Origin of the sequence: Actinoplanes sp. CA-252034, assembly GCF_050956125.1 — a bacterium.
In the GTDB taxonomy this organism is placed as follows: domain Bacteria; phylum Actinomycetota; class Actinomycetes; order Mycobacteriales; family Micromonosporaceae; genus Actinoplanes.
In genome coordinates, this window is the sequence record NZ_CP191846.1 from 10340396 (window position 1) to 10455738 (window position 115343).

The window sequence follows — 115343 nt, forward strand, 5'->3', positions numbered from 1 at the left end:
GGTGCGGCCGGTGAGCTCGGGCATGTCGTGGTCCGGCCGGGAGGCGCGCCGTGCGGCTGCGGGCTGCGCGGCTGCCTGGAGGCGGAGGCGTCGGCCAAGTCGGTCGGCCGCAAGTACGCCGAGCTGTCCGGCGAGTCCGGCGCGACCGCGTTCGACGTGGCCACCCGGGCCGCCCGGGGCGAGGAACTGGCCCGCCGCGTCTGGCAGGACGCCGTGGACGCGCTCGCCGACGGGCTGCTGACCGCGCAGGCGCTCTACGACGTCGGCGTGGTCGTGCTCGGCGGAGGGCTGGCCGAGGCCGGTGACGACCTGCTGCTCCCGGTGCGGGCCGCGGTCGCCGGACGGGTCACGTTCCACCGCTCCCCCGAGATCGTCCGGGCCGAGCTGGGCGACGCCGCCGGCTGTCTCGGCTCCGCCCTGCTCGCCCTGGACAGCGTGAAGGACTCACTCGCCGTGGACAGCCCGAAAGGCGCATCGTGACCCGGTTCTCCGGCCGGATCGTCACCCCCGACGCGGTCGTCCGCGGCCACCTCGACCTGGACGGCGAGATCATCACGGCGATCGTGCCGGACGACGCCGCGGGCGACGACGTGATCGTGCCCGGCTTCGTCGACCTGCACTGCCACGGCGGTGGCGGGCACACGTTCACCACCGGTTCCTTCGAGGCCGCGCGCGCGGCCGCGGCCTTCCACCTGCGGCACGGGACGACCACGATGCTGGCCAGCCTGGTCAGCTCGCCGTTCGAGCTGATGCGGTCGGCGGTGCTGGCCTACCGGCCGCTGGTCGCCGAGGGGGTGCTGGCCGGGATCCACTTCGAGGGGCCCTACCTCTCCGAGGTGCGGTGCGGCGCGCAGAACCCGGCCCACCTGCGTGACCCGTCGATGGACGAGATCGAAGAGCTGATCAAAATCGGTGAGGGGGCGGTACGGATGATGACCGTCGCCCCGGAGCTGCCGGGAGCCCTCGACGCCATCACGTACCTGGCCGGGCACGGAGTCCTCGCCGCGATCGGGCACACCGACGCCACGTACGACCAGACCCACGCCGGGGTGAGCGCCGGCGCCACCGTGGCCACGCACCTGTTCAACGGCATGCGCCCGCCGCACCACCGCGAGCCCGGCCCGGTCGTCGGCCTGCTCTCCTCGACCATCGTGTGCGAGCTGATCGCCGACAACATCCACCTGCACCCGGGCATGCTGGCGTTCGCCGCCCGCAGCGCCGGGCCCGGCCGGTCGGTGCTGATCACCGACGCGATGGACGCCACCGGCATGCCCGACGGGCGGTACGAGCTCGGCGGCCAGGCGGTCGTGGTCGCCGACCGGGTGGCCCGGCTCGCCCACAACGGGTCGATCGCCGGAAGCACCCTGACCATGGACGTGGCGCTGCGCAACGCGGTCGCCGCCGGCCTGCCGCTGATCGACGCGGTGGCGATGGCCTCGACCACCCCGGCCCGGCTGCTCGGACTCGCCGACCGGCTGGGCGCCCTGGTCCCGGGCCTGCGCGCCGATCTAGTCGTGCTCTCGCCCGGCCTGGCCCCGAAGACCGTGCTGCGGGGCGGCGAAGCGCTCTAACGGCCCCAGCGGGATCCGGTCGTAGGGGATCCGCGCCAGCAGCCGGGTCAGCACCAGGCCGAGGAACAGCGCCGCGATCGAGTCGGTGAGCCAGTGGAAACCGGTGTAGACCGTGGTGACGAAGACGATCACCACGGGCGCCACCCGGAGGAGCGCCCATTGGCCGCGGGACAACTCGCGGCCCAGCAACAGTGCGATCAGCCCGAACCAGACGATCGCGTTGGCGACGTGCCCCGACGGGTAGCTCATCGCGTATTCGCCGGACGCGGCCGGGTTGAACAGGACGGCCGGGTCAGGGCCGTCGAACCTCGGCGCCGCCCGGTCGAAGAGCACCTTCGCCGGACCGATCGTGAAGTAGGTCAGGACGAACGTAGCCACGAACGGCAACGCCACCCGGATCGAGCGGCTCCGCCAGTACAGCAGCGCGGTCATCAGCAGCGTGACCGGCATCAGCACCGAGCCGCCCTGGCCCAGGTAGTTGAAGACCCGGGCGGTCCAGTAGGGCACCGCCGGCTGATGGCTGAGGGACCAGTCGGCCACCCGTTGATCGAGGTCCAGCAGGTGGCCGCGGGCCAGGGCGACGGTCAGCGCCACGAAGGCGACGATCGACAGCAGGTCGGGCCACCAGCTTCGGGTGATCTTCTCGGACACCCCTCAAAACTAGAGGTACGCGCGCAACCTCCCGGCCAGCAGATCCCCGCGAACCCCGGAGTTGGGGCATCCGCCGAAGTGGTGCAGGGCCACCACCCGGTTCGTGGCGCGGGAGATCACCGGCGAGCCGGACGAGCCGCCGGCGGTGTCGCAGAAGTACGAGACGTCGGAGTGTGCGGCGTACCCGGTGTAGTCGGGATTGTCGACGGCGCAGTTGCCGGCCGCCTCCCCCTTGCTGCCGGCGATCCGGGCCGGCTCCCCGGCCGGGTGCTGCGGCACGTAGAGCTCCTGTCCCCGCTTCGGCCGCGCGGTGTCCAGGGTGAGGAACCCGAACTTCTCGATCGACGCGAAACCGTCCACGGTGAAGAGCGTGTAGTCGTAGGTCTTGTCGGTGGCGAGCACCCGGTCGCCCCAGACCTTGGTCGGCTTGAACACGTCGTAGCCACCACACTTGGCGCACTGGTAGTTGAACCACACCTCGGTGTCGTACGCCTCGTCGGATCTGGTCAGGCAGTGGTTGTTGGTGATCATGCGGTTCTTGGCGCCGACCCGCCAGCCGGTGCACAGCTCGGTCCCGTTGATCAGCAGCCGGGCGATCGCCTTCGACTTGGTGTAGGCGACCGGGTCGTTCGACTCGTAGCAGACCGCGTCGGTCGAGGTGTCGGTGCCGCAGACCGACTCCTCCCGCCCCGGACCGGCCGGACCCGGGTCGCCGGCGCCGGAGCCGCCGGACTCACGCGCGTCCCCACGGGCCACCCGGTCGATGTCGACACCCAGATCGGCGAGGACCCCGCTGAGCGACTCGGTCCGCCGGTGCACCTCGACGACGGCGGTGTCCCCGGTGATCGACATGGCCCAGCGGCCGTCGGCGTCGGCCTCGTACCGGTACGACTCGGTGCCGGCCGGGTTGGAGACAGTCACGTAGTCGCCGGCGGGCACGGCGATCCGCTCGAAGTGCACCTTCACGTAGGAGGCCCCGGGGTATGACAGCTCCTGCCGCACGGGTCCGGCCTGATAGCCGAGCTCCTCGTCGACGCGGTGCATGGTCCCGATCCGCTCCCGGCCGGTGGCGGGCGCCTCGGTCGACTCGAGCCGCCGGTCCTGCACGTGCTCCGGGGTCGGCGCCGACGACGGCGCGGACGATGCCGGCGGCTGTCCCGGATCGTCCGATGTGGCCGACGAGAGGGATGGAACGGGCGTGGCTGCTGTGGTCCGAGGGGCTGCCGGGGCGGGGGCGCCCGGGACGAGACCGTGCTCCGCGACCGGGGCCGGCGCCACCGCCGGAGCGTCGTGCCAGCCGGCCGGTTCGCTGCCGTCCTGCGCCGCGACGACCGCGCCGGCCACTCCGGCCAGGGCCAGGGCGGCGCACGTTCCGATGACGATGCCTGTCTTGCGTCGCATGCCACTCCTGTTACGTCGTGGGCCGTTTCGCACCTGTGTAACGAGCCACGTGCGGGCACGACGCGCCGCACGAACCGGCACACTTGGTCCGTGCGCATCACCTCAGCCGTCGTCGACCCCGCTCTCCTGGATCTGCCGTGGCACATCCCGCTGGAGGAGTGGCCCGCGGACCACCTGGTCGCGCTGCCTCAGGGCATCTCACGGCACATCGTCCGCTTCGTGAAGCTGAACGGTGTGGTCTACGCCATGAAGGAGACCCGCGAGCGGATCGCGGAGAAGGAGTACGACCTGCTCCGGGCCCTGGAGCGAATCGACTTCCCGGCCGTGCAGGCGGTCGCGATCGCCACCGACCGGCAGACCCGTGACGGTGAGCCGCTGGAGACCGTCCTGGTCACCCGGCACCTGCAGTTCTCCCTGCCGTACCGTGCGCTGTTCTCCCGCGTGCTCCGCCCGGACACGATGAACCGCCTGCTCGATGCCCTCGCCGCGCTGGTCGTCCGGATGCATCTGACCGGTTTCTCGTGGGGTGACTGCTCGCTGTCCAACACGCTGTTCCGGCGGGACGCGGGCGCCTTCGCGGCCTACCTGGTCGACGCCGAGACCGGCAACCTGTACCCGAAACTGTCCGAGGGTCAGCGCAGCGAGGACATCGAGATCCTCCGGCTGAACATCTTCGGCGAGTGCCTGGACCTGCAGGCCGCCGAGCTGCTGCACGAGTCGATCGACCCGGAGTCGGTGGTCGACGAGATCGTGGCGCGCTATGAGCGGCTATGGCACGAGGTCACCTACGAGCAGGAGGTGGCGAAGGACGCGCGGCACCACATCGAGCGCCGGATCCGGCGGCTCAACGAGATGGGCTTCGACATCGCCGAGGTGTCCATGTCCACCGTGGACGGCGGTTACCTGGTGCGTCCCAAGGTCGTCGACGCCGGCTATCACACCCGCCGGCTGATGCGGCTGACCGGCCTGGACGCCGAGGAGAACCAGGCTCGGCAGCTGCTCAACGACCTCGACGCGTACCGGGCGGAAAGCCACCTGAAGGACGAGCAGCAGGCGGCACATCGCTGGCTGACCGAGGTCTTCGAGCCGGTGGTCCGGGCGGTTCCGGCCGCACTGCGCCGCAAGCTCGAGCCGCAAGAGGTGTTCTCGCAGATCATCCAGCACAAGTGGCTGCTCTCCGAGAAGGCCGGCCGCGACGTCGGGATGGGTCCGGCGGTCCAGAGCTACCTGTCCGACGTGCTGGTCAACAAGCCGGACGAGCAGGCCGTGCTGGGTGTCGAGGCCGACGAGCTAAGCGGGACGCTGTAGCGGCGGGCTGGCCAGCTCGAGGAGTGCGCGGAGCCCGCCACGGCGGGCCACCACCAGGATCCGGTCGCCCTCGGCGAGGACCCGCCGCCGGTCCGGCACCCAGTCGACCCACTGCTGCCCGGCCGACGACATGCCGAGCACCCGCGCCTCGCCCGGGTGGTCGGCGTGATCGAGCGGCGCACCGTCCAGAGGGGACAGCGCCGACACGGTGACGGTGGCGACCAGCACCGAGTGCCGGTCGACCGGGATGGTGGCGTGCACGTCGCGTTCCAGGAGAGCGGCCGCGAAGACCGGCGCGCAGATCCGCGAGACGCTGCGTGACGTGTCGATCTGGAAGGCCGACTCGACGCGCTGCGCGAAGTCGTCGTCGAAGAGCCGCAGCACCACCCGCAGGTCCGGGCGGGCCAGCCGGGACTGCAGCGCGGCCTGCAGGTTGACCGTGTCGTCGGTGGAGAGCACGACGAGCGCCCGGCAGGTGTCGATCGAGGCGGCCCGCAGGGTGGCCTCGGCGGAGGCGTCCCCCACGATCACCGGCACGCCACGGCGCTGGGCGGTCTTCACACCGCGGGCATCGGCGACCCGGTCGATCGCCACCACCCGTACGCCCAGGTCGGTGAGCTGGCGCAGCACCTGGGTGCCGACGTTGCCGAGGCCGACGAGCACGATGTGGTCGCTCATCTCGCCGACGATCCGGCCCTGGCTGAGGGCGAGGCGCGCGTTGACCATGCCGTCCACCACCGCCGCGGTGATCAGCGGGATCAGCGCCAGGCCGGCGATCGTCAGGACCAGCTGAGCGGCCTGCGCCACCGGTGCGCGGCCGACCTCCACATCGGACGAGCCGACCGCGGTCAGCAGCGTCATGTAGATCGACTCCCAGAGCCCGTGCGGGTTTCCGTCGAACCGGGCCAGCACCAGCCCGGCGACGAGTGTGGTGGCGAGCGTGATCAGCACGGCGATGCCGAGTTTGCGGCTGAGCGCGGCACGCAGCGCGTCCCCGATCGCGCGGCCCGGGCTCCGGCGGCGCCCGGCCCGGCTCAGCAGCTTGCGGGTCACGTCCTCGCCGGCGGGACGGCCGACGGCCTCGGCCAGCACCAGGTCGGCCGGCCGCGTCGCGGCGCTCTCCGGCTCGACCGGCAGGACGCTCACCTCGCCGTCACCGTCAGCGCTGGTCAGGGTCAGGACGACGGATCTCTCCGGCACGTCTCCCCGGTGCGCCACAAAGAGGGTACGGCCGGCGCGCCGGAAGTGAGTCGGGGCGACCTCCCCCAGAGCCGCCGCCACGAAGGCCGGCGCCGCCATCTCCGCGTCGGACAACACCGCGCAGTCCGGGAAGAGCCGCACCACACTCTGCCCGAGCCCGGTGTTGAACATCCGCACCACCACCCGCAGGTTCTCCTCGACCTCGCGGGCACAGAGCGCGGCGTGCAGGTTGACCATGTCGTCCGGCATGACCAGTGCGAGCGCCGAAGATCCGGTGAGACCCGCCTCCCGGAAGGTGCGCTCGTCCAGCCGGTCGGCCTTCAGCCACACCACGTCGCGGTCGGCGAGCTGAGCCAGGTCGGGGACGTCGGCCCGGATCCGGTGTGGGGTGATCACCGTGACGCGGATCCGGTGACGCGAGTTGGCCAGCTCCTCGGCCAGCGTGTACACCAGCGCATCGGCGCCGCAGAGCACCAGGTGAGGCCGGGTGTCCTCGTCGGACTCGAAGCGGTTCTGGATCTTCTCGGTCGGCACGGCACTCACGTTCACGAATCGTAGTCAGCCGGAACCCCCTCGTGGGGCCGCTCGTTTCCCATCCGACATCCAATGTCCGACTTGATGGGCATTTCTCGAGCCCATCGACTGACCGGGAGAAGATCAGTGCGCAAGTTGTGGTCCACCGGAGCGATCGTGAGCGGAGTGCTGCTTCTCGGAGCCCCGCCCGCCTGGGCCGACGACAGCCCCGCAGCGCCCCCCGCCAACGCCGAGCAGGCCACCGGCCTCCTCCCCGCCGCCGACGTGCTCCGCACCGTGCCCGGCGCGGGCCGGCCCCTGCTCGGCGGTCTCGGCGGCGCGCTCCCGGTGGTCGCCCACCGGGACGGCCTCCCGCTCGCCGGCCAGCCGTTCGCCGGCATGCCGCCCGGCGGTCTGCCCACGCGGGCCATGCCGGACGACGGTGCCATGCCCGCGCAGCTCACGGCCGACGATGGCGTCGTCCCGGCCCTCTCGGCCGCCAGCACCCCGGCGGACCCGCCGATCCCGTCGGGCTCGCCGTTCCTGTCCGACCCGCTGGCTCCCGCGGTCTCCGGGCTCCCCGACGCCCCCGCGGTCCCGGGGCTCCCCGAGGTGCCCACGTCCGCTCCGACCATCGCCCCGACCGCCGGCATCGCGTCGGTCTCCGCACCGCCCCCGTCCGGCGCGCCGGACCGGCTCGCGCCCGCGCCGTCACCGTCGACCACGCCCGCCGCCTCCGCTCCCGCACCGGGCTTCGCCGCCACCCCCTCGTCGCCGGCCACCCCCTCCACGCCGGCCACGCCGTCCACTTCCGCGCCCGCGTTCGCGGCCAAGCCCGCGACACCCGCCAAGCAGGCCACGCCTGTCAAGCCGGCCAAGCCGGGGCTCGCCGCCGACCAGAAGCCGAAGGCGAGGACCCTGCCGGCGCTCGACGACCCCCGTCTGCTCGAGGAGCCGGTCGACGGATTCGTCAACCGCGAGAAGTGGAAGCGATAACCGCAGCGGTTCACCGGCGCGGAGCGTGCGCCCATCAGGCGGGCACTCCGCACGGTCCGGCCGGAGAATCGGGGGATGCAGACATTCCTCCCGTTCCCCGGTTTTCTGGACAGCGCGCGGGTCCTCGATCCGAAACGGCTCGGCAAGCAGCGGGTCGAGGCGATCCAGGTGCTGCGCGGTCTGATCCAGCCGGGGTACGGCTGGCGGCATCACCCGGCGGTCAAGATGTGGCACGGCTACGAGGAGGGCCTGGTCCGCTACGGGCTCGACATGTGCGCGGTGTGGGTCGCCGGGGGCAATGCGGACACCTGCGCGACCACATTGGTCACCGATCTGCGGGCCAGGACCGACCTCACGGAGGTACGGGACCAGGCCGCCCTCGCCGCGACCGGTGACCTGCCGCCGTGGCTCGGCGACCCGGACCTGCACCGCAGCCACCGGTCGGCGCTGATCCGCAAGGACGCCGCCTTCTACCGTCCCGTCTTCGGCCCCGACGTCCCCGACGATCTGCCCTACGTCTGGCCGCCCTCGGACCGCCCCGCCTGAACACCGGTGTAGGGCTCTCAGCGGTCCTGCACCGCCGTGGGGACCCACGGAGTACCACACCGGGGTCCGCACGCCCATCGAAGCACTTGGAGATCGTCGGTAGCGTGTGCGCATGCGCCCGCGGTCGGATCTCGCGATTGCCCCGGTCTATCTGCTCGCCATGCTGGCCTTCACCGCCATGGTCGTGCCGGTGGCCACCACCTGGGTTCGCGCCGACGTCGATGCGATCCCCGGCGTCCTCATCGTGTTCGGCATGGTCATGGTGATGCGCTTCATCGCGATGGAGTCCACGCGCCGGCCACGGATCGTCCCGCTGGTCGCGGCCGGCCTCGTCAACGCCGTCCTGATGATCTTCGTGGCGATGTCGGTGCCGGTCTGGCTGCTGGACGGCGGTCGTGGCCTGGAGCTGCGCGCCACGGTGGTCGAGGTGTACGACGGAAGCAGCAACCCGCCCTCGTATGACCTCGCCGTCGACGGCGTGCCGATCCCCGGGCGGCTCGACGACTGGCCCGGCGACGGCACGGGTGTCGTCGGCGACGAGGTGACGGTGGTGCAGGACCGTCGAGGGTTGACCGACCCGCGGCTACCGGAGCAGTTCGCGGAGGATCTGGAGGGCGACCCACGGCCAATGATCCTGCCGACTCTCGCGATCCTGACCGCCCTGTGTCTCGCCGCCGTCTGGCCGACCCGCTCGCGCACGACGGTCGAAGCGCCGTAGGAGCGCAGGGACACGAACGCCTCAGTGGACACCCGCGGGACGCGATCGCCGGAGGGCCGTGAGGGAGCGGTCGGTATGGCGGCCGGAGGACCGTGCCGGACCGCCTCGGCCCGGCGGTCGCGCTGTCGGCCGGGACGGACGGCTCGCGTCGCGGGGTGGCCACGGGACGCGCGGTCTGCGGTCGAGGAGGGCGTGCGGCGTACCGAACAGCGGTTTCAGTCTTTTGTCAGATCCCAGCTGAGGAGAGTGAACGTCATCTCCTCGTCGGCGCCGGCCCGGCGATAGGTGGCCAGGGCCGCCTTGTTGTCGGACTCGGCGGCCACCCACATGCCGTAGCAGCCGCTCTTGCGGGCGATCGCGGCCAGCGCGTCGACGAGCGCGGTGCCGACGCCCTGCAGTCGCGCGACCGGAGCGACGCCGAGCTCGTAGATCAGCATCTCGGTGCCCTTGTCCGGATGAGTCGTCTCGACGCCGGTGATCATGCCGACCGGACGGTCCGCGTCGTCGTAGGCGAGCAGCAGGTGATGGGTCGGCTCGGTGAGGAACCGGCGGGTCACCGAGTCGATGGGCGGCGCGTCGAAGAGGTCGGCCGCACGATGGACGTCGGCCTCGGCGGTTATTCGTTCGATGCGCATGACGCCACGATAGCCACGGCCGAATCACGACTCAGCACCTGTTTGCCGACCGGCGACCGGCCGGTCGCCGGACTGATCGTCGATGCCCCGCTCGGTACCATGACGAGCCGGTACGGCGGATGAGGGGCGGCGACATGGCGGGTCAGGGGGACGAGACGCAGCCACGCTTCTCGCCGGGCGTCTCCGAGGCGGCCACACCGACACCCACTCCGGCGACCGTGCCGGAGAGCCCGGTCTACGCCGAGCCGGTCGACCCGTGGGCCACAGCCGAGGCCGCCGCGATCGCCGCGGGCGGGCAGCCCGGCGGCTACACACCACACCCGCATCCGGAGGGCACCTGGACCGTCCCGGGCGCCACCGAGCCGACCGTCGAGAAGCGGTCCCGCCGCAGGCTCGCGATGATCGTCGGCGGGGCGGTCGCCGTCGTGACGGTGATCGCGACCGCCGCCGCGGCCTTCCTGCTCTGGCCCAAGTTCCCGGCACTCGACTACCACTCGCTGCGTGAGGTCGAGCGGATCACGCCGGGCACCGCGTTCACGTCGACGTTCGCCGACAGCGAGGTGTACGGGGAGCGGGCGTTCTTCGCGGGCGTCACCGAGGCCGGCGCCCTGCACACGCTGGCCGCGGACACCGGGACCGGCGAGGTGCTCTGGGAGAACGACAACGCGGGCCGGGCGTACACCTGGAAGTGGATGTACGCCCGGGAGAAGGTCGTGGTCCTCCACTCCGGCGTCGACCCCACCACCAGCCGGAGCCGGGTGGTGGCGCTGAGCAGCGAGGACGGCAAGCTGATCTGGGACGAGGAGATCGGCTCCTCCGACGAGCTGTACCTCGCCTCGGACGTCGCGCTCTGGGTGAACCGGGAGGCTAAGAAGCTGACCGGTCTCGACCTGTCCGACGGGACGGTCGAGTGGTCGGTCGACGACCCCGACGCGACCACGCTGCATCTGGTCACCGGCATCGGGGATCTCACCGGGCCGGCCGGTTCGGGCGGGCGGCCGTTCACCCCGGCCGGGGGCGAGAAGCAACGGTTCGTGCAGATCGACGCCGACCGTACGGTGACGGTCCGCGACGTGCGCACCGGCGACGTCCTGCAGCAACGCGCCGAGGTGGCCTCGACCAGCGACAAGGTCGCGGCCCACGACGGCCGGCTGTACGTGGTGGAGCCCGGCACCACCAAGCGCGTGTTCGAGTACGACCTGGCCAAGCTGGCGGAGACGCAACCGGTCACCCTGTACACGGCCGGGGACTCGGAGGACGTCGATCAGCTCACCCCGTGCGGCGACCTGCTGTGTCTCGTCGTGTCGACCGGCTACGACGGGAAGGGCGACGTGGTCCGGGCGCTCGGCGGCGAGGGCGCGTGGGAGAAGGCCGTCGCCGGGGTGGAGGACCTGGTGGCGGTCGGCAGCAACGGTCTGCTGGCGGTCGGCGACGAGGGCACCACGCTGTTCGTCGGCGGCAAGGAGGCGTGGTATCGACTCGGCGTCACGGTGCGACTGGACGCCCGTAACGTCCTGACCTTCTCCGGCGGCCTGACCAGCTCGGTCAGCGACCGTGAGCTGTCCGGCACCCACCTCGGCGAGGAGTCGGTGAACCTCGGGGTGCTGTCCGAGGTCCGGCCCGACTCCTGCTCGTGGAACACGTCGGTGATCGCGTGCGTGGCGGAGAAGGACTACGTCATCCAGTCGTTCGCCTGATCCACGGATACGAGAAAGGCGGCCCCCTCGCGTGAGGGGGCCGCCTTTCCGCTGATCAGCTTGCGATGCGGTGGCCGGTGCCCGCGTTGAAGAGGTGTAGCGCACTGGTCTGCGGACGGATGTAGATCGTCTCGCCCATGTGCGGCATGTAGCGGCGCTCGGTCCGGACCACGAACCGCTCCGAGCCACCCGGCAGGTCGGAGTGGCCGTAGACGTTGGCGTCCGAGCCGAGGTCCTCGACCAGGTCGACGACGATCGGCAGAGCGTCGGCCGACTCGCTGACGACCTCGGCGGCCTCGGGGCGGAAGCCGACGGTGACCTTGCCCTCGCCGGCCTCGCTGGCCGCGGCCACCTGCTCACGGGTGAGCGGGACGTTCAGAGCACCGAAGTTGGCGCCGATCTCGGTCAGCGGGACGGTCTTGATGTTCATGGCCGGGGAGCCCATGAAGCCGGCGACGAAGACGTTGCCGGGGGTGTCGTAGAGCGCCCGAGGGGTGTCCACCTGCTGCAGCACGCCGTCCAGCATGACCGCGACCCGGTGACCCATGGTCATGGCCTCGACCTGGTCGTGGGTGACGTAGACGGTGGTGACGCCCAGCTTGGCCTGCAGCGAGGCGATCTGCGAGCGGGTCTGCACACGGAGCTTGGCGTCGAGGTTCGACAGCGGCTCGTCCATGAGGAACACCTGCGGCTGACGCACGATCGCGCGGCCCATGGCGACACGCTGACGCTGACCACCGGAGAGCGCCTTCGGCTTACGCGACAGGTACTCCTCGAGCTGGAGCAGCGCCGCGGCCTCCTTGACGGCCTTGTCGATCTCGGCCTTCGGGGTCTTGCGCAGCTTCAGGGCGAACGCCATGTTCTCGTACACCGTCATGTGCGGGTAGAGAGCGTAGTTCTGGAACACCATCGCGATGTCCCGCGACTTCGGCGGGAGGTGCGTGACGTCCTTGTCGTTGATCAGGATGCGGCCGCGGTCCACGTCCTCCAGGCCGGCGAGCATGCGCAGGCTGGTGGACTTGCCACAACCGGAGGGGCCGACCAGAACGAGGAACTCTCCGTCGCCGATCTCGAGGTTCAGCTCGTTGACCGCGGGGCGCTCGGTGCCCGGGTAGATCCGGGAGGCCTTGTCATAGGTAACGGTAGCCATGGTGAAGCGACTTCCTTTCCACCGGCAGGAACGTGCCGGACGATCCGAGTAGAAGGAACAGCCTCGCCACCGTATTTGTTTTCTTCCGACCTGCCAAGATGGCGCCCGCATCACAGGACGTTATGCTGATGCGCACACGCCCCTGTAGCTCAGATGGCCAGAGCACCCGTCTTGTAAACGGGAGGTCGTCGGTTCGATCCCGACCGGGGGCTCCAAAAGGGCCTCACCTGCGAGGGGCCTCGTCCGCGGCGCGCCGTCAGAACGGCGCGGGTCCGCTCCCCGTCAACGACATCAGCAGCTGCGTGGCGAGAAGCTTGCGCATGCCGGTGACCGAGACCGTCCCCACACGGTCGTAGGGCAGCTCCAACTGCAGCCCTTCGCCCGCGTTGCGCAGGTCCGTCGTGATCTCGTCGGGCCGGAACGTGCCGCCCCAGCCGCTGATCCCTCCGCGCTGGTTGGTGCTGAGGGAGACCATGCCGGAGATGCAGGCGCCGTCGACCAGGGTCAGCTTCGCCGGACCGGAGTAGGTGGTTGTCATAGCCATGCCCTTCGGGGTGTCGCGCGGTGTGCCCAGGTGCGGTGGCGCAGCCGACGCCGGAAACGCCGAACGGCGGCCCGCTTGATCAGGCGGGCCGCCATTCGCGGAGTGTGGATCAGAGCGGGCGGATGTTGGCCGCCTGCGGGCCCTTCTGACCCTGGGTGACCTCGAACTCCACCTTCTGGTTCTCCTCGAGGCTGCGGTAGCCGCTCGTGGAGATGGCGGAGAAGTGGGCGAAGACGTCAGCGCTGCCGTCGTCCGGGGCGATGAAGCCGAAGCCCTTGTCAGCGTTGAACCACTTAACGGTGCCAGTAACCATGTCTGCTCCTCGCAGGCCGTCGGAGCCCGCACGGTGCGAGCCCCTTACGCCGCCGCGTTGATTACCCGCGTCGAAACGACACGAAAACGAAAAGCGCCTCAACGGGTCTCAGATAACCCCATCAGGCGCTAAGAAACGTCTACGGAAATCAAAACTGCAACCCCATCAAGGTACCACCTCTTCCGCCGTGGGGCCGCCACCCTGGCGAGTGGGGCAGATCACGCGCCGAACCTCACCCGTCCGGAGCCCCCGCCGACCGCCGGCCCGCCGTGACCGAGGCACCCCGCCGACCGCCGGCCGCCGGTCGGCGGAGACGGCCCGGCGACCGCCACCCGGCGTCCACCGCGCCCGCCGACCGGCGGGGGTATTTCATTTTTCCGCGCTGAAATCGGCGTCGAAAACAACAGATCCGCAAACAATGAGAACGTGCGGAAAAGACATCCGCCCCACCCTTCACCGACGACGTGACTCATGTATGTTCGGTAATGCCTGCAGGGAGACACGATCCTTTCTGCACGGCCATCCATCACGTCGCGGGAGATCCCCGGATATTCATGGAAGGGACACCGAAAGAATGCGTTCCATCACACGTGGCGCCGTCGTGGCCGCCGCCGTCGCGACCGTGCTCACCCCGGCCGCGGCCCAGGCCGCGACCGGGCCGGACACGACCGGGCTCATGGGCACCTACGGCTTCGGCCGCGCCGACGTCATCGGCGAGGCCGGGTTGCGCTCCGGCGTCTGGTCCGCCTACGCCGTACGCTCGGGATACGCCGGTGACGACCTGATCGTCAGCTACCCCGCGCGCACCACGCCACTGGCCACCGAGACCACCGTCTACACCGCCGCCTTCAACGAGGTGGCCGACCCGCAGGCCGAGTGCCGCAAGGTCGGCGCGGCCGGTGTCGCGAAGCGGGCGTGGGTCTCGTTCCGATGCCGGACCGGATTCGTGCCGAGTTACACGCTGCTCGTGCGCTGACCTTTCGCGCGCCTTTTCTTCATTTCATTCGTTGATGTCTCGACGCACGCCCTCGACACGATTGAGGACTATTTCATGAATTCTGTCATCAGCCGTACTCTCATTGTTCTCGGCGGCGCCGGAGCGGCGGTCGCAATGGCCGCGACGCCGGCTCTCGCCGTCGACAACACCTTTGATCTGGCCGCCGGAAAAGCGAGCGCCTACGGCACCTATGACCGGATGATGAGCATCCCGGAGCGCCCGGTTCCGCCGGTCGCGGTCAGCGGCACCCTGGCGATGAACGGCCGCAACCGGTGCGCCGTCGTGCAGATCGCCTACAACGGCCCGGCCGACGGCATCGAGTGGCGCACCCTGAACCATCTGTGCGGGCCCGGGAAGACGAACTTCGCGACACGCTCCGAGTTCCTGTGGGGCGGTGGCCGGCCCGAGCTGCGCCTGTGCACCGGCGTCACGGTGACGCGCGCCGAGCAGGGCCGCAACTGCGACGTCTTCACGCCCGCGGCCGACCTCTGAGTCGCTGCTCTACCGCTGCCCGGAAAGAACGCGGGCGGCGGTAGAGCCCGGCCCATCATCGATCCCGTCTCCGCTCGTTGATCTTGTGTGAACCTCTTCCTGATAGCCGCATTGACCACGGCACTCAGTCTGCCCACCCCCGCACCGGCGCCGGCGCCCACCTCGGAGTGGACCCAGACCGGGTACGGCCCGGGGCTGACCTTCTACAACCCGTACGAGCGGACGCTGACCCCGTCCACGGTCGGCTCGATCAAGCAGCGCTGGGAGATCCCCACCCACGGCGCGCCGGAGTGCGAGGTCGGGCGTGAGCCGCTGGCCGGTTACGGGCACATCTACACCAGCGATCGGGGCGGGATCGGCGCGTACGACCCGGCGACCGGCGCCCGCCGCTGGCATGTGGCCCTGGAGCGCCGTGGCGTCACCCGGATGGCCCTGGCCGAGGGCATCCTCACCGCCCTCACCTACGCCTGTGACAACCAGCACAGTTTTTTGGGGGCGTACCGCGCGAGCAACGGGACCCGACTCTGGGAGATCCCGCTCAGCGCACCCACCCAGGACATGATCGTGGACCGGGGCGTGGTCGTGGTGGACAGCCGACCCGACTTCGAGACGTCGACCGTCGCGCACCGGCTGGCCACCGGCGCCCGGCTGTGGAAGCTCTTCGGCACCCGCGGCGACGGCCTGTTGTCGGCGCAGGGGCGGATCCTGTTGCGCACCGAGGGCGAAGGGTCCCGGGCGATCGACGTCAAGACCGGGGCGACGATCTGGAAGACCCCGGAGGACTGGTACGCCGTGGGCAGCAACCCGAGCGGATCACGGTTCTACATCGGCGGCCGCAACGGCGGTCTCACCGCGGTCGACTCGGCCAACGGCAACAAGGCCTGGGAGTCGGCCTGGCCGGCGCCCTCGGTGACCGCCGACGACACCCGCGTCTACGTCCCGCGGAACCGTAGCGTCGTCTGCCTGGACGCCGAGAACGGCCGGAAGCTCTGGTCGGTGCATCTGCCGGACGGGGTGGGACAGCCGGTCCGGGCCGGTGCGCTGCTCTTCAGCCCGTCCGGCATGGGGGCGGGACTGTCGATCGCCGACGCGGCGACCGGGCGGGAGCTGAAGGGCGGCATGCCGAGCAGTCAGAACTACCCACCGACGGTGGCAGGCGGCCGCCTCTTCCTCACGGATGGCAACCGCCTGCGCGCGTATTACTGAATCAGGCCTGGCGGCGGCGGCTCACCTCGGCCAGAGTGACCGCTGCCGCCACGCTGGCGTTCAGCGACTCCACGTCGGAGGCCATCGGGATGCTCACCCGCAGGTCGCAGGTCTCGCCGACCAGGCGGGACAGGCCGCGACCCTCGGAGCCGACGACCACGATCAGCGGGCCGATCGCGGCCTCCAACTCGTAGAGGCCGGTCTCGCCGTCGGCGTCCAGGCCGATCGCGGTGAAGCCCGCCTTCTGTGCCGACTTGATGGCCCGGGTCAGGTTGACCACCTGGGAGACCGGGACACGGGCGGCCGCACCGGCGCTGGTGCGCCAGGCGGTCGCGGTGATGCCGGCGGCCCGGCGCTCGGTCATGAAGACGCCGTGCCCGCCGAACGCGGCCACCGACCGGATCACCGCGCCCACGTTGCGCGGGTCGGTGATGCCGTCCAGCGCGACCAGCAGCGGAGCGGTCTGCTCCAGCGCGGCGTTGACCAGGTCGTCGAAGTCCTCGTACGCGAACGGCGGCACCTGGAGCCCGATGCCCTGGTGCAGCACGCCGCCGGTCATCCGGTCCAGCTCGTTGCGGCTGATCTCCAGGATCGGGATGCCCCGGTCACCGGAGGTGCGGACGATCTCGGTCACCCGGTCGTCGATGTCGATGCCCTGCGCCACGTAGAGCGCGGTGGCCGGGACCAGCGCCCGCAGCGCCTCGACCACCGGGTTGCGGCCTAGCAGCAGCTCGGGACCCTCTTTGGTGGGGTTGGACCGGCGGCCCGGTGCGACCCGGGGACCGCGCGGACCGGCGCCGCGCACACCGCCGCGGGCCGTCTGAGTGCGGGTGAGACCGGAGGCACGGCCACCGCCACGCCCCCAGGTGGTGTCCTTGGTGCCGGGCATGCCGATCTTGGGCGCGCGGCCCTCGGCGGCCGCGGCCCTGCGCTCCTTGTCCTGCTTGCGCGCCGTCTTCTCGGGCAGCTTCTCGGTGCCGGAGTAGCCCTTGTGCCAGGGACGCTCGTCGGCGGGCAGGGTCTTCCCCCGGCCCTTGAGCCCGGCGCGGTTCTTACCGCCCGAACCGGCCGCTGCGCCCTTCTTCGAGGTGGTGCGTTTGCTCGCGTTGAACGAGTTGCCCGCCATCAGTGTTGTTCTCCTACCGTCCATCGCGGCCCGGCCGGAGTGTCCTCCACCTGAATACCCGCGTTCTTGAGCTGGTCGCGCACCGAATCGGCGGCCGCCCAGTCCTTACGTGCGCGGGCCTGGGCCCGCTGTTCCAATGCCAGGGCGACAAGCGAGTCGACCACCGGCTTCAGGTCGTTGCCGGCCTCACTGCCGGCCCACTTCTCGTCGAAGGGGTCGAGGCCGAGCACGCCCAGCATGGCCCGGACCGCGGTCAGCGCGCCCCGGATGCCGGCCTCGTCGCCGGCGGCCAGCGCGGTGTTGCCCTCGCGCACGGTGTCGTGCACGATCGCCAGCGCCGCCGACGTGTTCAGATCGTCGTTCATCGCGTCGGCGAAAGCGGGCGGCACCTGCTTGGGCCGGCCCGGCCCGACGATCTCGGCGGCCCGCTGCACGAAGCCCTCGACCCGCCGGTACGCGACGGCGGCCTCACGCAGCGCCTCGTCGGAGTAGTCGATCCGGGAGCGGTAGTGCGGGCTGCCCAGGTAGTAGCGCAGCTCGACCGGACGGATCCCGGACCCGACGAGCGAGGCCAGGTCGATCACGTTGCCCAGCGACTTGCTCATCTTGGAGTCACCCAGGTTGAGCAGGGCGTGGTGCACCCAGTAGCGGGAGAAGCCGAGACCGGCCGCCTTGGACTGGGCCACCTCGTTCTCGTGGTGCGGGAACGTCAGGTCCAGGCCGCCGCCGTGGATGTCGAACTCGTCGCCGAGGTAGCGCCGGGCCATCGCCGAGCACTCGATGTGCCAGCCGGGACGGCCTTTGCCCCACGGTGACGGCCAATACGCGTCGCGCGGCTCGTCCGCCTTGACACCCTTCCACAGGGCGAAGTCGCGGTGGTCACGCTTGTCGCGCACCGGGGCGTCACCGGCGTCGCGCATGTCCTCCGGCTTCTGACCGGAGAGCGCGCCGTACTCCCGATACGACAGCACGTCGAAGTAGACGTCGGCGCAGTCACCATCGGCCGCATAGGCGTGCCCGCGGTCGATCAGCTCCTGGATCAGCTCGTGCATCTCGGTGATGTGCCCGGTGGCCAGCGGCTCGTAGGTGGGCGGCAGCACGTTGAGCGCGGTGTAGTCACGGTCCAGGTGGAGACGGTTCTCGTAGGCGATGGCCCAGAACGGCCGGCCCTGCTCGCCCGCCTTCTGCAGGATCTTGTCGTCCACGTCGGTGACGTTGCGGACGAACGTGACCTCCAGGCCGGTGTGCATCAGCCATCGGCGCAGCACGTCGTAGTTGACGGCGGAGCGAAGGTGGCCGATGTGGGGCGAGGACTGCACGGTGACACCACACAGGTAGATCCCCACCTGACCGGGCGTCATCGGGACGAAGTCCCGGACCGATCGGGTCGCGGTGTCGTACAGGCGTAGAGTCACCGTACAAGGGTACCGGCCTGCTCTCAGGGTCGCGTCATCCGGAGCACGTCGAGCGTCTCGTCCAGCTGAGCCTCGGTCAGCGTGCCGTTGCCGACGTGCCCACGCTCGATCACGACCTCACGGATCGTCCGGCCGGTGGCCAGCGCCTGCTTCGCGATCGCGGCCGCCTCGTCGTAACCCAGGAAACGGTTGAGCGGGGTGACGATCGACGGCGACCCCTCCGCATACGCCCGGGTGACCTCCTCGTCCGCCTCGATGCCGTCGATGCAGCGGTCGGCGAAGAGGCGGGCCACCGCGGACAGCAGCCGGATCGACTCCAGCACGTTGCGGGCCATCACCGGCAGCATCACGTTGAGCTCGAAGTCGCCCTGGGTGCCGGCGAAGGCGACCGTCGCGTCGTTGCCGATGACCTGGGCCGCGACCTGGCGGACCGCCTCCGGCACCACCGGGTTCACCTTTCCCGGCATGATCGACGAGCCGGGCTGCAGGTCGGGCAGGCGCAGCTCACGCAGACCGGCCCGCGGCCCGGAGCCCATCCAGCGGATGTCGTTGGCGATCTTGTAGAGGCCGGCGGCGATGACCCGGAGCTGGCCGGAGGCCTCGACCAGCGCGTCACGGGCGCCCTGCGCCTCGAAGTGGTCGCGGGCCTCGGTCAGTGGCAGGCCGGTCTCCTCGGCGAGCAGACGGATCACCGCCGGGGCGAACCCGGGTGGCGTGTTGACGCCGGTGCCGACCGCGGTGCCGCCCAGCGGCAGCTCACCCAGGCGGGGCAGGGTGTCCCGGAGCCGCTCGACGCCGTTGGTGACCTGCCGTGCGTACCCCGAGAACTCCTGGCCCAGAGTGACCGGAGTGGCGTCCATGAGGTGCGTGCGACCGCTCTTGACGACGGTCTTGAAGGCCTCGGCCTTCGCGCTCAGCGCCACCGCCAGGTGGCCGAGCGCCGGGATCAGGTCGGCGCTGACCGCCTCGGTCGCGGCCAGGTGGATCGAGGACGGGAAGACGTCGTTGGACGACTGCGAGGCGTTGACGTGGTCGTTCGGATGCACGGGACGGCCCAGATCACGGCTGGCCAGGGTGGCGATGACCTCGTTGGCGTTCATGTTCGACGAGGTGCCGGAGCCGGTCTGGAAGACGTCCACCGGGAACTGGTCGTCGTAGCCGCCGTCGGCCACGTGCGCGGCGGCCGTCGCGATCGACTCGGCCAGGTCCTTCTCCAGCACGCCGAGGTTCGCGTTGACCCGGGCGGCGGCCCCCTTGATCCGGGCCAGCGCCCGGATGTGGGACGGCTCCAGCCCACGGCCGGAGATCGGGAAGTTCTCCACCGCCCGCTGCGTCTGCGCGCGCCACAGCGCGGCGGCCGGCACCCGCACCTCGCCCATCGTGTCGCGCTCGGTCCGGAAGCCACTCTCGTCAGTCGTCACCGGACCATCCTCTCTCGACGTCCGCCGAACCGCTTGAGATCCCGATCTCCCGGAACAGCCCGGCCGCTCTCGTCCGGAGGCCGGCCGCCTCCGGATCATCCGGGTCCAGGCAGGCGGCGAGACCGGTCAGAGCACGAGCCATCGAGTACGCCATCCGCCCCGCCGTGGCGAGCCGGAGCGACCGTTCGTACATCTCCCGGGCGCCGGTCACGTCCCCGGCCCGCAGCAGCGTGGTGGCCAGGTCGTGACTGAACTCGGAATCGTGCCGGGTGTCGCGCATCCGCACCGCGATGTCCAGGGCCCGGCGGTGCTCGGCGCGGGCGTCGGCGTAGCGTCCGGCGTCACGGAACAGCCCGGCCCGGTCGTTGTGCAGATCCGCCATGATCGACCGCGAGCCGCTGCGCCCGGCCAGCCGTTGCGCCACGTCGAGGTGCCGGTGGGCGGTGTCCACGCCGATCAGCCCGTGCGCGTACTTGAGGCGCTGGAGCAGCAGCACCGCAAGCGCGAGCGGCCCCTCCTCCTCGTGCTCGATCACCGCGAACAGGCGCAGCCGGGCGTAGTGCAGCGCCTCGTCGTAGCGGCCGAGCCGGCCCAGCACCTCGGCCAGGGTCCCGAGCGGCCCGGCCGAGGAGGTCCGCATACGCTGCCGGGCCATGATCCGGCGGGACGTGTGGATCGCCTCGATCGCCTCGGCGAACCGGCCCTGCGACTGGTAGATCGTGCCCAGGTTGCCGTAGCTGGTGGCGACCGCCCCGGCCTCGCCCAGCTCCTGCCGGATCCGGATGGCCAGCAGCAGGTGCTCCTCGGCCGGGCCGTGCTCGCCGCCCCGCGAGTAGGCCGACGCCAGATAGTTGGCGATGGTGGCGATCGCCGCCTTGTCGCCGGACGACGCGATCCGGTCCATGGCCCGCTGGTGCAGGTCGCGGATGTCGTCCATGTAGCCGCGGAAGAAGAGCGGCTGCCAGGCGGCCCGCGGGATGCGCCAGGCGTAGCCGAGATGACCGGCGGCCGCCGCGGCGTCCACGAACGCGGCCAGGCCGGGCCGCTCCCGTTCCAGCCGGGCGTACGGGTCCTCGAGCGCCGCCACCAGGTCGGGCCGGTCCGGTCGTGGCCACCCGAGGTCGCGGTTCAGCACGTCGTGGTGGCTGGACGCGACCGCCGCGATCAGGGCGTGCAACTCCAGGTCGAGCACCGCGGTCAGCGCCGCGCGCCGGTCCTCCGCGGGCAGGTCGGTGGCGAGCACCCCGGCGTACTCACGGATCAGGTCGTGCATCCGGTAGACGCCCCGCTCCGGCTCCTCCAGCAGGTGCACGTCGACCAGCTCGTCCAGCGCGTCCCGGGCCTCGTCCAGCGGCAACCCGGCCAGGGCGGCCACCGCCAGGTCGTCGACGGTGACGCCCGGGTGCACGCCGAGCAGCCGGAACACCCGCTGCAGCGACGCCGGCAGCTGCCGGTAGGTGAGGGTGAACGCGCCCGCCACGGTACGGTCCTCGGCGGCCAGCTCGGGCAGCGCCGACTCGCCGAGCCGCAGCAGCAGGTCGGACACCCGCCAGCGGGGCCGGTGCGCGAGCCGGGCGCCGGCCAGCCGGACGGCCAGCGGCAGCCCGCCGCAGCGGCGTACCACCTCGGCTGCCGCCTCCGGCTCGGCATGCACTCGTTCCCCGACGATCCGCTCCAGCAGCGCCATCGCCTCGTCGTGCGCCAGCACCGGCAGTGACTCCAGCTGGATGCCGTCCAGCCCGGCGAGCCGTCGCCGGCCGGTGACCAGGGCCAGGCTGCCCGGGGTGGCCGGCAGCAGATCGGCGATCTGGGCGCTGGTGGCCACGTTGTCCAGGACGATCAGCAGACGCCTCCCGGCCACCCGGGTACGCCAGAACCCGATCCGCTCGACCGGCTCGGACGGGATCTCCTCGGCGCTGTGCCCCAGCTGCCGGAGCAGGACGAGCAGCGCCGCCGCCGGGTCGACCGGATCCTGCTCGCTGTGGCCCTGCAGGTCGACGAAGAGGTGCCCGTCCGGGAAACGGTCGCCGATCAGGGTGGCGACGTGCAGCGCCAGGGTGGTCTTGCCGCTGCCGGCCATCCCGTCCAGGACGGCCACCACCGGCCCCGCCGACTCAGCCGCCGCGATCCCGGCGATCAACCGGTCGACCTGCTCGGCTCGGCCGGTGAAGTCGGAGACCGTACGCGGAAGGCATCGGATCGCCCCGTTGGCCGGCACCGCCACCGGGACCTCGGGGACCGCCCCGGCCAGGATGTCGCGGTGCAGATCCTGCAACCGCCGCCCCGGTTCGATGCCGAGCTCGTCGCGCAGCACGTCGCGGGCCCGCCGGAACTCGGCCAGTGCGTCGGCCCGCCGCCCCGCCTGGAACAGCGCCAGCATCAACTGGCCGCGCAGCCGCTCCCGAAGCGGGAACCGGTCCACCAGGGCGGCCAGCTCGCCGAGCAGTTCCCGGGCCCGGCCGGCGGCCAGCTCCAGGTCCATCGCGTCCTCGAGGGCCGCCGCGCGCCGCTCGTCGAGCATCGCCGCCGCCTGCCGGACCGCCGACGCGTCGATCTCCGCGCACGCCGGACCACGCCACAGATCGAGAGCCTCCCGGTACGCCGCCCGCGCCGCTCCCGTCCCGCCGGCCGCCCGCGCCGTGTCCACCAGGGCGAGGAAGCGCTCGGAGTCGAGCTCGCCGGGTTCGACGCGGATCCCGTACCCCGCCGGGTCTGTCATGATCACGTCGGCCGGGAGACCGCGCCGCAGCCGGGACACGCAGGTCTGCACCTGGCCCCGTGCGGTGGCCGGCGGATCGGCGCCCCAGATGGCCTCGGTCAGCTCGCCCAGGCTCACGATGCGCCCCGGGTGCAGGAGCATCATCGCGAGCACGACCCGATCACGCCCGGCCGTCACCGCTACCGGACGCTCATCTCTCGTTACGGAGAGTGTTCCTAGTATGTGGTAGCGCAAAGTAGCCATCCCCGTCCTGTGCGCTCGCGACCGAAGCCTACCGAGAGCCTCGAGAGCGGATCGACAGTGAATCGATAGCGACCTACGGCAACCTTCTCCGCAGCGCCGTCTCGCCGCGATGCTTCCAAAGAGCGCCCCCAGAGTGTGGCGAGGCGGCCCAGCCGGAACGGGGGAGTGACAGCCCGCCCGCGGTACTCCGCGGGCGGGCTGTTCGTACTTCAGCGATCACACAGAGTTGGACGTCGCTGGCTTCGTTACGTACCGTCGGCTGAGTTTGGATGACCCCGACGAAGAGGAATCTCCGATGCGACGCGCCATCCTGGCCCTGCTCGCGGGCGGTGTGCTGCTCACCAGCGCCGCCTGCAGCGACGACGCGAAGAACGAGGACACCGCGGCGCCGGCCGTCACCACTCCCGCCACCTCGGCCCCGGCGGTCCTGCTCCCGTCGTCCGCCGCCCCGACTGGACGGCCGAGACCATCAAGGTGTGCGAGCGGCTGGACAAGGTCTTCACCACCGAGTTCGGCGACTTCGGCGAAGCGCTGGGCAAGATGATCGCCCACAAGGAGGCGAAGGAGACCGCCGACGCCGACAAGGCGGAGAAGCAGGCCGCCACCGAACTGAAGACGGTCGGCACGCAGATCCGCAAGGAGACCGCGAACGCCCGGGACCCGGAGCTGAAGACGGCGGCCGGCACCTCGGCGCAGCGGATCGAGGCGAGCGCCAAGGACCTCGACTACATCGAGAAGATCAAGAGCACCAAGGACCTGGACGGTTCCCTCAAGAACCAGATCAGCGAGTGGATCAGCCCGATCGCCGGTTACTGCGGCGTCACCCGGGCCGTCGAGTCCCCCTCCGAATCCCCGTCGGGACCGCCCGCCTCAGTCGCCCCGTCGGCCTCGGCAGGCTGACCTTCGCGGTCTTCCGTCAGGGCGCATTGATGATGTTGAGTACCTTCCGCGCGGCGAACACGCGCCCATACCGACGACCAGTCCGCTCCTCGAGAATGCCCAGTTCCACGAGGCGACGGATGGCCGTGTTCGCCGCTTGGTAGGACACTCCATACCTCTCCGCGGTGGGCGTCGCGGTGATCAGTGGGTAGCCCAGCATGTCCTCGACGATCCGGACAGCCACGCCCCGAACCTCGGCGGCGGCCAGCTGCGCCAATGCCTGGTCTCGCCAGTCGTGGAGGGCGTCGATCTTCTCCACCGCACGAATTGCCTGGACACGCACCGCTTCGGAGAAGAATCGGATCCACGGCTCGAAGTCCCCGGTGGCACTGACGGCGAGCAGATGGTCCTGATATTGACGCCGTCGAGCCTCAAGCCACGGTGACAGGTTCAGGACCGGTACTCGTAGCTCGCGTCTATGTGCCAACTGCAGAACACACACCAGACGCCCGAGACGCCCGTTGCCGTCGTTGAAGGGGTGCAGGGTCTCGAATTGGTAGTGACCGAGCGCCATTTTGATCACCAGCGGGAACGTGTCCTCAGCGTTGAGCCATGTCGCCCAGGCATCGATCCCGGCACGCAGTTGGTCACCCGGAGGTGACGGCACGAACCTGGCATCGTCCACCCGGCCGCCACCGGCTCCGATGAAGACCTGGGTAGTCCGAATCCGGCCGGCGTCGTGCGAGTCACCCCTGGTCCCACGCACGAGAATCTTCTGCAACTGCTCAAGCATGCCCACAGTGATGGGCTTGTCCTTGATCCACTCGAACGCGAGTTCCGCAGCCTCGACGAAGTTGTGAACCTCCGCAACGGAGGCGGTGAGCTGATTGCGGTTGAGGAAATCGGCTTCAAGGACATCGTCGAGGGCTGCATACGTGCCTTCGAGCGCCGACGTGCTGACGGCCTCCTGCCGAATCGCCGGGCGCGCGAGCAGGCCCGGGTTCGGCAGCCGGAACGCGGCCTGGTCGAGGCGAGCGACAGCAACCGCCGCAGCGGTGACTCCCGAATACGTCTGCTGCTTCAGATCGAGTTCGGCGGGCAGAGGATCAGGGATGAATGCCGCACACTCGTACTTTTCGCTATAGCGAGGATCCCAACCATCGATTCGGACCAAATAGCCCACCGGGGACGATCGGAACGCAGCTTCATCCACGATTTGAAGTAAAGCACGCGAAACTTCAAAAGGAGACTCGAGTTTTCAAGTCCCGAGACAACTTGAGAACCGAGTTTCAAGTCGAAGGGGCAAGACATGAAAACTCAGCCGTGAACTTCAAACCGCGCTACGAGTCATGAGGTCGCCTCGGCGCGCCGAGCGTCAGCGACGGCCGATGCTGAAGATCGGGTTCGGCTTGGTGACGTCGGCGAAGAAGTCGTTGCCCTTGTCGTCGACGACGATGAAGGCGGGGAAGTCCTCGACCTCGATCTTCCAGACCGCCTCCATGCCGAGCTCGGGGAACTCGATCACCTCGACGTGCCGGATGCAGTCCTGGGCGAGCCGCGCCGCCGGGCCGCCGATCGAGCCGAGGTAGAAGCCGCCGTAGGTCTGGCAGGCGTCGGTGACCTGCTTGGACCGGTTGCCCTTGGCCAGCATGACCATCGAGCCGCCGGCCGCCTGGAACTTCTCGACGTAGGAGTCCATCCGGCCGGCCGTGGTGGGACCGAACGAGCCGGACGCGTACCCTCGGGGGTCTTGGCCGGCCCGGCGTAATAGACCGCGTGATCACGCATGTACTGCGGCATCGGCTGGCCGGCGTCGAGCTGCTCAGCGATCTTGGCGTGCGCGATGTCACGGGCGACGACGAGCGGACCGGTCAACGACAGGCGGGTCTTCACCGGGTACTTGCTGAGCTCGGCGCGGATCTCGGCCATCGGCCGGTTGAGGTCGATGTTGACGACCGGCGACGCCTCCAGGTCGACGTCGGGCAGGTGGCGGGCCGGGTCGGTCTCCAGCCGCTCCAGCCAGACACCCGACGGGGTGATCTTCGCGACCGCCTGCCGGTCGGCGGAGCAGGAGACCGCGATCGCGACCGGGCAGGACGCGCCGTGCCGGGGCAGCCGGATCACCCGCACGTCGTGACAGAAATACCGTCCGCCGAACTGGGCGCCGATGCCGAAGTCACGGGTCAGCTCCAGGACCGCGGCCTCCAGCTCGAGGTCGCGGAAGCCGTGCGCCAGCATGGTCCCGGCGGTGGGCAGGTTGTCCAGGTACTTCGCGGAGGCCAGCTTCGCCGTCTTCAGCGCGTGCTCGGCGCTGGTGCCGCCGATGACGACCGCCAAGTGGTACGGCGGACAGGCCGACGTGCCGATCAGGCGCAGTTTCTCGTCCAGGAACTGCATCATGCGCTGTGGATTGAGCAGCGCCTTCGTCTCCTGGTAGAGGTACGACTTGTTGGCCGAGCCGCCGCCCTTGGCCATGAAGAGGAACTTGTACGCGTCCGGGTGACCGCCCGGGTCCTCGGCGTAGAGCTCGATCTGGGCCGGCAGGTTGGTGCCGGTGTTCCTCTCGTCCCACATGGTGATCGGGGCGAGCTGCGAATACCGCAGGTTGAGCCGGGTGTACGCCTGGTAGACGCCGAGCGCGATGGCCGCCTCGTCGGTGCCGTCGGTCAGCACGTGCCGCCCGCGCTTGCCCATCACGATCGCGGTGCCGGTGTCCTGGCACATCGGCAGCACGCCGCCGGCCGCGATGTTCGCGTTGCGCAGCAGGTCCAGCGCGACGAACCGGTCGTTGGGCGACGCCTTCGGGTCGTCGATGATCGAGCGCAGCTGGGTCAGGTGGGCGGGCCGCAGGTAGTGGGCGATGTCGTGCATCGCCTCCGCGGTGAGCTGGGTGAGCGCGGCCGGCTCGACGGTCAGGAACCGTCGCCCCCCGGGACCCTCGACGACATCGACACCCTCGTCCGTGACCAGGCGGTACTCGGTCAGGTCGTCGCCGGTCGGCAGGAGCGGCGAGTACCTGAATTCGGCGCTGGAGCTCATGAACCGAAAGATTAGGCCAGCGGGGCGGCGCGACGCGAACCCATCCCCGCCGCGCGGCGTCAGGAGAACGGCAGATAGGCCATGTCACGGCCGGCGACCAGGATCATGCCGTCCGGGCTCACGGCGAAAACCTTCGCATCGGTACGCACATCGGCACGAACCGTGCCACTGCTGAGGCTCAGAGCCGTCACCCGACCTTTGGAGGCCACGATCGCGGCGTACGGGGTGAGCGCCGCCCCGGCATCCGGACGGTCGTCCTGCCGCCACACGTTCTTGTCCTTGGTGAACGAGTACCCCCGGATCGACGCGCCCTTGCGGATCACGGCGTACCCGTCGTCGACGGCGAGCACCGTGGACTCCTTGTCGCCGTACCAGAGGTTCCGCCCGTCATAGCCGTTGATCAGGACCTCCCGGCCGTACGGGTCGACGCCGAGCACCACGTTGTACCCGCCGGCCGGATCCTGGTCCTGCGCGCACGCCGAGCCGTTGTCGGCGGTCCGCAGGTTCAGCCCGTCGCGCCGCCACACCACCTCGCCGCCGGGGCTCCCGCCGACCACGCCGTAGTAGCAGGTCCCGTCGCGGGCCACCCCGGTGACCGTGAGCACCCGGCCGCCGACCACCGCGACCCGCTGGTCCTTCTCCGGGCGCACGGTCTGCACGAGCCGCCCGGTGGCCGTGTCGATCACCCGGACCTCGCCGTCGTGCGGCAGCCCGATCAGCCCGGGCAGCGCCGGCGGCCCGGCGACGTCGTCGTCCACCGCCCCGGACACCAGCCGCCGGGTGTCCGGCAGATCCGGGTTCGCGGCGTCCAGGACGAACCCGATGCTGCCCGTGCCGACACTCCACAGCTGCGTCCCGGCCCGCGGATCCCAGGCGGTCAGCCGGCAGTCGTCGCCCCCGCCGCAGCTGAGGTCCACGATCGCGTCCTGGTACGTCCAGACGGCCGCCGCCGCGGTGTCCGAGCGCCGCACCGCACCGGTGGACGGGTCGAGGACCTGGTAGCCCTTGGTCAGCAGCCGGCCGGTCACCACCACCGAGTTGGCGCCCTTGCCGGCGATCGCGGCCCAGTCGGCGTCCGACGACCACAGTTTCACCGCGGCGGTCAGGCCGTACGCCTCGACCGATGTCCGATACTCGACGATCACCGCCTCACCGGCGACGGCCACGCTCTGCGGGGTGCCGCCGAGCGACTGCTGCCACCGGGTGCCCGGCGCGACCGGCCCGCTCGTGGTGATCCAGGACCAGAGTTGTGGAAACGGGTTCCAGGTGTGGGTCGTGGCCAGGATGGTGAGGGCCACCGCGGCGACGGTGACCACCCAGAGTCCCTTCCAGGAACCGCCTCCCGAGGCCATGTCGGCAGGGTAATGACCTTCGATCACGGAACGGCCGAGCGCGGAAAGTCCGTGTCGTCACACTATGCGTGACTTGCCGACCGAACCAGGGGCACCGTCCGGTACGGGATCAGCTCCGCGAGCGCGATGATCGTGTGCGCCCGCACGATGCCCTCGTAGCCGACGATCTGGTCGATCACCCGCTGCAGGTCGGCGTTCGACCGGGCCACGATCCGGCACAGGATGTCCCCGCTGCCGGTGATCGTGTGCGCCTCCAGGACCTCGGGAATCTCCGCCAGATGGCCCGCGACGGCGTCGTGCCCGTACCGCTGGCTGATCTCCAGCGTCACGAAGCTCATCACGCCGAACCCGATCGCCTCCGGTGCCACCTCGGGTCCGAAGCCCTTGATCGCGCCCCGCGCGATCAGCTTGTCCAGCCTGGCCTGCACTGTGCCCCGCGCCACCGCGAGCCGCCGGGAGAGTTCGAGCACACCGATCCTCGGCTCGGCCGCGAGCATCGCGATCAGGCGCGCGTCGAGCGCGTCGAGCTGGACAGTCTGCTCACCCACGTTCGGAACCTACCGCACCGATTGCGCACGTTGCCCATCGATGATCGGAAGGGTTGCTCAGGACCGTGCACTGCGTCACTGTCAGGCGACCTGGGACACTGTGATCAGCGGGCGACCGCGCCGCAGGGAAGTGTCAGGCTGTCGTGGTAAAGGTTTGCGCATGAGTTCCGTTCCCGCGGGTTGGTATAAGGACCCGGCCGACACCAGTACCCAGCGCTATTGGGACGGTGAGGGCTGGCTGGGCAAAGCCATCCCGGCGGACGCCGTGCCGCCGGACGGTCCGCCCGCGGTCGAGCCGGAACCCCCCGTGCCCGCTCCGTCTCCGCAGCCCGCGGCCCCCGCCGGCCCGGCTATCGCGCCACCGCCGCCCGCGTGGGGCCAGCCTCCGCCCGGCTGGGGACCGCCTCCGCCGGGTTGGGGACCGCCTCCGCCGCCGCCCGCCGGTGGTGCCTTGCCACCGCCACTCGGTTCGCCGACCGGCCAGCCCTCCGGGTCACCGTCCGGCCCATCGGCTGACCTGCCGCCTGGCCCCCGCCTGGCCCCCGTCCGGTCCGCCGTCCGGTGTGCCAGCCGGTCCGCCGCCTGGTCTGCCGGCCGGTCCGCCGCCTGGCTGGGCGCCGCAGCCCCCGCCGCCGCTCGGCTGGCAGCCGCCACCCGGAATGCAGCCGCCGCCTCCCGGCTGGCAGCCGCCCCCGGAGCGCAGCCGCCGCCTCCCGGCTGGCAGCCGCCGCCCGGGGCGCAGACGATGCACGCCTACCCCTATCCGCATCCGTTCCCGATGCCCGAGGTGCGGCCGCACGGCATGGCCCTGGCCGGGCTCGGCAAGCGGCTCACCGCCCGGCTCATCGACATCGTCGCGGTGCTGCTGCTCAACGCCGTGGTGAACGGCTACTTCGTGTACCTGTACCTGCAGGACTTCATGCCGATCTTCCGTAACATCATGGATCAGGCGGCAGCCGGCACCACCGTGCCCGTCGCCCAGCAGGGCACCCCGCGGATGCAGACGCTCACCATCGCGATCATCCTCATCGCCACGCTGCTCTGGCTGGCCTACGAGGCGCCGGCGATCAGCAACAGCGGTCAGACCTTCGGCAAACGGCTGATGGGCATCAAGGTCGTCCCGGTGGAGAAGACGGGTCAGCTCGGCTTCGGCCGGGCGTTCACCCGGTGGGCCCGGCTCGGCATGTGGACCCTCTTCTGGTCGTGCGGCATCGGCGTGGTCATCCAGTTCCTGTACGCGCTGTCACCCGTCTTCGACCCCCGCCTGCGCCAGGCCTGGCACGACAAGGCGGCGGCCACCGTCGTCGTCGACGTGCCCGCGGGCGGCGTACCACCGACCATCAAACCCGGAGGATCCCGATGACCCGCCTGACCCGCGCCGACCTGGACGCGTTGCCCGCGTACGTGCCCGGCCGCAACGTCGCCGACCTGGCCCGCGAGCTGGGCATCGCCGAGGCGGTCAAGCTCGCCAGCAACGAGGTGCCGTACGGTCCGCTGCCCGGCGTGGTCGAGGCCGTCACCGAGGCCGTCCGGTCCGTCCACCGGTACCCGGACATGGGCGTCGTCGAGCTGCGCGACCGCATCGGCTCGTGGCTCGGCGTCGACCCGGCACGGGTGGTCACCGGCTGCGGGTCGGTGGCGCTGGCCGAGATCCTGGTCAAGGCCACCTGCCTGCCCGGTGACGAGGTCGTCTACTCGTGGCGGTCGTTCGAGGCGTACCCGATCATCGCCGCCGGAGCGGGCGCCACCAGCGTGCGCGTGCCGAACACCGCGGACCACGGCCACGACCTGGCCGCCATCGCCGCCGCGATCACCGACCAGACCCGGCTCGTCTTCGTCTGCAACCCGAACAACCCGACCGGCACGTTCCTGCGCAAGGCCGAGCTCGACCGTTTCCTCGCCGACGTGCCGTCCGACGTGCTGGTGGTGCTCGACGAGGCGTACCGGGAGTTCGTCACCGACCCGCACGTACCGGACGGCGTCGACACCTACGGCGACCGGCCCAACGTGGTCGTCCTGCGCACCATGAGCAAGGCGTGGGGCCTGGCCGGCCTGCGGATGGGCTATCTGGTCGCCCAGCCCGAGGTCGCCGCCGCCGTCCGCAAGGTCGTCACCCCCTTCTCCACCAGCCTGGTCGCTCAGGCCGCCGCGCTCGCCGCCCTCGATCAGGAGGAGGAGGTACGCCGCCGCTGCGCCCTGGTCGTTGCCGAGCGGACCCGCGTCGCCGAGGCGCTGCGCAAGCTCTCGATCGACGTGCCGGACAGCCAGGCCAACTTCGTCTGGCTCCCACTCGGCGACCGAACCGCCGGCTTCACCTCAGCCTGCGAGAGCCGTGGCGTCATCGTGCGTGGCTTCCACCCGGAGGGCGTCCGCGTCACCATCGGCACCCCCGAGGAGAACGACCTCTTCCTCGCCACCGCCGAAGCCGCTCTCGCCTGACCCACCCGTGTGGTGAGTTGCGGCGCACGCAGGCCCGCGACTCACCACGCCACGCCGCGTCGCGTCGCGTCGCGTCGCCCAAGATTCGCCTCGCGGCCCCGCGATCCGCGCCACTGACGCCACTCCGCGCCGCCCCGCGCAACGCGGGCCACTCACCTCGCCTCGCCACTCACGCCGCGCAACGCGGGCCACTCACGCCGCCCGCCACTCACGCCGCGCAACGCGGTCGTTCACGCCGCCCCGCCGCTCACACCGCCCGGCGCGGGCCACTCACGCCGCCCGCCACTCACGCCGCGCAACGCGGCCGGTCACGCCGCCCCGCCGCTCACACCGCCCGGCGCGGGCCACTCACGCCGCCCGCCACTCACGCCGCGCCGCGTAACGCGGCCGTTCAGGCCGCCCCGCCGATCGTGCCGCCCGGCGCGATCGGCGCCCCGGACGCCGCCCGCGCCACTGCCGCTGCCCAGCGCGACGCGGGCCACTCACGCCGCCCCAGGCAACGGGCGCCGCGCCGCCGCGCAGCGGTCTCAGTCGGGGAGCGCGATGAGCAGGACCGCGTCCATCGTGAGGTAGTAGTTCGGGGAGTCCGGGTCATCCGAGGCGTCCCGGTTGAGGCGTTCGATGCCGAGGAAGCCATCGGTCACGTGGTAGAGCCCCAACTTCCAGTCAAGGGTGTCCTCGGTGTCCGGCGCGAAGCGCAGCGGCATCGAGTACTTCAAATTCCCGGTCCGGACATCCACCCCCCTGAGCATGTTCTCCGGCGTCAGCAGCAGCACCGTCTCCGATTCTCCACCCAACACCCGCAGCGGCCCCGGAGTTGTCCACAATGGCGCTCCATCCACAGTCCGCCCGGCGACGCCCGCGAAAAAGGAGGAGGGTGAGGTCCCGGCAGCCGCCGACGGCAGGCCGCCTGCGGACACGGAGGGCGAGACGCGGGCAGGTGCGACCCCGGCAGGTGCCGGCGACGACACCTCAGCGGGAGTGGAGGAGGACGGTGACGGGGAAGCTGAGCCCACGGACGAGCCAGGGCCGGGCGTCACGACCGGCGACGCAGAAAGGGAGGCATCGGGATGCGCGGGGGTGATGACGATGCCCGCAACGATCGTGGCCAGCGGGTCGTCGAGCGCGGGCGCCCGGCGAGGCACCGCAGTGGTGGCCAGCCACCCCTGCCCGGCGCCGTCCCGGAAGGCGTCACAGTCCGAGGTGCCGCAGCCCACCGGTTGATATGGCCCGGCCGGCCACCCGGCGAGCGCGGTGCCCGTCGTCGCGTCGTAGACCCCGGTGGCGCAGAGGTAGGCATCGCCGCTGGTGGTGAAGCCGTTCGCACATCCGGCCGGGACCGTGGCCGTCCAGATCGACTGGCCGGTGCTGGCGGCGTACCCGGAAAGGGTCTGCCCCTCGGTGATCAGGAGGGTGCCGGCGGCGAGACGCAGGCCGGGCGGGTCCCAGACGGCCTCGGCGCCGGTCCGGTGTGCGGCGAAGCCGGACGATTGCGGCCCGTCGGCCCGCCACCTGACCTCTCCGGTGCGTGCGTCGATCGCCACCAGCTTCCCGTCGGACCACCGCGTGATGACCGTCGTGCCGCTCGCCACCACTGCACTGAGCTGTTCGGGCCACCGCCGGAAGGACCAGCGTGCTGTGTACACAGCCCGGGCGGTGACGGGCCCGTCCGCCCGCACCTGATGCTTCGCCGCGTAGACCCGCACGGTCTCGTCGACGACCAGGGGCGCGACGTTGAGGCGGCTGGTCACGCCGAGCAGCTTCGTCGAGGGAGTGGGAGGGTTCGGCGTCATGGCGCTCGCCGACAGCTCGGCTGGAGCCAGCACACGCCAGCCGATCAGGCCGCTCACTGCCAGCAGAAGCGCGGCCGCCATGATTCGCAGCAGCACCCGGGTCACCGCCGAAGTATTCCAGGTCGTGACCACCCCGCTCACCGGCGGGCGGCCTGTGACCCCCGCGGGCCGGGCTCCACCGGCGTGGCTCTCGCCCTCTAGCGTCCAGTCATGGACCTGAGTGACCTGCAGACACGAGCACTGATGATCGCCGAGCTCTACGATCGGCATCATGCCGCGGCCGGTCGCGAGAGGTGGAGTACCGGCGATCTGGCGCTGGGTTTCGTCGGTGACGTCGGCGATCTGGCGAAGCTGGTCATGGCGGTGGACGGTCGCCGGGTCATCCCGGACGCCGAGGCCAAGCTCGGCCATGAGCTCGCCGACTGCCTGTGGTCGGTGCTCGTGCTGGCCGACCGCTACGACGTCGACCTGGTCGCCGAGTTCGCCCGGATGACCGACGGCATCGAGGAGAACCTGCGGGCCGAGGGTGGACCGGCTACTCGTACCCGCCGTTGATCAGGCCCAGGCGGACGAGCTCGGTCAGCGGCTCGACGACGTTGGCGGCGCCGAAGCCGACGAAGAGCGGGCGTGGCCCGTCCCGGTGCGCGCGGGCCGGCTCGACCAGTGGGACCGGGTGGGTGGCCGCGAGTGCTTCGGCCACCTCGGCGACCTCACCCCACCGGCGGCGATCACGGTGGCGACCAGCACGTTGAGGAAGCCGTGGTGGGTGAACCCGGTCTCCGGGTCGGTGTGCCGGGTCGCGTGTCGCAGGCCGGCGGCGAGCTTGAACGGCAGCGCGCGGTCACGGCAGGCGCAGATCACCGCCGCCAACTCGACAGGGGTGGGGAAGAGCTCCGCGGCCAGGCCGCCGACCCGGAATTTGGGCGCGATCGACAGGCCGCCGGCACGGGCCTCGGCGACCGAGTCGAGGGCCGCGAGGAGGCCCCAGCTGAGCGGGATCTCGGCGTAGAGGGGCAGGCCGTTCTGGGCCTCGGCGAAGCTGCAGAGGGTGGCGACTCCGGGCTGCGGGTCCTCACCGCGGCGGGCGACGGCTGCTTCGACGTGCTCGACCACGACTCCGGAGGCACGCAGTTTCTCGACGGTGGCGGGCAACGTGGCGGCCGGCACGTCGCCGATCAGCCCCGCGGTGAGCCGGGGGATCTGCTCGATGCCGACCGTCGACGCCGGCACGAGCAGGGATCCGACCAGGTCGCGGTACCACGCGGAGGAGTGCTCGTGGTGTTTGGCGACGGCGTCGGCCAGGCCGATCGGGCTGGGTGGGAGCAGGGAAGCGTCATCGACCAGCCCGGCGTATAGCGGAGGCACCATCGTTGACACGAATCCGAACCTAATAGACGCCGCGAGATACGGACAACCAAGTCCGTTATGTCACTTCCCAGCCCGGACGGGCAACACGACGCCACGCCCAACTCGGAACCGGGAACGTCATGCCGCTGAGCGCGACCGGGACCGGGAACGTCACGCCGCTGAGCGCGACCGGGACCGGGATGGGCACGGCAGCCGAAAGGGTCAGCGAGGGCGACGGATCAGCACCAGCATCTCGCCCACCGCCGCGGTGAGCATTCCGGCGACCAACGGCGCCGGGCCGCCGATCACCGCGTACGCCAGCAGGAACAGTGGCGCCGAGAAGGTGAGATAGACCGCCACCGCGAGTCGCCGGTCGGCGTCCCGGAGCCGCCGCAGGACCACGCCGGCCGGCTCGGGCAGCCTGCTCCGGAACCAGAAGAACACGGCGCCGAAGACGAGGACACCGATCAGTCCCGCCCAGACCCGGGAGATGCCGGCGCTGATCAGGGTCATCGCGGCGGCCAGGACGGCGGCGACGACGACTGCGCCGGCGCCGTACCCGACGGTCTCCCGCACGGCCTCGGCGGACTCCTGGGAGATGTCGAGAACCGGCCGCGTGGGCAGGCTGACCGACGGCGGTGGCGTGACCGGTGCTTCCTGCGAGTCCTGGGCGTCCCGCATGGCCGCCGGCGGCGATGTCGGCTGGGGTGCGGTGAGCGATGCCTCCTCGGCGAGGTCTTCGAGGGCGCGGGCCCAGCGCCGCCGCTCGAATCGCACGATACCGGTCGCCTGCCCCGCTTCACCGATCGTCGAGTCGAGCTCGAGGGCTTCGCCGTATGCCCGCTGGGCCAGGTCGAACAGCCGCAGCCGAGCGGCCACCACGGCCAGGACCAGGTGTGCCTCGGCCTCGGTGGGTGCGACGCGGACCCCGTTCCAGGCGGCGTTGAGCGCCTCCTGCCCGTTACGGGACTCGCTGAGCAGGGCCGCGCCGGTGCGCTGCGCATACGGATCGTCGGGACGGTCCCGCAGGATGTCGCCGGCGATCCGGGCGGCCTCGGCGTAGCGGCGGCTGTCGGTGAGCGCCATGGCCCGGACCACGAGGGCGGACAGTGCCTGCGGGTCGGCGGTGGCCGCCTGGTCGGCTGCGGCGAGCGCCTCGGCGGGCTGTTCGGCGATGAGGTGGATGCGGGCGAGCGTGGCCAGGAGGTTGACCTCGCGCGGTTCAGCGGTCAGGCCGGCCGCGATCTCGCCGGCGGCCTCGTCGTAGCGGCCGAGGTCGGCGAGGAGGAGGGCACGCTGGCGGTGCTCCTCGGGGTGGTGTCGGGCTCCAAGGGGGCGGGCACGTGCCGAGCGTAGGCCGTCTACCTGGAAATGACCCGAGTCGGGGTGACCCGGCACACCACGCGGACGGTGCCGGGCGCGTCGGCGCTCCACGGCTCGTTGGCGTATTTGTAGCTGAGCTCACCGATCAGGTCGCCGTCGTCGTCGGCCAGACCGACAACCCCTTCAACCGTGATGTACGCGTAAGGCTGCGCCGGATCGAACGCGCAGATCGACACACGCGGGTCACGTGCCATGTTCCGGGTCTTGATCCGGTCACGCGTCGTGGAGAAGAGGACGTCGTCACCGTCGCGCTTGACCCAGATCACGGTCGATTGTGGGCTGCCGTCCTCGTTGATCGTGGTCAGCACCGCATAGGTGGGATTGTCGATCAGCGTCCGGGCGGTCCCGGGCAGCGCGACGGTCATGGCAGTGATCATGCCCGATGCTGCCGTCAGCCCTCCGCGTGACGCTCGCCACCGGAATGGACGAGCGCGACCGCGGTGCCGGCGAGTCCTTCGCCGCGACCGGTGAGCCCGAGTCCGTCCGTGGTGGTCCCGGCAACCGTGACCGGCGCCCCGACCGCCTCGGAGAGGACCTTCTCGGCCTCGGCACGGCGCTTGCCGATCTTCGGACGGTTGCCGATCACCTGGATCGACACGTTGCCGATCTCGAAACCGGCGGCCCGGACCCGGCGCGCGGTCTCGGCGAGGAGGGTGATGCCGGCCGCTCCGGCCCACTCCGGCCGGCTGGTGCCGAAGTTGCTGCCGAGATCACCGAGACCGGCCGCGGAGAGCAGCGCGTCGCAGGCGGCGTGTGCCGCCACGTCGGCGTCGGAGTGCCCGGCCAGACCGGGCTCGTCGGGCCAGTGCAGACCGGCCACCCAGCAGGGCCGCTCCGCATCGAAGGCGTGGACGTCAGTGCCGATGCCGACCCGCGGAACAATCACGCCCACCACCTTAAACGCTGTGATCTCGACCGATTCCACCACCGCGGCGAGGCGGTGAACCGCCCGTGATCGCCGGGCGAGGCCCTACGACGAGAGGGTCAGCAGGTGGGTGGCGACGGCCAGATCGAGGGGCCGCGTGATCTTCAACGCGAAGTCGGACCCGGGCACGCACACCACCGCCCGCCCCAGTTTCTCCACCGCTCCGGCGTCGTCGGTGTGCAGGTCGGCGGCAGCGGCGTGGGCGGCCCGCAGCACCGAAGCCTGGAAGCCCTGCGGCGTCTGCACAGCACGCAGCACCGCGCGATCGACGGTGCCGAGCACTCTGCCGTCCGCGCTGACCTCCTTGATCGTGTCGACCACGGGCAGCGCCGGGATCACCGCATCGGCCCCGTCACGAACAGCGGCGGCGACCCGCTCGAAGAGGTCGGCAGGCGCAAGGCAGCGGGCTGCGTCGTGGACGAGCACGATGCCGATGTCGTCGGGGACCACGGCGAGGGCGGCGGCGACGGAGTCCTGCCGCTCGGCGCCGCCGGCCACGACGACGACCGGCGCGACCGGGCTGAGCAGGGCGTGCACGGCGTCGACGTCGGCCGGTGGCGCAGCCACCACGATCATGCGGACCGAGGGGGCGGCGGCCGTCCGGCGGATGGCGTGGACGAGGAGCGGCTCGCCGTCGAGCAGGCGGAGGGCTTTGGGCCCACCGGGGCCGAGGCGCACACCGGCGCCCGCGGCCGGAACGACGACGGCGACGTCACCGCGAGCATTGAGCTGCGCGGTCACGTCGCCGTCGTTGTCGCCGGACACACCAGGTGAGTCAGACACAGTGAAGGGATGGCGTGATCAGATCAGGCCTGGGTGAGGACCTTGTCGAGCAGGACCTCGGCCTCATCCTTGGTGCTCTTCTCAGCGAGGGCCACCTCGCCGACCAGAATGTCACGAGCCTTGGCGAGCATCCGCTTCTCACCCGCCGACAGGCCACGCTCACGCTCACGACGCCAAAGGTCACGAACAACTTCCGCGACCTTGAGCGGGTTACCCGAAGCGAGCTTCTCCAGGTTGGCCTTGTAGCGCCGCGACCAGTTGGTCGGCTCCTCGGTGTGCGGAGCGCGGAGGACGTCGAAGACCTTGCCCAGGCCTTCCTCGCCAACCACTTCGCGCACGCCGACTTCTTCGGCGTTCTCAGCGGGCACCCGAACAGTCAGATCGCCCTGGGCGACACGCAGAACGAGATACTGCCTTTCAACGCCCTTGATGACCCTAGTCTCGATTGCCTCGATGAGTGCGGCCCCGTGGTGGGGGTAAACAACGGTCTCGCCGACACTGAAAACCATAGGTTCGAAACCCCTTTCGCTGTGTCTAGGGTAACACGCTCAGGCGGCCGTGTCTCGCCCTGACGGTCACTGTTAGTGCAGCTCAGAGGCCCTGTGACGGGGCTTTCTACCGCTTGACAGCGAAGCCGGAAGCTGCCTAAGTAACGCAAAGTGACATTACTGTCACGGCTTCCACCAGCGAGCTCGCACCGATCAAGTCGGGAATTCCGGACCTGATGGCTTTGTCAGATCAAGCTTATCGCTAAGGTCCGCATCAGTGCAGCACTGGCGATGCGGGCCGCCGTGCGGGAGGCTGGACGGAGGTTCCCCGACCGAAGCAGGATCTGGTCGGCCAGGGGGAGGTGAGTCATGGCTGGCGCGAGCGACAACGGCGGCAGGCCGCCCGGGGGCGGGCCCCCGACGACCTCCCGGACTTCCCCGAGGAGTGGGGCGTCATCGTCATCCCTGACGACCTCTCCGAGCTGGCCGACGAGGTCGAGGCGGTGCGTGCCGAGCTGCACACCGGCCCGCCGCCCACCGGGTGGCAACGATGGCGCCGGCGGCCCGCGATCCGCCGCCTGCGCAGAGCGGCCGCCCTGCTGGTGCGCACTCCGGCCCTGATCGTCTCGATGGCGATCCTGGTCACCGTGGCCAGCCTCTTCGCTTCGGCGTGGCCCGGCCCGCCCCGGCAGCCGGCCACCCAGCGGACCTCCGGCACCACCGAGTCCCACCCCGCCGAGGTGCCCGCCTCAGACCTGGTCAGAACCGATGGCACGATCGCCTCGCTCACGGGCCGACCCGCGGTGCTGCTGCTCACCGACGGGTGCGACTGCGCGAAACTGATCGCCGACACCGTCGCGGCCGCTCCACCGCACATTGCGGTGCTGGCCATCTCCTCTGCCGAGTGGCCGGCGCCCGCCACCACTCAGGGCACGCTCCCAGCGCCGAGCGCCCCGGCCGCGGACGGCAAGGGAGCCACTTTCCTGCAGGACCCGGCCGATACGCTCCGTAGTCATTTGCGGTTGAGCGCCCCCGACGGCACCGCCGCTGTGATTCTCATCGACAGCCTCGGCAAGATCATCCGGTTCAGTCCGCGGACCGCCTCGATCGAGACGTTCCGTCCCGATCTCCTCCGCCTATAAAGACCAAACCCCTTTTTCGTACGAGCCAACCGGAACCCCACCGTAGCGGTCCCGTCGACCCCGCCCCGGGGCCACGACGGTTATGGGTGGTCCGGTTCGGGCGGCCGGCGCCTTGGAGCCACGCCGGGCCGCGAGTGCCAGGTGGGGCGATCGCGGCGCCGGGGCCACGCCGGGCCATGAGGTGCCGTCCGGGCGATCGTCGCTTCGCGACCACGCCAGGCCATGGGTGCCGGCTCGGGCGATCGCCACGCCGGGCCACGTCGGGCCATGGGTGTCGGCTGGGACGATGTCTCCCCGGGGCCACGCCGGGCCATAGGTGCCGGTTCGGGTGTTCGTCGCCCCCGGCTACGCCGGGCCATGAGTGCCGGTTCGGGCGCTCGTCACCCCGAGGCCACGCCGGGCCATAGGTGCCGGTTGGGGCGATGTCTGCTCGGGATCGAGGCGACGAGCCTGCTGATGAAGTGTGCGGTGGCGGGTGCGTTCACCCGTTGGAGCGCTGGAGGGCGTAGCGGAAGACGACCGGGCCGGGGGTCTCGACGGTGACGCGCAGGTTGAAGTGATCGAGGAGGCCGACCGAGAAGAACTCCGGCGTCCGCGAGCCGGAGCAGCGCAGGCCCCGGGCGGAGCCGCCGGCGCCGAGGCTGACCCGGACCCGGCTGCCGTCGTCACCGGCACAGACGACCGAGATCCGGAAGTCGCCCGGCTCCACGTCGACGACCTCCTCGTGCCCGGAGTCGCCGTCGAGGGCCAGAGTGTCGGCGAGTTCGTGGTCGCCTATGTCGGGCAGCAACTGCTCGGCGCTGTGCCGCCAGCCGGTCAGCCGGTCGTCGGCGGCCGGCCGGGGTGCGGCACGCCACCACGACCAGACGCCGACCACCAAGATCAACGCGGCCAGTGCGTACAGCACGACGCCGCGTCCCCGTTCGCCGCTCACGCTGAGAGAGTAGAGGCCTCCAGAAGAGTGACGTAGAGCGTGAGCCCCGGCCCGAAGGCGAGCATCACCGTCGTCCTCGGGGGCGATGGGCGGCGGCGCAGCTCGTCGAGCACCAGGAGGACGGTGGACGACGAGCAGTTCCCGTGCTCGGCGAGGACCGAACGGGATGTGGCGAGGGCCGTCTCGGGCAACTCCAGCTGGTCCCGGACCACGTCGAGGATCTTGGGCCCGCCGGGGTGGACGGCCCATCCGTCGACGTCGGCGATGCTCCGGCCGTGCCGGGCCAGGACCTGTTCGACCAGGCCGCGGACGTGGGCGGCGAGCACCGCGGGCACCCGCGGCGACAGTCCCATCCGGAAGCCGTGGTCGGTGACCTCCCAGGTCATGTGGTCGGCGGTCGAGGTGTCGGTGATCGCGGCGACCTCGCGTACGGCGTACCCCGAGGTGGCATCGGTGACCACGACGGCGGCCGCGGCGTCGGAGAACAGCGCGTGGGAGACGATCTGCTGGATGTCCGTCCGGGAACCGGGCGGCTGCAGGTGCAGGCTGGTGAGCTCGGCGCAGAGCAGCAGGGCCGGCCGCCCCCGGGCGGCGACGAAGTCGCTGACCACACCCAGTCCGGGCAGCGCCGCATAGCAGCCCATGTGCCCGACGAAGAGCCGCTGCACGCTCGGTGACATGCCCATGTCGCGGGCGAGCAGGATGTCGAGGCCGGGTGTGGCGTAGCCGGTGCACGAGCAGACCGCGAACAGTCCCAGATCACCGGCGGCGATGCCCGCGTCGGCGAGCGCCCGGCCCACCGCGGCCTTGCCCAGTGGCATGACCTCGGCCTGGTAGCGGCGCATTCGGCGTTCGGTGGACCACTCGGACACGTCCTCGAGAAGCGGGCTCACGGCGGCGTGTCGGGTGCGTACGCCGGAGTTCGCGAAGATCCGCCCGGCCAGCGCGTTGCGTGGCCCCGTGTAGTGGCGGCTGAAGTATCCGTCCCAGATCTCGTCCTGGCTCGTGGCCGGCGGCAGCGCGATGCCGATGCCGGTGATCGTGGGGGTCACCAGCGCGGGGCGGTGCCGTCGGCGTCCGGGTCTCCCCCGAGCGCGTCCACGCCGAGCCAGTCGGCGCAGACGTCGCTGGTGGCGGGTTGCAGCGATCCGGCTCGCGCGTCCCGGTAGAGGCGTTCGAGCGGATGCCCGCGGCGCATCGCCGAGGTGCCGGCGGCTTCCAGCATCGACGCCGCGACCTCGGCCGCCGTCGTGCCGGCGAGCAGTTTCGCCCGCCACACCCAGCGGTTCGTCTCGGCGTCGCCGGGTGACGTGTCGACCCGGCGGGCGGCCTCCCGCACGACCAGGTGGGCGGCGGCCACGGCGGCGTCGGCCCGGCCGATCCGGGCCCGCACGGCCGGCAGTCTCTCCAGCCCGCGGGCCTGGACGTGCTCGACGGCGGCGTCCACGGCGGCCCGCGCCACACCCACGTAGACGGCGGCGTAGCTGGCCACCATCCAGTGCGGCGCCAGCTGGGCCACCACCAGGGCCAGGCCCTCGACCCCGCCGAGGAGGGCGGGCGCCGGAACGGTGACGTCGACGTGCAGGTCGTGCGAGGCGGTGGCGCGCATGCCCAGCGCATCCCAGGTCGGCTCGACGGTCAGCCCGTCACCGGCCGGGACCAGGAACTGGGAGACCTGTCCCGGGTCGTCGGCGCTACGGGCGGCGATCAGGTACGCGTCGGCGTGCCCCGCCCCGGAGCAGAACGTCTTCGAGCCCCGGATCCGGTAGCCGTCGCCGGCCCGCTCGTACGTGGTGGCCAGCTGGGAGAGGCGGGAGCCAGCGCCGCGTTCGCTCATCGCCACCGCATACCAGCTGCCGGCGGCGGCCTGTTTGAGCGCGTCGTCGCGGGCCTCGAGAGCCGACGACGGGAGCCCGAGCGCCTCGGCCAGCTCGTCGGTGACACCGCTGAGCGCGCCGGTCACCGAGGCGTGCATGTTGAAGATCAGAGCGGTGGCGCCGTTGCCCCGGGCCAGCTCGTAGGCGACGTCCGCGTACTCACTGAAGCCCGCCTCCGCGCCGCCGAGCCGGGCCGGGACCATCAGGCCGAGGAACCCGGCACTCCGGAGGTCGGCGAAGTCGTCCACCGGGAAGGCGCCGTCCCGGTCTGCCTCGGCCGCACGGGCCGAGAACCTCGGCGCCAGCCGCCGCGCCTCATCAAGCATGGTCACGCCCCTCGATACCCCGGATTTTGGTGCCCACACCCTGATATAGGACCGCTGTCGATGGGACCGGGACGATCCGCCGGCCGTGCGCCGCCTGCCGCAGCACCAGCCAGCGGAACAGGCCGGTCAGGCTGGGCCGCACCCCACGGACCCGCAGCCGCACCCCGTGCCGGGCGAACTCGGCGATCAGCCGGCGCGGTGACACGAACAGCGCCGGATCGTGCAGGCCGGGCGGGGCGATGCCGAGCCGCTCGCCGAGGGTCACCGTGATCAGCCGGCTCAGACCGGTGTCGTTGACCGTGTCCAGCACCACCAGGCCACCCGGGCGCAGCACCCGACACAGCTCGGCGACCGTGCCCGGCAGGTCGGTGACGTGCTCGAGGATCTCGCCGGCCACCACCACGTCGGCGCCACCGGCCTTGAGCGGCAGCGCCGTCACGTCACCGTTCACCGCGGTCACGCCGTGCGGCACGGCCTGTCGCAGGCCGGCGCGGCGCAGGTCGACGCCGATGTGCCGGTAGCCCTTGCCGCGCAGGTGCGGCGCGAGCAGGCCCCCACCGCAGCCGGCGTCGACCAGGATCAGACCGGGAGTGGCGGCGGGTGGGACGAGCGCGGCCCGGGCGGCGGCGAGCCAGTGCAGGACGGCGAAGGTCCCGGAGGGGCGCCACCACTCGGCGGCGAGGTCGTCGTACTGACGTGGATCGTTGCGCTGCATCGATCGCATGTGATCGAGCCTGGCACGGGATCGCCGCAGGGGCCACACTTGGCAGGCATGTCCCGAGTGCTCGCACTGATCAGATCGGCCCATCCCGAACCGGGTGGCGCCGTCACGCTCGCCATCACGCTGCTCGCCCTGGGTGCGGGGCACCGCGGGTGGCGGCTCGCGGCGGTCGCGGCGGCGGTGGCGGCCTCCCAGCTCACCGTCGGCTGGGTCAACGACCGGCTCGACGCCGACCGTGACCGGCTGGCCGGGCGGCGGGACAAACCGCTGGTCTCGGGGGCGGTCTCGGGGCGTACCGTCGCGGTCGCGGGTCTGCTCTCCGCTCTCGCCGTCCCGGTGCTGGCGCTTCCGCTCGGCGGTCCGGCCGCGCTGGCGATCACGGTGGCCACGGGGGTCGCCCTGCTCTACGACTGGCCGCTGAAGAGCACCGTGTTCTCGCTCCTGCCGTACCTGATCGCTTTCGGTCTTCTGCCCGCCTTCGTGGTGCTCGCCCTGCCCGGCGCCCCGGCCCCGCCGTGGTGGCTGATCGCGGCCGGCGCGCTACTCGGCGGCGGCGCGCACTTCGCGAACGTGCTGCCGGACCTCGCCGACGACGCGGCCACCGGGGTGCGCGGCCTCCCGCACCGGATCGGCGCCGCGGGGTCACAGCTGGCCGCCGCGGCGCTGCTGCTGGGTGCGACGGCCACCCTCGTCCTCGGACCACCCGGGCCTCCGTCGTGGTCCGGGCTCGCGGCGGGCGCGGCCGCCGTCGTCGTCCTACCCCTCGGGTGGTACGCCGCCCGCCGCGCCGAGGGACGCCCGGTGGCCCTCTTCCGCGCGGTCATCGTGGTGGCTCTGATCGACGTGCTTCTGCTGGTTCTCAGTGGCCGGGTGACCTGATGGATGGGTCCCCGCACGCGCGCGAACGTCGCCCACTACGCTGATCTAACACCCTGGTGTCTCTATTTGGAGGATCGTGATGCGCTCCCTGGGAACCCGTCGCGCCGCCCTGGTCGCGGGTGCCGCCACGGTCGCCGTCCTGGCTCTGGGCGCGTGCTCGGCCGGCCAGGTCGCCGAAACCGCCATCCTGGACACGCCGATCGCCGGCGTCAACGCGGCCTCCGAGTCCGCCGCCGGCAAGGTGCTGGTGCGAAACCTCCAGGTGGAATACAACGGCATCAAGGGCTACGAGGCCCAGGAGAACGCGCCGCTCGAGGTCAGTCTCTTCAACGAGACCAACGAGGCGGTCACCGTCACGATCAGCAGCCGGCCCGCGGACAACCGGCCCGACGTCCTCACCGCGAAGCAGGTCGGGTTCGTCAGCACGGCGACCGTGACCACGCCGGGCGAGGTCGTGGGCGCGTCCGCCGAGCCGGGCGCCTCCGTTTCGCCGTCGGGGAGCGCCGAGCCGACCAGCACGGTCCGCCCGGCTCAGATCCAGATCGGCCCGCAGGGCTCGGCGCTGTTCCGGCCGACCGACGCCGCCCAGCTCCAGGTCGTCGGCCTGAGTGGCGAGCTCAAGCCGGGCATGACGGTCAACCTGGTGTTCGAGTTCAGCAACAACGCGACGCCGCTGATCCTGCAGGCCCCGGTCGCCTCGCCGCTGACCCCGGCGCCGCGCGGCTCGGCCGAGATCCACGAGGAGACCGAGGGCGAGGGCGGCGGCCACTGAGCCGGTCCCTGCCGGGCCGGTCCTTCTGGGGCCGGTCCCCTCTCGGGCGGGTGGCTTACGCGCCCTTCCCTCTGCGGGCGGTCTTTCCCCGGACCGGAGATGTCGGACCCCCGCGCTAGCGTGTCGGGGTGACGACCTCCCGCTCAGCCGCCAAGGCTCCCAAGGCCGCCTACGTCTGTGACGCGTGTGGCCACCAGCCACCGAAGTGGCTGGGGCGCTGTCCCGAGTGCGGCGAGTGGGGCTCGATCATCGAGTCCACGGTGACGGTCCCGGTCTCCGGACGGGTGGTCAGCTCGCGCATGCCGTCCGAGCCGGCCCGGCCCATCGCACAGATCAGCGCCGCCCCGGCCCGCGCGGTCGCCACCGGTGTGAGCGAGCTCGACCGGGTCCTCGGCGGCGGCCTGGTGCCCGGCGCGGTGGTCCTGCTGGCCGGCGAGCCCGGTGTCGGCAAGTCCACCCTGCTGCTCGATGTCGCCCAGCAGTGGGCGGTCGGCGCCGGCACCCCGTCGCTGGTGGTCAGCGGTGAGGAGTCGGTCAGCCAGGTCCGGCTGCGGGCCGAGCGGCTCGGTGCCCTGCACGAGAAGCTCTATCTCGCTTCGGAGAACGATCTGGGCACGGTCATCGGCCACCTCGACGCGGTCCGGCCCGGCCTGCTGATCCTCGACTCGGTGCAGACCATCTCGGCGCCCGGCACCGAGGGTGTGCCCGGCGGCGTCACCCAGGTCCGCGCGGTCACCGCCGCGCTCGTCGCGATCGCCAAGGAGCGGGGCATCGCCACCGTCCTGGTCGGTCACGTGACCAAGGACGGTCAGGTCGCCGGTCCCCGGGTCCTGGAGCACCTGGTCGACGTGGTGCTCCACTTCGAGGGCGACAAGCACTCGTCGCTGCGCCTGGTGCGCGGGGTGAAGAACCGGTTCGGCGCCGCTGACGAGGTGGGCTGCTTCGAGATGCACGAGGGCGGCATCACCAGCCTGCCCGACCCGTCCGGGCTGTTCCTCACCCGCTATGTCGAGCCGGTGCCCGGCACCTGCGTCACCGTGGCCATGGAGGGCCGGCGGGCGCTCGTCACCGAGGTGCAGGCGCTGATCGGGGCCGAGGTGCAGGGCTCTCCCCGGCGGACGGTGTCCGGTCTCGACCATGCACGGCTCGCCATGGTGCTGGCGGTGCTGGAGCGCCGGACCAAGCAGCTCAAGCTCTACAACCGTGAGGTCTTCGCGGCCACTGTGGGCGGCATCCGGCTGATCGAGCCGTCCGCCGACCTGGCGATGGCCCTGGCCGTCGCGTCCGGCGGTCTCGACCTGGCGATGGCGCCGACCCTGGTGGCGATCGGTGAGGTCGGGCTGACCGGCGAGATCCGCCGGGTCGGTGCGGTCGGCCGCCGGTTGGCCGAGGCGGCCCGGCTCGGCTTCACCGTCGCCCTGGTCCCACCCGGCTGCGGGCCCGACGGCACGTCCGGCGCGCCCAAGGGCATGCAGGTCGTCGAAGTCAACAATCTGCAGTCGGCGTTGCAGAGCGCAGCGCGCGCCTCGGCCGAACACGGCAATCGATGACGCACAGTCACGTTTCATCACGCTACGGAGCATTCATCAAACCACGCCTCGTTGGCCTGGATGACAGTCCGTAGAATGTCCGGGTGCCGCTCGACCGCGATGGTTCAAAGCCCGCCGCCAGTTCAACGCCGCGTCCCGGCGTCAACGGCGCGGGACATCGCGCGATGACGCCGCCCGCGGGCCCCGGCCTGACCGGGGCGCCAGCGATCCGCTCCGCGCCAACCTCGCCCTGATGGCCCCGGGCACCGCGCTGCGCGACGGTCTGGAGCGCATCCTCCGGGGTCGCACGGGCGCGCTCATCGTCCTCGGCTACGACCCCGTCGTCGAGACCATCTGCACCGGCGGTTTTCCGCTCGATGTGGAGTTCTCCGCGACCCGGCTGCGCGAGCTGTGCAAGATGGACGGCGCCGTGGTGATGTCCAGTGACGGCACCCGCATCGTCCGGGCCGCCGTGCATCTGATGCCCGACCCGTCGATCCCCTCCGAGGAGTCCGGCACCCGGCACCGCACGGCCGAGCGGGTGGCGAAACAGTCCGGCTATCCGGTGATCTCGGTCAGCCAGTCGATGCACATCATCGGCCTGTATGTGAACGGGCAGCGCCACGTCCTCGACGACTCGGCCGCCATCCTGTCCCGTGCCAATCAGGCCCTGGCCACGCTGGAGCGCTACAAGCTGCGGCTCGACGAGGTCTCCGGCACCCTGTCGGCGCTGGAGATCGAGGATCTGGTCACGGTCCGCGACGCGGTCGCCGTGGTGCAGCGTCTCGAGATGGTGCGCCGCATCGCCGACGAGATCTCGGGCTATGTGGTCGAGCTCGGCACCGACGGGCGGCTCCTCGCCCTCCAGCTGGACGAGTTGATGGCCGGGGTCGACGCCGACCGCACCCTGGTGATCCGCGACTACCTGCCGACGGGGCGCAAGTCGCGCACCCTCGACGAGGCCCTCGTCGAGCTGGACCTGCTCACCGCCACCGAGATGATCGACCTGGTCGCCGTGGCGAAAGCGATCGGCTACCCCGGCGCCTCGGACTCGCTGGACGCGGCCGTCTCCCCGCGGGGTTTCCGGCTGCTCGCCAAGGTGCCGCGGCTGCCCGCCCAGATCGTCGACCGTCTGGTCGACCACTTCGGCAGCCTGCAGCGCCTGCTCGGCGCCACCGTGGAGGATCTGCAGGCCGTGGAGGGTGTCGGCGACGCCCGGGCGCGTGGTGTCCGGGAGGGGCTGTCCCGCCTGGCCGAGGCGTCCATCCTCGAACGCTACGTCTGACTCCGGCCCGCTGCCGTCAGTGGCCGGAGCCGTCCCGGGCATGCGGTGACGGCGATCACCGCCAGCCGGAAACGGTGGGAGTGGCGTATTTCACGGTGATGGGGGTTCGCCGCCCGGCGGCCGCGGTGTCGGCCGGGACCGGGCAGCCACCTCGCGGTGTAGCCACGGGCGTCCGGGTGGCCGTACCGAATCAGAGGGGTTGATTCACGTCGTTGGCGTGGTCGGCCAGCGCGGCACCGACGATCGTGGCTTGCATCGGCAGGTATTCGAGGCAGCGCTGCACCGCCGGCGCCATCATCGGGTTGGGCACGCGCAGCGAGATGGTGCAGTGCGGCACCCAGCGCCCCGGCCGGTAGTGCTCCCAGATGTCGACGCCGCCGGCGGTGAGGCGTTCGTGGACGGCTCGGTGATGGCCGAGCAGTTCCTCGGTGACGGTGACGCCCAGCCAGAGGACACGGCCCACGAACTGACCGACGAAGTCGATGCCGACGGTGAGGCCGCGACCGACCGGGAAGCCGTCGAGCGCGTCGGCGACGGCGTGCGGATCGATCCGGTGGGCGGCGGCCAGCGAGATGTGCGGACGGTGTTTCTGGTGCAGGGAGCCGAGCGACGGAATGCCGTCGGCCTCCAGGGCGCGCCAGAGGGTACGCACCCGGCGTGTCGTGTCGACGTCCAGGTAGAGCTCGAGCGCAGCGACCAACGTCAGTTCACGACGGTCAGGACGACCGGGGCGCTGACGATCGTGTCGAGGCGACCGAGCAGCTGGTATGCGCCGGTGGCCGGGATCGGGCCGGACGCCGAGGTGCCGGTGCACTGGTTGGACTGCTTGCCGTTCCAGGTGACCTCGAAGACCTGCTCGGCGCCGGCGGCGAGGGTCTGCACGTCGTTGCCCTTGACGGCCGCGCACTGGTCGGAGGACCAGATCCGCTGGGCGCCGGCGGCGATGTAGAGCTCCTGGGCGCTGGCGCCGAGGTCGCGGGTGCAGGTCCGGTTACCGACGTTCTTGATCTTCAGCTTGATCTCGGTGGAGGCGCCCCGCTGCGGTGACGTGTCCGCCGGAACCGGGGTCAACTGCATCTCGGCGTCGGTGCACGCGGCGCCGGCGGCCGGCGGGTTGCCGGCGGGCGGGTTGCCGGCGGATGCGACCGCCGAGTTCGCCGGGGCGGGCAGCGTCTCGCCGTCGTCGGGCTGCTGCGACAACAGCTCGTTGGGGTCCGGGTAGGCCGGGCCGACACCGGGGTCGGCATCGTCCTCCAGGGACGGTGCCGGTGACGCGCTCGGGTCCTTGGGAGTCGGCTCCGGATACTGAGAGGCCTCCGACGACGCTTTCTTCGGGTCCGATTCGTCGCCGCCGAGGCAGGACACGAACAGCACGATGACGCCGAGCAGCAACGCGCCCAGCACGACTGCACGCCGCCGCCAGTAGACCGCGGGTGGGAGGGGACCAACCGTCGCACGCATGATGCCGCCCACCGTAAACCCGGACGACCGTCACTATGTGCATGACGCGCCGGGTACACGACACCAACTCGCGGACGGTTCGTTAGAGATGGACCTTGCACGTGTGCCGCCTACAGTTGACGGGCTATGACTCTCGCCGACGACGCCATCAACTGGTATGCCGTGAACGCCCGTGACCTGCCCTGGCGGCAGCCGGACACCACACCGTGGGGGGTGCTGGTCAGTGAGGTGATGCTGCAGCAGACCCCGGTCGTGCGGGTGGAGCCCGCATGGCGCTCCTGGATGACCCGCTGGCCCACTCCGGCCGCACTCTCCGACGACCCGCCGTCGGAGGCGATCCGGATGTGGGGGCGGCTCGGATACCCCCGGCGGGCGATGCGGCTGCACGCCTGCGCGGTCGCGATCGTGGAACGCCACGGCGGCCGGGTCCCCTCCTCCCTCGACGACCTGCTCGCGCTGCCGGGGGTCGGCACCTACACCGGGCGGGCGGTGGCGACGTTCGCCTACGGCCAGCGGCATCCGGTCGTCGACACCAACGTGCGGCGGGTCGTCTGCCGCGCTGTGGAGGGCAAACCGGACGCGGGGCCGGCAACCACGGCCGCCGATCTGACCGCCATGGAGGCGCTGCTTCCGGAGGACACGGCACGGGCGGCGAAGGCGAGCATCGCGTTCATGGAGCTCGGTGCGATCGTCTGCACGGCGCGTGCGCCGAAATGCGTCGACTGCCCGTTCTACGACGTCTGCGCGTGGCGGCTGACCGGGCAGCCGCTGCCCGAGGGGCCGAGCCGCAAACCGCAGCGCTACGCGGGCACCGACCGGCAGGTCCGCGGGCTGCTCCTCGAAGTCTTGCGGCACGCCACCGGGCCGGTCCCGCGGCAGCGCCTCGACGTCGTCTGGAACGACGAGGTTCAGCGCGCCCGGGCGCTCGCCGGGCTCGTCGAGGACGGCCTGGTCGAGGCGCTCGGCGCGGGCGACTTCGTCCTGGCAGGCGACGCTCCGGCAGGCGAGATCCAAGCCCTCTAGGGGTACGCCCCCAGGTGCGCGGCGATCGGGGCGGGCAACGGATAGGGCCGCTCGACGGGCAGCAGCGCCGCCGCGGCAGCGTCGTCGCCGTCGTCGAGCCGGGCGCGGATCTCCCGGACCAGCGGCGTCACGTCGGTGATCCCGGTGACCCACTCGTCGGCGTAGAGCGGCGCCGCGGCCCCGCCCAGCCCGAGCTGCAACGACCGGTACGGCAGTTCGCGCAGGCGCAGGTCACGTTCCGGGTCCCACTGCACCCGCGTCGGCGCCCGCTTGAGCTCGCGCTGCCAGGTGATCCGGTCCGGATGGAGGTCACGCACGTAGTGGCTCAACGTCGCGTGCTCCAGCGCCCACTCGAAGCCGTCCCGGGTGATCGTGACGGCCAGGACGTGCTCCTGGCCGGGCTTCGTGGCCCAGCCGCAGCGGTACATCATCCACAGGAACGACGGCTTGATCCACGTCATCCGCTCCCGCTTGAACGGCGGGACGAATCGCCCGGCGGCCACGGCGGGCACCGCGATGGCCGGCGAGTAGGCCTGGTAGACGGTGACGGTGCGGTCGTCGTACGCGGCTCGGATCTGACGTTTCATGACCGGAATGATCGACCCCACCGGCCACTCGCGTAAAACGAAAAAACCCGGCCACGTCGCCGCGGCCGGGTTTCTCGTCAGAGCTGTTACTCCTCGGTGGTGGTCGCCGTGCCCAGGTCGGCCGGCACCGCGTCGGGCACCGTCACGCCCTTCTCGGCGCCGCGGAAGACCAGCTTCGCCTTCTCGAACTTGGCCGGGTCACCCTCGCAGTCCACGACGACGATCTGGCCGGGGCGCAGCTCGTTGAAGAGGATCTGCTCGGACAGGGTGTCCTCCAGCTCGCGCTGGATGGTCCGGCGCAGCGGCCGGGCGCCGAGGACCGGGTCGAAGCCCTTGGCCGCCAGGTAGCGCTTGGCGTTGTCGGTCAGCTCCAGGCCCATGTCCTTGTTCCTCAGCTGCCCCTCGATGCGGGCGGTGAAGATGTCGACGATCTGGAGGATCTCCTTCTCACGCAGCTGGTGGAAGACGATCGTGTCGTCGATACGGTTCAGGAACTCGGGGCGGAAGTGCTGCTTCAGCTCGTCGTTGACCTTGATCTTCATCCGCTCGTAGCTCGACTCCTCGGCCTCGGAGGCCTGGAAGCCCAGCGACACCGCCTTGGCCACGTCACGCGTGCCCAGGTTGGTGGTGAGGATGATGACCGTGTTCTTGAAGTCCACGATCCGGCCCTGACCGTCGGTGAGACGGCCGTCCTCCAGGATCTGCAGGAGCGTGTTGAACACGTCCGGGTGGGCCTTCTCGATCTCGTCGAAGAGGACCACGGAGAACGGCTTGCGACGCACCTTCTCGGTCAGCTGGCCACCCTCGTCGTAGCCGACGTAACCGGGAGGGGCACCGACGAGGCGGGACACCGTGTAGCGGTCGTGGAACTCGGACATGTCGAGCTGGATCAGCGCGTCCTCGGAGCCGAACAGGAACTCCGCGAGCGCCTTGGAGAGCTCGGTCTTACCGACACCGGACGGGCCGGCGAAGATGAACGAGCCGCTGGGGCGCTTCGGGTCCTTCAGGCCGGCACGAGTACGCCGGATCGCCTTGGAGACGGCCTGCACCGCGTCCTCCTGGCCGATGACGCGCTTGTGCAGCTCGTCCTCCATGCGCAGCAGGCGGGAGGTCTCCTCCTCGGTGAGCTTGTAGACCGGAATACCGGTCCAGTTGCCCAGCACCTCGGCGATCTGCTCGTCGTCGACCTCGGACACCACGTCCAGGTCGCCGGCCTTCCACTCCTTCTCCCGCTGCGCCTTCTGACCGAGGAGGGTCTTCTCCTTGTCACGCAGCTGGGCGGCGCGCTCGAAGTCCTGCGCGTCGATCGCGGACTCCTTGTCGCGGCGCACCTGGGCGATGCGCTCGTCGAAGTCACGGAGGTCCGGCGGGGCGGTCATCCGGCGGATGCGCATCCGCGCGCCGGCCTCGTCGATCAGGTCGATCGCCTTGTCCGGCAGGAAGCGGTCCGAGATGTAGCGGTCGGCCAGCGTCGCCGCGGCCACCAGGGCGGCGTCGGTGATGCTGATCCGGTGGTGCGCCTCGTAGCGGTCGCGGAGGCCCTTGAGGATCTCGATGGTGTGCGCCAGCGACGGCTCGCCGACCTGGATGGGCTGGAAGCGGCGCTCGAGTGCGGCGTCCTTCTCCAGGTGCTTGCGGTATTCGTCGAGAGTGGTCGCACCGATGGTCTGGAGCTCACCGCGGGCGAGCATCGGCTTGAGGATGCTGGCCGCGTCGATCGCGCCCTCGGCGGCGCCGGCGCCGACCAGGGTGTGGATCTCGTCGATGAACAGGATGATGTCACCGCGGGTGCGGATCTCCTTGAGCACCTTCTTCAGGCGCTCCTCGAAGTCACCGCGGTAGCGGGAGCCGGCGACCAGGGCGCCCAGGTCGAGGGTGTAGAGCTGCTTGTCCTTCAGCGTCTCGGGCACCTCGCCCTTGATGATGGACTGCGCCAGGCCCTCGACCACGGCGGTCTTGCCGACGCCGGGCTCGCCGATCAGCACCGGGTTGTTCTTGGTGCGGCGGGACAGGACCTGCATGACCCGCTCGATTTCCTTCTCCCGGCCGATGACCGGGTCGAGCTTGCCCTCGCGGGCGGCCTGCGTCAGGTTACGGCCGAACTGGTCGAGCACGAGCGACGTGGACGGCGCGGCCTCGCCGGTGGCGGTGCCCGCGGCGGCCGGCTCCTTGCCCTGGTAGCCGGAGAGCAGCTGGATCACCTGCTGGCGGACCCGGTTGAGGTCGGCGCCGAGCTTGACCAGCACCTGGGCGGCGACGCCCTCGCCCTCACGGATCAGGCCGAGCAGGATGTGCTCGGTGCCGATGTAGTTGTGGCCGAGCTGAAGCGCCTCGCGCAGCGAGAGCTCCAGGACCTTCTTGGCGCGCGGCGTGAACGGGATGTGCCCGCTCGGCGCCTGCTGCCCCTGGCCGATGATCTCCTCGACCTGCTGGCGGACCCCCTCGAGGGAGATGCCCAGGCTCTCCAGAGCCTTGGCGGCGACGCCCTCGCCCTCGTGGATCAGGCCCAGCAGGATGTGTTCCGTGCCGATGTAGTTGTGGTTGAGCATCCGGGCCTCTTCTTGGGCCAGGACGACAACCCGTCGCGCTCGGTCGGTGAACCGCTCGAACATGCCCTCGTGCTCCTCACGTGCCGTGCGCCCATGAACTGGCGGGGCCAGCGCACGGGCATCGGTGATGCCCGTGCTGTAACTCTATCGCCGCTGACGGGCTCCGCTGGGCCTCCGCAGCCCCTCGGAACGATCCGCAACGTTGATTTAGCCAACTTCGCACGCTCAGCGGCTGTTCCCCCACCCGAACGTGTACGCGTACAGCGAAATCCTGCCGATCCACAGCCTGTGGACAACCCTGTCCACACCTGTGGATAACCGTAGTGATCCCGGCGTGCGCCCGGCGGCCAAACGCGGAGAGGGCGCCACCGACATGGTCGGGGCGCCCTCTCCGAAGAGCCGTGCCGGGAGATCAGGCCCGGCCCGGGCCCTTGGCGTGGAACTCGTCCACGATCTCCTGCGGGATGCGGCCGCGGTCGGAGATCTCCTTGCCCGACTTCTTGGCCCACTCCCGGATCGCCTTGTTCTGCTCCCGGTCCGCGGTCGCGCCACCACGGCCACGAGCCGCCCGGCCGCCGACCACGACACCGCCGCGGGCGACCTTCGTGCCGTGCTCCAGGTATGGCTCGAAGACCTCCCGCAATTTAGCGGCGTTCTTCTCCGAGAGGTCGATCTCGTACTGAATGCCGTCGAGCGCGAACTTCACGGTCTCGTCGGCGTCGACACCATCGATGTCATCGACCAGCTTGTGAATGATCTGCTTGGCCACGCGCCGTTATCCTCCTGAACACAGGTTCTCTCCCCAGCAATGGGAAGACAATAACGCCAGGGGCGCATCGCCCGTCAATGGCGGGTGGGTAATTGTTACTCCGGGCGCACCAAGGGGAAGAGGATCGTTTCCCGAATGCCGAGGCCGGTGAGCGCCATCAACAGCCGGTCGATTCCCATTCCCATGCCACCGGACGGCGGCATTCCGTACTCCATGGCCCGCAGGAAATCCTCGTCCAGCTGCATCGCCTCGGGGTCGCCACCGGCCGCGAGCAGCGACTGAGCATGGAACCGCTCACGCTGGATCACCGGGTCGACCAACTCGGAATAGGCGGTCGCGAGTTCGAATCCGCTGACGTAGAGGTCCCACTTCTCGGTCAGTCCGGGAGTGGTCCGGTGCGGCGCGGTCAGCGGGGCGGTCTCCTCCGGGAAGTCGCGCACGAAGGTCGGCTGGACCAGGCTGTCGGTCACCAGGTGCTCGAACAGCTCCTCGGCGAGCTTGCCGGCGCTCCACTTCGGGTCGACCGAGAGCTGCACCTTGTCCGCGTACCGCTGCAGTTGGGCGAGGTCGGTGTCGATGGTGACCTCCTCGCCGAGCGCCTCGGAGATCGCGCCGAACAGGGTGATCTGCGCCCACTCGCCGCCCAGGTCGACCTCGCTGCCGTCGTGGTGGGTGACCACGTGGGAACCGGAGACGGCGAACGCGGCCTCCTGAATCCAGTCCCGCACCTGCGCCTGCATCACGTTGTAGTCGGCATAGGCCTGATACGCCTCGAGCATCGCGAACTCCGGCGAGTGCGTGGAGTCCATGCCCTCATTCCTGAAGTTGCGGTTGATCTCGAAGACCCGGTCGATGCCACCGACCACGGCTCGCTTCAAAAACAGTTCCGGGGCGATCCGAAGATAAAGATCGGTGTCGAGTGCGTTGCTGTGCGTCACAAACGGGCGGGCCGCGGCGCCACCGTGCAGCAACTGCAGCATCGGAGTTTCCACCTCGAGGAAATTCCGGCGGAACAGCGACTCGCGCAGGCTGCGGACCACGGTCGCCCGGGTCCGCACGACGTCACGGGCCTGCGGACGGACGATCAGATCCACATAACGCTGCCGGACCCGGGTCTCCTCGGAAAGCGGCTTGTGCGCGACCGGAAGGGGCCGCAGAGCCTTCGCGCTCATCGCCCAGGAATCGGCGAGAACGGAGAGCTCCCCGCGTCGGCTGGTGATCACCTCACCGGTGACCGCGACCAGGTCGCCGAGGTCGATCACGGCCTTCCAGTCGGCCAGTGACTTCTCCCCCACCTTGTCGAGCGAGAGCATGGCCTGGATCTCGGTGCCGTCCCCGGCGCGCAGCGTGGCGAAGCAGAGCTTGCCGCCGTTGCGCACGAAGATCACCCGGCCGGTGATCGACACCTTGTCGCCGGAGGCGGTGTCGGTGGGCAGCTCCGCGTAGCGCTCGCGGATCTCGGCGATCTCGGCGGTCCGCGGGACCTCGACCGGGTAGGGCGGCACGCCCTCGGCGAGCAACCGGTCCCGCTTCGACCGGCGGACCCGCATCTGCTCGGGGAGGTCCTCGGCGGGGTCGATCGCTGGCGTGTTCTGCTCGGTCACGGCAAGACTTCCTTCTCGGTGCGGGGACCTCGAAAGCCTACTCAGGCGGGCTCAGAGGTTCCGCTCATATACCATCCGCAGGCCGATCAGCGTGATCATCGGCTCGTGCGCGGTGATCGTGCGGCACTCGTCCTTCACCAGCCACGCCAGGCCGCCGGTGGCGATCACCGCGCGGACCGGGCCGATCTCCTCGATCATCCGCTCGACGATCCGGTCCACCTGGCCGGCGAACCCGAAGTAGAGCCCGGCCTGCAGGCACTCCACGGTGTTCTTGCCGATCACCGACCGCGGTTTGGTCGGCTCGACCTTGCGAAGCTGGGCGGCCCGGGCGGCGAGCGCGTCGAAGGAGATCTCGATGCCCGGCGCGAACGCACCACCGAGGAACTCGCCCTTCGCGCTGATCAGGTCGAAGTTGGTGGTGGTGCCGAAATCGACCACGATCGACGGTCCGCCGTAGAGGGTGTGCGCGGCCAGGGTGTTGACCACCCGGTCGGCGCCGACCTCCTTGGGGTTGTCGATGGCGAGCTGCACCCCGGTCTTCACACCCGGCTCGACGATCACGCTCGGCACGTCGTCGTAGTAGCGCTTGAGCATGGTGCGAAGGTTGCGCAGCGCCGCCGGGACGGTCGAGCACGCCGCCACCCCGGTGATCTCCACGGCGTCGCCGGCGAGCAGGCCACGGAACTTCAGCCCCAGCTCGTCGGCGGTCGAGGCGGCATCGGTCTTGATCCGCCAGTTGTGCACCAGCTTGTCGCCGTCGAAGGTCGCCAGCACGGTGTTGGTGTTACCGATGTCAATGCAGAGCAGCACGAAGGCCCCTAAGAATCAAAATCAAGACCCTTATTCTGTACGGCCACGCCTCCCCCGAACGCACCGGGACCGTCCCGCGACCGACGCGCCCGCCCGGCCCGGCCACGACCCTCGTGACCGGCCCGGTGGCCACGGTGCGATCAGCGGGGTCGCAGATCCAGCGCGATGTCCAGGATCGGCGACGAATGGGTCAGCCCGCCCACCGAGAGGTAGTCCACCCCCGTCGCCGCGTAGGCCGCCGCCGTCTCCAGCGTCAGGTTGCCGGTCGCCTCCAGCTCGACCCGGTCACCGACCGCGCGCACCACCTCGGTCAGCAGCTCAGGCGTCATGTTGTCGCAGAGCAGGAAGTCAGCGCCGGCCTCGACCGCCTCCCGAGCCTCGGCGAGCGTGGTCACCTCGACCTGCACCGCCACGTCCGGGAAGGTGACGCGGACCAGCTCGTACGCGGCGGTGATGCTGCCCGCCGCCAGCTTGTGGTTGTCCTTGATCATGGCGACGTCGTAGAGGCCCATGCGCTTGTTGGTGCCGCCGCCGGCGCGTACCGCGTACTTCTCCAGAACCCGCAGACCAGGCGTGGTCTTGCGGGTGTCCAGCACGGTGGCGCTGGTGCCCTCCAGGACGTCGGCCCACCGGCGGGTGTGGGTGGCCACCCCGGACATCCGGCACAGCAGGTTGAGCGCGGTGCGCTCGGCGGTCAGCAGCGCCCGGGTCGGCCCGGTGATCACGGCGAGCACGTCACCGCGGCGCACCCGGTCGCCGTCGTCCACCCGGGCCTCGAAGCTCGCCGCGCCACCGCTCGTGGCCGCGAACACCTCGGCCGCCACGAGCAGGCCGGCCACCACGCCGTCGGCGCGGGCCACCAGCTCGGCGGTGTCCGTCTGGGTCGCCGGGATGGTGGACTCGCTGGTCACGTCACGCGGCGGGTCACCGAGGTCCTCGGCGAGCGCGGTCAGCACGATCCGCTGGACCTCGCCCAGGTCGAGACCGAGATCAGTGACCGGAACGTCGTCGCCGGGAAGGTCCTCGTCGGGGGAAAGGGTGCCGCCATCGACAATGGTCACGCCATCTCCTGGAAGTCCTGGGTGAGTGAGCCGTCGGGGCCGACGGCGTTGAGCAGGTGGCCGCGCCACTCGTCGGCCGCGTTCGGGTGGTCCTCGCGCCAGTGGCAGCCGCGCGTCTCCCGGCGGCTGCGGGCCGCCGCCACCAGTGTGGCCGCAACGGTCAGCAGATTGGTGACCTCCCACGCCGCGTTGTTCGGTGCGGACCGCTGCTCGGCCAGGCGGGCAAGCTCCTTGGCCGCGGTGTCCAGCGAGTCGGCCGAGCGCAGCACCCCGGCGCCCCGGGTCATGGCGCGCTGCAGGTCGACGCGGATCGCGGGGTCGGCGACCCAGGCCGGGCCGGTCGCCGCGGCACGGGCCGGCTCGGCCTGCTCGGGCAGCTCGCGGGCGATGTCGTCGGCGATCCGGCGGGCGAAGACCAGGCCCTCCAGCAGCGAGTTGCTGGCCAGACGGTTCGCACCGTGCACACCGGTGCAGGCGACCTCGCCGCACGCGTACAGCCCGGGGATGCTGGTGCGCCCGCGCAGGTCGGTCCGGACGCCGCCGGAGGCGTAGTGGGCGGCCGGGGCGACCGGGATCAGGTCGGTGGCCGGGTCCACGCCGGCAGCCCGGGTGGACGCCATGATCGTCGGGAAACGGCCCTCGAGGAACTCCTTGCCCAGGTGCCGCGCGTCCAGGTAGACGTGGTCGGCGCCGGTGGCCCGCAGCACCCGGTAGATGCCCTTGGCGACCACGTCGCGGGGTGCCAGCTCGGCCAGCTCGTGCTGCCCGACCATGAACCGCTCGCCGTTCTCGTCGACCAGGTGGGCACCCTCGCCCCGGAGAGCCTCCGAGATCAGCGGCCGCTGGACCGGGTCGACCTGCGGGACCTCGGCGGCCGCCACGAACGACGTCGGGTGGAACTGGACGAACTCGACGTCGGTGACCTCGGCGCCGGCCCGCAGTGCGAGCGCCACCCCGTCACCGGTGGAGACCGACGGGTTCGTGGTGGACGAGAAGATCTGCCCCATCCCGCCGGTGGCCAGCACCACGGCCCGGGCCAGTATCGCGCCCACACCGTCCTCGGAGCCCTCACCCAGCACGTGCAGGGTGAGGCCGCGGGCCCGGCCGTCGGCGGCGCGCAGCAGGTCCAGTACGAGCGCGTGCTCGACCAGACGGATCCACGGGTCGCGGCGGACCGCCTCGTGCAGGGCGCGCTGCACCTCGGCGCCGGTCGCGTCGCCGCCGGCGTGCACGATCCGGTCGGCGCGGTGGCCGCCCTCACGGGTCAGCATCAGCGAGCCGTCCGGGTTGCGGTCGAACTCGGCGCCCCGGCGGATCAGCTCCCGGATCCGGGCCGGGCCCTCCTCGACGAGCACCCGCACCGCGGCCGGATCACAGAGCCCGACCCCGGCGATCTCGGTGTCGTACGCATGCGCCTGGGGTGTGTCGAGCGGGTCGAGCACCGCCGCGATGCCGCCCTGCGCCCACCGGGTCGAGCCGTCATCGATGTTGACCTTGGTGACGACGGTGACGTGCAGGCCCTGCTCCCGCAGGTAGAGGGCGGCGGTGAGACCGGCGATGCCGGAGCCGACCACGACGACGTCGGTGGTCTCGGTCCAGCCGGGCTCGGCGGCGGCAAGCCGGCGTGGCAGTGCCGGTAGATCCGCGACAGGTGACATGGGGTTCAGTACACTCCGCGCCCGCGGTTCCGTCACGCCGGGGCCGCCATCAGTGGTCACCGTTACTTGTACTGGACCGGAAGGGCCTTCGTCCCCTTGCCCTTGAGCGTTCCGGTCAGCTCGGCCCCGTCCAGCCACAGGTAGCAGCGCACTCCGTGGTCGCCCTGCGCCCAGACGTCGGCGTTGCCGGGCAGCGACACGACACCGAGGCGGTACTGCAGGTCGCGGTCGTCGGGCACCCCGGCGAACTTCGCGGCGACGGTACGGCAGCCGTCGTGCAGCTCCTCCCAGGCGGCGTCGCCCTTCGGGTAGGCGGCCTTGTCCCCGGCGGTCCACACCCCGGCGAACTCGGCGTTGTGCTTGTTGCCGCACGCGACCGGCGGCATCCGCGTGATCGCCCCGGCGTCGTCGAGCTCGATGGCGTAACACGTGAGCGCCAGCGCCGAGGCCGGGTCGGCGAGCGCCCCGCGCAGGCTGCCGGTCCGCTGGATCAAGGCGCCGTCGTTCTCGATCGAGTCGAGCTCCACCACCTCGCAGCGGAACCAGCGGCTGCCACCACTCCAGGCGGCCGGTGACGGGTGGGTGACGCCGATCCACAGCCGGGCGTTGCGCCACGGGCCGCCGACGTACTCGGTCGTCCTGTCGTCACAGACCCGGTAGGCGGCGCGGGCTCCGGCGGAGGCGCCGGCCGGTGGCTCGGCGGCGTCCGCGCCGGGAGCGGAGTACTCGCCGACGAAGACCGTCTCGGTGCGGTGCAGGACCGCGCAGTCGGTCTCCTCATAGGTGGCCCGCGGCCCGGAGACGGCGAAGTTGGAGAGATGACAGGTCTCGGCGACCGGCAGGAACCCGGTGGCCGGAGCCATCGCACCCCAGTCGTTCGTCAGGTCCCCGTCGACGTCACCGCCGTTACCGCACCCGGCGACGGCGAGAAGAGCCGCGACGACGACCGTCCCCCATCGGAGTCGCATGTACCGTGCCTCCCGAGCCTCGGCAGCTGTATCCGATTTGCCCACTGTAGGGGCATATCGAAGGCTCGGGAGGTGGAATGCCGGAACTACTAGGCGGAGGCGAGCGTCAGGTCGCCACGGACCGGATCACCGGCCATGCCCTCGACCGCGGCGGCCGGGTCGGCGCCCAGCTCGATGATCCGGTTGTCGGCGTCCACGTGCACGATCCGCGGCTGCCAGGTCCGTGCCTCGGCGTCCTCCATCTGCCCGTAGGAGATCAGGATGACCAGGTCGCCCGGGTGCACCAGGTGGGCGGCCGCGCCGTTGATCCCGATCACGCCGCTGCCCCGCTCGCCCGGGATCACATAGGTCTCCAGGCGCGCGCCGTTCGTCACGTCGACGATCGCGACCTGCTCGCCCGGGATCAGGTCGGCCGCCTCCAGCAGGTCCAGGTCGACGGTGACCGAGCCGACGTAGTGCAGGTCCGCCTGCGTCACGGTGGCGCGGTGGATCTTCGACTTGAGCATGGTCCGGAGCATCAGGCGCCCTTCTGCAGAGTCAGCGGAACGTTGTCGATCAGGCGGGTGGCACCGACCCGGGCGGCCACCAGCAGGCGCGCCGGGCCCTGCTCGGGGGCCGGGCCGAGGTCCGCTCCGGTCAGCTCGAGGTAGTCCGGGCGTACCCCCGGCTCCTCGGAAAGGATCTTGTGGGCGGCGGCCAGGACCGCCTCCGGGTCGCCGTGCGCCGCGCCCTCGCGCAGAGCGCGGGAAAGAGCCAGCGCGGCCTTGCGCTCCTCCGGCGAGAGATAGCGGTTGCGGCTGGACAGGGCGAGACCATCCTCCTCGCGTACGGTCGGAACGCCCACGATCTCCGCGGGCAGCTCCAGATCGCGCGCCATCCGCCGGATCAGCGCCAGCTGCTGATAGTCCTTCTCGCCGAAGTACGCCACGTCGGCGCGGGTGAGCATGAGCAGCTTCTCGACCACCGTGAGCATCCCGGAGAAGTGCCCGGGCCGGCTGGCGCCCTCGAGGATCTCGCCGAGCGGGCCCGGATGCATCGTGACCGACGGCGGCCCATCCGGGTAGACGTCGTCGCGGCCCGGCGCGAACACCACCGACACGCCCTCGGCCCGGCAGGCCCGCAGATCGTCGTCGAGAGTCCGCGGGTACTTCTCGTAGTCCTCGTTCGGCCCGAACTGCAACGGGTTCACGAAGATCGTCACCAGCACGAACGCGGACCGCTCCCGGGCCACCCGCATCAACCGCCGGTGCCCCTGGTGCAGCGCGCCCATCGTCATCACGACGGCGATCTCACCGGTCGCCGCGTCCAGCGCGGCGGCCAGGTCAGCGCGGGTGTGCGCCAGAGTGGTCACGCGTGGCTCCTCACAGTGTGGTGCGCGGCCCGGGACAGCACGTCCAGCAGGGCCGTCGCGTCCTGCGGCCGGAGACGGCCGGAGGCGATCGCCCGGTCCGCGGTGCGGCGGGCCATCGCCAGGTAGGCGGGCACCGCGTCGACGGGCATCCGGTCCAGGTGCTTGGCGACGGTGCCGGCGTCGCCACGGGACACCGGGCCGGTCAGGGCGGCGTCGCCCATCCGCAGCGCGTTGTCCAGCGCCGCGGTCAGCAGCGGGGCCAGCACCCGGCGGGGCTCGCCGACCCCCGCGGCGCGCAGCAGGTCGGCCGCCTCGTTGACCAGGGTGACCAGATGGTTCGCGCCGTGTGCCAGGGCCGCGTGGTAGACCGGGCGGGACTCCTCGGCCACCCACTCCGGCACCCCGCCCAGATCGGCGACGAGCCGGGTCGCGAAGACCCGATCCGGAGCGGTCACCCCCCACGCGATGCCGGGCAGCCGGTCCAGGTCGGCGTCCGCCCCGGTGAAGGTCATCGCGGGATGCAGGGCCATGCCGTTCACATCGCCCAGGACGGACAGACCGTGAGCCCCCGAGGTGTGGGCGACCACCTGGCCGTGGCGGAGCGCGCCGGTCCGGTCGAGGCCGGCGACCACGGCGGCCAGGGTGTCGTCGGGAACGGCGAGAAGCAGCAGATCGGTGGCGGCGCGGGCCACCTCGTCGGCCGGCAGGATCGCGGCGTCCGGCAGGAGGCGGGCGGCCCGCTCCCGGGAGGCGGCGGAGACGGCCGCGGCGGCGACCACACGGTGCCCGGCCGCGTTCAGCGCCGCGCCCAGCACGGCACCGACCCGGCCGGCGCCGACGACGCCGACAGTCAAAGCGTTCATCTGGATCCAGTCCTCGTTGCAGGGGTACCGGTCGAGCGCCAGTATGCGCCGTTTCGACATGCCCGTGACAAGCACGTGTGAAGAACCGCACCGGCATCGATACCGCCCTCCCGATCGGCCGCTCCACCTCCCCGCTGAGCCGACCGGGACCGCCGGCCGGCACCCGAGGCGGTGAGGGGCGCCACGGGAGGGGTGGTGCGGGTGGGGACGGCCGACGGCGTACCGGAGAAATGTGGGCCTAGGGTGACGGAATGGGTGTCGGGTGGCGGCTGGCCATGGAGACGGCGCTGTACGGCGGCGACGGGTTCTTCGTGCGGGAAAGCGAAGGCCCGGCTGATCACTTCCGGACCAGCGTGCACGCGTCGCCGCTGTTCGCCGGGGCGCTGGCGCGGGTTGTCGAACGGGTCGACGAGGCACTCGGCCGTCCGCGGGCCTTCGATCTGGTCGACGTCGGAGCCGGGCGCGGCGAGTTGATCACGGCGCTGCTGGCGTCGCTGCCGGGCCGGCTGGCCGGGCGGATCAACCCGGTCGCGGTCGAGAGGGCGCCGCGGCCGGCCGGGCTGGATCCGGCGGTGCGCTGGCGGCGGGACGTGCCCGCGGAGATCACCGGGATGTTGATCGCGACCGAATGGCTGGACAACGTGCCGCTCGACGTCGTGGAGACCGACGAGCACGGGCGGCTGCGGAAGGTCCTGGTCGACCGGGTCACCGGGACCGAGACGCTCGGCGCCGCGGCTGATCCGGCGGACCTGTTCTGGACCAGCCGCTGGTGGCCCGGGCCGGGGCGGATCGAGGTCGGCTGGCCCCGCGACGCGGCCTGGGCGGAAGCGGTCGCCTCGGTACGCCGCGGTGTCGCGCTCTGCGTCGACTACGGGCACGTGAAGGCGGACCGGCCGGTGCTCGGGACACTGACCGGATACCGGCAGGGGCGGCAGGTGTCCCCGGTGCCGGACGGCTCCTGTGACGTCACCGCCCACGTGGCGATCGACGCGGCGGCGTGCGCGGCCGGGACTCCCCATCGGATGGTCCGGCAGCGGGAGGCGCTGCGTGCGCTCGGTGTGGACGGTTCCCGGCCATCGCTGGAGCTGGCGCGCACCGATCCGGGCGGCTACCTGCGGGCGCTGAGCAACGCCGGGGCGGCCGCCGAGCTGACCGATCCCGACGGACTCGGCAGCCACTGGTGGCTCTGCCACACCATCGGTCTCGGCGAGCGTGGCACGATGCTGTGGTGACCCATCCGACCGCCCCGCCTGCCACCCGAGAAGCGGACTGAAGACATGACCTTCCGGGAGATGACAGTAGGCACCGGGGCCGGCCTGGACACGGCCGACATGGTGCTCAACATCGGCCCGCAGCACCCGTCCACGCACGGCGTGCTCCGGCTCAAGCTCACCCTCGACGGCGAGCGCGTGGTCGCCTGCGAGCCGATCGTCGGCTACATGCACCGCGGCGCCGAGAAACTGTTCGAGGTGCGTGACTACCGGCAGATCATCATGCTGGCCAACCGGCACGACTGGCTGTCCGCGTTCTCCAACGAGCTCGGCGTCGTCCTCGCCGTCGAGCGGTTGATGGGCATCGAGGTGCCGGAGCGGGCCACCTGGCTACGGATGGCCCTCGCCGAGCTGAACCGGGTGCTCAACCATCTGATGTTCCTCGGCTCCTACCCGCTGGAGATCGGCGCGATCACGCCGATGTTCTACGCGTTCCGCGAGCGCGAGACGCTGCAGGCGGTGATGGAGGAGGTCTCCGGCGGCCGCATCCACTACATGTTCAACCGGGTCGGCGGCCTCAAGGAGGAGATCCCGGCCGGCTGGACGAAACGGGCCCGGCAGGCGGTCGCCGCGGTCCGGCGCCGGATGCCCGACATCGACAACGTGATCCGGCGCAACGACATCTTCATGGCCCGCACGGTCGGCGTCGGCGTGCTGAGCGCGGCCGACGCGGCGGCCTACGGCGCCTCCGGTCCGGTGGCCCGGGCGAGCGGTCTGGATTTCGATGTACGCCGGGACGAGCCCTACCTCTTCTACGACCAGATCGACGTGCCCGTGGTGACGCGGACGTCCGGCGACTGTCACGCCCGTTTCGAGGTGCTGCTGGAGCAGGTGCTGGTGTCGCTCGACCTGGTCGACGAGTGCCTGGACCGGGTGGACCGCACCGGCGGGCCGGTGAACGTGCGGCTGCCCAAGGTGGTGAAGGCGCCGGAGGGGCACACCTACGCGTGGACCGAGAACCCGCTCGGCGTCAACGGCTACTACCTGGTGTCGCGGGGTGAGAAGACGCCGTGGCGACTCAAACTGCGAACCGCCTCCTACGCCAACGTGCAGGCGCTGGCCACGCTCATCCCGGGCTGTCTCGTACCGGACCTGATCGCGATCCTCGGGTCGATGTTCTTCGTCGTGGGAGACATCGACAAATAGCCCTGTCGGCCCTCGGTGCCCGCCGCGCCGGTCACCAGTCGTTCTGGCCGCTGTCGTAACCGGGGTAGCCGGCGAAGTCGGCGAGCGTGCCCACGTTGGTGTCGTTCGCGGACGGGCGGTGGCGGCGGGCCTTGTACTGGGCGCTCGTCTCCGGGTCGGTACCACCCGCGTAGCCGTTGGTGGCCCCGAAATCGCCGTCCGGGGACTCCGGGCGGCCGTACTGGGTGCCGCCGGGGCGGACCGTGGCAGCCGCTCTGGCCTGCGGTGGCGCGATCATCCCGTTCGGGCCCGGGGCATCATGCCGTTCGGGCCGGGCGGCATCCCGCCGTTCGGGCCGGGCGGCATCATCCCGTTCGGGCCGGGCGAGCCCGGGGGCATCGCGCCGGGGACCGAGGCTGCGGCACGGGGGCGGGGCACCGGCGGGCCGGTCGGGGGCGGCGGGACCGCGGCGCGGGCTACCGGGGCGGCGGCGGGAACGGCGGCACTGCCCACCGGGACCGCGGCGCTGGCCCGGCCGGCGGGCACACCCTGAGCTGCGAATCCCTGGGACACAGCGCCTTGGGCAGCGAATCCCTGCGACGTGCTGCCCTGCGCGGCGAAGCCCTGGGACGTGTTTCCCTGCGCGGCGAATCCCTGCGACGTGCTGCCCTGGGCCGCGAAAGCCTGGGAGGTCGTCGCCTGCGCCGGAAAGCCCTGAGACTGGGCGGGGAAACCCTGAGACTGGGCCGGGGAGACGGGCTGGACGATGCCGGGGACCGAGGCCCGGCCGCCGGTCGCGCGGGCCGCTACCGGGACCGGCTGTTGATAGTCCTCTTCCTGATAGCCGTCGTCCTGGTACCCCTCTTGCTGGTACTCGCCCTGGTACCCCTCCTGCGGGTAGCCGCCCTCGTACCCCTCCTGCTGGTAGCCGTCCGGATACACCTCCTGATAGCCGTTCGCCTGGTATCCCTCCTGGTAGCCGTCCGGGTGATACCCGTCCTGGTGATACCCGTCCTGGTAGCCGTCCGGCTGGTCGTCGTACCGGTACCCGGTCTCGTCGTAGGGGTACTCGGGCTCCGGCTCGTGATGGACCACCGGCTCGGGCTGGTGCACGAAGGTCGGACGGCCCGGCGGCGGTGTGAAGACGGGTGGCGGGGCGACCTGGGCCCGTCCGCCACCGGTGCGCGCCGGCTGCGCCTCCTCCTGGGCGACGGCCGGGGCGGTGGTGGCGAACTCGGCCCGCAACTGACGGCGCAGCCCGTCCACCTCCTCGGCGACCCGGTCCTCGACGTCCATCCGGAGCAGCACCGGATCAGCGCGGATCAGCACCGATGCCCCGATCAGCACGACGCTGACCGCTATCAGCAGGACCGCGAACCGCACCGTGGCGGAGTCACCGCCGATCAGCACGACGGCGGCCGCGATCGGGGCGAGGACGACGCCTGCCCAGACGAGGCCACGGAGCAGTCGGGCGCTGTGACCCGATGGGGTGTCCCGTTCCGGCATGGCCGCAGATGTTACCGAGACCACGTCTCCGGCAAAACCGCCGAGCGCGGGACGGCACGTTCGGTTCGTTCTCAGCGGAAACTCGGGGAAACCTCGGGCCGGCGGGACAGCAGGCGCCGGCCGGGGGACGGCCGGCAGCAAGGCAGGCGCCGGCCGGGGGGGACGGCCGGCGGTGACCAGGGAGAAGGTGACCGACGGCCGACGGCCGACGGCCGACGGCCGACGGCAGACGGCAGACGGCAGACGGCAGACGGCCAGCAGCGGGAGGCAGGCAGCAGAGTGGCCAGCGGTGGGAGGCAGGCGGCGGGGCGGCCGGCCGCGGGGCAACCGGCCGCCGGGTGGTCAGCGGGTGCCGCGCCAGCCGCCGAGGGAGGCCAGGCCGACGATCCAGCCGACGAAGAAGCCGTATCCCGCGCCGGATCCGGCCGCGTTGAACGCGCCCAGCAGCGACGGGTTGGTGAGGAACAGGGTGGCCAGAAGCGCGGCGAAGGCGCCCGCGAAGATGTACGCCGCCCAGCCGGCCAGGAACTGGCTGACCGTGCCGCGGGCCCGGGCCAACTGGGAGCCGGGCAGCAGGTACAGGAAGACGAAGGTCAGGACGACCAGCAGGATCGCCTTGAGGTCGCCGACGATCACGTCACGCAGTGAGTCGTCGGTGTCGAAACTCCACGCCGGCCAGGCCAGCAGCCGCAGCCACCAGCCGCCGGCGGTGTTCGGGTCGGTGTTGTCCTGGGCCCAGTCCCCATACCAGGGGCTGCCGAAGACCAGGACGAGTATGAGCGCGGCGAGAGTGCCCGCACCGGGTGCGGTCTTGTAACGGTTTCCGAGAGCCATTCCCAGCTTTTTCCCAGCCGGGTCCGGCTTTCAAACGACAGCCGTCACTACCTGCTCAGATAGTCGATGAAGGCGGCCCGGAGCAGGGGCTCGCGGTCACCTAGGTCGCGGCCCTCGAACTCACGCCACAGCGCGACGGCCTCGTCGACCGTGGGCCCGATCGAGTTGGGGGCGCCGTCCAGAGAGGCGGCGTCACCGGCGTCCGGCAGGTTCTTGAACACCGACCAGAAGAAGCTGACGTCGTGTTTGGCACGGGCCTTGGCGAAGGCCTGCTCACGCAGCGTCTCGGTGGGCAGGGCGTCCAGTTCGGCGAAGCTGGGCGAGGTCATGTCCGAAAGCATACTTTCAGCGGTTGGCGCCCCACGGGCCGTCGTCCCATCGGTCGCTGCGCGGCGCCGGAGTGGCCGGGGTGCTCCAGGTCTCGGGCAGGGTCGGCGACCAGTTCGTGCCGTTGGACGGGGCCGCGTTCCAGTCCTCGGCGACGCGGCCGTTGTAGGCGCTCCCGTACGACTCGACGAAGCGGCTCACCACCAGACCGGCGACGAAGACGCTCCCGGCGATCGCGAACAGTGCGATGTCCAGATCGCGGAGGTCCTCGTAGCGCAGGAACAGGGTGAGCGCGGTGACCGCGAACAGGGTGCCGAAGATGCCGCCGCGACGGCCGTACACGCTGGTGCCGGCGAGCAGGGCCAGGCCCATCGCGATGCCGGTCCACTCGAACCCGGTGTCCGGGACGATCGGGCCGTCGGCCGTCGCCGCGATCAGCACCCCGGCGACGGTCGCGAACAGCGACGACACCACCAGCGTGAGCAGGGCCGGAACCGCGGCGGCGGCGCCCCGGCGCTGGGCCGGGTCGCCGGACGGCCGCATGCGGCCGAGGAAGCGGCGCACCGGGCCGACCGCGCCGAGCGCCGCGCCCAGCACGGCGAGGGCCGCGAACGCCCCGAACAGCACGAACGCCTGGCCCGTCGGGTCCCAGTCGCCCTGCACGTCGACCGGCTCGGGGCGCAGCTGGATGTAGACGATGACGGCGAAGGAGGCGGCCAGGGTCGCGGCCCAGGCGGGCACGTGCAGGACGGTGACGATCAGTCCGACCGCGAGACCACCGGCGGCGGCGATGATCAGCGCCGGGACCACGGCCTGGGCCAGGCCCTTGTCACTGTTCTCCGCATACTGCATGGCGGCGGCCAGGGCGATCGGACCGATCGCCACGTTGGGCACACCGGCTCGCAGGGTGAGGCCCGCGCCGAGGGTGAGCAGCCCGATCGCGGCGCCGGTGACGAGCAGCGCGTCCAGAGCCGGGCGCTGCAGGGCCGCCGAGTCCTCGCGCTGCAGAAGGAACCCGAGGACCGCCGCGACGACCAGGAGCATGACCTCCCAGCCGAGGTGGATGCCGAGCCGGTCGCGCCCGTCGTCGTCGGCCGTGGAGATCGCGCCGGTCGCGGTCGCCGGGTTGCGCTGGGAGTGGTCGAGGGTGGTGCCGGCGGTGTCGTCGTACTGCACCCGGCGCCGATAGGCGGCCGGATCGGTATCGGTCTTCTCGTCGCCGGCTCGGCGGAAGGTGGTGTCGTCGTACGCCATGGTCCGCGCCTCCTTACGCCTCCACGAGCGGTCCGAGGCGCACGCTACTCCAGGCTCACACCCGCCCGCCGCAAAGCATACGGAAACGAGACCGCCTCAGTTCAGCGCGGAAATTGTTCGACGATCGTCAACGGATGGTGAACGACGGGATCGTCCCGGACGTCACCGGCGCGGGCTCTTACGGCCCGAGTCGTCGTCCTCCCGATCGGGACGGTCCGGCACCCGGCAGGACCGCTCCAGCCAGAGCGCGGCCGCGATCAGGGCGACCGCGGTCACCAGTGTGGTGGCCGCGGTCGGCACGTTGGACCCGGCCTCCTTGGTCGGCTCCAACAGCAGCCAGACGAGCAGCCCGGCGGAGAACCCCGCGGAGAGGGCGCCGACCAGCGAGGACGCCTTGGCCAGGGCGGCGAAACGGGCGACGGCCAGTGGCTGGACCGGGAGCGCCCCGGGCTTGCGCTGGATCCGGGACGCGGTGTTCTGTGCCAGGTAGGCCTCGGCGATCGCCAGCACCGCGAGCACCCCGGCGCCGGTCCACGGCAGCGGCGAGATGCGGTAGAAGAAGTCGTTGACGGAGATCAGCAGCCAGGCCACCGCGGCGGCTGCGAGAGCGGCCACCACCAGCGTCGACATGCTCGTCGGCCGCAGCGAGGGATCGATGTCGCGGGGGGAGCCGTGGTCCGGGTTGACGCTCACTCCATCGACTCTAACGACAGCTCCGGCCGGGGCGTGACTCCGGCGATGTCGGCGGCCACCTCGGGAGTGTTCAGCAGCGCGGCGATCGGGCCGTGGCCGGGCAGTTCGGCGCCGGGACGCGCGGCATGCCACGGCACCAGCACGAAGGCCCGCAGGTGGGCGCGCGGATGCGGCAGGGTCAGCTCCGGGTCGCCGGCGACGACCGGTTCGCCGTCGTCGGTCCAGACGGCGATCACGTCCACGTCCAGGGTGCGCGGGCCGAAGCGGCGGTCCGGGTCACGGACGCGGCCTTCGGCCGTCTCGCACGCCTGGGCGCGGGTCAGCCAATCCCGGGCGGTCGCGGTCCGATCCTCGACGAAGACCACGGCATTGAGGTACGGCGGTTGCGCGCTGTCTCCCCAGGGAGGCGTCTGATAGACCCCGGAGACCTGTACGACGTACGCGCCCAGCCGTGTCACGGCGGCCCGCAGGTGGGAGTGGGAGTCACCCAGGTTGCTCCCGATCGAGAGCACCGCCCCGGTCATGACCGGCTCCGGCGCAGGGTGACCGCGACGTCGGCGAACTCGTGCGGGATCGGGGCCTGTGGCTTGTGCACGGTGACCTCGGCGGACCCGACCCGCTCGTCGGCGAGGCAGACGTCCAGGAGCCGGTCGGCGAGGCGCTCCAGCAGGTTGACCGGCTCTCCGGTGAGCACGCCGACTAGGGCCGTGGCCAGTTCGCCGTAGTGGACGGTGTCGGCGACGTCGTCGCTGCGGGCCGCCGGACCCAGATCGAGGTCGAGGGTCACGTCGACGACGAAGTCCTGGCCCTGCTCCCGCTCGAAGTCGTAGACGCCGTGATTGCCCCGTGCCCGCAGGCCGGTCAGCGTGATCCGTCCGGTCATCTCTTCTCCCCGTGCGCGCGCGTTGTCCCGCCGAGGGTCGCGGGCGCGCGTGGCGGGCCCGGCCGGGCGGGAGTGGTGGGTTGCGGTCGTGGGCGGCTCACGGCGTACCGCTGAATCGTGGTGAGCCTGTCGCCCGCCAGACCGCGAGGGCGTCGGCGGTCGCACCCACCTCATGGACGCGGACGCCCCAGGCGCCGGAGGCGACCGCCAGTAGTGAGGTGGCGAGGGTGGCCGCCTCGCGGCCGTCCACCGGCCGCGGCGTCCCGTCCGGACCGGCCAGCAGGCGTCCCAGATAGGTCTTGCGGCTCGCCGCGAAGAGGACCGGGAAGCCGAGGCCGACGAGCACGTCGAGGTGGGCGCTGAGCGCCCAGTTGTGCTCGGCCTGCTTGGCGAAGCCGAGGCCCGGGTCCAGGACGATCCGGCCGGGGTCGACGCCGGCCGCGATCGCCGCGTCGGCACGGGCACGCAACTCGTCGCGGACCTCGGCGACCACGTCGTCGTAGACGGCGAGTCGCTGCATGTCGCGGGAGTGGCCGCGCCAGTGCATCAGGATCCACGGGCAGCCGGCCGCGGCGACGACGGCGGCCATGCCGGGGTCGGCGAGGCCACCGGAGACGTCGTTGACGATCGCGGCGCCGGCGGTGAGCGCGGCCTCGGCGACCGCCGCGCGAGTGGTGTCGATGCTGACCGGTACGCCCTGGGCGAACAAGCGCTCGACCACCGGGACCACGCGGGCGATCTCGGTTTCCGCGTCGACCCGATCGGCGCCCGGCCGCGTCGACTCGCCACCCACGTCGATGACGTGCGCGCCCTCGTGAAAAAGACCGACGCCATGCTGAACCGCGGCGTCGACGTCGGTGTATCTACCACCGTCAGAGAAGGAGTCCGGAGTCACGTTGAGGACACCCATCACGACCGGGTGATCCACACGTAGCAGTTCAGCCCCCGTGAGCTGCGCGTCTGTCGGCCAATTGGACACAGGTGAAGGGTACGGGGCAGCGGTGATTAGTACAGGCGTACGATGCCATGTGACTGTGATTCACGCACTCCTTCACCTTGGGTAACGAAACGGGCGCTTGTTGCTCGCAACCACGAGCCGTACTCTTCGGATCTGGGCATCATGAAGTGACCGAAGAGAGCAGAGACGAGCATGGCAGTGCCCGAACGACTCACTCGACGCGGTGAGTCAGAGGTAGCACCATATGGGCGTTGCCGTACGGCTTCACAACTGCAGCGTGTCCGTACCCCCCATAACGGACACGGGGAGGTTTACCGATGATCGCCACTGATCTCATCATCCTGGCGGCCGAGCCGACCGGGAAAATCAACACCTCAGGGATCGTCGAGTTCTTCGCGACCAACATCGCGCCGATCCTGCTCGCCGTGCTCGGCGTGATCTTCATCGGCCGAGCCAGCAAGGGCGAGGTCTCGAAGGTCCTCACCAGTTCGGCGATCGCGATCGTCGGGTTGGCGTTCATTGCCGGCGCCACCGCGTTGTTCGTCTTCGGCGAGTCGATCATCGATTTGATCTTCAACTGAGATGCGGCTCCGGACCGACGACGACATCTACCGGGCGCGCCTGGTCTACCTCGGCCCGCCCGGCTACACACTGCCCGTCCATCTGCCCTATGCGCAGTACGGGATGTTCGTGGTCCTGGTGCCCATCTTCATGGCCATCCACTATGCGCTCACGCTCGAGTTCGACCCGTTCCCGGCCTGGGAGATCGCCCTGGCCATGGTCACGACGTCGTACGTGTTCCGGCATGTCGACCCGGACCGTCCGGCCCGCGTCGTCATCCGTACCGCGCTCACCGACTGGCGCCGCACCCGCGAGCCGGCCGTGGAGCAGCGCGATCCGAGGCTTGTCGCCACTCGCATCCGGGTTCGGGAGGAGTTGGTATGACCAGTTGCCAGGTCGTCCGCGCAGGTGAGGTCCACGCATGACCGAAACGTATCCGCACGGGCATCCCCGGGCGGACGCCTCGTCCCCGGGCAGGCAGAGTAACGGTGTGCGTTCAGACAACTACTCCTCGCCTCGATCACTCGATGACGGGGAAGAGCTCGTCGCCACACCGGGCCACGGTGGAGTAGGCGTCTTCCAGGCCCCGCAACCGGTGCGCCCGCGCGCCACCGCCGTCGACTCCAGTATGGACATCGACTCGCCGTTCCTGGACCTGTTCGGTGGAGCGGCGGTTCCCCGTACGAGTGATCCGCACGCACCGGCGGCCCCTCCGGCCGTCGCCGCACCCCCACGTCCCGCCGTGGCGCCACCGCCCTCTCCCGCCCCCGCGCCGGACTTCTTCCGCGAGAACGGGCGAGCCGTCGCCCCGGCCCCTGTCGCCCCGATCCCCGTCGCGCCGGCCGCCGTCATCCCGGCTCCCGTCGTCGCCGACCCGGTCGTCACGGACGACGATGACTGGACCGAGTTGGAGGAGTGGCCACCGCCCTCCGCGCAGCCGCCAGCGCTCTGGGAGCAGCCCGCGCCGATCCAGTCGCCGGTGCCACTCCCGGTGCCCGCGGCCGCTCCGCCGCTCCCCGTCGCGCCGCCGGAGAAGGCACCGGCCCGGCGCCGCGAGAAGGCGCCGGCCAAACGCAAGGAGAAGGAGCCGAAAGCGGCGGCACTACGGCCGCAGAAGCTCAAGTTCAGCGACCGCGACCCGTCCGTCGAGCTGGCGATCAGCGAGATCGCCGGGCACCTGACGTTCACCCAGAGCACCGTCACGGCCTGGTATTACCTGCCCGAGGTGCGCTGGGCCTTCCGGCCCGACGCGGAGCGGGAGGCGCTGCTCAGCGCCATCTCCGAGCAGTATGCGGGCCTCGCCGGCTTCCGGCTGCACCTGCGGCGGACCACCCGTCCCTTCCCGGCCGACGAGTGGGCCCGCACGGTCGACTCGTTCACCGCCAAGCCCCTGCCCGACGTGCACGGCGGCACCTCCTGGTCCGACCACCTGGTCGCGGCCCAGCGGCACCTGCTCTCGGTCAACCACGCGGAGGGCCAGACGTTCCTCGGCGTGACGTTCGCACGCCGCTCGCTCGGCGACACGTTCACCGAGCGGATCCTGCGCACGTTCGGCAAGGGCACCTCCGACGGCGAGCGGCGCAAACTCGGCCGGACCGTCGAGCAGTTCGACGAGGTGCTCAACGCGTTCGGCATGCGCGGGCGGCGGGTCACCCCGCAGGAGCTGGAGTGGCTGCTCTACCGGTCGGTGGCGCTCGGCATGGCGCCGCCCGGACTGCTCTCCCCGGTCACCAACGGGCACTGGGAGACCGGCGACCTGCTCGCGCTCACCGAGGCGGTGGAGCGCTACCGGACGCCGTACGGGTCGACGGTGAAGCTGGTCAACCGGATGTCCGGCGAGGAGCGGCACGTCGCCGTCCTCTCCGTGGGCCGGATGGAGCCGCTGGAGATCCCGGAGAAACACGAGCCGTGGATGCACTTCCACGAGCGGCTCCCGTGGCCGATGGAGCTCTCCTCCCGCATCGACATCCTCGGCGCCACCGGCTCCTTCAAGAACCTCGAGCACCGGCTCCGGATGATCCGGTCCCAGCAGCTCGACTACGCCGAGCACGGCATCGACGCTCCACCCGAGCTGGAGCGGCTCGCCAAACGGGCGCTCGTGATCGGCGACGAGATGACCACCGGCCTGCCGACCGACTCGGCCCGCGCGCACGGCTGGCACCGGCTCGCGGTCAGCGGCGCCACCCGCGAGGAGTGTCTGGAGCGGGCCCGGCGGCTCATCCAGCTGTATTCGCGAGAGCTGCGGATCTCCCTGCAGCACCCGAAGAACCAGGATCAGCTGGCCCGCGAGTTCATCCCGGGCGAGCCGATCGCCAACACCGGCTACGTCCGCCGGATGCCCGTCAAACTGCTCGCCGCGGCCCTGCCCCAGGCGGCGTCCACGGTCGGTGACCGGCGTGGTGACCTGATCGGGCGCACCGCGGGCACCTGCCGCCGGCCGGTCTTCCTCGACCTGCACTTCCCGATGGAGGTCCGGGAGCGCTCCGGTCTCGGCGTGCTCGTGGCCGAGCCGGGTGGTGGCAAATCGACCCTGATGGGCGCCCTCGGCTACCTCAACGCCCGCCGCGGCGTCCAGGTGACCCTGCTCGACCCGTCCGGGCCGCTCGCTCGGCTCTGCCAGATGCCCGAGCTGCGGCCGTACAGCCGGGTGCTCAACCTGACCGGCTCCGAGCAGGGGACGCTCGCGCCGTACTCGCTCATCCCGACGCCGGTGCGGTCCGAGTTCCCGACCGGTCCGGCGGGCGACCGGGAGTACGAGATCGCGGTCTCCAACGCCCGCGCCGAACGCCGGATGCTCGTGCAGGACATCTGCTCGATGCTGGTGCCGCCGCAGGTCGCCAAGGAGGCGTCCACCGCCACCCTGCTGCGCCACGCGGTGCGGCAGGTGCCGGCCGAGGAGACGTCGACGCTCGACGACGTGGTGCGTACCCTGCAGGCCCTCGACAACGACGAGGGCCGGGAACTGGCCAACCTGCTCCTCGACACCGCCGAGATGCCCCTGGCGCTCCTCTTCTTCGGCCACCCGCCCCAGCATCTGCTCGGCGCCGACGCGGCCCTCACCGTGATCACCATGGCCGGTCTGCGGCTGCCCGACCTCAAGATCGAGCGGGAGTACTGGTCGGCCGAGGAGTCCCTGGCCCTGCCGATGCTGCACACCGCGCACCGGCTCGCGGTCCGGCGCTGCTACGGCGGCTCGATGTCGTCCCGCAAGATGGTCGGCCTCGACGAGGCGCACTTCATGGAGGGCTGGCGCTCCGGCCGGTCGTTCCTGGTCCGTCTCGCCCGTGACTCCCGTAAATGGAACCTGGCCGCCTTCGTGGCGTCCCAGAACCCTCGCGACATCCTCGGCCTCGACGTGCAGAACCTGGTCTCCACCGTCTTCGTCGGCCGGATCGCCGAGGACCAGGAGATCGCCTCCGAGGCCCTGCGACTGCTGCGGGTGCCCGTCCACGACGGGTACGAGGCGACGCTCGCGTCCCTCTCCCAGGTCGACTCCGCCTCCCAGCACCGGCTCGGCTTCCGGGAGTTCGTGATGCGGGACGTGGACGGCCGGGTTCAGAAGGTGCGCGTCGACGTCTCGTACGTCGACGGACTGCTCGAACACCTGGACACGACACCGGGCGTGGCGCCACCGACGACGGCTGTGCCACTCCCGTCCGACCTGGAGGTTTGAGATGGTGCGGCGGGGGCTGGCGTTTCTCACGGCGTTGCTCGTGCTGGTGGTCGCGTCGATAGCGTGGGCGGTCGCGACCCCCGGGGCGGCGTCGGCCCGCCCGCCGGCCCAGGCCCCCGGTGGCGCGTGCAGTGTCGAGGAGTGGCAGGCCGACTTCAAGGCCTGCGTCGACCGGCTCGCCGAGGTCGTCGACACCCGTGCCAGCTGCCTCAACCCGCCGACGCCGAGCACCCCCGACTCGGGGCTCGCCGGCTGGTTCGCCGAGCGGCCCGCCTCGTCCACGAAGGACAGCTTCCCCGGCCTGTACAGCGACTACGGGTATGCCGGCTACACCTTCGTCACCTATGACCTGGAGGGCGGCTGCGCCTCCACGATCGTCGACGCGGACCAGAAGTTCGAGACCACCATCGCCAACGGCGAGTTCATGATCGCCACGGCGGTGATCGGCGCCTCGAACGCCCTCCGCGAGCGCGCCTGGAACCCGGAAACGCTGTGGGGCTGGGCGGATCCCCTGGTCGACCAGGCCACCAAGGCCGTCTACCAGAAGGTGTTCACCGTCTTCGGTGTGGTCACGCTCGCGGTGGTCGGGCTCTACCTGCTCTGGCGGTCGCGGCAGGCTGAGATGGGCGCGGCGACGACCACGGCCGGGTGGGCGATCTTCATCATGGTCGTCGTGACGGCCATCGCGGCTTGGCCGGTGCAGTCCGCCAAGATCGCGGACGAGACGCTGATCACCTCGCTCGGGGTGGTGCACGACGCCGTTGGACCGCAGCCCAAGGAGCCGGCCGGCGAGTGTGCTCTCGGCCCCGAGGCCTGTAAGGACAACCGTCTGCCCGCGGTGCGTGCCAGCGACACCGCAACCGAGACCATGCTCTACCGGAACTGGCTGCGCGGAGTCCTCGGATCCGCCGACAGCGAGACCGCTAAGAAGTACGGTCCCGCGCTGTACGACGCCCGCTCACTCCGCTGGGACGAGATCGAGAAGATCCGTTCCAACCCCGCGACGCGCGACGCCACCCTGGATCGGAAGAAGACCCAGTGGATGAAGGTCTCTGAGCAGATCAGGACCGAGAACCCGGAGGCATACGAATACCTGCAGGGCGCCAAGGGAATGGAGCGGGTGGGCGCCGGCTTCATCGCGATGCTGGCGGCGTTCATGTACGCGATGTTCGACATCACCGCGTCGCTGCTCGTCCTTCTCGGCTTCCTGATCTTCCGGTGGGCTGTCATCGCGGCGCCGATCCTGGGCACGATCGGCCTGCTACGGCCGGCGAGCGGCGGAGTGCGACGGCTCGGCAACGCGGTGGTCGCCGCGGTCTTCAACATCGCCATCTTCGGCACCGGCGCGGCGATCTACCTGTTCGCCGTCGACCTGGTGATGAACACCGCGAGCCTGGCCGGCTGGCTCCAGGTGGTGCTGGTCTGGCTCTGCGGCGTGGTCGGGTGGCTGCTGCTCCGGCCGTACCGGCGGATCACCCAGCTCGGCGGCAAGGACAGCGCCGCGACCATCGCGTCCGGCGGATCCTGGCACCGGCGGTTCTTCCGCGACATGCGGGAGGCATCGAAGCTGGAGATCGCCGAGGGCGGCGGGACCCGTGAGCCGACCTTCGGAAAGGGACCCTTCGAGCAGCGCAGCCTCCGGCCGGAGGCCCGGCTCGAGGACTCCTCGACCACGCCTCGCCGCGAGGTCGAGGCCGCTCCCGCCCCGGCCCCGACCCGGACGGACGGCAACGAGACCGTGCCCGACAACACCCCGGTGCCCGTCGCGTCCGGAAAGGATCGTGCCGTTCCAGCCCGCGCCCGCGGTGCGTCCGACTGGACCGAACCGGACGTGTCCGAGCGACCGACCTCCTACGCCATCTACCGGCCCGAGACCGGGGCGACCAGTGAGGAGCCGGCCAGCCCGCGGGTGCGCTCCGAGGCACGGTGAGTGGGATGTCAGGGCTGATCACACGCATCCTCAACGGCATCTTCCGGTCCCGCTGGGGAATCGCCATCGTCCTCGGCGCCATCATCCTGGCCGTCGTCGGCATCGGACGGGTCTTCTCGGACGGTCAGGCCACCACGCCGATCGGGAAGAGCAGCCCGGCACCGGCCATCAGCATCGACCCGTCGGACGACGACAGCGTCGCGACGTCCGATCCGCCGCCCACCCCGAAGACCGCACCGGGGCGGGCCCAGCCCGAGGCGGTGGCGTACGCGTTCGCCTCCGCCTGGGTCGACCACAGTGACGTCACCGCGAAGAAGTGGCTGAGCCGCCTCCAGCCGAACGCCACGCAGCGCCTCACCGAGCAACTGCGTGGGGTGGACCCGGCCGCGGTACCGGCCGACCGGGTGGTCGGTAAGCCGAGTCTGGTCGCGGTCAGCGACACTCTGGTCAACGCGACGGTGACCATGGACAACGGCAAGCTGGGCCTGCGGATGGTGGCGCCGGAGGGCACCTGGCTGGTCGACGGCATCGACTGGGCGCCGGCATGAGCCTCCGGCGATCGCGCAAGGTCGTCTTCACCGTCGCCCTCGTCGTCACGCTCGCACTGCTGTGCTGCGGCGGGAGCGTCACCCTCCTGGTGTGGGGCGGGCTGCGCAACGACAGCGGCAACCGCCTCATCAACGCCTCCCTGGCGTGCGGGAAGGGCGGCGCCCTGGATCCGGACTCGACACTGCCGGGGATCAGCCCCTACGACGGTAGTCAGATCCGCAACGCGGCGATCATCATCAACGTCGGGGCGGACATGGGCCTGCCCCCGCGGGCGTGGGTGATCGCGGTGGCGACCGCGATGCAGGAGTCCGGGCTGAACAACCTCGGAAACCTCGGTGCCAAGAACGACCACGACTCACTCGGCCTCTTCCAGCAACGGCCGAGCTCCGGCTGGGGATCGCCGAAGCAGGTCCGGGATCCGGTCTACGCGAGCACCAAGTTCTACTCCAAGCTCAAGACGATCCGGGGCTGGGAGAAGATGGCCCTGACCAGCGCCGCGCAGGCGGTGCAGATCAGCGCCTACCCCGATGCGTACGCCAAGCACGAGCCGCTGGCGACACAGATCGTCAACCAGCTCGCCAACGGGGCCGCGAACGCCGTGGGCGACTCGGTGACCCTGCAGTGCTCGGTCTCCGGGGCGGTCGCCGCCTCGGGCTGGACCATCCCGCTGAAGGGTCCGGTCGGCTCCGGGTTCCGGAGCGCTTCGCGACCCAACCACCAGGGTGTCGACATCAGCGTCGACAAGTACCGGCCGATCTACGCGGTGGCCAGCGGCACGGTGTCGGTGGTGAAGTGCGACGAGGACTTCCGCGGCCGCAAGTCCTGCAATGTGGACGGCTATCCCGGCAAGGGTGGCTGCGGGTGGATGGTCGAGATCGTCCATGCGGGCAACGTGATGACACGCTACTGTCACATGGTGCAACAGCCCTTCGTGCGCAAGAACCAGCAGGTCGTGGCGGGTGAGCAGATCGGGCGGGTCGGCAGCAGCGGCAACTCGTCAGGCCCCCACCTGCACTTCGAGGTGCACCTGGGCAACGACCGGTCCAGCGCGGGCGCGGTCAACCCGGTCCAGTTCATGCAGGGGCAGGGCGCCCCGTTGGGGAACGAGGGATGAGCAGCGGTTCCCTGCCGGACCCCTTCAGCGGCCGGCGTGACGGCGCGCTGGACTCGCCACGTCCGATAGTGCCCACCCCGGCGACCATGGCCGGCGACCTGCGCGGCCGGCGTGTCCTGGTCGGGCTGCCCGGCCACGGCTGGCGGGGTGACCTCCGGGCCGACGCGAAGGTGGTGCAGGGCAGCCGCACCTACGTGCCGGTGATGCCCGAGTCGGAGTGGTACCGCGCGGAGGCCGAGCGCACCGAGGTCTTCGCCGCGCTGGTCCCGGTCGAGCGAGTCTGGGTGGAGGAGCTGGGCTTTTCCGGCACCACGACGCCCGGCGCGAAGGTGAATCAGCTGGTCTCGCTGGACGAGCCACCCCGCCGCCCGCCGGTGTCGGCCATCGATGCCGACACGCTCACCGGCCGCCGGGTGACACAGATCCTCGACGACGGCAACGAACGCCGCGACCTCCGGGCGGTCACCGAGTCACATGTGAGCGACGACGGCATCGTCAGCGTGCGCGTGGCGCAGGAGCTCGACTGGTACCGCTGGGGCTGGAGCGGCAAGCTACCCCGCACGCTCGAAGTGCCGGCCCACCTGGTCTGGGTCGAGTAACACTCACCCGGTCTTTGTTGCTCCGCAGACTCGCCATCCGTCCTCGTCGACCACCGCGAACTGCCAGGAACTGCTGTCACGGCCCGCCTGAGCGGAGATTGTCCGCTTCAGATCCGCACTCACGGTGCCGCTGGATCCGGCGACATTCACGTCAAGGCTCGACCAACTGACCGCGATTCCCACCGAGAAGTCTTTCTCACGCTTCACCGTGTCATCGCGGAACTGCATGAGCTGCTGAAAGTCACCGCCGGACTTGCACCGGTAAAGCGAGGCCTCCTGGTCGTCTCGATTGACCAGCGTGGCCGCCAGGAAGCTGTCGACCACGGCATCCGGCTCAGTTCTCTTGATCTCGGTCGCCTCGTCGTAGAGGACGAAGAAGGCGCCCACCCCGCCGACGCACAACAGCGCCAGAAGACCGCCGGTCAAGGCCAGCACCAACCGGGCCCGCCGACTCTGGAGACGGCCCCGCCGCGCACCCGGACGCTGCCCGGTCGGCGGCAGAGGAGGCGTGGTCACCGCCTCACCGTCGGCCCGGGGCGGCGGTGGTGTGAAGCCGGCGCCGGTCTCAGGCTCTCGCGGTCCCATGTGTACGACCTTAGTTCGTCCACACTCCTCACACCGACAGCGTGTAGAACTCGGTGGCGGACCCCCAGTACCGCAGGATCTCGACCACCCCGTCCTTGACGACGGCCAGGTCCGTCGCGGAGATCGCCTCGCCGTCCTCCCAGGCAGGTGTCCTGGGCAGGTAGACGACATCGGTTCCGACCCCGCGCTCCACCCCCAGCAGGATGCGGCGGCCCCGATACTCGGCACGCATGTTCTCTCTGTCCACGCTGCGCAGGATCACGCCGGTATCGGTACGCGCCGACTGGCTCTGGATCTCGTGAACGGCCATTTCCGAACTCCATCCGACGGTCACGCCCCGGGGTCGATGACACTTATCTTCGTCACTGCGGGATTGCGTTCCAAGGCCGGCTTCTCCACCGTGTTCCAGATCCCGTCGGCTCGCGGCTGGTGCGACCATGCCGTCACCTCGCCCTGAGCCCCTTCGGCGTACCGCTCGGAGAGCCTCTCCCAGACGCCACCCGCCTGCCCCTTGCGAATCGGCGAGTGCTCCTCGAAGAGAAGCATGTCGTCGAACCTCCGCCCGCCCGGCGTCTGTTCCAGCGTCACCCTGGTGATGCCGTCGGTGTGTTTCTCGGCGAAGCCCCGCATGCGGGTGCCGTCGTCGAGCGCCCCGGAGTAGAAGTTGGCGCCGTTGAACGGGCTGCTGACGTCGGCTCGCTCGACCTCGCGCATGAGCCGGTGGAATTCCGAGTTCTGCCCGAAGTGCTCGGCCAGCCGGCCGGCGTGCCGGGCGGCGGCCTTGGTGCCGGCGGTCCGCAGCAGCATGGCGGCCTGGGTGAACATGTCGGCGATCTCGCCTTCGACCACCTGCAGCGCCTCGTGGACGAGCTTGCGGCAGGCGACCCGGCTGGCCGCGACGAAGAGGGGGATCTCGGCGAGGGTGGCGCCGGCGGTCGCGACGGAGGTGGCGACGGCCTGGCCGACCTGGAAGGCGAGAAGGGTGAGCTGGGCGAGGTAGGCGGTCTTGAGGGCGACGGTGACGCCGGCCATGGCGATGAGGCCGGCACCGATGAGCTCGACTGCGGTGGCGGCGTCGTCGAGGTGCCGGCCGGGGCCGTCCTCGCCGTTCCACCACTGCTCGAAGGCGTCGACGGAGGCGCCCTCGTTCTCCAGCCAGACCCGGCGTGCGGCGGTGTCGGCTTCGGCGGCGTGCCGTCGCAGCCGGGTGGCGTGCTCGATCCAGGCGAGGCCGTCGGCGTGCAGCCGGTCCTCGTCGGCTTGCGGCCAGCTGAGCCCGAGCCAGGACAGCGGCTCGGTGAGCTCAGCGGGCAGCTCGATGGTCATGACGGCCTCCCGGGGCCGAAGACGGCCGGCTCGATCGTCATGACCGACCTCCCGGGACCGAAGACGGCCGGCTCGATCGTCATGACCGACCTCCCGGGACCGAAGACGGGCAGCTCGATGGTCATGACCGACCTCCGGCGAGCTCGGCCCCGGCTTCGGCGTCGGCGGCGGCGATGGCCCGGGCCTGGTGGTGCAGACCCACGGCGGCATCGCCGATCTGCTGGACGTGGCTCCCGAGGGCCTGCAGGGCGTGCCCGAGCACGGACTGGTAGGCGAGGGCGAACACGCCGCCGCTCTCGTCGTCACCCCACGGGGCGGCCGGCCCGGCGACGGTGTTCTCCAGGGCGGCGATGTCGTCGGCCATCCGCTGGGCGATCCCGGCGAGGGCGCTGCCGGCGGCGGCCACGGTCTGAGGGTCGACCTGCACGCGTACGTTCATCGCCGTGCCGCCCGCCGGGAGAGGTCGTGCAGGACCGCGGAGATCTCGGCGAAGCGCCGTTCGGCCGCGGTGTTGACGTCGGCTACGGAGGCCTCGAAGTCGGAGGCGGGCGGCCCGGCGGGTGCGGAGGGAGCCGGCATCCCGGCCTGCGCGGCGGTGATCGCGTCGAAGAGAGCGGTCCGGAGCTGGTCGACGGTGAGTTCGGTGACCTGTGGGTCGAGGACGACGTCCCAGAGCCGGCCGTCACCGTCGAGCTCGATCCGGACGATGCCGTCGGCGCCCTCCCCGATGGAGGCGATGTAGTCCGTCTCCCGGGTGGATCGGACGTGCTCGTCGTACTCCTGGGTGACGTTCACCTCAACCTCCCTCGCACGGTTCCTGTGCTTGCGAATACCTCTGTTGCACGCTCCGAGTTCAAACCGGCACGCAACGTTTCCCGGCAGGTCGAGATTGGACGGATGCGGCCGGGTCCGGCACGAAAGTCGCACCGGGTACGCAACGCGGTGACCGGACAGGTCTGGGATAGGTTTTATTCCGCGGACAGGAGGTGACGGCAGTGGCGGATTCGACTCTGCGGGTCCGGCAGGCCGCTGCTCTGCACCGGCAGGCGGTGGCGACGGCGGATGCTGCCGCGGTCGCGCTGGAGGCGTTCGCCCCGGCCGCTGCCGACCCGCGTGAGCAGCATCGTCTCGCCGACAGGTTGCGGGCGGCCGCGGCGCGGTTGACGCCGGGCTGGCTGGGCGCGACGCTCGACGCGTTGTCGTCGGTGGCGCCGCTCGGTGGTGAGGCGATTCCGCAGTTCGTGCGGGTGGGCCTGGCGCAGCCGCTGGACGATGTGCGGTTCCCGGCGGTGGTGCCGTTGCTGGGCACGGGCCATCTGACGGTCGACGCGACGGCCACCGACCCGCGGGTGTTCGGTCTGCTGCGTTCGCTGCTGCTGCGCCTGCTGGCGGCCGCTCCGGCGGGTTCGCTGCTGGTGCGCGCGGTGGACGGGGTCGGCGGTGGGGCGGTGTTCGCGCCGTTCGAGGAGCTGGCCGATGCCGGTCTGATGTCGCCGCCGGCCACCGATCGCCAGGGCCTGCGGGACGTGTTGGCCGAGGCGGAGAAATGGTTGCGCCCTGTGCGGGCCGGTGCGGGCCGACGTGCGCGGCGTGACCGGGTGCTGCTCGTGGTGATCGCGAGCCTGCCGGAGATGACCGAGGGCGAGGAGCTGCGACGGATCGCGGCGCTGGCCCAGCAGGGCCCGGATTCGGGGCTGCATCTGATCGTGGCGGGCTGGCCGCCGCCTCCGCTGACGGCCGAGACGACGCAGGCTCCGCTGCCGCGGACGACGGCGATCTCGGTGCGTAATCCTTATGCGATCGTCGGCGACCCGCCCGGTGGCCGGTTCGGATCAGCGCCGGAGACCGCGTGGCTGAATGCTCCGGTCTTCCTCGACGAGGATCCTCCGCCGCATCTGATCGACGCGGTCTGTCAGGCGCTGGCGGCCGATTCGGTGGAGGCGTCCCGGGTGACGCTGGCCGATCTGCTGCCGGAGCCGGCGGAGGAGCTGTGGTCGCAGGACGCGGCGGCCGGGGTGGAGACCGTGGTGGGCCACCACGGTGACGTGCCGTTGGTGCTGCGCTTCAACGACCTGACCCCGCACTGGATGCTGGGCGGCCGCTCGGGCGCCGGCAAGACCGCCTTCCTGATCAACGTGCTGTATGGGCTCGGCGCCCGGTACAGCCCGGATGAGCTCGCGTTCTACCTGCTGGACTTCAAGGAGGGCGTGTCGTTCTCCGAGTTCGTGCCGACCCAGCGGGACCGGACGTGGCTGCCGCACGCGCGGGCCGTCGGGGTGGAGTCCGATCGGGAGTACGGTCTGGCCGTGCTGCGCGAGCTTGACGCCGAGATGGGCCGCCGGTCGCTGGCGTACAAGCGGGCCGGAGTGTCACGTTTCGCGGATCTGCGGGCGGTCGCCGCTGAGGAGGGCCGTGGCCGGCCGCTGCCCCGGGTGCTGTGCGTGATCGACGAGTTCCAGGTGCTGCTGTCCGGTAATGATCCGATGGCGTCGGAGGCGGTGGCGCTGCTGGAGTCGCTGGCGCGCAAGGGCCGGTCGTATGGGATCCATCTGGTCCTGGCGAGTCAGACGGTGCTGGGTGTCGAGGCGCTGTATGCGAAGCGCGACTCGATCTTCGGCCAGTTCCCGGTGCGGATCGCGTTGCCGGGCGGCGGTGACGTGCTGGAGCCGACGAACGACTCGGCGGCGGGCCTGCCGATGGGCAGCGCGGTGGTGAACACGGCGGGCGGCCTGGGTGGCCCCCGTGGCGCGACCCGCGGCCACGAGCGGGTGGTCCGTTTCCCCGACCCGCACGCCGACCAGTCCCTGCTGGGTGATCTGCGGCATCGGCTCTGGGGCGGCCGTGACCCGGAGTCGCAGCCGCCGCGGATCTTCGCGGGCTATGCGCAGCAGCATCTGGCCGACGATCCGACGTACCGGTCGGCGCTGGCGGGCCGGGTGGCCCGGCCGGCCGCGATGGTGGGCCGGGTGATCGACGTGGCACTGTCCACGGCGGCGTTCCCACTGGACTCGTCGCCGGGCCGGCACCTGGCGATCCTGGGCTCCCAGACGGCCGGGGCGGAGGCGCTGGAGGCGGCGGCCCGCAGCGTGGCCGCGTGTCACCCGCCGCGGACGGCACGGTTCGTGATCGCGTCGCTGGTGGCCGAGGGTGATGCGCGGGCGGCGGCTCTGGCCGCCGAGGTCGCGCAACGGCAGGACGTCGAGGTCGTCGACGCCGCTGGGCTGGCCGCCGAGCTCGCGGCGGACCGCCCCGGCTACCGAGTGGTGTTCGGGATGGACGCGGCGCCTCCGGGCACGCTGGGCGGTCTGCGGCAGCTGTTGCGGGAGGGCCCGAGCAACGGGGCGCACCTGCTGTCGTGGTGGCGTGGGGTGCGCCGGTTCAGTGAGGAGACCGGCGGCAGCATGGGCCGGGAGGACATGGCCGGGTTGATGTTCCTGAACGTGCCGCAGGCCGACGTGTCGCTGCTGCTGGGCCGCCCGGTGGACTGGTACCCGCGTGCGAACCGGGCGTTGCTGCACGACCGGCATGCCGACCGCACGGTGACCGTGGTCCCGTTCGTAGACCCGGAGAGTGACGAGCCGTGACCGAGCAGGCCGAGCAGTACGGAGTGATCCCGGTGCAGACGGGACCACCCGTGCCGGGCCCCTGGGAGGAGTATCTGGCGGCCGCGCAGGAGCTGGACACGGTGCGCCGCGCGGCGAGCTCGGTGGCCGGCGAGCATGCCGCGACGGTGGCGGCCGCGAGGCAGGAGCTGACGTCGGTTCGCGCGCGGCTGGCCCCGCAACGAGCGAGGCTGGCACGCGACTTCCGCGTACCGGAGAATGATCTGACGCCGCACCCGGCGGACCAGGTGACGGCGATGGAGCGGGCGGCCGGTGGCCCGCCGGCCGTGCTGTCGGCGCTGCGTGAGGCCCGGGCCACCGCGGATGCCGCGGACAACGCCTTCGTCGGGCCCGGCCCGGTCGGTCCGCAGCGGCCGTGGGCGCGCAATCTGGTGGTGTATGGGCCGTTCGCCGCCGCGGTGCTGCTGGTGCAGGTGCTGTTGTTCGTGGTGGCCCCGTCGGGGTCGCCGTCGACCCCCGCGCTGTTGTGCGGGCTGAGCATGCCGTTGCTGGCGTTCGGGCTGGGGTGGGCGACGATCGGGTTCGTCTACGGCGGTGACGGTGTGACCGTCGACCGGACGCCGGTGCTGGGCCTGATCACGTGCTTGACGCCGGTGCTGCTGACCTGTGCCGGCACCGGTCTCGAAGCGCTGTTCTGAGGGGGACGCGGTGGCGAACGTCGAAGAGGTCAAGGTCAACGTGGCGGCCACGGTGGACGGCGCGCAGCGGGCGGTCGCCGGGATCCGGGCGGTGGCCGATCAGCTGGACGAGGCGCTGGCCCGGTTGCGGGTGACAGCGGTGGGCTCGTTCCATCCGGCGGCGGCGGCCGCTATCGCGCAGTTGGAGCAGGCGCGGACCCGGCTGGACGAGGCGGTGCAGCTGACGCACGCGGCGGTCGACTCGGCCAACCAGTTCCGCAGCACGATCTAGCGGGCATCTCGATCTGGCAGATATGACGAAGGCCGGCCCTCGGGCCGGCCTCGACGACGTCTTTCAGCGGGCGTTTATCAACGCCATCACTTCGGCGCGGACCTTGCCGTCGGTCTGGAAGCCACCGCGGACCGCACTCGTGACGGTACGGGCGCCGACCTTCCGAATCCCCCGCATCTCCATGCACAGGTGCTCGCACTCCAGGACGACGATCGCGCCGCGGGCACCGAGCTGCGCCATCAGCAGGTCGGCGATCTGTGACGTGAGGCGTTCCTGGACCTGCGGGCGGCGGGCGAAGACCTCGACCAGACGGGCCAGTTTCGACAGGCCGGTGATGCGGCCGTCGGTGCCGGGGATGTAGCCGATGTGCGCCACGCCCTTGAACGGCAGCAGATGGTGCTCGCACATGCTCTGCAGCTCGATGTCGCGGACCAGGACGAGCTCCTCGTGGTCCGCCTCGAACGTGGTGGTGAGAACGCTGGCCGGATCGACGCGGAGCCCGGCGAAGAGCTCGGCGTAGGCCCGCGCGACCCGCGCCGGGGTCCGTTGAAGCCCGTCGCGGTCCGGGTCCTCACCGACGGCGATGAGGATCTCCCGGACCGCTTTCTCGATCCGCCCGAGGTCGACGGCATCCTCCACCGGAGTACCGGTGAGCTTGCCGTCGACCAGCCGGGCGGCGAGGTAGTCGAGTTCGTCGGACAAGGTGATCAGTTGCTGCTTTCCGAACCGTTCGCATTCGGGTTGTGCCCGACCGCGATCTGACCGTCGGCCTCGGCCTGCGCCTTCAGCTTCTCCCGCTCGGCCGGAGTGACCACGGGCGGCGCCTCGGACGGCAGGCGCTTGCCGAAGCCGTTGAACGGCGACATCGGCGGGCGCTTGGCCACCCGGACACAGATCCGGTTCATGTCCTCCTGCGTGATGGTCTCCTTCTCCATCAGCTCGAGGACCATGTTGTCGAGCACGTCCCGGTACTCGACGAGGATCTCCCAGGCTTCGTCGTGGGCCAGCTCGATCAGCGCCCGGACCTCGGCGTCGATGTCCGCGGCGACGGAGTCCGAGTACGCCTTGTCGTGCCCCATGCTGCGACCCATGAACGGCTCGTCACCGGTGGTGCCGTACTTCACGGCGCCCAGCTTCGAGCTCATGCCGTACTGCGTGACCATGGCCTTGGCCAGGTTGGTCGCCTTCTCGATGTCGTTGCCGGCGCCGGTGGTGGGCTCGTGGAAGACGAGCTCCTCGGCGGCCCGGCCACCCAGCGCATACGCCAGGGTGTCGATCATCTCGGCCCGGGTCTGCGTGTACTTGTCCTCGGTCGGCAGGACCAGCGTGTGACCCAGCGAGCGGCCACGCGGCAGGATCGTCACCTTGTGCACCGGAGCGGAGTGCGGCAGAGCGTAGGCGACCAGCGCGTGTCCACCCTCGTGGTACGCGGTGATCTTCTTTTCCTTGTCGCTCATCGCCCGGGTGCGGCGCTCGGGGCCGGCGATGACCCGGTCGATCGCCTCTTCGAGGTACTCGTTGGAGATCGCCCGCTTCTCGTGCCGGGCGGTCAGCAGCGCGGCCTCGTTGATCACGTTGGCCAGGTCGGCGCCGGAGAACCCCGGGGTACGGCGGGCGACCGAGTCGAGGTCGACGTCGGGCGTGAACGGCTTGCCCTTGGCGTGCACCCGCAGGATCGCCTTGCGGCCCTCCATGTCCGGGTTGTCGACCGGGATCTGCCGGTCGAAACGGCCGGGACGCAGCAGCGCCGGGTCGAGGATGTCCGGCCGGTTGGTCGCCGCGATCAGGATCACGCCGCCCTTGGTGTCGAAGCCGTCCATCTCGACGAGCAGCTGGTTGAGGGTCTGCTCGCGCTCGTCGTGGCCACCGCCCATGCCGGCGCCGCGGTGCCGGCCGACGGCGTCGATCTCGTCGACGAAGACGATCGCCGGAGCGTTCGACTTGGCCTGCTCGAAGAGGTCGCGGACCCGGCTCGCGCCGACACCGACGAACATCTCCACGAAGTCGGAGCCGGAGATGGAGTAGAACGGCACACCGGCCTCGCCGGCCACGGCACGGGCCAGCAGGGTCTTACCGGTACCGGGGGAGCCGAAGAGCAGCACGCCCTTCGGGATCTTGGCGCCGAGTGCCTGGTACTTCGTCGGGTTCTGCAGGAAGTCCTTGATCTCCTGGAGCTCCTCGACCGCTTCGTCGGCGCCCGCCACGTCGGCGAACGTCGTCTTCGGCGTGTCCTTGGTGATCATCTTCGCCTTGGACTTGCCGAAGTTGAGCACCCGGGAGCCGCCGCCCTGCATCTGCGACATGAACAACAGCAGCAGGACCACGAGGATCGCGATCGGCAGCAGGTTGATCAGGATGCTGAGCAGAATGTTGTCACCGGAGACCGACGTGTCGACCTTGCCGGAGACGAACTTCTGAGCCCTGGCCTGCTCGGCTTTGGCGAAGATCTCGTCGGTGAGCTCATACGGATACTGAGCTTCGATCTGTTTGGTGGACTTGCCGTCGAACGTCTCGGCATTGGCGAGATCGATCTGGAGCGTCTGCTCCTTGTCCTTGAGGACGATCTTCTCGATGCCAGCACTGTTCAAACGGTCAAGCGCGACCGATGTCTCGACCTTCTGGTAGCTCGGACCACTGGTGAAGAGCATGCTCAGCCCGAGTACGCCGATGATCACCAGAATGATCCAGACCACCGGGCGGCGGAAGAAACGCGTACGTTCCATACTGTTGTCGGGCGCCAAGCGCCCGGACCCTCCTGATCGGCCGTCCTGGTCACCTCAACGTCACCGCCCACCGGCGGCTGCCGAGGCCGTTTCCGGCCTCAGCCCCTCCGGCGCTCGTGACACCGCGCCATCGGTCACTCGACCGTACACCGTAGGTGCTGTTTACGAACCCGTGAGCCCGCAGGGCGAACGACGCGTACGCCCGGTTAAATCAGGGCGGTTCAGGTGCAAAAACGCCCATAATGAACCAATACTGAGAACACGCTGAGAAAGCGGTTCAGCTACGGGCGTACACCTCGGGCTTGAGAACGCCCACGTAAGGCAGCTCCCGATACCTCTCGGCGAAGTCCAGACCGTAGCCGACCACGAACTCGCTGGGAATGTCGAAGCCCACATACCGAACGGGGACCTGCACCTTGACCGCGTCCGGCTTACGGAACAGCGCCACCACCTCGACGCTGGCCGGCTGCCGCGACTCCAGATACTTCATCAGCCAGGAGAGGGTCAAACCGGAATCCACGATGTCCTCGACGACGAGCACGTGCCGACCGGCGATGTCCCTGTCCAGATCCTTCAGGATCCGCACCACGCCCGACGAGGTCGTCCCCTGCCCATACGACGAGACGGCCATGAACTCCATCTCGGTCGAGGGGCCGTGCTTGCCCAGCGCCCGGGCGAAGTCGGCCATGAACATGACCGCGCCCTTCAGCACACAGACGAGCAGGATGCCGTCGGCGGCGTCGGTGTGGTCCACGGACACCTGCTTGGCCAGTTCGTCGATCTTGTCCCGGATCTGTTGCTCCGAGATGATCACGTGGTCGATGTCGGTGTCGTACCAAGAGCCATCAGCCATGGCCCTAAGCCTGCCGTATGCAAGTTACCGTTCGGCGAACGGGGCCGGATTCCGAACGGGATGCCTCAGCTGATATCGGCGGGAATCACCCGTACGAGGTCGTCCGAACGGCGTGCCACCCCTATTCCGGCGGGCAGGAACACCGGTCCCTGACCGTGCCAGTCGGTCACCAGAGCGTCCAGGGCGACCACATGGCCGTACGCCAGAGCCCCGCCCGGCGCCCCCAGCTCCCGCGCCCAGCGGTGCAGCGCCCGCCCCCGGATCGCCGGCAGCATCGCGGCCAGGACCGCCGCCGACAGGCCCGCCGCAGACCGGGCCGATTCGAGCGCCTGCGCGGACAACTCGTCGAGAGCCGCGTTGTCCGCCGCCACCAGCGCCGCGGTCCGGGCCAGATTGGGCAGCACGGCCGGGCCCAGGGCGTCGACCAGGGCCGGCAGTGCCGAGGCACGGACGCGCGAACGTGCGTACGCCGGATCGGTGTTGTGGGGATCCTCCCAGGGGGCCAGGCCCAGGGCGGCACACGCCTTCCGGGTGTCGGCCCGGGCCACCTCGAGCAGTGGCCGGCGGAAGACCCCCCGCCGGGCCGGCATCCCGGACAGCCCGCGCGGTCCGGCGCCCCGGGCCATCGCGAGCAGCACCGTCTCGGCCTGGTCGTCGCGGGTGTGCCCGAGCAGCACCGTGGCGGCGCCCAGCTCGGCGGCGGCCGCGCTCAGCGCCTCGTAGCGTGCGGTGCGGGCGGCCGCCTCCGGTCCGCCGGGCAGGCCGGACACCGAGACGGTCTCGATCCGCACCGGGTCGAGGCCGGCGTCGCGCGCCCACGCGGCCACCGACCGGGCACGCCGGTCGGAGCCCTCCTGCAGACCGTGGTCGACCGTGACCAGGCCGACCCGGCGGCCACAGAACTGGGCCGCCGAGGCGAGTGCCAGAGAATCGGCTCCACCCGAGCAGGCCACCAGGATCAGGGCATCCCCGGGAAGGTCGGCCAGGCCCCGGCGCACCGCCATGCGCACTGCCGCCACCGGCGGCGGGATCCTGGCCATGGTCAGCCGTGCACCCGCGCCACCCAGGCGTCCGGGTCGCCGAGCTCCTCCAGGCGGGGCAGCGACAGCGGGGAATCGAAGATCTTGTTGAAGCCGGCCATGCCGACCCGCTCGTGCACACCGTGGACGAACTTGCGGCCCTCGGCGTACTGCCGCATCTTGACCTCGATGCCGAGCACGCGGCGCAGCGCCTTCTCCAGGGGGTTGCCGCCCTCGCGGCGCCGGTTGAACTTGGCCCGGATCGACTCGACCGACGGGATCACCTCGGGACCCACGCCGTCCATGACGAACTCGGCGTGCCCCTCGAGCAGGGTCATCAGCGCGGTCAGCCGGTCCAGCACGGCACGCTGCGCCGGGGTCTGCACGATGTCCAGCACGGAGACACGGCTCTCCTCGTCACGCAGCGCCTCGGAGAGCGTGGCCACGCCCCGGCGCAGTCGCTCCAGCACGTGCTCGCCGCCCTGCGAGGCGTCGACGAAGGCCTGCACCTCGCCGAGGAAGTAGCCACGCATCCACGGGACCGCGGTGAACTGGGTGCGGTGCGTCACCTCGTGCAGGCACACCCAGAGCCGGAAGTCACGGGGATCGGCGTCGATCTTGCGCTCGACCTCGACGATGTTGGGAGCGTTCAGCAGGAGCTGACCCGGGTCGCCGGAGAACACCTCATACTGCCCGAGGACACGGCCGGACAGATAGGCCAGAACCGTCCCGGCCTGCACGCCGGTCACCCGGGAGCCGATCGCGTCGACCAGCGGGCTCGGCTCCTTGTCACCCGACAGGCGGGTCACGAGTGGGCCGATCACCCGCTGCAGGCCGGCGAGGTTCACCTTCGCCCAATCCCGCCGGTCCACCACCCGGACCGGCGGCACCTCGGTCTGTGAGGTCAACCCCGTGTATGCGGCGACGTGCACCGCCGCCTCGTCGGTCAGCGCCCGCAGCTCGGACACCACCTGAGTGGCCTCCTCGAAGGAGACCGCGGGCCCTGATTTGGACAGCGCGCCCGCGGTTGCGGCGGCCAGATCCCAGTCAACGAACTGCGCCATGCAGCCACCGTACCCGCGCGGTTCCAGACCGCACTCAGGTGAAACCCCGGATCAACAGCCGCAGGCCACCAACCGGGCCGCCACCTCGTCGATCGCCGACCGGGCCGCCACGGCATCCGCGCCGCCCTTCGCCATGATCGCGAAGGCGAGCACCCGCCGATCCCTGGTGACCAGCACTCCGGCCAGGGTGTTCACCCCACTCAGGGTGCCGGTCTTGGCCCGTACGACCCCCTGTGCCGTGGCGTTGCCGCTGGGTGTGGCGAATCTCGTCTCCATGGTTCCCGACCAGCCGGCCACCGGCAGCCCGTTGAAGATGTTGCCGAGCGCGGGCTGTGAGCCGCCGGCCGCCAGCGCCAGCGTCTCCACCAGCAGGGCCGGGGTGATGCCGTTGCGCTTGGAGAGGCCACTGGCGTCGTACAACGTCGCCTGATCGGCCGGAAGGCCCAGCTCGGCGAGCTTGTCGGCCATCGCCTCGGCCGCACCCGTGAAGCTCGCCTCCTTGCCGGCCGCCAGCGCCACCTGCCGGCCCAGCACCTCGGCCAGCACGTTGTCGCTCTGCTGCAGCATCCAGTCGACCACCTGCACCAGCGGCGGCGACTGCACCCGGCCCAGCTCGGCGCCGGGCGTCCAGGTCCCGGCCGGGTCGGCCGACGGCGCCGCGTCGGCGGCGCGGGCCGGCGCCGCGCCCTTCTTCACCGACGTCTGCGGCGAGCCGATCATCTTGGCGAACAGCTTGCCCGCCGACAGCGCCGGGTCGGCGTAGCGCGGATCCCCACCGAACTCGTTGTGCACCGGCTGAATCCGGCCGGCATTCGTCATCAGCGACTGGATCCGGGCCACCTGGCCACCCGGTGAGACGTCCCAGGCGTCCCAGCCCTGCGCGGTCTCCGGACCCTCGAAGAGCGAGGTGTCCACCACGACGCGGGTCGGTTTCACCCCGCCGAGCGTCTTCTTCACCTGCTCCGCCAGGTCGTCCAGGCGCGCCGCGCCGGGGAACAGGTCCTTGTCGTCCTCCTCGACGGCCAGCGTCGCGTCACCGCCACCGACGATCACCACCTCACCCGGGGCGCTACCGGCCACCACCCGGGTCTCCAGCCGGTAGGCGGCCCCCCGCGCGGCCAGCACGGTCGCCGCGGTCAGCACCTTCGTGGTCGAGGCCGGGGTGGTCGCCTTCTCCGGATTGCGCTCGTAGAGAACAGTGTCGCTCGCCACATCGAGCACCCGGATGTGCACGGTCGGGCCGAGCGCCTTCGCATTCACCAGCGGATCCAGCGCCGCCTTCACCGCCGCCGCGTCCGGGACGGAGCCGTCCGCCTCCGCTGCCACCAGGACCGGTGTCGGCGTCGGCTCCGGCGTGGTCGGCGCGGGGGCGGGCGTCGTCCGGGTCGGCTCGCCGGTCAGCGCGTCCAGCCAACCGTCGACCGGTCCGGGCCGCACCACGATCCCGACGGCGCCGATCATCGCAATCAAGATCAAACCCACGAGGGCCCATTTGGTACGCGACCCGCGCCCCGTTCCCACGCCGGCCGCAATCGCGCCCCCACCAGCGGCGGCCTCGCTACCGGTCCGGGGTTCGGCGTCCGTGCCGGGCTTCGACCCGGGCGCTGCGGTGGGCACACTCGCACGAGCCACATTCGGCGGTACGACGGCACGCCCGTACTGCCCGGCGCCGGCCGATCCCGCCTGCCCTGCCACCTGCCCGGCTCCCGGAGCAGCCGCCTTCGACGCCGTCCCGCTGCCGGCAATAGCCGACTTGGCCGCCCCGAACTGACCCGCGCCACCGACCTTCGCGGCCCCACCGACCTTCGCAGCACCACCGACCTTCGCGGCCCCGCTCGCCGTCGCACCACCGACCTTCGCGGCCCCGCTCGCTGCCGGGCCACCGGTCTGCGCGGCACCGCCGACTTTCGCAGCCCCGCTCGCCGCGGCACCGCCGACCTTCGCGGCCCCGCCCGCTGCCGGGCCACCGGTCTGCGCGGCACCGCCCACCTTCGCGGCACCGCTGGCTGCCGAGCTGTCCGGCCGAGCCGAGCCTTTAGCCGACGACTGTCCGGCTGACTGTGCTTTGCCACTCGCCGCTTGACCGATGGCCTGCGTTGCATCCGTGTCCGGGCTGGTCGGCGTGGTTCCCTTCGCCGTCGGCGTCCCGCCGGCGGCCGTCCCCGCCCGGCCCGTGCCCAGTGAGGTCGGCCTCGTCGCCCACGGCCCCACGCCCTGACCGGCACCGCTGCCCGGCCCGAGATTGGCGGTGCGGTCCGGGTCGACCGGGCGCTGCAGGCTGACAGTGCGGTCCAGGTCCGTAGGCGGTTGTTGCTTCGCCGGACGATTCAGATCCGCCGGACGCGGCAGGCTCGCGGTGCGATCCGGATCCACCGGTCGCTGCAGGCTCGCCGTGCGATCGGGATCGACAGCCCCGGGACTCCCCGGCCGGCCCGACATAGCGGTCCGGTCGATGGTCGCGGTCTGGTCGGGATCGATCGTCTTGATCTGTCCGGCGGCCGAACCACGATCGGCATCCGATACAGCCTGCTCCGCAGACCCACCCGCCGGGCCACCCTGGGGCGTCTGGCCGGGCGCACCACCATTACCGACCTGCGCAGATCCAGCGTCACCGACCTGCGCGGATCCAGCCTTGGCGACCTGCGCAGATCCAGCCTTGGCGACCTGCGCAGATCCAGCCTTGGCGACCTGCGCGGATCCGGCAGCTTGGCCAGTTTGAACCGCCGCACGGCCCGACCCGGCGCTCGGCACCTGACCCGCTGCGGACTCCCTACCCTCCGCAACCTGGGCCTGGGCACTCTTCTGGCCGTCCGGGACCACGGCACGACCCGACCCGGAGCCTGGCACCGCCGGCTGACCCGGCACTGATCCCTTGGCGCCGTGGGCCTCCGTCTGGGGCGCAGCACTGCCTTGACCAGGCTTCTCGGGCGTATTAGCTGCTGGCGCGCTCTGAGTGGCCGGCTTTTCGACTCGGCCGGGACCGGCGCCCAGGTCACCCAGGTCCCTCGCGCGCCTCGGAGCGGCACCCGAACCGGTATCAGCAGGCCGGGCCTCGCCAGCGCCCGAACCGGTATTAGCAGGCCGGGCCTCGCCAGCGCCCGAACCGGCATCCACAGGCCGAACCGGGCCGGCGCCCGAACCGGTATCAGCAGGCCGAACCGCGCCGCCGCCCGAACCGGCATCCGCAGGCCGAGCCGCGCCGGCGCCCGAGCCTTGACCAGCACCGGACTCAGCCGGCCCGCTCTGGGCAGCACCTTGAGCGGCGTCGGCTGCACCATCGGGATGACCGCTTGCGCTCTGCTCGCCGGGTGCAGAGGGTGCCCCAGCAGCGGATGCACTGATCGGCGCGGACGGACCTGCCGCCCAGGCCCCACGTGCGGAACCCTGACCCGCCTGCCCACCCGGCCAGTTCCCGGTCGGCCCGGGCCCACTGGGCGGATAGTGTCCGGATCCGCCGACCTGCGGCGAGGCGACGCTCCGCCCGGCCCGGTCGCCCGGTGCCGCGGCGACACCCGTTCGCGCACGATCCGCCGGTGCAGCCGTCACTCCCTGCACAGCAGGCTCCACCTGCGGAGAAATCGTTCCCTGCGCCGCGCTTTCGAGCTGAGGCGCCGAGGCCTGTCGCGGGATGGCCGGTGCCGATGCGGTGGCACGGGCGGCCGGAGTAGAGCCAGTACCGGCGCCTGATTCCGAACCATCCGCGTTATGCACCGATATAGGTGTTTGCGCAGCGGGCGCAGGTGGCTGCGAGACGATCGGCTGCGCCGGATCGGCCCCGGGGGCAGCAGACTCATCCCCCGAAAGGAACGTGAGCGGAAGCGGACCTTGACCCGGCCGGCTCCCAGCGGCGGACTGCCCCGCGGCAGGCGCCCCCGAACCGGCCGATGCAGCACCGAAGGGTGCCGGACCAGGCGAAGCAGCAGCGGCAGACGCCGGACCGGACGAAGCGTCAGCGGTGGGCGCCGGAGCAGACGAAGCAGCAGCAGCGGGCACCGGTTGTGACCGAGGCGCAGCGGCGGGCGTCGAGTCGGCGGTCGGCGGAGGGGATGCCACACCGTCGGGCGACGTGGCCACATCCGGGCGTGGCCCATCATCGTTGCCCGGATTGTCCGGTAATGTCGACGCTGCGGATGACGAATCGGTCGTCTTCCTAGCCTCTATAGGGTCAGGTTGCGAACCCGACACGCCGTGTTCCTCCGGACCGTCATGTGAATCTTGCCTCGTCACACGCCCCTCCTCGCCCGTGGCGTCAGACTTAGGGGAGACTAGCGACATCCGGCACACCGTCGCGCGCGGATCCTGCGGGCCCTGCTTCCATGCCCCGCTTCCCTGCCCGGCGGACCGGTCTATTCAAGCGGGCAAGCAAAAGGGGAGCGAATAATGGATTTCGACGTCTTGGTTGAGATCCCCAAGGGGCAGCGCAACAAGTACGAGGTCGACCACAAGACCGGACGTATCCGGCTGGACCGGACCCTCTTCACCGCGACACAGTATCCCGCGGACTACGGCTTCATCGAGGGCACCCTCGGGCAGGACGGCGACCCGCTGGACGCTCTGGTGCTGATCCAGGAGCCGACCTTCCCCGGTTGCCTGGTTCGTGCCCGCGCGATCGGGATGTACCGGATGTCCGATGAGAAGGGCCGCGACGACAAGGTCATCTGCGTCCCGTTCGAGGACCCGCGTCAGGAGCACCTGCGCGACATCCACCACCTGGGCGAGTTCGACCGCCTGGAGATCCAGCACTTCTTCACGGTCTACAAGGACCTGGAGCCGGGCAAGTCGGTCGAGGGCGCGACCTGGGTCGGCCGGATCGAGGCGGAGGCGGAGATCCGCGCGTCCTTCAAGCGCGAGGAGGCCGCTCAGGCCGAGGGAGAACACGAACACTGATCGCACGCTCCCGCGAACCGCTGACGACCGCACCTGCGAGCCCCGGGCCCGCAGGTGCGGTCGTATTGCAGCGCCGGGGATCTCGCCGTCGCGGTCAACCGCTGTGCCGGAGATCTCGCCGTTGCGGTCAATCGCCATGCCGCGGGTCTCGATGTTGCGGTCTATCGCCGTGCCGGAGGTCTCGACGCGGTGAGCGGGTCGAAGATGCGGACCAGCGGTCAGTTCAGGCCGGAGACCGCGCTGTAGAGGCCGATCACCGCGCACGCGACCGGGATGACCGAGACGACGATCAGGGCGTCGACGATGTCGGCGGCCCGGCCCAGGTAGGGCGAGGGCGGCCGGTCGGCGTACCGCGCTCCGGCGACGACGGTGACCAGCGCCATCAGGACGGCACCGCCGATCACCGCGGGCAGCGCATCGCCGGCTCCGGCGAGGAGGTCGACTCCGAGGGCTGCGCCACCGGCGAGGCCGGCGGCGAGGACCGGCATCCGGTGCCGCCGGGTGACGAAAAGGCGCGAACGTAGCAGCAGCGCGAGCGCGCTGACCGCGATCAGGGCACGGGACGCGAGCGTCCCGGCGGTGGCGAGCACGGCGAAGGCGCCGACGGCCAGCACGGCGTGGCCGAGGAGCATGCCCGCGAGAAGCTCATCGGTACGGGCCACCGAAGCGAACACGGCGCTCCGTTCCGGCAGTTTGCGCACCGGGTCGGCGGCGGGCCGGGCCGTCTCGTCGGTGATCGACTCGGTGCCGGGCGGCAGGGCGATCGGCGGCAGTGGGGTACGCCCGAACCGAACCGCGAGCAGCGGAAGCATCCCGATCCCGCAGACCAGAGCCGAGATGAGGATCGCCGCACCACCGGCGGCCGTGGTGAACAGCCCGGTGGCCGCGGTGATCGCGCCGAGCAGCCCGACCACGACGCCCGCGGTGAAGAACCGGGCTCCGGCGGCCACTCCGGCGCCGGCGAGCGCCGACACGAGCAGGACCGCCACCGAGCCGGCGAGCAGTTCCGGCCCGCCCAGCCACGGAACCAGGGCGAGGACGCCGCCGCGTTCGTACGACGTGATCAGCAGGGCACCACCGGCGAAGGCGTAGGGCAGCGCGTATCCGCCGAGGGCCACACCGGCGCGGGCGTCCCCGTACGCCCGGGAGGCGACCGTCCCGACGAGGGTGAGAAGGATCGCAGCACCCAGCCCGACCACGCCGGGCACCCCGCCGGAGCCGGACGCGAGCAGAGCCGGGATGCCGAGACCGAGGGGCACCGCGGCGGCTGCCAGGGTGGCCGTGCGGCTGGCTGCCGGGTCCCACACGCCACCCCGTCGACGGGCGCCCTCGGCGATGGCCTCGACCACGTCGTCGTACTCGAGCTCGGGCCACTCCTCGCCGGCCGGCACCAGGTGGAGCACCTCTCCGTCCCGTACACCCTGGGGGTGAAGGCCTTGAGCCGTGGTCAGGGCGACGCCGTCGCCGCGCCGGAGAACCCACCCGCCGTGCCGCTCGCCCTCGTCGGCGAGGCCCTCGCCGGCGTGCCGCAGCACCTCGGGCAGCAGCTCGGCCAGGGGCACCTGCTCGGGCAGGGCCACGTCGACCCGCCGTTGCGGCGCGCTGATGGTCACGCGGGCCAGACCGACGCTCACCTGCTAGTCCTTCCGTTCGTCCACAGCCAGTGACGGAGGTTATCCACATCGCCCGGGACGAGGCTGCGGGATCGACGGAACTTTACCTAGAGTGGGCCGGTCGTGAAGTCCCGAGATCCGGCGGGGCTGCCGGAGCCGGATTCAAGGGGGCGGGATGGGCACCGTGATGATCAAGCGGGCGGCCCGTCGACCGGCTCCGGAGATCCCGGAGGGGCAGCTGACCGTCGAGCCGCCGCCGGAGATCCCGGAGGCGACGGGTTCGCGCTGGCAGCAGTGGCTGATGGCGCTGCCGATGCTGGGCGGCACGATGGCCATGGCGATGATGATGGGCCAGGGGCGCGGGGGCGCGTACTCGTACGTGATCGGCGGTCTTTTCGGGGTTTCCTCGCTGGCCATGATGATGACCTCGTTCGGCGCGTCGGGGGCCCCGCGCAAGGCGGAGATGATGGCCGCCCGCCGGGAGTATCTGCGGCATCTGGCGTCGCTGCGCAAGCGGGTCCGCGAGACCGCGCGGATGCAGCGGACCGGTCTGCTCTACCGGCATCCCGATCCGGAGCGGCTGTGGTCGACAGCCGACAGCCACCGGGTGTGGGAGCGGCGTCCCGGCGATCCGGATTTCGGTGTGGTGCGGGTGGGCCTGGGCCCGCAGACGCTGGCGACGCCGCTGGTCCCGCCGGTGACCCGCCCGCTGGACGAGCTGGAGCCGATGACCGCGGGTGCGCTGCGCCGCTTCCTCGACGCGTATTCGGTGGTGCCCGATCTGCCGGTGGCGATGTCGCTGCGCGGGTTCGCGCGGGTGTTCGTGCGGGGCGACGCGCCGGGCGCGGAGGGGCCGCGCGCGCTGGTCCGTGCGGTGCTGACGCAGCTCGCCGTCTTCCACGCGCCGGAGGATCTGGTGATCGCGGTCTGCGTCGGGCGGGAGGCCCGGCAGTACTGGGAGTGGGTCAAGTGGCTGCCGCACGCCCAGCATCCGATGCTGACCGACGCGCTGGGCCCGGTTCGGCTGGTGGCCGGTGACGAGCCGGGTCTGGCCGCATTGCTGGAGCAGGTGATCGGGGCACGGCCGCGGTTCCATCCCGGCGGTGCCGGCGGGAGCACGCCGCACGTAGTGGTCGTGATCGACGGGGCGGAGCCGGCCACCACCCGGCTGGACGACGCGCTCGACGGCCTGACCGTGCTCGACCTCGACACCATGCCGCCGCGGCTGCTGGACCGGTCGTCGCTCGTGCTCGAGGTCCGGACCGACGGCGTGCTCGGCACCCGGACGATGGATCACGAGAGCGAGGCGGGCCGCGCCGACGGGCTGACCGTGGACGAGGCCGAGGCGGTGGCCCGGCGGCTGGCGCCGCTGCGCCTGGCGACCGCTCCGGACCCGGGTGGCGGCACCCCGGCCGCGGCCGAGACCGGCCTGCCGGAGCTGCTGGGCATCCCCGATCCGGAGAACTTCTCGGTGAGCCGGGGCTGGCCGGCCCGCCCGCACCGGGACCGGCTGCGAGTGCCGATCGGCGTGAGCGACGACGGTATGCCGGTCGAGCTGGACCTGAAGGAGTCGGCGCAGGACGGCATGGGCCCGCACGGCCTGCTCGTCGGCGCGACCGGCTCCGGCAAGTCGGAGCTGCTGCGCACGCTGGTGCTGGCGCTGGCGGCCACCCACTCGTCGGAGATCCTCAACTTCGTTCTGATCGACTTCAAGGGCGGCGCCGCGTTCGCCGCCTGTGACCGGCTGCCGCACACGGCCGCCCTGGTCACCAACCTGGAGGACGCGCTGCCGCTGGTCGACCGGATGGCCGATGCGCTGGAGGGCGAGCTGAGCCGGCGGCAGGAGCTGCTGCGCAAGGCCGGCAACTACGCGGGACAGTTCGACTACGAGAAGGCGCGGCTCGGCGGGGCGCCGCTGGCTCCGCTGCCCACGCTCTTCGTGGTCTGTGACGAGTTCACCGAGATGCTGGAGAAGCGGCCGCACTTCATCGACATCTTCCTGCAGATCGGGCGGCTCGGCCGGTCACTCGGCGTGCATCTGCTGCTGGCCAGTCAGCGGCTGGAGGACGGTCGGCTGCGTGGCCTGGACACGCACCTGTCGTATCGGATCGGCCTGCGGACCTTCTCGGCGCTGGAGTCGCGGGCGGTCCTCGGCGTGCCGGACGCGTACGAGCTGCCCCGCTCCCCCGGTAACGGCTACATGAAGTTCGGCACCGAGCCGCTGATCCGGTTCAAGGCCGCCTATGTGGGTGGGCCGGTCCGCCGGGCCGGCCGGTCCGGCGGGCGCGCCGATCACGGTGGCGTCCAGGTGCTGCCGTGGACGACCCGGCACGTCGCGGCGCCGGTGTCCGCGCCGAAACCGGCGCAGGCCGACGACGACGGGCCGAAACTGGCCGACGTGATGATCGAGCGGATCATCGGGCAGGGCCCGCCGGCCCACCAGGTGTGGCTGCCGCCGCTGGACGAGTCCGCGCTCCTCGACGAGTTGCTCGGGCCGGTCGGCGTGACGCCGGGCCGGGGGCTGACCTTCACCAACCCGGCGCTGCACAACCGGTTGCAGGTGCCGATCGCGGTCATCGACAAGCCGCGTGAGCAGGTCCGCGACGTGATGTGGCTGCAGCTGGCCGGAGCAGCCGGGCACGTCGCCGTGGTCGGTGGCACGCAGAGCGGTAAGTCGACGGCGCTGCGGACCCTGGTGTGCGGGCTGGCGCTCACCCACACGCCGGCCGAGGTGCAGGTCTACTGCATGGACTTCGGTGGCGGCGGTCTCGGGACTCTGCGTGACCTGCCGCATGTGGGCGGGGTGTTCGCCCGGCTCGACGCGGAGGGGGTACGGCGTACCGTCGGCGAGATCGTCACCCTGCTCGCCGAGCGGGAGGCCCGGTTCGCCGAGCTGGCAGTCGAGTCGATGGCGGCCTACCGCAGCCGGCGTGCCGGTGGGGGCAACGACCCGTTCGGCGACGTGTTCCTGGTGATCGACGGCTGGAGCACGATCCGCAAGGAGTTCGAGGAGCTGGAGCCGGTCCTCACCGATCTGGCCACCCGCGGTCTGTCGTACGGCATCCACCTGGTGGCGGCCACGTCCCGTTGGATGGACTTCCGGCCGGCCGTCCGGGACCTCTTCGGCTCCCGGCTCGAGCTGCGGCTGGGTGATCCGTCGGACTCGATCATCGCCCGTCGCGCGGCCGAGTCGGTGCCCGACGAGGCGCCCGGCCGCGGCATGATCCCGCACCCCGCCGACCGGGCCAAGGGCCTGCACCTGCTCACGGTCCGGCCCGAGGTGAGCTCGATCGGCGACACCCCGGCGCTGGTCAAGTCGATCGCATCGGCCTGGGAGGGGACGCCGGCGCCCCGGGTGCGCCTGCTGCCGGCCTCGGTGCCGTACACGTCGCTGGAGGTGGAGCGGAGCGGCGGCCTGCGGATCCCGATCGGCATCGCCGAGGCCGACCTGCGGCCGGTCGAGATCGACTTCGCGTCTGACCCGCACTTCCTGCTGTTCGGTGACGCGGAGTCGGGCAAGACGTCGTTCCTGCGGTCGATCGCGACGACGCTCACCCAGCGGTTCCGGCCGGAGGAGTGCCGGATCATCCTGGTCGACTACCGGCGCAGCCTGATGGATCTGCCCGAGTCCGAGCACCGCATCGGGTACGGCATGCAGGCTCAGCAGACGCACGACCTGATCCTGTCCGCCGCCGGGTACATGCAGCGGCGCTTGCCCGGGCCCGAGGTGACCGCCCGTGAGCTGCGGGAGCGCTCGTGGTGGACGGGGCCGGAGCTGTTCGTGCTGGTCGACGACTACGACCTGGTGGTGTCCGGTCCGACGAACCCGTTGACGCCGCTCGTGGAGTACCTGCCACAGGCTCGTGACATCGGGCTGCACCTGGTGCTGACCCGGCGCTCCGGCGGGGCGGGGCGGGCGCTCTACGAGCCGGTCGTCCAGCGGCTTCGGGAGCTGTCGGCCCCCGGCCTGGTGATGTCGGGCTCGCCGGACGAGGGTGCGCTGATCGGAAACGTGAAGCCTTACCCTCTGCCACCGGGTCGGGGCCGCCTCATCACGCGCCGTGAGGGTACGCGGTTGATCCAGGTCGCCCACGTGCCGCCGTTCCGTGACGCGGGTCGATGAACAGACATCCGGTGCGATTGAACGGTACGGACCGCAGCGACACGCCGGTACGAGGGAGTAATCTCCCTCCATCGACTGACGATGCGACCCTGCGACCCGGCAGCGATTGACCGAAGCCACGACCGACCCGTCCTGGAGAATGGCGACGCCGACCGTGACCAGTGAGCATCGAGAACCGGCCGGCCCGGTGGTGTGGGGTGACCCCCTGCGGCGGTCCACGGCCCGGAGCCGGAGCGGGCGGCGTCTGGGCGCGGCGGCGCTGGCCGGCCTCATCGCGTTCAGCGTTCCGTCCATCGCCAGTGCGGCCCCGTTGACCGAGCCGATCATCAACGGCGACACCGTCCGGGCCGATCAGTGGCAGCTGGGCGCGCTCAACCTGGCCGAGGCGTGGAACTATTCCGACGGCGCCGGGGTCACGGTCGCGGTCATCGACTCGGGCGTGGACGCTCATCACGTCGACCTGGAGGGCCAGGTGCTGCCCGGCGTCGACCTGGTCGACAGCAAGGGCGACGGCGAGAGCGACCCGGTCGGCCACGGCACCACGGTGTCGGCGATCATCGCGGGCCGTAACGACGACCAGGCCGGCGTCATCGGCATCGCACCGAAAGCCAAGATCCTGCCGGTCCGGGTGCTGGACGAGGACAATCGGTATGACGACGCGCTCATCGTGGCGAAAGGGCTGCGCTGGGCGGTCGACAACGGCGCCAAGGTGGTCAACCTGTCACTCGGTGGCAGCGGGTCCAGCCCGACCCTCGCGGCTGCCATCGACTACGCGTTCGCCAAGGATGTCGTGGTGGTCGCCTGCACCGGCAACGCCACCGGCACCAGCACCTCGAAGACCTCCAACTACGGGGTGTGGTATCCCGCTCGTGAACCGGGTGTCATCGCCGTCGGCGGCACCGACCGTGACGGCGAGGGCCTCTGGACCGGTTCCATCCGCGGCAAGGAGACGGTGGTGACCGCGCCGGCGACCGACCTGGTCGGGGCCCGTCCACGCGGCTACTGGAAGGTGCAGGGCACCAGCTTCGCGTCCCCGATGGTCGCCGCGACGGCGGCGCTGATCCGCTCCCGCTGGCCGGACATGTCAGCGCCCGAGGTGGTCAACCGGATCATCCGGACGGCTTCGGACCGTGGCGAGCCCGGCCGCGACCCGGAATTCGGGTTCGGCCTGATCGACCCGGTCAAGGCGCTCACCGCCGACGTGCCGTTCGTCACCGGCAATCCGCTCGACAACACGCCGCCGCCCGGGGTGGGCCGGTTCGGCAGCGCCCCGGTGGCCGGGCAGGCCCAGTCGGCGCCGCAGCAGAGTGTCGAGCCACCGGGCGCCACGAAGGCCGTCCCGGGTGGGAACACCGTTGGGTGGGCCGCACCGCCCGAGCCCGAGCCGGCCGACGACTCACCGACGGCCCGGTGGATAGCGATCGGCCTGTTCCTGTTGTCAGCGATCGCGGCCGCGATCACCATCCGCCGATTCGCCGCCACCACGGGCTGAGAGACGCCACGGGCTCAGGGACGCGCGCGGCTACTACGGGCTCAGGGACGCGCCCCGCGCCGCCTTCGGAGATCCGGGACGGAACGGCTTCAGCCCGGATGGTCGCGTTGGGGCCGTGAGGCACCGCTGCGGCCGCGTGGCCGCCACGGGCGATGTGGGTGCGAATGTCGGCCGTTTAGACCGTACCTAATAGGGTATTCCTCATAAGTCGGGCGAGTGGGTGAGGCGATCAGGCGCACTCGCCGGTGCGGACCTCGCGTGTGTTGACCCGGCCGTTCTGGGCGACCGGCGCGGCCTCGTCGGCGGTGAGGGCGAATCCGACGTTCTTGTCGTCCGCCGCGGCAGCGAAGATGACGCCGAGGACGTCGCCGTTCGGGTCGATCAGCGGGCCGCCGGAGTTGCCGCTCCGGACCAGCGACTTGATGGTGTAGATGTCACGCGTGACGTCGCCGGACTCGTAGATGTCGGGGCCGGTGATGTCGCCGACGTCGCGGACCCGGGCGGACTGCGCGTTGTACGGCCCATCCTGCGGGTAGCCGAGGACGATCGCGCTGGCGCCGGTCGCGGCTTCCTTGCGGACGAAGTTCATCACCGGGGCCTTGAGGCCGGGCACGTAGAGGACGGCCAGGTCACGCTTGGGGTCGTAGACGACGACCTTGCCCTCGATCTGGCGCCCGCCGCTCTCCACGACGACCTCACGCGTGCCCGCGACCACGTGCGCGTTGGTCATGACGCGCTCGGTGGCGTAGACGAAGCCGGTGCCCTCGATGCGGCGCGAGCAGCTCGGCGCCGAGCCGAGGATCTTGAGGACCGAGCTCTTCGAGTCCTTGACGACCTTGGAGCCGGCCAGCGCCGGGTCGGGGGCGGCCACCTCGCGGGCCTGCGTGCGAGCCAGACCGCCGAAGACGTCGGGGAAGCCGTTGGTGTCGAGGGTGTCACGCAGCCCGGAGGAGAGGGCCCGCACCTCCTCGGGGACCAACTCGGTGACACCGCCGAGGATCGCGCTGTCCCGGACCGCCGCGTTGATCGCCGGGAACGGCGTCGAGCCGAACGGAACGGCGACCAGCCAGGCCGCGAAGAGGACCGCGATCACCGAGACGAGCGCGCCGCCGGCGTCGTCGAGGTATTGCACCGGCTTGCTCTGGATGACCTGCCGCAGGTTGGTGCCGAGCCAGCCGGCCAGGGTCTGGCCGAGGACCGCGAGGACGAGGATGACGCCGAGCGCGACGACCAGCCGCACCGTGCCGTTCTCGAACTGGCGGGCCAGCAGCGGACCGAGCTGCAGACCGATGAGAACACCGCTGAAGAAGCCACCGAGCGACAGCGCGCCGATGACGAAGCCCTGGCGATATCCGCTGATCGCGAACAGCACCATGACCACGATCAGGAAAATATCGACCACGGGCACTCACTCAGCGTAGAAGTCGGGGGCCATCTCACGGCACCACCTCATCCGGCGCACCGCCGCGGGCGGCCGGAACGGGGGCGACGGCGTCCGGAAGCTCGATGATGCGGCCCGGCTCCCAGGGGAGCGCCCAACCGGCCATGTCCAGCAACGCAGCGATCACCCCAGCCGTGAAACCCCAGACGAGCAGACCGCGAACCTGGAAGGCAGGCCCGATCCAGCCACTCGGATGTCGCACCCGGATACGGTTCGCGGGGTCTGCCAGTTCACTGATCGGCAACCTGTCCACATGCGCAACCTCACTCGGCTGCAGCGGATGCACCGGATGCGGCTTGCGCCACCAGGCCAGCACCGGGCTGACCACGAACCCGCTGACCGGGATCCACAGCTCCGGCAGCAGCGCCAGCACCTCGGCGGAGGTGGGGTCGAGACCGACCTCCTCCTGCGCCTCCCGCAGGGCGGTGGCCGGGGCGTCGGCGTCCTCCGGGTCGGTGGCACCGCCCGGGAAGGCAGGCTGCCCGGCATGGTTGCGCATGGTCGCCGCCCGCTGAAGGATCAGCAGGTCGGGACGGCCGGGCTGCTCCTCGCTCTCGCCGAGCAGGACCAGGACCGCGCTCTCCCGCCCACCCGCGCCGACCGGGCGGCGCAGGGGGGTGAAATCCTCGGTACGGCACTCGCCGACCCGGGTGAGCAACGGCTCGAACCAGTCGGGCAGCCCCTCCGGTCGCCCCAGCACTGCACCCCGGCTCATCGGGCCACCGTAACGCCGAACTGTTTCTGCACCTGTTCGATCAACTGGTCGACGTCCATGGCGTTGCGATGCACGTACATCCCCCCGTCGGCCTTGATGAAGACGGTGGCGGGCAGCATGGTCACGCCGAGCCCGCCGATGAAGCGCTGCTCCGGGTCGAAGAGAGTCGGAAAGGTGACACTCCGGTCGCCGGCGAACTCGGCGGCCCGGGAACGGTCGTCACGGGTGTCGACGCCGATGACGGTGAACCGGCCGTCGGCCCGGTCGGCGAGCCCCTGCATGACCGGCAGCTCCTCACGGCACGGGCCGCACCAGGAGCCCCACACGTTGATGACCGCCGGGCCGCGCAGGTCTCTCAGTGGCACCTGGGCGCCGCCGGTGAAGCAGGGAAGCGAGATGTCGGGGATCTCGGAGACCGACCCACCGGTCAGGCTGTCGCACGCCGCGAACGGCGAGGGTGTCTCCGGCTCCTCGACGGAGGCCGTGCATCCGGCCAGGGCGAGAGCGGCCACCAGAATCGGGGAAAGCTGCCTCACCGCTCCTCCGGAGCCCGAACAACGGCGGCCGGAGCGAGATCGGAATCCAGGCCGGCGGCGGCCGGAGCGGAATCCAGGCCGGCATCGGCCGGAGCGGAATCGGGATCTGGGCCGGGATCGGGATCCACGCCCGCGGTGGCCGGGACGAGATCGGGGTCCACACCCGCGGCGACCGCCAGCTCGCGCGCCCGCGGCCCCTTCAACAACCTGGCGGCCGGCGCGGCCTCGGTCGGGCCCGTCCCGTACGACGGGCACATGCTAGACAGCGTGCAGGCCCCGCAGGCGGGTGTCCGCGCATGGCAGACCCGCCGACCGTGGAAGATCACCCGGTGCGACAGCATCGTCCAGTCGCGTTTCTCGATCATCCCGGCGACCGCGAACTCGATCTTCACCTCGTCCTGCTCGTCGACCCAGCCGAACCGGTTGGTGAGCCGCTTGAAGTGGGTGTCGACGGTGATGCCCGGGACGCCGAACGCGTTGCCGAGCACCACGTTGGCCGTCTTGCGCCCGATGCCGGGCAGTTTGACCAGCTGCTCCAGCTTGCGCGGGATCTCGCCACGATGCCTGTCGAGCAGCGCCTGACCGAGCCCGATCAGCGAGTTGGTCTTGGCGCGGAAGAAGCCGGTCGGCCGGAGCAGCGCCTCCATCTCGGCGCGGTCGGCAGCGGCGTAGTCGGCTGCCGAACGGTACCGCCGGAACAGCTCGGGGGTGACCTGGTTGACCCGGACGTCGGTGGTCTGCGCGGACAGGATCGTCGCGACGGCGAGCTCGAGCGGGTTGGTGAAGTCGAGCTCGCAGTGCGCGTCGGGATGTGTCTCGGTCAGCACCCGGGCCATCCGGCGGGCGCGGCGCTTGCGGCCCAGCTCCGTCTCGCCCGCGAAGCGCTGGGGTGTGAGCGTCGCGGCGCGGGGTCGGGTCACCGGTAAAGAGTACGTCGGCCGCTCACGCCGGCGGCTTGATGCCACCGTCGGCGCCGATGACGGCCGCGGTGTCGTCGAAATCGGCCGTGGAGAGCTCGGTGACCATCTTGCGGCCCCGGTCGTCGCTCTTGTCCCGGGTCGGCACACCGGCGTCGTTGAGATATGTGGAGACGAACTTGCCCTCCACGTACTCACCCGTGGAGGTGAGCGACACGTGCAGCACCCCGGAGTACTTGAGGACGCCGTTACGCGACAGCGTCCGCCCGCCGCCCGCGAAGTTGCCCAGGCTGTAGGCGATCAGCCTGCCCTTGTAGAACTCCATGCCCCGGAGCACGTGCGGCCCGTGCCCGACGACCAGGTCGGCCCCGGCGTCGATCACCGTGTGACTGAACTTGATCGGATCGCCCCGGTTCTCCCCGAAGTACAGCTCGTTGCCGGGTCGCACATGCGTCTTGTCGGAGCCCTCGGCGCCCATGTGCACCTGCACGACCACCAGGTCGGCCTTCTCCGCGGCCGAGGAGACGACCGACGTGGCCGCGTCCAGGTCGTTCAGGTTGTTGGCACCGGCGTACGGCGAGAAGCCGACCACCGCGACCTTGACGCCCTTGACGTCCACGACGGTGATCTGGTCCTCGGCCCCGGTGTGCTCGAGCCCGGCCGCCTCCAGCGCCGCCACCGTGTTCTGGTAACCCTGGGCGCCGTAGTCCTTGGAGTGATTGTTGGCCGTGTTGAGCAGCTGGAAACCGGCCTCCTTGAGGTGCTCGGCGTAGGCCGGCGGCGACCGGAAGGCGAAGCAGTTGGGCCGTTTCGGCGTGCCGCACTTGGAGGTGCCGGTGTCGCCGGTGAGCGGCTGCTCCAGGTTGCCCATGACGAAATCGGACTTGAGCGCCTCGGTGACCGAGTCGAAGAAGCCCTCGCCGTCGTTGGCCGGAAGCTTGCCGGGGGCGTCCCCCATGATGATGTCGCCGGTCGCGGAGAGCGAGATCGAGTCGACCGGCGCCGATTCCTGGACCGGTTTCCCGCTGACTCCGGCCGCCGGCGCGGACGCCGCCGGCGGATTCCAGACCGGGTCGGAGTCATCGCCGACCAGGCCGCAACCCCCCAAAGCCGCCGTAAACAGGACGCTCGTAGCAATAATCCCGGCCAGGAACGGCCGGTTTCTCTGGCGGGGACGGGGGTGCGAATTCATCGACGTGGACGATACCGTCGTCCGGCAAGCGGGATCGACCGACGAAAGGCCTGTCCTGATATGCCCGGACCGCTGAATTGTCGCAGGCGGTCAGGGCAATTCAGGTTACCGTCCAGTATCTGGATCAAGGGGTGGCCGCCCGTTTCCCGCCCGCGTGCGCCTAGACTGATCGAGCGCAGACGTTGCGCGTTTTCGAAAGGTGCGGCGATGGATGAGGTACTGGCCCGGAGCGGAATCTTTCAGGGTGTAGACCCGGAAGCCGCTGAGGCGCTCGCCAAGGAGATGGACACGATCGAAGTCCGCAAGGGCGACGTGGTCTTCAACGAGGGCGAAGCCGGCGACAGCCTGTATATCGTTCTGTCCGGCAAGATCAAGCTCGGACGACGAGCCGCTGACGGCCGGCAGAACCTCGTCTCCATCATGGGGCCCTCCGACATGCTCGGCGAGCTGTCCCTCTTCGACCCCGGCCCGCGTACGGCCACCGCCACCGCGGTGACCGACAGCCGCCTGGCCCGGTTGAAGAAGTCGTCGCTGCGCCCGTGGCTCAACAACCGGCCGGAGATCGCCGAGCAGTTGCTCCGCGTGCTCGCCCGCCGGCTGCGCCGCACCAACGACGCGCTCGCCGACCTGATCTTCACCGACGTGCCCGGCCGCGTCGCGAAGAACCTGCTGCAGATGGCGGGCCGGTTCGGCACCCGTGACGGCGGCGTCCTGCGGGTGACCCACGACCTCACCCAGGAGGAGCTGGCCCAGCTGGTCGGCGCCTCCCGCGAGACGGTCAACAAGGCGCTCGCCGACTTCGCCTCGCGCGCCTGGCTCCGCCTCGACGGCAAGAGCGTGATCATCCTGGACCCGGAGCGCCTCGCGCGCCGCGCCCGCGTCTGACCGTCGCCTGATAAGGGGCTGTCCTCCGGGGACAGCCCCTTAGTCGTGCTGTTCCGGTGTCCGTGTCGCATCACCTGGGCCACTCGTTACGGAGGTGGCCGAGAGGCATCGGTACGGACAGGAGAGGGCGCGGCATTGAAGGCAGGCAGGGGTGTGGCGAGATGACCGTGCTCGACACCACGCTGGACCCGCGTGACCCCGCCTATCTGGAGGGGCGTGGGACCACCCTGGAACGCCTCGCCGCGCTGGAGTCCGCCCTCGACGAGGCCCGGGCCGGCGGTGGTGAGAAGTATGTGACCCGGCATCACGCCCGCGGCAAGCTGCTGCCCCGGGAGCGCATCGAGATGCTGCTCGACCAGGACAGCCCTTTCCTGGAGTTGTGCCCGGTCGCGGCGTGGGGCTCGGAGTTCCCGGTCGGCGCGAGCGTGGTCACCGGGGTCGGGGTGGTCGAGGGCGTCGAGTGTGTCGTGGTCGCGAACGATCCGACCGTGGAAGAGGGCGCGGTCAACCCGTACACGGCCGAGAAGATCCGCCGCGCCACCGCGATCGCCACGATGAACCGGCTGCCCCTGATCAACCTGGTCGAGTCGGCCGGCGACAGCGGCTCGGCCGGTGGCCTGTTCCCGCCGGACCTGGTGCCGTCGATCTGCGTGGTCTTCGGCGCCACCACCGGCGACGCCGCCTACCTGCCGGCGCTCTCCGACTACACGATCCGGGTACGGGGTCACGCGAAGGTGCTGACGATCCATCCGCAGCCGATAAACGGTCACGCGAGTGTCGACGTGCGGGCCACCCCGGTGGTGCCGGCCGGACCGACGGGGCCGGCCGACCAACTGGCGGAGGACGAGCGGGACGGGCTGCGCCTGGCCCGGCAGTGTGTACGCCGGCTCAACTGGCGCAAGCTGGGCCCGCCGCCCCGGACCCGCCGCCCGTCGCCGCCCCGCCACGACCCGGAGGGCCTGCTCACGCTGGCGGCCGCCGAGCCGGCGAGGTTCGAGCCGCGGGAGGTGTTCGCCCGGGTTCTCGACGACAGCGACTTCGACGAGTTCAAGCCCGGCCACGGTGCCGCGATGGTGGCCGGCTGGGGTGAGCTGCACGGCTATCCCCTGGGGGTGCTGGCGAGCCCGGTGCGGTCGTGTTCGGCGGCCGAGGCGCAGAAGGTCGTGCACTTCCTGCATCTGGCGAACACCACGGCCACCCCGGTGCTGTTCCTGCGGCACGTGGGCACGCCGGCCGAGGAGGGCCAGGACTCCCGGCACGACGCCCCGATGGCTCACGCGATAGCGCGGTCGACGGTCCCGCACCTGGTCCTCACCGTGGGCGAGGTGTCCGGCGAGCGCGCCGACGAGCCCCGGTTCCGGTTCAGCTGGCCGTCGGCCGACACCAGTCGAGCCGACGACGGCGTCATCGACCCACGCGACACCCGTACCGTCCTCGGCCTCTGTCTCTCCGCGGTGCACAGCGCCGCCGTGGTGGGCGCCGGACACGTCGGCGCGTTCCGATCTTGAAAGGTAGACCAGTGATCCGACGACTTCTGGTGGCCGACCGGGGAGAGGTCGCCCGCCGGGTGTTCGCCACCTGCAGGCTGGTCGGCATCGAGACGGTGGCCGTCTACTCCGACGTCGACTCCGACGCGCCGCACGTGATCGAGGCGGACTACGCGGTTCATCTGCCGGGCACCACGCCGTCGGCGACGTATCTGCAGACCGAGGCGCTGATCGCGGCCGCCCAGCGGGCCGGCGCGAACGCCGTGCACCCGGGGATCGGCAGGCTCGCCGAGGACCCGGACTTCGCGCAGGCGGTCGTCGACGCCGGGATGATCTGGGCCGGGCCGTCACCGGCCACGCTGCGGACCCTGGCCGACAAGGTCGAGACGAAGAGGCTGGTCGCCGAGGCGCAGGTGCCGGTCCTGCCGACCTTCACCGACCCGGAGCAGGTGCCCGGGTTCCCGGTGCTGATCAAGCCGGCGGCCGGCACCGGCGGCCACGGCATCCGGGTGGTCCGGGACGCGAACACGCTGGCCGAGGCGATCGCCTCCACCCGTCGCGAGGTCGGCGGGGAGGTCTTCTGCGAGCCGTACGTCGGCAGCGCCCGCCACATCGAGGTCCCGATCCTGGCCGACGCCCAGGGCTCCGTCGTGCCGTTCGGCGAGCGGGAGTGCTCGATCCAGCGCCGCTATCAGAAGATCGTCGAGGAGACCCCGTCCCCGGCCGTCGATCCGGCGTTGCGTGAGGACCTGTGCCGGGCGGCGATCATCGCGGTCCGGGCACTGGGCTACGTCGGGTCGGGGGCGGTCGAGTTCCTGCTGGACGCGCAGGGCGCCTTCTGGTTCCTGGAGCTCACCCCGACCCTGCAGGCCGATCACGCGGTCACCGAGTGCGTCTCCGGCTACGACCTGGTCCGCCTCCAGCTGCTGGTGGCCGAGGGCGGCAGTGTGCCGATGCCCGGGCCGCCGCCGATCCGCGGCCACGCCATCGAGGTGCGGATCTGCGCCGAGGACCCCGCCTACGCGTGGCTTCCGGCGACCGGCACGCTGCACCGGTTCGCCGTGCCGGACATCGCCGGCTGGTTCCGGCCGCTCCCCCAGCCGGGTCTGCGGCTCGACGCCGGGGTGGCCGACGGCTCGGTGATCGGCATGCACCACGACCCGATGCTGGCGAAGCTGGTGGCGTGGGCGCCGAGCCGGCAGGAGGCCGCCCGGATGCTCGCGTCGGCGCTGGCCCGTACCCATCTGCACGGGGTCGTCTCCAACCGCGACCTGCTGGTCCGGGTGTTGCGGCACCACGCCTTCCGCGCCGGTGACCTGGACACCGGGTTCCTGGACCGCCATCCGGAGGTGTTCGCGCCGCTGCTCTCCTCGGTCGACGCCGTGCGTCTCTCCTGCCTGGCGGCCGCCCTCGCCGGCGCCGCGGCGCGGCGGGCCGGGGCGCCGGTGCTCAACTCGCTGCCGTCCGGCTGGCGCAACGTCCCCTCGGGTTCACAGACGGCGGTGTACGACGGCCCGACCGGCCCGGTCGAAGTCGGCTACCGGATGAACCGCCGTGGCGACCTGGCCGGCTGGTGGGTCCGGGCGGTGGACCCGGAGGAGCTGGATCTGGCCGGTCTGGGTCAGGCACCGGTGACCGACGAGCATCCGGCGGTCGTGGTGGTGTCGGCCGACAGCGACCGGGTGGTCCTCAACGTGCAGGGCATCCGGATGGCCGTGCACGTCCACCGGGTCGGCGACGTCTCGTATGTGGACAGTCCCGAGGGCTCGGTGGCACTGCGGGAGATCTCCCGCTTCCCGCTTCCCGCTCCGGAGGCGGTCGAGAGCTCGCTGATCGCGCCGCTCCCGGGCGCGGTCCGCCGGATCCTGGTGGTGCCGGGCCAACGGGTCCGGGCCGGTGAGCTGCTGCTCACGCTGGAGGCGATGAAGCTGGAGCATCCGGTGCACGCGCCGGCCGCCGGGGTGGTCTCCTCGCTCCCGGTGCAGCCGGGAGCCGAAGTGGACACCGGCGAGCTGCTGGCCGTACTCGACCCGGAGTAGCACGACCCCGTCGGGCCGCCGTCGCCATCGAGACGACGTCTCGATGAACTGGAATGCGTCGATGACGTCGATCCGGTATCGTTCCACCGTCTTCGATCGACGGGGGAACTTCAAAGATGGCAGTACGGCATAGCCGTGCCTTGATCGCGCTCACCACCGCACTGGCTCTGACCGGTGGCGGCTGCACGGTCACCGAGGATGAGACCACGGCGGAACCGGCGGGGCGTCTCGCCGCGGCCACCGGGGAGCCGGCGCCCGCGCCGGCTCCGAGCACGACCGCTTCGGCTACGGCTTCCGCACCGGAGCCACGGGTCACCCGCAAGGCGGCGATCGACGCCGCGCGTGCCGGGATCCGCCGCAACGCGACCGAGATCAGATCAGCGCCGGACGAGAAATACCAGGCCGTGGACACCGTGGTCGACGACGGCGGCGCGCAGCACGTCCGCTTCCACCGCACCCACGACGGTCTGCCCGTGCTGGGCGGCGACTTCGTCGTGCACTCCGCGGCCGACGGCTCGTTCCGCAGCGCCACCGTGGCCCAGGACCGGGTGATCGACGTCCCGGAGACCACGAAGGTGAGCCGCGCCGAGGCGATCGCCGCGGCCGGTCTGGACGGCCGGGTCGAGGCCCGCAAGGTGGTGGACGCCGTCGACGGCGAGCCGGCCCTGGCCTGGGAGGTCACCGGGCCGGCGAAGGTCGTCGTCGTCGACGCCGTCACGGGCCGGATCCGGCGGTCGTACGACACCGTGGAGAGCGCCGAGAAGGGCACCGGCCACGGACTCCAGGTCGGTGACGTCGAACTCGACACCACCCGGCGGGCCGACGGCTCCTACACGCTCGTCGACCCGGAGCGCGGTGACACCACCGTCCGCGACGCGCTTAACCACTACGACCACACCATCAAGTCCGCCGACTTCACCGATGCGGACAACGTCTGGGGCGACGGTGCCCGCGGCGACCGCGCCACCGCCGCCGTCGACGTTCACTACGGCCTGGCGAAGACCTGGGACTACCTGCGGGACACGTTCGGTCGCCTGGGCGCCGCGAACGACGGCAAGGGATTGACCGCCTACGTTCACTACGACGTCGACGAGAACAACGCCGGGTACTCCCGGTCCTGCAGGTGCGCGTTCTTCGGGGACGGATCCGCGGGCCGGGCGCCGTACACGCCGCTGGACATCGTGGGGCACGAGATGGCGCACGGCCTCAACGCCTCCACCGCAGCACTGATCAACGCGGGTGAGTCCGGCGGCTTGAACGAGGCGAGCAGCGACATCTTCGGCACGCTCGTCGAGTTCTACGCGAACAATCCAGCCGACCCGCCGGACTACATTCACGGTGAGAAGACCCGTCTCGACGGCACGCCGGGGCGCTGGATGGACGAGCCGAGCAAGGACGGCAAGTCGGTCTCCTGCTGGACGCCGGCGATCAAGGACCTCGACGAGCACTACTCGTCCGGCATCGGCACCAAGTTCTTCTACAACCTGGCGGTGGGCAGCGCCGCGTCGCAGTGGGGCGAGAGCACCCCGTGCGGCGGGGCGGCCCCGGTCACCGGCATCGGCCAGGACAAGGCCGCGCAGATCTGGTACCGCGCGCTCACGCTCTACATGGTCTCGAACACCAATTTCGCCGGTGCCCGAGGGGCGACCCTGACGGCCGCCGCCGACCTGTACGGCGCGGACAGCGTCGAGCGCCGCGCGGTGGACGCCGCGTGGCTCGCGGTGGGTGTCGACTCGTCCCAGGTCCCGACCAACGCACCGGAGCTCGGCCCGCTGCCGTACTTCGTGTACGTGCAGAAGGTCGGGGATCCGGTCCGCGTCCAGGCGTCCGCCCGCGACCCGCAGCGGCAGCCGTTGACCTTCAGCGCCACCGGCCTGCCACCGGGTGTGTCGATCGATGCGGACGGCCTGATCAGCGGTGCGCCGACCAGCCGGGCGAAGTACGACACCACGGTGACCGTCACCGACCCGGACGGCAACACCGACACCGGCACGATGTCGTGGGCGGTCAAGGGCCCGGTGCTCCTGCAGTCGGCCGACCCGGGGATCAGCACCCGCCTCGGCCCGGTCACCCGGGTCAGTTTCGGAGCGACGTTCGTCGACGCCCCTGACTATTGGCAGGATCGCTCCGACTCGTTCAAGGTGACCGCCACCGGGTTGCCCGTGGACCTGAAACTGTCGGTGACCGACAGTCGCGGCGTCTATCAGGCCGTCGTCTCCGGCTACCCGACCATCGCGAGCGTCGGCACCGGGACCGCGGTCCTGACCGGCACCGATGCCGACGGCAACCAGGTGACGGCCTCGATCCCGTGGGAGATCCTGCCGCCGTACCGGACGATGGAGCCTCGCGACGTCTCGGTCACCGGCGGCGAGGGATCGGCCGTGGTGCGCTGGACCCGGCCGCCCTTCGACCTGTCCTACTTCTCGCCCACCGCGTACGTGGTCCGGGTGTCGCCCGGCACCGAGACGCGGGTCCCCACGCGAGACCCGGCACTCACTCTGACCGGCCTGGACCCCCGCCGGGCGTACACGATCGGAGTGCGGTCGGTCAGCGAGGCGGGAGAGAGCGCTGAGCAACTGGTCACGCTCGCCCCGACCGGGGTGACCGTGTCCGTGTCGCCGACCGCGATC

The 115343-nt window shown here is 71.1% G+C and carries 100 protein-coding genes, 1 tRNA gene and 5 pseudogenes (2 of these 106 running past the window's edge); 41 read left to right on the top strand and 65 right to left on the bottom strand.

What is annotated here, in order from left to right; translation table 11 throughout:
• Positions 1-480 carry the 3' portion of an ROK family protein gene (locus tag ACQPZW_RS46840; protein ID WP_433792431.1) on the top strand. It extends 474 nt beyond the left edge of the window, so only the last 480 of its 954 coding nucleotides appear in the window; its start codon lies beyond the left edge, outside the window; it ends in the stop codon at positions 478-480.
• On the top strand, positions 474-1571 hold the full coding sequence (gene nagA, locus ACQPZW_RS46845; protein ID WP_433797848.1) for an N-acetylglucosamine-6-phosphate deacetylase: 1098 nt from the start codon (positions 474-476) through the stop codon (positions 1569-1571). The genes ACQPZW_RS46840 and nagA overlap by 7 nt, the downstream gene beginning before the upstream one ends.
• On the opposite strand, the gene ACQPZW_RS46850 is transcribed toward nagA, so the two are convergent.
• Both ACQPZW_RS46850 and ACQPZW_RS46855 read right to left on the bottom strand, forming a co-directional pair.
• Complete coding sequence (locus ACQPZW_RS46850) at positions 1509-2222, bottom strand: phosphatase PAP2 family protein (RefSeq protein WP_433792432.1); 714 nt, start codon at positions 2220-2222, stop codon at positions 1509-1511. The genes nagA and ACQPZW_RS46850 overlap by 63 nt on opposite strands.
• Before the next feature lie 9 nt (positions 2223-2231).
• Entirely contained in the window at positions 2232-3623 is a 1392-nt protein-coding gene (locus ACQPZW_RS46855) for a trypsin-like serine peptidase (RefSeq protein WP_433792433.1), read from the bottom strand.
• 90 nt (positions 3624-3713) lie between these two features.
• Here ACQPZW_RS46855 and ACQPZW_RS46860 point away from each other — a divergent pair, with 90 nt between their 5' ends.
• Positions 3714-4931: a DUF4032 domain-containing protein gene (locus ACQPZW_RS46860; protein WP_433792434.1), complete on the top strand. Its 1218-nt coding sequence runs from the start codon at positions 3714-3716 to the stop codon at positions 4929-4931.
• Here ACQPZW_RS46860 and ACQPZW_RS46865 read toward each other — a convergent pair.
• Entirely contained in the window at positions 4914-6674 is a 1761-nt protein-coding gene (locus ACQPZW_RS46865; protein WP_433792435.1) for an NAD-binding protein, read from the bottom strand. The two genes, ACQPZW_RS46860 and ACQPZW_RS46865, sit on opposite strands and share 18 nt — an antisense overlap.
• A gap of 117 nt (positions 6675-6791) precedes the next feature.
• Here ACQPZW_RS46865 and ACQPZW_RS46870 point away from each other — a divergent pair, with 117 nt between their 5' ends.
• From ACQPZW_RS46870 to ACQPZW_RS46880, 3 genes are all read left to right on the top strand, one after another.
• A complete protein-coding gene (locus ACQPZW_RS46870) occupies positions 6792-7640 on the top strand; it encodes a hypothetical protein (RefSeq protein WP_433792436.1) in 849 nt (282 codons plus the stop codon).
• 75 nt (positions 7641-7715) lie between these two features.
• Positions 7716-8186 carry an MSMEG_6728 family protein gene (locus tag ACQPZW_RS46875; RefSeq protein WP_433792437.1) on the top strand — a complete coding sequence of 157 codons (471 nt, stop codon included), beginning with the start codon at positions 7716-7718 and terminating at the stop codon, positions 8184-8186.
• Between the two features lie 112 nt (positions 8187-8298).
• Positions 8299-8904, top strand: a complete 606-nt coding sequence (locus ACQPZW_RS46880) for a hypothetical protein (RefSeq protein WP_433792438.1) — start codon at positions 8299-8301, stop codon at positions 8902-8904.
• 215 nt (positions 8905-9119) lie between these two features.
• Here ACQPZW_RS46880 and ACQPZW_RS46885 read toward each other — a convergent pair whose 3' ends face one another.
• Positions 9120-9539 carry a GNAT family N-acetyltransferase gene (locus ACQPZW_RS46885; RefSeq protein WP_433792439.1) on the bottom strand — a complete coding sequence of 140 codons (420 nt, stop codon included), beginning with the start codon at positions 9537-9539 and terminating at the stop codon, positions 9120-9122.
• A 134-nt stretch (positions 9540-9673) separates the two neighbouring features.
• Between ACQPZW_RS46885 and ACQPZW_RS46890 the strand changes: the two genes are divergently transcribed.
• Positions 9674-11236: a PQQ-binding-like beta-propeller repeat protein gene (locus tag ACQPZW_RS46890; protein WP_433792440.1), complete on the top strand. Its 1563-nt coding sequence runs from the start codon at positions 9674-9676 to the stop codon at positions 11234-11236.
• A gap of 55 nt (positions 11237-11291) precedes the next feature.
• Here the strand turns inward: ACQPZW_RS46890 and ACQPZW_RS46895 are convergent, their stop codons facing one another.
• A complete protein-coding gene (locus ACQPZW_RS46895) occupies positions 11292-12386 on the bottom strand; it encodes an ABC transporter ATP-binding protein (RefSeq protein WP_433792441.1) in 1095 nt (364 codons plus the stop codon).
• Positions 12387-12524: 138 nt separating this feature from the next.
• Here ACQPZW_RS46895 and ACQPZW_RS46900 point away from each other — a divergent pair.
• A tRNA-Thr gene (locus tag ACQPZW_RS46900) sits at positions 12525-12601 on the top strand.
• Positions 12602-12642: 41 nt separating this feature from the next.
• Here ACQPZW_RS46900 and ACQPZW_RS46905 read toward each other — a convergent pair.
• Entirely contained in the window at positions 12643-12924 is a 282-nt protein-coding gene (locus tag ACQPZW_RS46905; protein ID WP_433792442.1) for a hypothetical protein, read from the bottom strand.
• A 115-nt stretch (positions 12925-13039) separates the two neighbouring features.
• Positions 13040-13243, bottom strand: a complete 204-nt coding sequence (cspE, locus tag ACQPZW_RS46910) for a transcription antiterminator/RNA stability regulator CspE (RefSeq protein WP_433792443.1) — start codon at positions 13241-13243, stop codon at positions 13040-13042.
• A gap of 574 nt (positions 13244-13817) precedes the next feature.
• Here cspE and ACQPZW_RS46915 point away from each other — a divergent pair.
• The 3 genes from ACQPZW_RS46915 to ACQPZW_RS46925 all read left to right on the top strand — a co-directional run bounded on the left by ACQPZW_RS46915 (position 13818) and on the right by ACQPZW_RS46925 (position 15938).
• The gene (locus tag ACQPZW_RS46915; protein ID WP_433792444.1) at positions 13818-14219 is read left to right on the top strand and encodes a hypothetical protein; all 402 of its coding nucleotides are present in this window, start codon (positions 13818-13820) and stop codon (positions 14217-14219) included.
• A gap of 75 nt (positions 14220-14294) precedes the next feature.
• On the top strand, positions 14295-14732 hold the full coding sequence (locus tag ACQPZW_RS46920; protein WP_433792445.1) for a hypothetical protein: 438 nt from the start codon (positions 14295-14297) through the stop codon (positions 14730-14732).
• 87 nt (positions 14733-14819) lie between these two features.
• Positions 14820-15938 (top strand): PQQ-binding-like beta-propeller repeat protein, encoded by a 1119-nt coding sequence (locus ACQPZW_RS46925; RefSeq protein ID WP_433792446.1) that lies wholly within the window; start codon positions 14820-14822, stop codon positions 15936-15938.
• 1 nt (position 15939) lies between these two features.
• On the opposite strand, the gene rlmB is transcribed toward ACQPZW_RS46925, so the two are convergent.
• Genes rlmB through ACQPZW_RS46945 form a run of 4 tightly spaced genes read right to left on the bottom strand, consistent with a single transcriptional unit; the run spans position 15940 to position 22796 of the window.
• Positions 15940-17064, bottom strand: coding sequence for a 23S rRNA (guanosine(2251)-2'-O)-methyltransferase RlmB (gene rlmB / locus ACQPZW_RS46930; RefSeq protein ID WP_433792447.1), 1125 nt, complete (start codon positions 17062-17064; stop codon positions 15940-15942).
• Positions 17064-18479, bottom strand: coding sequence for a cysteine--tRNA ligase (gene cysS / locus ACQPZW_RS46935; protein ID WP_433792448.1), 1416 nt, complete (start codon positions 18477-18479; stop codon positions 17064-17066). Before cysS ends, rlmB begins: the two co-directional genes overlap by 1 nt.
• A 23-nt stretch (positions 18480-18502) precedes the next feature.
• A complete protein-coding gene (locus tag ACQPZW_RS46940; RefSeq protein ID WP_433797850.1) occupies positions 18503-19858 on the bottom strand; it encodes a class II fumarate hydratase in 1356 nt (451 codons plus the stop codon).
• Positions 19859-19889: 31 nt separating this feature from the next.
• Positions 19890-22796, bottom strand: a complete 2907-nt coding sequence (locus tag ACQPZW_RS46945) for a BTAD domain-containing putative transcriptional regulator (protein ID WP_433792449.1) — start codon at positions 22794-22796, stop codon at positions 19890-19892.
• 540 nt (positions 22797-23336) lie between these two features.
• On the opposite strand from ACQPZW_RS46945, the gene ACQPZW_RS46950 reads away from it, so the two are divergent.
• Complete coding sequence (locus tag ACQPZW_RS46950; RefSeq protein WP_433792450.1) at positions 23337-23762, top strand: hypothetical protein; 426 nt, start codon at positions 23337-23339, stop codon at positions 23760-23762.
• 16 nt (positions 23763-23778) lie between these two features.
• Here the strand turns inward: ACQPZW_RS46950 and ACQPZW_RS46955 are convergent, their stop codons facing one another.
• The 4 genes and pseudogenes from ACQPZW_RS46955 to ACQPZW_RS46970 all read right to left on the bottom strand — a co-directional run bounded on the left by ACQPZW_RS46955 (position 23779) and on the right by ACQPZW_RS46970 (position 28629).
• Complete coding sequence (locus tag ACQPZW_RS46955) at positions 23779-24954, bottom strand: Fic family protein (RefSeq protein ID WP_433792451.1); 1176 nt, start codon at positions 24952-24954, stop codon at positions 23779-23781.
• A 162-nt stretch (positions 24955-25116) separates the two neighbouring features.
• A pseudogene (locus tag ACQPZW_RS46960) lies at positions 25117-26780 on the bottom strand (fumarate hydratase).
• 59 nt (positions 26781-26839) lie between these two features.
• Positions 26840-28132 (bottom strand): hypothetical protein, encoded by a 1293-nt coding sequence (locus ACQPZW_RS46965; RefSeq protein WP_433792452.1) that lies wholly within the window; start codon positions 28130-28132, stop codon positions 26840-26842.
• A gap of 62 nt (positions 28133-28194) precedes the next feature.
• Positions 28195-28629: an Lrp/AsnC family transcriptional regulator gene (locus ACQPZW_RS46970; RefSeq protein ID WP_433797852.1), complete on the bottom strand. Its 435-nt coding sequence runs from the start codon at positions 28627-28629 to the stop codon at positions 28195-28197.
• Between the two features lie 211 nt (positions 28630-28840).
• Here ACQPZW_RS46970 and ACQPZW_RS46975 point away from each other — a divergent pair.
• The 3 genes and pseudogenes from ACQPZW_RS46975 to hisC form a co-directional block, all read left to right on the top strand.
• Positions 28841-28909: pseudogene (locus ACQPZW_RS46975) on the top strand (DUF2510 domain-containing protein); the annotation flags it as partial.
• 516 nt (positions 28910-29425) lie between these two features.
• Entirely contained in the window at positions 29426-30043 is a 618-nt protein-coding gene (locus ACQPZW_RS46980) for an RDD family protein (protein WP_433797853.1), read from the top strand.
• Positions 30040-31119 carry a histidinol-phosphate transaminase gene (gene hisC, locus ACQPZW_RS46985; protein ID WP_433792453.1) on the top strand — a complete coding sequence of 360 codons (1080 nt, stop codon included), beginning with the start codon at positions 30040-30042 and terminating at the stop codon, positions 31117-31119. Before ACQPZW_RS46980 ends, hisC begins: the two co-directional genes overlap by 4 nt.
• Before the next feature lie 527 nt (positions 31120-31646).
• On the opposite strand, the gene ACQPZW_RS46990 is transcribed toward hisC, so the two are convergent.
• Entirely contained in the window at positions 31647-33017 is a 1371-nt protein-coding gene (locus tag ACQPZW_RS46990; RefSeq protein ID WP_433792454.1) for a PQQ-binding-like beta-propeller repeat protein, read from the bottom strand.
• A 105-nt stretch (positions 33018-33122) separates the two neighbouring features.
• On the opposite strand from ACQPZW_RS46990, the gene ACQPZW_RS46995 reads away from it, so the two are divergent.
• Positions 33123-33467, top strand: a complete 345-nt coding sequence (locus ACQPZW_RS46995) for a nucleotide pyrophosphohydrolase (protein WP_433792455.1) — start codon at positions 33123-33125, stop codon at positions 33465-33467.
• On the opposite strand, the pseudogene ACQPZW_RS47000 reads toward ACQPZW_RS46995, so the two are convergent.
• The 6 genes and pseudogenes from ACQPZW_RS47000 to ACQPZW_RS47025 all read right to left on the bottom strand — a co-directional run bounded on the left by ACQPZW_RS47000 (position 33448) and on the right by ACQPZW_RS47025 (position 37859).
• Positions 33448-34289 (bottom strand): annotated as a pseudogene (locus ACQPZW_RS47000) (hypothetical protein). The gene ACQPZW_RS46995 and the pseudogene ACQPZW_RS47000 sit on opposite strands and share 20 nt — an antisense overlap.
• 192 nt (positions 34290-34481) lie before the next feature.
• The gene (locus ACQPZW_RS47005) at positions 34482-35657 is read right to left on the bottom strand and encodes a hypothetical protein (RefSeq protein ID WP_433792456.1); all 1176 of its coding nucleotides are present in this window, start codon (positions 35655-35657) and stop codon (positions 34482-34484) included.
• Positions 35621-36007 (bottom strand): PPOX class F420-dependent oxidoreductase, encoded by a 387-nt coding sequence (locus ACQPZW_RS47010; RefSeq protein ID WP_433792457.1) that lies wholly within the window; start codon positions 36005-36007, stop codon positions 35621-35623. Before ACQPZW_RS47010 ends, ACQPZW_RS47005 begins: the two co-directional genes overlap by 37 nt.
• A gap of 26 nt (positions 36008-36033) precedes the next feature.
• Complete coding sequence (gene ispF, locus ACQPZW_RS47015; RefSeq protein WP_433792458.1) at positions 36034-36528, bottom strand: 2-C-methyl-D-erythritol 2,4-cyclodiphosphate synthase; 495 nt, start codon at positions 36526-36528, stop codon at positions 36034-36036.
• An 84-nt stretch (positions 36529-36612) separates the two neighbouring features.
• The gene (gene ispD / locus ACQPZW_RS47020; protein ID WP_433797854.1) at positions 36613-37308 is read right to left on the bottom strand and encodes a 2-C-methyl-D-erythritol 4-phosphate cytidylyltransferase; all 696 of its coding nucleotides are present in this window, start codon (positions 37306-37308) and stop codon (positions 36613-36615) included.
• Between the two features lie 65 nt (positions 37309-37373).
• Positions 37374-37859: a CarD family transcriptional regulator gene (locus tag ACQPZW_RS47025; protein ID WP_433792459.1), complete on the bottom strand. Its 486-nt coding sequence runs from the start codon at positions 37857-37859 to the stop codon at positions 37374-37376.
• A gap of 341 nt (positions 37860-38200) precedes the next feature.
• Here ACQPZW_RS47025 and ACQPZW_RS47030 point away from each other — a divergent pair, with 341 nt between their 5' ends.
• The gene (locus ACQPZW_RS47030) at positions 38201-38980 is read left to right on the top strand and encodes a hypothetical protein (RefSeq protein ID WP_433792460.1); all 780 of its coding nucleotides are present in this window, start codon (positions 38201-38203) and stop codon (positions 38978-38980) included.
• 481 nt (positions 38981-39461) lie between these two features.
• Here the strand turns inward: ACQPZW_RS47030 and ACQPZW_RS47035 are convergent, their stop codons facing one another.
• From ACQPZW_RS47035 to ACQPZW_RS47050, 4 genes are read right to left on the bottom strand one after another with little or no spacing between them, the layout of a single operon-like run.
• Complete coding sequence (locus ACQPZW_RS47035; RefSeq protein WP_433792461.1) at positions 39462-39914, bottom strand: DUF6023 family protein; 453 nt, start codon at positions 39912-39914, stop codon at positions 39462-39464.
• On the bottom strand, positions 39911-40969 hold the full coding sequence (locus ACQPZW_RS47040) for a type III polyketide synthase (protein ID WP_433797855.1): 1059 nt from the start codon (positions 40967-40969) through the stop codon (positions 39911-39913). The genes ACQPZW_RS47035 and ACQPZW_RS47040 overlap by 4 nt, the downstream gene beginning before the upstream one ends.
• Complete coding sequence (locus tag ACQPZW_RS47045) at positions 40963-42117, bottom strand: acyl-CoA dehydrogenase family protein (protein WP_433797857.1); 1155 nt, start codon at positions 42115-42117, stop codon at positions 40963-40965. The genes ACQPZW_RS47040 and ACQPZW_RS47045 overlap by 7 nt, the downstream gene beginning before the upstream one ends.
• The gene (locus ACQPZW_RS47050; RefSeq protein WP_433792462.1) at positions 42110-42841 is read right to left on the bottom strand and encodes a methyltransferase domain-containing protein; all 732 of its coding nucleotides are present in this window, start codon (positions 42839-42841) and stop codon (positions 42110-42112) included. The genes ACQPZW_RS47045 and ACQPZW_RS47050 overlap by 8 nt, the downstream gene beginning before the upstream one ends.
• Before the next feature lie 48 nt (positions 42842-42889).
• Between ACQPZW_RS47050 and ACQPZW_RS47055 the strand changes: the two genes are divergently transcribed.
• The 4 genes and pseudogenes from ACQPZW_RS47055 (at position 42890) to disA (ending at position 47303) form a co-directional block, all read left to right on the top strand.
• Positions 42890-43717: a UbiA family prenyltransferase gene (locus ACQPZW_RS47055; RefSeq protein ID WP_433792463.1), complete on the top strand. Its 828-nt coding sequence runs from the start codon at positions 42890-42892 to the stop codon at positions 43715-43717.
• 79 nt (positions 43718-43796) lie between these two features.
• The gene (locus ACQPZW_RS47060; protein ID WP_433792464.1) at positions 43797-44489 is read left to right on the top strand and encodes a hypothetical protein; all 693 of its coding nucleotides are present in this window, start codon (positions 43797-43799) and stop codon (positions 44487-44489) included.
• 128 nt (positions 44490-44617) lie between these two features.
• Positions 44618-46039 (top strand): DNA repair protein RadA, encoded by a 1422-nt coding sequence (gene radA / locus ACQPZW_RS47065; RefSeq protein WP_433792465.1) that lies wholly within the window; start codon positions 44618-44620, stop codon positions 46037-46039.
• A 164-nt stretch (positions 46040-46203) separates the two neighbouring features.
• Positions 46204-47303, top strand: a pseudogene (disA, locus tag ACQPZW_RS47070) (DNA integrity scanning diadenylate cyclase DisA).
• A 190-nt stretch (positions 47304-47493) separates the two neighbouring features.
• Here disA and ACQPZW_RS47075 read toward each other — a convergent pair.
• Both ACQPZW_RS47075 and ACQPZW_RS47080 read right to left on the bottom strand, forming a co-directional pair.
• Positions 47494-48003 carry a 2'-5' RNA ligase family protein gene (locus ACQPZW_RS47075; protein WP_433792466.1) on the bottom strand — a complete coding sequence of 170 codons (510 nt, stop codon included), beginning with the start codon at positions 48001-48003 and terminating at the stop codon, positions 47494-47496.
• Between the two features lie 2 nt (positions 48004-48005).
• Positions 48006-48764, bottom strand: a complete 759-nt coding sequence (locus tag ACQPZW_RS47080; protein ID WP_433792467.1) for an adhesin — start codon at positions 48762-48764, stop codon at positions 48006-48008.
• A 126-nt stretch (positions 48765-48890) separates the two neighbouring features.
• Here ACQPZW_RS47080 and ACQPZW_RS47085 point away from each other — a divergent pair, with 126 nt between their 5' ends.
• Entirely contained in the window at positions 48891-49787 is an 897-nt protein-coding gene (locus ACQPZW_RS47085) for an A/G-specific adenine glycosylase (RefSeq protein WP_433792468.1), read from the top strand.
• On the opposite strand, the gene ACQPZW_RS47090 is transcribed toward ACQPZW_RS47085, so the two are convergent.
• From ACQPZW_RS47090 to ACQPZW_RS47140, 11 genes are all read right to left on the bottom strand, one after another.
• On the bottom strand, positions 49784-50383 hold the full coding sequence (locus ACQPZW_RS47090) for a DUF4291 domain-containing protein (RefSeq protein WP_433797858.1): 600 nt from the start codon (positions 50381-50383) through the stop codon (positions 49784-49786). The two genes, ACQPZW_RS47085 and ACQPZW_RS47090, sit on opposite strands and share 4 nt — an antisense overlap.
• Positions 50384-50460: 77 nt before the next feature.
• Positions 50461-52986 (bottom strand): ATP-dependent Clp protease ATP-binding subunit, encoded by a 2526-nt coding sequence (locus ACQPZW_RS47095; protein WP_433792469.1) that lies wholly within the window; start codon positions 52984-52986, stop codon positions 50461-50463.
• Positions 52987-53335: 349 nt separating this feature from the next.
• Positions 53336-53692, bottom strand: a complete 357-nt coding sequence (locus ACQPZW_RS47100; RefSeq protein ID WP_433792470.1) for a histone-like nucleoid-structuring protein Lsr2 — start codon at positions 53690-53692, stop codon at positions 53336-53338.
• Positions 53693-53787: 95 nt separating this feature from the next.
• Positions 53788-55296: a lysine--tRNA ligase gene (gene lysS, locus ACQPZW_RS47105; protein WP_433792471.1), complete on the bottom strand. Its 1509-nt coding sequence runs from the start codon at positions 55294-55296 to the stop codon at positions 53788-53790.
• Positions 55297-55347: 51 nt separating this feature from the next.
• The gene (locus ACQPZW_RS47110) at positions 55348-56106 is read right to left on the bottom strand and encodes a type III pantothenate kinase (protein ID WP_433792472.1); all 759 of its coding nucleotides are present in this window, start codon (positions 56104-56106) and stop codon (positions 55348-55350) included.
• A 140-nt stretch (positions 56107-56246) separates the two neighbouring features.
• The gene (gene nadC, locus ACQPZW_RS47115; RefSeq protein ID WP_433797859.1) at positions 56247-57083 is read right to left on the bottom strand and encodes a carboxylating nicotinate-nucleotide diphosphorylase; all 837 of its coding nucleotides are present in this window, start codon (positions 57081-57083) and stop codon (positions 56247-56249) included.
• Between the two features lie 80 nt (positions 57084-57163).
• Positions 57164-58825 carry an L-aspartate oxidase gene (locus ACQPZW_RS47120; RefSeq protein ID WP_433792473.1) on the bottom strand — a complete coding sequence of 554 codons (1662 nt, stop codon included), beginning with the start codon at positions 58823-58825 and terminating at the stop codon, positions 57164-57166.
• A gap of 62 nt (positions 58826-58887) precedes the next feature.
• Positions 58888-59793: a septum formation family protein gene (locus tag ACQPZW_RS47125; protein ID WP_433792474.1), complete on the bottom strand. Its 906-nt coding sequence runs from the start codon at positions 59791-59793 to the stop codon at positions 58888-58890.
• Positions 59794-59882: 89 nt separating this feature from the next.
• Positions 59883-60311, bottom strand: coding sequence for an aspartate 1-decarboxylase (gene panD / locus ACQPZW_RS47130; RefSeq protein WP_433792475.1), 429 nt, complete (start codon positions 60309-60311; stop codon positions 59883-59885).
• Positions 60311-61144: a pantoate--beta-alanine ligase gene (gene panC, locus ACQPZW_RS47135; protein ID WP_433792476.1), complete on the bottom strand. Its 834-nt coding sequence runs from the start codon at positions 61142-61144 to the stop codon at positions 60311-60313. The genes panD and panC overlap by 1 nt, the downstream gene beginning before the upstream one ends.
• Complete coding sequence (locus ACQPZW_RS47140) at positions 61141-62007, bottom strand: Rossmann-like and DUF2520 domain-containing protein (RefSeq protein ID WP_433792477.1); 867 nt, start codon at positions 62005-62007, stop codon at positions 61141-61143. Before ACQPZW_RS47140 ends, panC begins: the two co-directional genes overlap by 4 nt.
• 251 nt (positions 62008-62258) lie before the next feature.
• Here ACQPZW_RS47140 and ACQPZW_RS47145 point away from each other — a divergent pair, with 251 nt between their 5' ends.
• Positions 62259-63239, top strand: a complete 981-nt coding sequence (locus ACQPZW_RS47145) for an SAM-dependent methyltransferase (RefSeq protein ID WP_433792478.1) — start codon at positions 62259-62261, stop codon at positions 63237-63239.
• Positions 63240-63299: 60 nt separating this feature from the next.
• Positions 63300-64424, top strand: coding sequence for an NADH-quinone oxidoreductase subunit D (locus ACQPZW_RS47150; RefSeq protein ID WP_433792479.1), 1125 nt, complete (start codon positions 63300-63302; stop codon positions 64422-64424).
• 31 nt (positions 64425-64455) lie between these two features.
• Here the strand turns inward: ACQPZW_RS47150 and ACQPZW_RS47155 are convergent, their stop codons facing one another.
• The 9 genes from ACQPZW_RS47155 to folP form a co-directional block, all read right to left on the bottom strand.
• Positions 64456-64701, bottom strand: coding sequence for a hypothetical protein (locus ACQPZW_RS47155; RefSeq protein WP_433792480.1), 246 nt, complete (start codon positions 64699-64701; stop codon positions 64456-64458).
• Positions 64698-65909 carry a hypothetical protein gene (locus tag ACQPZW_RS47160; RefSeq protein ID WP_433792481.1) on the bottom strand — a complete coding sequence of 404 codons (1212 nt, stop codon included), beginning with the start codon at positions 65907-65909 and terminating at the stop codon, positions 64698-64700. Before ACQPZW_RS47160 ends, ACQPZW_RS47155 begins: the two co-directional genes overlap by 4 nt.
• 342 nt (positions 65910-66251) lie before the next feature.
• Positions 66252-66743, bottom strand: coding sequence for a hypothetical protein (locus tag ACQPZW_RS47165; RefSeq protein WP_433792482.1), 492 nt, complete (start codon positions 66741-66743; stop codon positions 66252-66254).
• 47 nt (positions 66744-66790) lie between these two features.
• Entirely contained in the window at positions 66791-67072 is a 282-nt protein-coding gene (locus ACQPZW_RS47170; protein ID WP_239143783.1) for a hypothetical protein, read from the bottom strand.
• A gap of 16 nt (positions 67073-67088) precedes the next feature.
• Positions 67089-68324 (bottom strand): ABC transporter permease, encoded by a 1236-nt coding sequence (locus ACQPZW_RS47175; protein ID WP_433792483.1) that lies wholly within the window; start codon positions 68322-68324, stop codon positions 67089-67091.
• 162 nt (positions 68325-68486) lie between these two features.
• The gene (locus ACQPZW_RS47180; RefSeq protein ID WP_433792484.1) at positions 68487-69017 is read right to left on the bottom strand and encodes a DUF3180 domain-containing protein; all 531 of its coding nucleotides are present in this window, start codon (positions 69015-69017) and stop codon (positions 68487-68489) included.
• Positions 69014-69541, bottom strand: coding sequence for a 2-amino-4-hydroxy-6-hydroxymethyldihydropteridine diphosphokinase (gene folK, locus ACQPZW_RS47185; RefSeq protein WP_433792485.1), 528 nt, complete (start codon positions 69539-69541; stop codon positions 69014-69016). The genes ACQPZW_RS47180 and folK overlap by 4 nt, the downstream gene beginning before the upstream one ends.
• The gene (gene folB / locus ACQPZW_RS47190) at positions 69538-69900 is read right to left on the bottom strand and encodes a dihydroneopterin aldolase (protein ID WP_433792486.1); all 363 of its coding nucleotides are present in this window, start codon (positions 69898-69900) and stop codon (positions 69538-69540) included. The genes folK and folB overlap by 4 nt, the downstream gene beginning before the upstream one ends.
• Positions 69901-69997: 97 nt before the next feature.
• Positions 69998-70810 (bottom strand): dihydropteroate synthase, encoded by an 813-nt coding sequence (folP, locus tag ACQPZW_RS47195; protein ID WP_433797860.1) that lies wholly within the window; start codon positions 70808-70810, stop codon positions 69998-70000.
• 365 nt (positions 70811-71175) lie between these two features.
• Here folP and ACQPZW_RS47200 point away from each other — a divergent pair, with 365 nt between their 5' ends.
• From ACQPZW_RS47200 to ACQPZW_RS47230, 7 genes are read left to right on the top strand one after another with little or no spacing between them, the layout of a single operon-like run.
• A complete protein-coding gene (locus ACQPZW_RS47200) occupies positions 71176-71439 on the top strand; it encodes a hypothetical protein (RefSeq protein ID WP_433792487.1) in 264 nt (87 codons plus the stop codon).
• A 1-nt stretch (position 71440) separates the two neighbouring features.
• Positions 71441-71803 (top strand): hypothetical protein, encoded by a 363-nt coding sequence (locus ACQPZW_RS47205; RefSeq protein WP_433792488.1) that lies wholly within the window; start codon positions 71441-71443, stop codon positions 71801-71803.
• A 37-nt stretch (positions 71804-71840) separates the two neighbouring features.
• Positions 71841-75092, top strand: a complete 3252-nt coding sequence (locus tag ACQPZW_RS47210) for an ATP-binding protein (RefSeq protein WP_433792489.1) — start codon at positions 71841-71843, stop codon at positions 75090-75092.
• A 1-nt stretch (position 75093) separates the two neighbouring features.
• The gene (locus tag ACQPZW_RS47215) at positions 75094-77022 is read left to right on the top strand and encodes an MFS transporter (protein WP_433792490.1); all 1929 of its coding nucleotides are present in this window, start codon (positions 75094-75096) and stop codon (positions 77020-77022) included.
• A 5-nt stretch (positions 77023-77027) separates the two neighbouring features.
• Positions 77028-77570: a hypothetical protein gene (locus ACQPZW_RS47220; RefSeq protein WP_433792491.1), complete on the top strand. Its 543-nt coding sequence runs from the start codon at positions 77028-77030 to the stop codon at positions 77568-77570.
• Positions 77567-78685, top strand: a complete 1119-nt coding sequence (locus ACQPZW_RS47225) for a M23 family metallopeptidase (RefSeq protein ID WP_433792492.1) — start codon at positions 77567-77569, stop codon at positions 78683-78685. Before ACQPZW_RS47220 ends, ACQPZW_RS47225 begins: the two co-directional genes overlap by 4 nt.
• Complete coding sequence (locus tag ACQPZW_RS47230) at positions 78682-79284, top strand: hypothetical protein (protein ID WP_433792493.1); 603 nt, start codon at positions 78682-78684, stop codon at positions 79282-79284. The genes ACQPZW_RS47225 and ACQPZW_RS47230 overlap by 4 nt, the downstream gene beginning before the upstream one ends.
• 3 nt (positions 79285-79287) lie before the next feature.
• Here the strand turns inward: ACQPZW_RS47230 and ACQPZW_RS47235 are convergent, their stop codons facing one another.
• From ACQPZW_RS47235 to ACQPZW_RS47255, 5 genes are all read right to left on the bottom strand, one after another.
• On the bottom strand, positions 79288-79800 hold the full coding sequence (locus ACQPZW_RS47235; protein WP_433792494.1) for a hypothetical protein: 513 nt from the start codon (positions 79798-79800) through the stop codon (positions 79288-79290).
• Between the two features lie 97 nt (positions 79801-79897).
• Positions 79898-80179 (bottom strand): hypothetical protein, encoded by a 282-nt coding sequence (locus tag ACQPZW_RS47240; RefSeq protein WP_433792495.1) that lies wholly within the window; start codon positions 80177-80179, stop codon positions 79898-79900.
• A gap of 20 nt (positions 80180-80199) precedes the next feature.
• Complete coding sequence (locus ACQPZW_RS47245) at positions 80200-81195, bottom strand: hypothetical protein (protein WP_433792496.1); 996 nt, start codon at positions 81193-81195, stop codon at positions 80200-80202.
• Between the two features lie 121 nt (positions 81196-81316).
• Positions 81317-81622, bottom strand: coding sequence for a hypothetical protein (locus ACQPZW_RS47250; RefSeq protein WP_433792497.1), 306 nt, complete (start codon positions 81620-81622; stop codon positions 81317-81319).
• Between the two features lie 8 nt (positions 81623-81630).
• Entirely contained in the window at positions 81631-81990 is a 360-nt protein-coding gene (locus ACQPZW_RS47255; protein ID WP_433792498.1) for a hypothetical protein, read from the bottom strand.
• Between the two features lie 191 nt (positions 81991-82181).
• Between ACQPZW_RS47255 and ACQPZW_RS47260 the strand changes: the two genes are divergently transcribed.
• From ACQPZW_RS47260 to ACQPZW_RS47270, 3 genes are read left to right on the top strand one after another with little or no spacing between them, the layout of a single operon-like run.
• Positions 82182-84779, top strand: coding sequence for an FtsK/SpoIIIE domain-containing protein (locus ACQPZW_RS47260; RefSeq protein ID WP_433792499.1), 2598 nt, complete (start codon positions 82182-82184; stop codon positions 84777-84779).
• Positions 84776-85456, top strand: coding sequence for a hypothetical protein (locus ACQPZW_RS47265; protein ID WP_433792500.1), 681 nt, complete (start codon positions 84776-84778; stop codon positions 85454-85456). Before ACQPZW_RS47260 ends, ACQPZW_RS47265 begins: the two co-directional genes overlap by 4 nt.
• Before the next feature lie 10 nt (positions 85457-85466).
• The gene (locus tag ACQPZW_RS47270; RefSeq protein WP_093619422.1) at positions 85467-85727 is read left to right on the top strand and encodes a hypothetical protein; all 261 of its coding nucleotides are present in this window, start codon (positions 85467-85469) and stop codon (positions 85725-85727) included.
• A 63-nt stretch (positions 85728-85790) separates the two neighbouring features.
• Here ACQPZW_RS47270 and folE read toward each other — a convergent pair whose 3' ends face one another.
• The 6 genes from folE to dacB form a co-directional block, all read right to left on the bottom strand.
• The gene (folE, locus tag ACQPZW_RS47275) at positions 85791-86429 is read right to left on the bottom strand and encodes a GTP cyclohydrolase I FolE (RefSeq protein WP_433792501.1); all 639 of its coding nucleotides are present in this window, start codon (positions 86427-86429) and stop codon (positions 85791-85793) included.
• Positions 86430-86434: 5 nt separating this feature from the next.
• On the bottom strand, positions 86435-88450 hold the full coding sequence (ftsH, locus tag ACQPZW_RS47280; protein WP_433792502.1) for an ATP-dependent zinc metalloprotease FtsH: 2016 nt from the start codon (positions 88448-88450) through the stop codon (positions 86435-86437).
• A gap of 277 nt (positions 88451-88727) precedes the next feature.
• Positions 88728-89303: a hypoxanthine phosphoribosyltransferase gene (hpt, locus tag ACQPZW_RS47285; RefSeq protein ID WP_433792503.1), complete on the bottom strand. Its 576-nt coding sequence runs from the start codon at positions 89301-89303 to the stop codon at positions 88728-88730.
• 65 nt (positions 89304-89368) lie between these two features.
• Complete coding sequence (tilS, locus tag ACQPZW_RS47290) at positions 89369-90343, bottom strand: tRNA lysidine(34) synthetase TilS (RefSeq protein WP_433792504.1); 975 nt, start codon at positions 90341-90343, stop codon at positions 89369-89371.
• Positions 90344-90345: 2 nt separating this feature from the next.
• Entirely contained in the window at positions 90346-91386 is a 1041-nt protein-coding gene (locus ACQPZW_RS47295; RefSeq protein WP_433792505.1) for a zinc-dependent metalloprotease, read from the bottom strand.
• Positions 91387-91437: 51 nt separating this feature from the next.
• Entirely contained in the window at positions 91438-92847 is a 1410-nt protein-coding gene (gene dacB / locus ACQPZW_RS47300) for a D-alanyl-D-alanine carboxypeptidase/D-alanyl-D-alanine endopeptidase (protein WP_433792506.1), read from the bottom strand.
• A gap of 2919 nt (positions 92848-95766) precedes the next feature.
• Between dacB and ACQPZW_RS47305 the strand changes: the two genes are divergently transcribed.
• Complete coding sequence (locus ACQPZW_RS47305; RefSeq protein WP_433792507.1) at positions 95767-96273, top strand: inorganic diphosphatase; 507 nt, start codon at positions 95767-95769, stop codon at positions 96271-96273.
• Positions 96274-96491: 218 nt separating this feature from the next.
• Here the strand turns inward: ACQPZW_RS47305 and eccD are convergent, their stop codons facing one another.
• Complete coding sequence (gene eccD / locus ACQPZW_RS47310) at positions 96492-97907, bottom strand: type VII secretion integral membrane protein EccD (RefSeq protein ID WP_433792508.1); 1416 nt, start codon at positions 97905-97907, stop codon at positions 96492-96494.
• A 154-nt stretch (positions 97908-98061) separates the two neighbouring features.
• Between eccD and eccCa the strand changes: the two genes are divergently transcribed.
• The gene (gene eccCa, locus ACQPZW_RS47315; RefSeq protein ID WP_433792509.1) at positions 98062-102009 is read left to right on the top strand and encodes a type VII secretion protein EccCa; all 3948 of its coding nucleotides are present in this window, start codon (positions 98062-98064) and stop codon (positions 102007-102009) included.
• Between the two features lie 139 nt (positions 102010-102148).
• Positions 102149-103501, top strand: coding sequence for a type VII secretion-associated serine protease mycosin (gene mycP, locus ACQPZW_RS47320; RefSeq protein ID WP_433792510.1), 1353 nt, complete (start codon positions 102149-102151; stop codon positions 103499-103501).
• 229 nt (positions 103502-103730) lie between these two features.
• Here the strand turns inward: mycP and ACQPZW_RS47325 are convergent, their stop codons facing one another.
• The 5 genes and pseudogenes from ACQPZW_RS47325 to ACQPZW_RS47345 all read right to left on the bottom strand — a co-directional run bounded on the left by ACQPZW_RS47325 (position 103731) and on the right by ACQPZW_RS47345 (position 108302).
• Complete coding sequence (locus ACQPZW_RS47325; protein WP_433792511.1) at positions 103731-104909, bottom strand: MarP family serine protease; 1179 nt, start codon at positions 104907-104909, stop codon at positions 103731-103733.
• Between the two features lie 28 nt (positions 104910-104937).
• Complete coding sequence (locus ACQPZW_RS47330) at positions 104938-105657, bottom strand: NUDIX hydrolase (protein ID WP_433792512.1); 720 nt, start codon at positions 105655-105657, stop codon at positions 104938-104940.
• Entirely contained in the window at positions 105654-106193 is a 540-nt protein-coding gene (locus ACQPZW_RS47335) for a TlpA family protein disulfide reductase (RefSeq protein WP_433792513.1), read from the bottom strand. Before ACQPZW_RS47335 ends, ACQPZW_RS47330 begins: the two co-directional genes overlap by 4 nt.
• Positions 106194-106333: 140 nt before the next feature.
• Positions 106334-107029, bottom strand: a pseudogene (gene nth, locus ACQPZW_RS47340) (endonuclease III); the annotation flags it as partial.
• A gap of 106 nt (positions 107030-107135) precedes the next feature.
• On the bottom strand, positions 107136-108302 hold the full coding sequence (locus ACQPZW_RS47345; RefSeq protein ID WP_433792514.1) for a CapA family protein: 1167 nt from the start codon (positions 108300-108302) through the stop codon (positions 107136-107138).
• A gap of 207 nt (positions 108303-108509) precedes the next feature.
• Here ACQPZW_RS47345 and ACQPZW_RS47350 point away from each other — a divergent pair, with 207 nt between their 5' ends.
• The 4 genes from ACQPZW_RS47350 to ACQPZW_RS47365 all read left to right on the top strand — a co-directional run.
• Complete coding sequence (locus tag ACQPZW_RS47350) at positions 108510-109187, top strand: Crp/Fnr family transcriptional regulator (protein ID WP_014447921.1); 678 nt, start codon at positions 108510-108512, stop codon at positions 109185-109187.
• Between the two features lie 161 nt (positions 109188-109348).
• Positions 109349-110695 (top strand): carboxyl transferase domain-containing protein, encoded by a 1347-nt coding sequence (locus ACQPZW_RS47355; RefSeq protein WP_433792515.1) that lies wholly within the window; start codon positions 109349-109351, stop codon positions 110693-110695.
• Between the two features lie 11 nt (positions 110696-110706).
• The gene (locus ACQPZW_RS47360) at positions 110707-112713 is read left to right on the top strand and encodes a biotin carboxylase N-terminal domain-containing protein (RefSeq protein ID WP_433792516.1); all 2007 of its coding nucleotides are present in this window, start codon (positions 110707-110709) and stop codon (positions 112711-112713) included.
• Between the two features lie 116 nt (positions 112714-112829).
• On the top strand, positions 112830-115343 hold the 5' portion of the coding sequence (locus ACQPZW_RS47365) for a M4 family metallopeptidase (protein ID WP_433792517.1). Its footprint extends 540 nt past the window's final position; 2514 of the gene's 3054 nt are visible here — the first part of the coding sequence; its start codon is at positions 112830-112832; the stop codon falls past the right edge of the window.

What these genes read in the sequence shown, in the direction of transcription:
- ACQPZW_RS46940 (WP_433797850.1), bottom strand. Translation starts at nt 19,858, where the DNA reads ATGGGCGAGGTGCGGGTGCCGGCCGCCGCGCTGTGGCGCGCGCAGACG.
- ACQPZW_RS47010 (WP_433792457.1), bottom strand. Translation starts at nt 36,007, where the DNA reads ATGACCGTCGCGCTGCCCGGGACCGCCCGGACGCTGATCGACAATCCC.
- ACQPZW_RS47160 (WP_433792481.1), bottom strand. Translation starts at nt 65,909, where the DNA reads ATGCCGGAACGGGACACCCCATCGGGTCACAGCGCCCGACTGCTCCGT.
- dacB (WP_433792506.1), bottom strand. Translation starts at nt 92,847, where the DNA reads ATGATCGGCGCCGTCGGGATCGTGGTGCGGCCCGGACCGGTCGACGGT.
- ACQPZW_RS46995 (WP_433792455.1), top strand. Translation starts at nt 33,123, where the DNA reads ATGGACCTGAGTGACCTGCAGACACGAGCACTGATGATCGCCGAGCTC.
- ACQPZW_RS46980 (WP_433797853.1), top strand. Translation starts at nt 29,426, where the DNA reads ATGCACGCCTACCCCTATCCGCATCCGTTCCCGATGCCCGAGGTGCGG.
- rlmB (WP_433792447.1), bottom strand. Translation starts at nt 17,064, where the DNA reads ATGGCGGGCAACTCGTTCAACGCGAGCAAACGCACCACCTCGAAGAAG.
- ACQPZW_RS47175 (WP_433792483.1), bottom strand. Translation starts at nt 68,324, where the DNA reads ATGGCGTACGACGACACCACCTTCCGCCGAGCCGGCGACGAGAAGACC.
- ACQPZW_RS47085 (WP_433792468.1), top strand. Translation starts at nt 48,891, where the DNA reads ATGACTCTCGCCGACGACGCCATCAACTGGTATGCCGTGAACGCCCGT.
- ACQPZW_RS47350 (WP_014447921.1), top strand. Translation starts at nt 108,510, where the DNA reads ATGGATGAGGTACTGGCCCGGAGCGGAATCTTTCAGGGTGTAGACCCG.
- ACQPZW_RS47150 (WP_433792479.1), top strand. Translation starts at nt 63,300, where the DNA reads ATGACAGTAGGCACCGGGGCCGGCCTGGACACGGCCGACATGGTGCTC.
- ACQPZW_RS47125 (WP_433792474.1), bottom strand. Translation starts at nt 59,793, where the DNA reads ATGCGACTCCGATGGGGGACGGTCGTCGTCGCGGCTCTTCTCGCCGTC.
- ACQPZW_RS47215 (WP_433792490.1), top strand. Translation starts at nt 75,094, where the DNA reads ATGGTGCGGCGGGGGCTGGCGTTTCTCACGGCGTTGCTCGTGCTGGTG.
- ACQPZW_RS47225 (WP_433792492.1), top strand. Translation starts at nt 77,567, where the DNA reads ATGAGCCTCCGGCGATCGCGCAAGGTCGTCTTCACCGTCGCCCTCGTC.
- ACQPZW_RS46920 (WP_433792445.1), top strand. Translation starts at nt 14,295, where the DNA reads ATGAATTCTGTCATCAGCCGTACTCTCATTGTTCTCGGCGGCGCCGGA.
- ACQPZW_RS47165 (WP_433792482.1), bottom strand. Translation starts at nt 66,743, where the DNA reads ATGGCTCTCGGAAACCGTTACAAGACCGCACCCGGTGCGGGCACTCTC.
- ftsH (WP_433792502.1), bottom strand. Translation starts at nt 88,450, where the DNA reads ATGGAACGTACGCGTTTCTTCCGCCGCCCGGTGGTCTGGATCATTCTG.
- ACQPZW_RS47045 (WP_433797857.1), bottom strand. Translation starts at nt 42,117, where the DNA reads ATGCTTGATGAGGCGCGGCGGCTGGCGCCGAGGTTCTCGGCCCGTGCG.
- eccCa (WP_433792509.1), top strand. Translation starts at nt 98,062, where the DNA reads ATGGGCACCGTGATGATCAAGCGGGCGGCCCGTCGACCGGCTCCGGAG.
- ACQPZW_RS47220 (WP_433792491.1), top strand. Translation starts at nt 77,028, where the DNA reads ATGTCAGGGCTGATCACACGCATCCTCAACGGCATCTTCCGGTCCCGC.
- ACQPZW_RS47305 (WP_433792507.1), top strand. Translation starts at nt 95,767, where the DNA reads ATGGATTTCGACGTCTTGGTTGAGATCCCCAAGGGGCAGCGCAACAAG.
- ACQPZW_RS46895 (WP_433792441.1), bottom strand. Translation starts at nt 12,386, where the DNA reads ATGGCTACCGTTACCTATGACAAGGCCTCCCGGATCTACCCGGGCACC.
- ACQPZW_RS47155 (WP_433792480.1), bottom strand. Translation starts at nt 64,701, where the DNA reads ATGATCGCGCCACCGCAGGCCAGAGCGGCTGCCACGGTCCGCCCCGGC.
- ACQPZW_RS47140 (WP_433792477.1), bottom strand. Translation starts at nt 62,007, where the DNA reads ATGAACGCTTTGACTGTCGGCGTCGTCGGCGCCGGCCGGGTCGGTGCC.
- ACQPZW_RS46905 (WP_433792442.1), bottom strand. Translation starts at nt 12,924, where the DNA reads ATGACAACCACCTACTCCGGTCCGGCGAAGCTGACCCTGGTCGACGGC.
- ACQPZW_RS47345 (WP_433792514.1), bottom strand. Translation starts at nt 108,302, where the DNA reads ATGAATTCGCACCCCCGTCCCCGCCAGAGAAACCGGCCGTTCCTGGCC.
- panD (WP_433792475.1), bottom strand. Translation starts at nt 60,311, where the DNA reads ATGCTCCGGACCATGCTCAAGTCGAAGATCCACCGCGCCACCGTGACG.
- mycP (WP_433792510.1), top strand. Translation starts at nt 102,149, where the DNA reads ATGGCGACGCCGACCGTGACCAGTGAGCATCGAGAACCGGCCGGCCCG.
- ACQPZW_RS46875 (WP_433792437.1), top strand. Translation starts at nt 7,716, where the DNA reads ATGCAGACATTCCTCCCGTTCCCCGGTTTTCTGGACAGCGCGCGGGTC.
- ACQPZW_RS47145 (WP_433792478.1), top strand. Translation starts at nt 62,259, where the DNA reads ATGGGTGTCGGGTGGCGGCTGGCCATGGAGACGGCGCTGTACGGCGGC.
- ACQPZW_RS47120 (WP_433792473.1), bottom strand. Translation starts at nt 58,825, where the DNA reads ATGTCACCTGTCGCGGATCTACCGGCACTGCCACGCCGGCTTGCCGCC.
- ACQPZW_RS47200 (WP_433792487.1), top strand. Translation starts at nt 71,176, where the DNA reads ATGATCGCCACTGATCTCATCATCCTGGCGGCCGAGCCGACCGGGAAA.
- folB (WP_433792486.1), bottom strand. Translation starts at nt 69,900, where the DNA reads ATGACCGGACGGATCACGCTGACCGGCCTGCGGGCACGGGGCAATCAC.
- ACQPZW_RS47055 (WP_433792463.1), top strand. Translation starts at nt 42,890, where the DNA reads ATGTCCCGAGTGCTCGCACTGATCAGATCGGCCCATCCCGAACCGGGT.
- ACQPZW_RS47210 (WP_433792489.1), top strand. Translation starts at nt 71,841, where the DNA reads ATGACCGAAACGTATCCGCACGGGCATCCCCGGGCGGACGCCTCGTCC.
- ACQPZW_RS46965 (WP_433792452.1), bottom strand. Translation starts at nt 28,132, where the DNA reads ATGGCCTCGGGAGGCGGTTCCTGGAAGGGACTCTGGGTGGTCACCGTC.
- ACQPZW_RS47245 (WP_433792496.1), bottom strand. Translation starts at nt 81,195, where the DNA reads ATGACCATCGAGCTGCCCGCTGAGCTCACCGAGCCGCTGTCCTGGCTC.
- cspE (WP_433792443.1), bottom strand. Translation starts at nt 13,243, where the DNA reads ATGGTTACTGGCACCGTTAAGTGGTTCAACGCTGACAAGGGCTTCGGC.
- ACQPZW_RS47060 (WP_433792464.1), top strand. Translation starts at nt 43,797, where the DNA reads ATGCGCTCCCTGGGAACCCGTCGCGCCGCCCTGGTCGCGGGTGCCGCC.
- ACQPZW_RS47095 (WP_433792469.1), bottom strand. Translation starts at nt 52,986, where the DNA reads ATGTTCGAGCGGTTCACCGACCGAGCGCGACGGGTTGTCGTCCTGGCC.
- ACQPZW_RS46855 (WP_433792433.1), bottom strand. Translation starts at nt 3,623, where the DNA reads ATGCGACGCAAGACAGGCATCGTCATCGGAACGTGCGCCGCCCTGGCC.
- ACQPZW_RS47080 (WP_433792467.1), bottom strand. Translation starts at nt 48,764, where the DNA reads ATGCGTGCGACGGTTGGTCCCCTCCCACCCGCGGTCTACTGGCGGCGG.
- ACQPZW_RS46915 (WP_433792444.1), top strand. Translation starts at nt 13,818, where the DNA reads ATGCGTTCCATCACACGTGGCGCCGTCGTGGCCGCCGCCGTCGCGACC.
- ACQPZW_RS47170 (WP_239143783.1), bottom strand. Translation starts at nt 67,072, where the DNA reads ATGACCTCGCCCAGCTTCGCCGAACTGGACGCCCTGCCCACCGAGACG.
- ACQPZW_RS47355 (WP_433792515.1), top strand. Translation starts at nt 109,349, where the DNA reads ATGACCGTGCTCGACACCACGCTGGACCCGCGTGACCCCGCCTATCTG.
- ACQPZW_RS47330 (WP_433792512.1), bottom strand. Translation starts at nt 105,657, where the DNA reads ATGAGCCGGGGTGCAGTGCTGGGGCGACCGGAGGGGCTGCCCGACTGG.
- tilS (WP_433792504.1), bottom strand. Translation starts at nt 90,343, where the DNA reads ATGGCCAGGATCCCGCCGCCGGTGGCGGCAGTGCGCATGGCGGTGCGC.
- ACQPZW_RS47230 (WP_433792493.1), top strand. Translation starts at nt 78,682, where the DNA reads ATGAGCAGCGGTTCCCTGCCGGACCCCTTCAGCGGCCGGCGTGACGGC.
- ACQPZW_RS46890 (WP_433792440.1), top strand. Translation starts at nt 9,674, where the DNA reads ATGGCGGGTCAGGGGGACGAGACGCAGCCACGCTTCTCGCCGGGCGTC.
- ACQPZW_RS46885 (WP_433792439.1), bottom strand. Translation starts at nt 9,539, where the DNA reads ATGCGCATCGAACGAATAACCGCCGAGGCCGACGTCCATCGTGCGGCC.
- ACQPZW_RS47240 (WP_433792495.1), bottom strand. Translation starts at nt 80,179, where the DNA reads ATGGCCGTTCACGAGATCCAGAGCCAGTCGGCGCGTACCGATACCGGC.
- ACQPZW_RS47295 (WP_433792505.1), bottom strand. Translation starts at nt 91,386, where the DNA reads ATGGCGCAGTTCGTTGACTGGGATCTGGCCGCCGCAACCGCGGGCGCG.
- folK (WP_433792485.1), bottom strand. Translation starts at nt 69,541, where the DNA reads ATGACCGGGGCGGTGCTCTCGATCGGGAGCAACCTGGGTGACTCCCAC.
- hisC (WP_433792453.1), top strand. Translation starts at nt 30,040, where the DNA reads ATGACCCGCCTGACCCGCGCCGACCTGGACGCGTTGCCCGCGTACGTG.
- hpt (WP_433792503.1), bottom strand. Translation starts at nt 89,303, where the DNA reads ATGGCTGATGGCTCTTGGTACGACACCGACATCGACCACGTGATCATC.
- folP (WP_433797860.1), bottom strand. Translation starts at nt 70,810, where the DNA reads ATGGGTGTCCTCAACGTGACTCCGGACTCCTTCTCTGACGGTGGTAGA.
- ACQPZW_RS47025 (WP_433792459.1), bottom strand. Translation starts at nt 37,859, where the DNA reads ATGGTTTTCAGTGTCGGCGAGACCGTTGTTTACCCCCACCACGGGGCC.
- ACQPZW_RS47205 (WP_433792488.1), top strand. Translation starts at nt 71,441, where the DNA reads ATGCGGCTCCGGACCGACGACGACATCTACCGGGCGCGCCTGGTCTAC.
- ACQPZW_RS47050 (WP_433792462.1), bottom strand. Translation starts at nt 42,841, where the DNA reads ATGCGATCGATGCAGCGCAACGATCCACGTCAGTACGACGACCTCGCC.
- ACQPZW_RS46970 (WP_433797852.1), bottom strand. Translation starts at nt 28,629, where the DNA reads ATGCTCGCGGCCGAGCCGAGGATCGGTGTGCTCGAACTCTCCCGGCGG.
- ACQPZW_RS46880 (WP_433792438.1), top strand. Translation starts at nt 8,299, where the DNA reads ATGCGCCCGCGGTCGGATCTCGCGATTGCCCCGGTCTATCTGCTCGCC.